Origin of the sequence: Cryobacterium gelidum, from assembly GCF_004403985.1 — a bacterium.
In the GTDB taxonomy this organism is placed as follows: Bacteria; Actinomycetota; Actinomycetes; order Actinomycetales; family Microbacteriaceae; genus Cryobacterium; species Cryobacterium gelidum.
The window spans coordinates 228293-342207 of record NZ_SOHL01000013.1 but is presented as its reverse complement, the minus strand read 5'-3'; the positions used below and the strand labels follow the sequence as shown (position 1 = coordinate 342207).

The 113915-nt window shown below is 65.3% G+C and carries 111 protein-coding genes, 1 tRNA gene, 1 other RNA gene and 1 pseudogene (2 of these 114 running past the window's edge); 73 read left to right on the top strand and 41 right to left on the bottom strand.

Translation table 11 applies throughout. The features are described from left to right. From E3T50_RS07930 to E3T50_RS07915, 4 genes are all read right to left on the bottom strand, one after another. A protein-coding gene (locus tag E3T50_RS07930; protein ID WP_134551332.1) for an extracellular solute-binding protein crosses the window boundary here: on the bottom strand, positions 1 to 549 show its beginning. 798 nt of this gene lie to the left of the window's left edge; only the first 549 of its 1347 coding nucleotides appear in the window; its start codon is at positions 547 to 549; its stop codon lies beyond the left edge, outside the window. Positions 550 to 637: 88 nt separating this feature from the next. Then, positions 638 to 1654, bottom strand: a complete 1017-nt coding sequence (locus E3T50_RS07925) for a LacI family DNA-binding transcriptional regulator (RefSeq protein WP_134551331.1) — start codon at positions 1652 to 1654, stop codon at positions 638 to 640. A gap of 66 nt (positions 1655 to 1720) precedes the next feature. Further along, entirely contained in the window at positions 1721 to 2686 is a 966-nt protein-coding gene (locus E3T50_RS07920) for an aldose 1-epimerase family protein (RefSeq protein ID WP_134551330.1), read from the bottom strand. Further along, positions 2683 to 3600, bottom strand: coding sequence for a DeoR/GlpR family DNA-binding transcription regulator (locus E3T50_RS07915; protein ID WP_134551329.1), 918 nt, complete (start codon positions 3598 to 3600; stop codon positions 2683 to 2685). The genes E3T50_RS07920 and E3T50_RS07915 overlap by 4 nt, the downstream gene beginning before the upstream one ends. Before the next feature lie 85 nt (positions 3601 to 3685). On the opposite strand from E3T50_RS07915, the gene galT reads away from it, so the two are divergent. The 9 genes from galT to mmsB (E3T50_RS07870) all read left to right on the top strand — a co-directional run bounded on the left by galT (position 3686) and on the right by mmsB (E3T50_RS07870) (position 15550). Beyond that, positions 3686 to 4903, top strand: a complete 1218-nt coding sequence (gene galT, locus E3T50_RS07910) for a galactose-1-phosphate uridylyltransferase (RefSeq protein ID WP_134551328.1) — start codon at positions 3686 to 3688, stop codon at positions 4901 to 4903. Beyond that, positions 4896 to 6056, top strand: a complete 1161-nt coding sequence (galK, locus tag E3T50_RS07905; RefSeq protein ID WP_134551327.1) for a galactokinase — start codon at positions 4896 to 4898, stop codon at positions 6054 to 6056. Before galT ends, galK begins: the two co-directional genes overlap by 8 nt. A gap of 150 nt (positions 6057 to 6206) precedes the next feature. Then, positions 6207 to 7226 carry a LacI family DNA-binding transcriptional regulator gene (locus E3T50_RS07900; RefSeq protein ID WP_134551326.1) on the top strand — a complete coding sequence of 340 codons (1020 nt, stop codon included), beginning with the start codon at positions 6207 to 6209 and terminating at the stop codon, positions 7224 to 7226. Positions 7227 to 7474: 248 nt separating this feature from the next. After that, a complete protein-coding gene (araB, locus tag E3T50_RS07895; protein ID WP_420898723.1) occupies positions 7475 to 9196 on the top strand; it encodes a ribulokinase in 1722 nt (573 codons plus the stop codon). After that, on the top strand, positions 9193 to 9903 hold the full coding sequence (locus tag E3T50_RS07890; RefSeq protein ID WP_134551325.1) for an L-ribulose-5-phosphate 4-epimerase: 711 nt from the start codon (positions 9193 to 9195) through the stop codon (positions 9901 to 9903). Before araB ends, E3T50_RS07890 begins: the two co-directional genes overlap by 4 nt. Next, positions 9903 to 11420 (top strand): L-arabinose isomerase, encoded by a 1518-nt coding sequence (gene araA, locus E3T50_RS07885; RefSeq protein WP_134551324.1) that lies wholly within the window; start codon positions 9903 to 9905, stop codon positions 11418 to 11420. The genes E3T50_RS07890 and araA overlap by 1 nt, the downstream gene beginning before the upstream one ends. A gap of 55 nt (positions 11421 to 11475) precedes the next feature. Further along, positions 11476 to 12600 carry a multiple monosaccharide ABC transporter substrate-binding protein gene (chvE, locus tag E3T50_RS07880; protein WP_277612660.1) on the top strand — a complete coding sequence of 375 codons (1125 nt, stop codon included), beginning with the start codon at positions 11476 to 11478 and terminating at the stop codon, positions 12598 to 12600. Between the two features lie 160 nt (positions 12601 to 12760). Then, positions 12761 to 14290, top strand: coding sequence for a multiple monosaccharide ABC transporter ATP-binding protein (gene mmsA / locus E3T50_RS07875; RefSeq protein ID WP_104196802.1), 1530 nt, complete (start codon positions 12761 to 12763; stop codon positions 14288 to 14290). Positions 14291 to 14320: 30 nt separating this feature from the next. Next, positions 14321 to 15550 carry a multiple monosaccharide ABC transporter permease gene (gene mmsB, locus E3T50_RS07870; protein ID WP_104196801.1) on the top strand — a complete coding sequence of 410 codons (1230 nt, stop codon included), beginning with the start codon at positions 14321 to 14323 and terminating at the stop codon, positions 15548 to 15550. A gap of 76 nt (positions 15551 to 15626) precedes the next feature. Here the strand turns inward: mmsB (E3T50_RS07870) and E3T50_RS07865 are convergent, their stop codons facing one another. Next, complete coding sequence (locus E3T50_RS07865) at positions 15627 to 16436, bottom strand: shikimate 5-dehydrogenase (protein ID WP_134551323.1); 810 nt, start codon at positions 16434 to 16436, stop codon at positions 15627 to 15629. 165 nt (positions 16437 to 16601) lie between these two features. Here E3T50_RS07865 and mmsA (E3T50_RS07860) point away from each other — a divergent pair, with 165 nt between their 5' ends. The 9 genes from mmsA (E3T50_RS07860) to E3T50_RS07820 all read left to right on the top strand — a co-directional run bounded on the left by mmsA (E3T50_RS07860) (position 16602) and on the right by E3T50_RS07820 (position 27798). Next, positions 16602 to 18152, top strand: a complete 1551-nt coding sequence (gene mmsA, locus E3T50_RS07860; RefSeq protein ID WP_134551322.1) for a multiple monosaccharide ABC transporter ATP-binding protein — start codon at positions 16602 to 16604, stop codon at positions 18150 to 18152. Further along, a complete protein-coding gene (gene mmsB, locus E3T50_RS07855; protein WP_134551321.1) occupies positions 18149 to 19462 on the top strand; it encodes a multiple monosaccharide ABC transporter permease in 1314 nt (437 codons plus the stop codon). Before mmsA (E3T50_RS07860) ends, mmsB (E3T50_RS07855) begins: the two co-directional genes overlap by 4 nt. A 90-nt stretch (positions 19463 to 19552) precedes the next feature. Beyond that, positions 19553 to 20644 (top strand): substrate-binding domain-containing protein, encoded by a 1092-nt coding sequence (locus E3T50_RS07850; protein ID WP_134551320.1) that lies wholly within the window; start codon positions 19553 to 19555, stop codon positions 20642 to 20644. Between the two features lie 460 nt (positions 20645 to 21104). After that, complete coding sequence (gene nrdH / locus E3T50_RS07845) at positions 21105 to 21338, top strand: glutaredoxin-like protein NrdH (protein ID WP_035880942.1); 234 nt, start codon at positions 21105 to 21107, stop codon at positions 21336 to 21338. A gap of 72 nt (positions 21339 to 21410) precedes the next feature. Next, positions 21411 to 21815, top strand: coding sequence for a class Ib ribonucleoside-diphosphate reductase assembly flavoprotein NrdI (nrdI, locus tag E3T50_RS07840; protein ID WP_134461838.1), 405 nt, complete (start codon positions 21411 to 21413; stop codon positions 21813 to 21815). A 29-nt stretch (positions 21816 to 21844) separates the two neighbouring features. Next, the gene (nrdE, locus tag E3T50_RS07835) at positions 21845 to 23950 is read left to right on the top strand and encodes a class 1b ribonucleoside-diphosphate reductase subunit alpha (protein WP_134551421.1); all 2106 of its coding nucleotides are present in this window, start codon (positions 21845 to 21847) and stop codon (positions 23948 to 23950) included. 73 nt (positions 23951 to 24023) lie between these two features. After that, on the top strand, positions 24024 to 24998 hold the full coding sequence (gene nrdF / locus E3T50_RS07830; RefSeq protein ID WP_134461835.1) for a class 1b ribonucleoside-diphosphate reductase subunit beta: 975 nt from the start codon (positions 24024 to 24026) through the stop codon (positions 24996 to 24998). Positions 24999 to 25099: 101 nt separating this feature from the next. After that, positions 25100 to 26479, top strand: coding sequence for an FAD-binding oxidoreductase (locus E3T50_RS07825; RefSeq protein WP_134551319.1), 1380 nt, complete (start codon positions 25100 to 25102; stop codon positions 26477 to 26479). After that, the gene (locus tag E3T50_RS07820) at positions 26476 to 27798 is read left to right on the top strand and encodes a class I SAM-dependent methyltransferase (RefSeq protein WP_134551318.1); all 1323 of its coding nucleotides are present in this window, start codon (positions 26476 to 26478) and stop codon (positions 27796 to 27798) included. The genes E3T50_RS07825 and E3T50_RS07820 overlap by 4 nt, the downstream gene beginning before the upstream one ends. Positions 27799 to 27885: 87 nt before the next feature. Here E3T50_RS07820 and E3T50_RS07815 read toward each other — a convergent pair whose 3' ends face one another. Both E3T50_RS07815 and E3T50_RS07810 read right to left on the bottom strand, forming a co-directional pair. After that, the gene (locus tag E3T50_RS07815; RefSeq protein ID WP_134551317.1) at positions 27886 to 28383 is read right to left on the bottom strand and encodes a universal stress protein; all 498 of its coding nucleotides are present in this window, start codon (positions 28381 to 28383) and stop codon (positions 27886 to 27888) included. Positions 28384 to 28527: 144 nt separating this feature from the next. Further along, the gene (locus tag E3T50_RS07810) at positions 28528 to 30003 is read right to left on the bottom strand and encodes an MFS transporter (protein WP_134551316.1); all 1476 of its coding nucleotides are present in this window, start codon (positions 30001 to 30003) and stop codon (positions 28528 to 28530) included. 217 nt (positions 30004 to 30220) lie between these two features. Between E3T50_RS07810 and E3T50_RS16190 the strand changes: the two genes are divergently transcribed. After that, positions 30221 to 30373, top strand: coding sequence for a hypothetical protein (locus E3T50_RS16190; protein ID WP_166784234.1), 153 nt, complete (start codon positions 30221 to 30223; stop codon positions 30371 to 30373). 14 nt (positions 30374 to 30387) lie between these two features. On the opposite strand, the gene E3T50_RS07805 is transcribed toward E3T50_RS16190, so the two are convergent. Beyond that, complete coding sequence (locus E3T50_RS07805) at positions 30388 to 31164, bottom strand: MBL fold metallo-hydrolase (protein ID WP_134551315.1); 777 nt, start codon at positions 31162 to 31164, stop codon at positions 30388 to 30390. Positions 31165 to 31229: 65 nt separating this feature from the next. Continuing rightward, positions 31230 to 32285 carry a 2,3-butanediol dehydrogenase gene (locus E3T50_RS07800; RefSeq protein ID WP_134551314.1) on the bottom strand — a complete coding sequence of 352 codons (1056 nt, stop codon included), beginning with the start codon at positions 32283 to 32285 and terminating at the stop codon, positions 31230 to 31232. A 161-nt stretch (positions 32286 to 32446) separates the two neighbouring features. Between E3T50_RS07800 and E3T50_RS07795 the strand changes: the two genes are divergently transcribed. Then, entirely contained in the window at positions 32447 to 33220 is a 774-nt protein-coding gene (locus E3T50_RS07795; RefSeq protein ID WP_134551313.1) for an NUDIX hydrolase, read from the top strand. Here the strand turns inward: E3T50_RS07795 and E3T50_RS07790 are convergent. From E3T50_RS07790 to E3T50_RS07775, 4 genes are all read right to left on the bottom strand, one after another. After that, entirely contained in the window at positions 33217 to 34134 is a 918-nt protein-coding gene (locus tag E3T50_RS07790) for a hypothetical protein (protein ID WP_134551312.1), read from the bottom strand. The genes E3T50_RS07795 and E3T50_RS07790 overlap by 4 nt on opposite strands. 121 nt (positions 34135 to 34255) lie before the next feature. Continuing rightward, complete coding sequence (locus E3T50_RS07785) at positions 34256 to 35119, bottom strand: universal stress protein (RefSeq protein WP_166784233.1); 864 nt, start codon at positions 35117 to 35119, stop codon at positions 34256 to 34258. Positions 35120 to 35228: 109 nt separating this feature from the next. Further along, entirely contained in the window at positions 35229 to 35798 is a 570-nt protein-coding gene (locus E3T50_RS07780; RefSeq protein ID WP_134551310.1) for a flavodoxin family protein, read from the bottom strand. 25 nt (positions 35799 to 35823) lie between these two features. Continuing rightward, positions 35824 to 36879 carry a zinc-dependent alcohol dehydrogenase family protein gene (locus E3T50_RS07775; protein WP_134551309.1) on the bottom strand — a complete coding sequence of 352 codons (1056 nt, stop codon included), beginning with the start codon at positions 36877 to 36879 and terminating at the stop codon, positions 35824 to 35826. A gap of 255 nt (positions 36880 to 37134) precedes the next feature. On the opposite strand from E3T50_RS07775, the gene E3T50_RS07770 reads away from it, so the two are divergent. Continuing rightward, positions 37135 to 37989 carry a universal stress protein gene (locus tag E3T50_RS07770; RefSeq protein ID WP_134551308.1) on the top strand — a complete coding sequence of 285 codons (855 nt, stop codon included), beginning with the start codon at positions 37135 to 37137 and terminating at the stop codon, positions 37987 to 37989. A gap of 66 nt (positions 37990 to 38055) precedes the next feature. After that, the gene (locus E3T50_RS07765; protein WP_134551307.1) at positions 38056 to 39837 is read left to right on the top strand and encodes a GAF domain-containing sensor histidine kinase; all 1782 of its coding nucleotides are present in this window, start codon (positions 38056 to 38058) and stop codon (positions 39835 to 39837) included. On the opposite strand, the gene E3T50_RS07760 is transcribed toward E3T50_RS07765, so the two are convergent. Both E3T50_RS07760 and E3T50_RS07755 read right to left on the bottom strand, forming a co-directional pair. After that, a complete protein-coding gene (locus E3T50_RS07760) occupies positions 39737 to 40423 on the bottom strand; it encodes a response regulator (protein WP_134551306.1) in 687 nt (228 codons plus the stop codon). The two genes, E3T50_RS07765 and E3T50_RS07760, sit on opposite strands and share 101 nt — an antisense overlap. A 90-nt stretch (positions 40424 to 40513) precedes the next feature. Continuing rightward, the gene (locus tag E3T50_RS07755) at positions 40514 to 40831 is read right to left on the bottom strand and encodes a metal-sensitive transcriptional regulator (RefSeq protein ID WP_134462231.1); all 318 of its coding nucleotides are present in this window, start codon (positions 40829 to 40831) and stop codon (positions 40514 to 40516) included. 136 nt (positions 40832 to 40967) lie between these two features. On the opposite strand from E3T50_RS07755, the gene E3T50_RS07750 reads away from it, so the two are divergent. The 5 genes from E3T50_RS07750 to E3T50_RS07730 all read left to right on the top strand — a co-directional run bounded on the left by E3T50_RS07750 (position 40968) and on the right by E3T50_RS07730 (position 45884). Next, positions 40968 to 41192 carry a heavy-metal-associated domain-containing protein gene (locus E3T50_RS07750; RefSeq protein WP_134461792.1) on the top strand — a complete coding sequence of 75 codons (225 nt, stop codon included), beginning with the start codon at positions 40968 to 40970 and terminating at the stop codon, positions 41190 to 41192. After that, the gene (locus E3T50_RS07745; protein ID WP_134551305.1) at positions 41192 to 43438 is read left to right on the top strand and encodes a heavy metal translocating P-type ATPase; all 2247 of its coding nucleotides are present in this window, start codon (positions 41192 to 41194) and stop codon (positions 43436 to 43438) included. The genes E3T50_RS07750 and E3T50_RS07745 overlap by 1 nt, the downstream gene beginning before the upstream one ends. Before the next feature lie 196 nt (positions 43439 to 43634). Continuing rightward, complete coding sequence (locus E3T50_RS07740) at positions 43635 to 45302, top strand: FAD-dependent oxidoreductase (RefSeq protein ID WP_134551304.1); 1668 nt, start codon at positions 43635 to 43637, stop codon at positions 45300 to 45302. Continuing rightward, a complete protein-coding gene (locus E3T50_RS07735; protein ID WP_134551303.1) occupies positions 45299 to 45601 on the top strand; it encodes a rhodanese-like domain-containing protein in 303 nt (100 codons plus the stop codon). The genes E3T50_RS07740 and E3T50_RS07735 overlap by 4 nt, the downstream gene beginning before the upstream one ends. A 1-nt stretch (position 45602) precedes the next feature. Then, positions 45603 to 45884: a metal-sensitive transcriptional regulator gene (locus tag E3T50_RS07730; protein ID WP_134551302.1), complete on the top strand. Its 282-nt coding sequence runs from the start codon at positions 45603 to 45605 to the stop codon at positions 45882 to 45884. 41 nt (positions 45885 to 45925) lie between these two features. On the opposite strand, the gene E3T50_RS07725 is transcribed toward E3T50_RS07730, so the two are convergent. From E3T50_RS07725 to arsB, 4 genes are read right to left on the bottom strand one after another with little or no spacing between them, the layout of a single operon-like run. Then, on the bottom strand, positions 45926 to 47305 hold the full coding sequence (locus E3T50_RS07725; RefSeq protein ID WP_134551301.1) for an FAD-dependent oxidoreductase: 1380 nt from the start codon (positions 47303 to 47305) through the stop codon (positions 45926 to 45928). Beyond that, complete coding sequence (locus E3T50_RS07720; RefSeq protein ID WP_241990818.1) at positions 47306 to 47965, bottom strand: arsenate reductase ArsC; 660 nt, start codon at positions 47963 to 47965, stop codon at positions 47306 to 47308. 11 nt (positions 47966 to 47976) lie between these two features. Further along, the gene (locus tag E3T50_RS07715) at positions 47977 to 48390 is read right to left on the bottom strand and encodes an arsenate reductase ArsC (protein WP_134551299.1); all 414 of its coding nucleotides are present in this window, start codon (positions 48388 to 48390) and stop codon (positions 47977 to 47979) included. A gap of 16 nt (positions 48391 to 48406) precedes the next feature. Next, entirely contained in the window at positions 48407 to 49516 is a 1110-nt protein-coding gene (arsB, locus tag E3T50_RS07710) for an ACR3 family arsenite efflux transporter (protein WP_255454274.1), read from the bottom strand. Positions 49517 to 49632: 116 nt separating this feature from the next. Between arsB and E3T50_RS07705 the strand changes: the two genes are divergently transcribed. The 4 genes from E3T50_RS07705 (at position 49633) to crcB (ending at position 51638) form a co-directional block, all read left to right on the top strand. Further along, complete coding sequence (locus E3T50_RS07705; protein WP_134551297.1) at positions 49633 to 49998, top strand: ArsR/SmtB family transcription factor; 366 nt, start codon at positions 49633 to 49635, stop codon at positions 49996 to 49998. A 184-nt stretch (positions 49999 to 50182) separates the two neighbouring features. Beyond that, positions 50183 to 50683 (top strand): universal stress protein, encoded by a 501-nt coding sequence (locus tag E3T50_RS07700; protein ID WP_134461761.1) that lies wholly within the window; start codon positions 50183 to 50185, stop codon positions 50681 to 50683. Positions 50684 to 50808: 125 nt separating this feature from the next. Beyond that, the gene (locus tag E3T50_RS07695) at positions 50809 to 51261 is read left to right on the top strand and encodes a fluoride efflux transporter FluC (protein WP_241990817.1); all 453 of its coding nucleotides are present in this window, start codon (positions 50809 to 50811) and stop codon (positions 51259 to 51261) included. Beyond that, positions 51258 to 51638 carry a fluoride efflux transporter CrcB gene (crcB, locus tag E3T50_RS07690; protein ID WP_134551295.1) on the top strand — a complete coding sequence of 127 codons (381 nt, stop codon included), beginning with the start codon at positions 51258 to 51260 and terminating at the stop codon, positions 51636 to 51638. Before E3T50_RS07695 ends, crcB begins: the two co-directional genes overlap by 4 nt. Positions 51639 to 51695: 57 nt before the next feature. Here crcB and E3T50_RS07685 read toward each other — a convergent pair whose 3' ends face one another. The 3 genes from E3T50_RS07685 to xylA form a co-directional block, all read right to left on the bottom strand. Next, on the bottom strand, positions 51696 to 52070 hold the full coding sequence (locus tag E3T50_RS07685) for a CHY zinc finger protein (protein ID WP_134551294.1): 375 nt from the start codon (positions 52068 to 52070) through the stop codon (positions 51696 to 51698). Between the two features lie 20 nt (positions 52071 to 52090). Then, positions 52091 to 52978: a DsbA family protein gene (locus tag E3T50_RS07680; RefSeq protein WP_241990816.1), complete on the bottom strand. Its 888-nt coding sequence runs from the start codon at positions 52976 to 52978 to the stop codon at positions 52091 to 52093. Positions 52979 to 53252: 274 nt separating this feature from the next. After that, the gene (gene xylA, locus E3T50_RS07675) at positions 53253 to 54458 is read right to left on the bottom strand and encodes a xylose isomerase (protein ID WP_134461746.1); all 1206 of its coding nucleotides are present in this window, start codon (positions 54456 to 54458) and stop codon (positions 53253 to 53255) included. 197 nt (positions 54459 to 54655) lie between these two features. Between xylA and E3T50_RS07670 the strand changes: the two genes are divergently transcribed. Continuing rightward, a complete protein-coding gene (locus E3T50_RS07670) occupies positions 54656 to 55921 on the top strand; it encodes an FAD-binding protein (RefSeq protein WP_134551419.1) in 1266 nt (421 codons plus the stop codon). Positions 55922 to 56019: 98 nt separating this feature from the next. On the opposite strand, the gene E3T50_RS07665 is transcribed toward E3T50_RS07670, so the two are convergent. Then, on the bottom strand, positions 56020 to 56865 hold the full coding sequence (locus E3T50_RS07665) for an NAD-dependent epimerase/dehydratase family protein (RefSeq protein WP_134551293.1): 846 nt from the start codon (positions 56863 to 56865) through the stop codon (positions 56020 to 56022). A 58-nt stretch (positions 56866 to 56923) separates the two neighbouring features. Next, complete coding sequence (locus tag E3T50_RS07660; RefSeq protein ID WP_134551292.1) at positions 56924 to 57928, bottom strand: aldo/keto reductase family protein; 1005 nt, start codon at positions 57926 to 57928, stop codon at positions 56924 to 56926. A 143-nt stretch (positions 57929 to 58071) separates the two neighbouring features. On the opposite strand from E3T50_RS07660, the gene E3T50_RS07655 reads away from it, so the two are divergent. The 4 genes from E3T50_RS07655 (at position 58072) to E3T50_RS07640 (ending at position 62888) form a co-directional block, all read left to right on the top strand. Beyond that, the gene (locus E3T50_RS07655; RefSeq protein WP_134551291.1) at positions 58072 to 59226 is read left to right on the top strand and encodes an ROK family transcriptional regulator; all 1155 of its coding nucleotides are present in this window, start codon (positions 58072 to 58074) and stop codon (positions 59224 to 59226) included. Positions 59227 to 59360: 134 nt separating this feature from the next. Then, on the top strand, positions 59361 to 60638 hold the full coding sequence (locus tag E3T50_RS07650; protein WP_241990815.1) for a multidrug effflux MFS transporter: 1278 nt from the start codon (positions 59361 to 59363) through the stop codon (positions 60636 to 60638). A 136-nt stretch (positions 60639 to 60774) separates the two neighbouring features. Continuing rightward, on the top strand, positions 60775 to 61494 hold the full coding sequence (locus tag E3T50_RS07645) for a phosphatase PAP2 family protein (protein ID WP_241990814.1): 720 nt from the start codon (positions 60775 to 60777) through the stop codon (positions 61492 to 61494). Next, entirely contained in the window at positions 61491 to 62888 is a 1398-nt protein-coding gene (locus tag E3T50_RS07640; protein ID WP_134551290.1) for an NAD(P)/FAD-dependent oxidoreductase, read from the top strand. Before E3T50_RS07645 ends, E3T50_RS07640 begins: the two co-directional genes overlap by 4 nt. On the opposite strand, the gene E3T50_RS07635 is transcribed toward E3T50_RS07640, so the two are convergent. Then, complete coding sequence (locus E3T50_RS07635; protein ID WP_134551289.1) at positions 62885 to 63388, bottom strand: hypothetical protein; 504 nt, start codon at positions 63386 to 63388, stop codon at positions 62885 to 62887. The genes E3T50_RS07640 and E3T50_RS07635 overlap by 4 nt on opposite strands. Positions 63389 to 63594: 206 nt before the next feature. Here E3T50_RS07635 and E3T50_RS07630 point away from each other — a divergent pair, with 206 nt between their 5' ends. The 3 genes from E3T50_RS07630 to E3T50_RS07620 are packed head-to-tail and all read left to right on the top strand — an operon-like array spanning position 63595 to position 65904. Then, positions 63595 to 64989 (top strand): TrkH family potassium uptake protein, encoded by a 1395-nt coding sequence (locus tag E3T50_RS07630; protein WP_134551288.1) that lies wholly within the window; start codon positions 63595 to 63597, stop codon positions 64987 to 64989. Beyond that, entirely contained in the window at positions 64982 to 65680 is a 699-nt protein-coding gene (locus E3T50_RS07625; RefSeq protein ID WP_134461622.1) for a potassium channel family protein, read from the top strand. The genes E3T50_RS07630 and E3T50_RS07625 overlap by 8 nt, the downstream gene beginning before the upstream one ends. Then, on the top strand, positions 65677 to 65904 hold the full coding sequence (locus tag E3T50_RS07620; protein WP_134551287.1) for a putative acetyltransferase: 228 nt from the start codon (positions 65677 to 65679) through the stop codon (positions 65902 to 65904). Before E3T50_RS07625 ends, E3T50_RS07620 begins: the two co-directional genes overlap by 4 nt. On the opposite strand, the gene E3T50_RS07615 is transcribed toward E3T50_RS07620, so the two are convergent. The 4 genes from E3T50_RS07615 to pdhA form a co-directional block, all read right to left on the bottom strand. Beyond that, a complete protein-coding gene (locus tag E3T50_RS07615; RefSeq protein ID WP_134551286.1) occupies positions 65901 to 66578 on the bottom strand; it encodes a helix-turn-helix transcriptional regulator in 678 nt (225 codons plus the stop codon). The two genes, E3T50_RS07620 and E3T50_RS07615, sit on opposite strands and share 4 nt — an antisense overlap. A gap of 64 nt (positions 66579 to 66642) precedes the next feature. After that, positions 66643 to 67914 (bottom strand): dihydrolipoamide acetyltransferase family protein, encoded by a 1272-nt coding sequence (locus E3T50_RS07610; protein ID WP_174844741.1) that lies wholly within the window; start codon positions 67912 to 67914, stop codon positions 66643 to 66645. Between the two features lie 9 nt (positions 67915 to 67923). Next, complete coding sequence (locus tag E3T50_RS07605; protein ID WP_241990813.1) at positions 67924 to 68937, bottom strand: alpha-ketoacid dehydrogenase subunit beta; 1014 nt, start codon at positions 68935 to 68937, stop codon at positions 67924 to 67926. 26 nt (positions 68938 to 68963) lie between these two features. Next, a complete protein-coding gene (pdhA, locus tag E3T50_RS07600) occupies positions 68964 to 70037 on the bottom strand; it encodes a pyruvate dehydrogenase (acetyl-transferring) E1 component subunit alpha (RefSeq protein WP_134551285.1) in 1074 nt (357 codons plus the stop codon). Between the two features lie 142 nt (positions 70038 to 70179). Between pdhA and E3T50_RS07595 the strand changes: the two genes are divergently transcribed. From E3T50_RS07595 to E3T50_RS07565, 7 genes are all read left to right on the top strand, one after another. Beyond that, complete coding sequence (locus E3T50_RS07595; RefSeq protein ID WP_134551284.1) at positions 70180 to 70854, top strand: helix-turn-helix transcriptional regulator; 675 nt, start codon at positions 70180 to 70182, stop codon at positions 70852 to 70854. Positions 70855 to 70999: 145 nt separating this feature from the next. Next, positions 71000 to 74788: a nitrate reductase subunit alpha gene (locus E3T50_RS07590; RefSeq protein ID WP_241990812.1), complete on the top strand. Its 3789-nt coding sequence runs from the start codon at positions 71000 to 71002 to the stop codon at positions 74786 to 74788. Then, complete coding sequence (narH, locus tag E3T50_RS07585) at positions 74788 to 76455, top strand: nitrate reductase subunit beta (RefSeq protein WP_134551283.1); 1668 nt, start codon at positions 74788 to 74790, stop codon at positions 76453 to 76455. The genes E3T50_RS07590 and narH overlap by 1 nt, the downstream gene beginning before the upstream one ends. Continuing rightward, positions 76452 to 77177: a nitrate reductase molybdenum cofactor assembly chaperone gene (gene narJ, locus E3T50_RS07580; RefSeq protein WP_241990811.1), complete on the top strand. Its 726-nt coding sequence runs from the start codon at positions 76452 to 76454 to the stop codon at positions 77175 to 77177. Before narH ends, narJ begins: the two co-directional genes overlap by 4 nt. Further along, positions 77174 to 77932, top strand: coding sequence for a respiratory nitrate reductase subunit gamma (gene narI / locus E3T50_RS07575; protein WP_134551282.1), 759 nt, complete (start codon positions 77174 to 77176; stop codon positions 77930 to 77932). The genes narJ and narI overlap by 4 nt, the downstream gene beginning before the upstream one ends. A gap of 18 nt (positions 77933 to 77950) precedes the next feature. Beyond that, positions 77951 to 78307: a DUF488 domain-containing protein gene (locus E3T50_RS07570; protein ID WP_134551281.1), complete on the top strand. Its 357-nt coding sequence runs from the start codon at positions 77951 to 77953 to the stop codon at positions 78305 to 78307. A gap of 136 nt (positions 78308 to 78443) precedes the next feature. Continuing rightward, positions 78444 to 79865, top strand: coding sequence for a dicarboxylate/amino acid:cation symporter (locus E3T50_RS07565; protein ID WP_134551280.1), 1422 nt, complete (start codon positions 78444 to 78446; stop codon positions 79863 to 79865). Between the two features lie 77 nt (positions 79866 to 79942). Here E3T50_RS07565 and E3T50_RS07560 read toward each other — a convergent pair whose 3' ends face one another. From E3T50_RS07560 to E3T50_RS07555, 3 genes are all read right to left on the bottom strand, one after another. Beyond that, complete coding sequence (locus E3T50_RS07560) at positions 79943 to 81172, bottom strand: NAD(P)/FAD-dependent oxidoreductase (protein ID WP_134551279.1); 1230 nt, start codon at positions 81170 to 81172, stop codon at positions 79943 to 79945. Between the two features lie 126 nt (positions 81173 to 81298). Then, on the bottom strand, positions 81299 to 81445 hold the full coding sequence (locus E3T50_RS16185; protein WP_166784232.1) for a hypothetical protein: 147 nt from the start codon (positions 81443 to 81445) through the stop codon (positions 81299 to 81301). A 94-nt stretch (positions 81446 to 81539) separates the two neighbouring features. Next, on the bottom strand, positions 81540 to 82865 hold the full coding sequence (locus E3T50_RS07555; protein ID WP_134551278.1) for an MFS transporter: 1326 nt from the start codon (positions 82863 to 82865) through the stop codon (positions 81540 to 81542). A 150-nt stretch (positions 82866 to 83015) separates the two neighbouring features. On the opposite strand from E3T50_RS07555, the gene E3T50_RS07550 reads away from it, so the two are divergent. After that, positions 83016 to 83531, top strand: a complete 516-nt coding sequence (locus E3T50_RS07550) for a MogA/MoaB family molybdenum cofactor biosynthesis protein (protein WP_134551277.1) — start codon at positions 83016 to 83018, stop codon at positions 83529 to 83531. Further along, positions 83531 to 83953, top strand: coding sequence for a molybdenum cofactor biosynthesis protein MoaE (locus E3T50_RS07545; RefSeq protein WP_134461585.1), 423 nt, complete (start codon positions 83531 to 83533; stop codon positions 83951 to 83953). The genes E3T50_RS07550 and E3T50_RS07545 overlap by 1 nt, the downstream gene beginning before the upstream one ends. A gap of 14 nt (positions 83954 to 83967) precedes the next feature. On the opposite strand, the gene E3T50_RS07540 is transcribed toward E3T50_RS07545, so the two are convergent. From E3T50_RS07540 to E3T50_RS07515, 6 genes are read right to left on the bottom strand one after another with little or no spacing between them, the layout of a single operon-like run. Further along, complete coding sequence (locus E3T50_RS07540; RefSeq protein ID WP_134551276.1) at positions 83968 to 84207, bottom strand: MoaD/ThiS family protein; 240 nt, start codon at positions 84205 to 84207, stop codon at positions 83968 to 83970. Continuing rightward, a complete protein-coding gene (locus E3T50_RS07535) occupies positions 84207 to 84479 on the bottom strand; it encodes a DUF6457 domain-containing protein (RefSeq protein ID WP_134461579.1) in 273 nt (90 codons plus the stop codon). The genes E3T50_RS07540 and E3T50_RS07535 overlap by 1 nt, the downstream gene beginning before the upstream one ends. A gap of 6 nt (positions 84480 to 84485) precedes the next feature. Further along, complete coding sequence (mobA, locus tag E3T50_RS07530; protein WP_134551275.1) at positions 84486 to 85208, bottom strand: molybdenum cofactor guanylyltransferase; 723 nt, start codon at positions 85206 to 85208, stop codon at positions 84486 to 84488. 4 nt (positions 85209 to 85212) lie between these two features. Continuing rightward, positions 85213 to 85728 (bottom strand): cyclic pyranopterin monophosphate synthase MoaC, encoded by a 516-nt coding sequence (gene moaC / locus E3T50_RS07525; RefSeq protein ID WP_134551274.1) that lies wholly within the window; start codon positions 85726 to 85728, stop codon positions 85213 to 85215. Continuing rightward, the gene (locus E3T50_RS07520; RefSeq protein ID WP_134551273.1) at positions 85725 to 87077 is read right to left on the bottom strand and encodes a molybdopterin molybdotransferase MoeA; all 1353 of its coding nucleotides are present in this window, start codon (positions 87075 to 87077) and stop codon (positions 85725 to 85727) included. Before E3T50_RS07520 ends, moaC begins: the two co-directional genes overlap by 4 nt. A gap of 3 nt (positions 87078 to 87080) precedes the next feature. Beyond that, positions 87081 to 88382: a ThiF family adenylyltransferase gene (locus E3T50_RS07515; RefSeq protein WP_134551272.1), complete on the bottom strand. Its 1302-nt coding sequence runs from the start codon at positions 88380 to 88382 to the stop codon at positions 87081 to 87083. On the opposite strand from E3T50_RS07515, the gene E3T50_RS16820 reads away from it, so the two are divergent. The 5 genes from E3T50_RS16820 (at position 88278) to E3T50_RS16950 (ending at position 92331) form a co-directional block, all read left to right on the top strand. Then, complete coding sequence (locus tag E3T50_RS16820; RefSeq protein ID WP_338145349.1) at positions 88278 to 89057, top strand: TOBE domain-containing protein; 780 nt, start codon at positions 88278 to 88280, stop codon at positions 89055 to 89057. The two genes, E3T50_RS07515 and E3T50_RS16820, sit on opposite strands and share 105 nt — an antisense overlap. Beyond that, entirely contained in the window at positions 89054 to 89839 is a 786-nt protein-coding gene (gene modA / locus E3T50_RS07505; RefSeq protein ID WP_134551270.1) for a molybdate ABC transporter substrate-binding protein, read from the top strand. The genes E3T50_RS16820 and modA overlap by 4 nt, the downstream gene beginning before the upstream one ends. Before the next feature lie 137 nt (positions 89840 to 89976). After that, positions 89977 to 90759 carry an ABC transporter permease gene (locus E3T50_RS07500; protein WP_241978363.1) on the top strand — a complete coding sequence of 261 codons (783 nt, stop codon included), beginning with the start codon at positions 89977 to 89979 and terminating at the stop codon, positions 90757 to 90759. Continuing rightward, a complete protein-coding gene (locus tag E3T50_RS07495) occupies positions 90756 to 91883 on the top strand; it encodes an ABC transporter ATP-binding protein (RefSeq protein WP_134551269.1) in 1128 nt (375 codons plus the stop codon). Before E3T50_RS07500 ends, E3T50_RS07495 begins: the two co-directional genes overlap by 4 nt. A gap of 58 nt (positions 91884 to 91941) precedes the next feature. Continuing rightward, positions 91942 to 92331, top strand: coding sequence for a nucleotide-binding protein (locus E3T50_RS16950; RefSeq protein WP_134551268.1), 390 nt, complete (start codon positions 91942 to 91944; stop codon positions 92329 to 92331). Positions 92332 to 92392: 61 nt separating this feature from the next. Here the strand turns inward: E3T50_RS16950 and E3T50_RS07485 are convergent, their stop codons facing one another. Then, entirely contained in the window at positions 92393 to 93430 is a 1038-nt protein-coding gene (locus E3T50_RS07485; protein WP_134551267.1) for a LacI family DNA-binding transcriptional regulator, read from the bottom strand. A gap of 213 nt (positions 93431 to 93643) precedes the next feature. On the opposite strand from E3T50_RS07485, the gene E3T50_RS07480 reads away from it, so the two are divergent. The 7 genes from E3T50_RS07480 (at position 93644) to E3T50_RS07450 (ending at position 100090) form a co-directional block, all read left to right on the top strand. Then, the gene (locus E3T50_RS07480; protein ID WP_166784231.1) at positions 93644 to 94687 is read left to right on the top strand and encodes an asparaginase; all 1044 of its coding nucleotides are present in this window, start codon (positions 93644 to 93646) and stop codon (positions 94685 to 94687) included. Positions 94688 to 94706: 19 nt separating this feature from the next. Next, complete coding sequence (locus tag E3T50_RS07475) at positions 94707 to 95597, top strand: polysaccharide deacetylase family protein (RefSeq protein ID WP_134551266.1); 891 nt, start codon at positions 94707 to 94709, stop codon at positions 95595 to 95597. Further along, entirely contained in the window at positions 95594 to 97000 is a 1407-nt protein-coding gene (locus E3T50_RS07470; RefSeq protein ID WP_134551265.1) for an MFS transporter, read from the top strand. The genes E3T50_RS07475 and E3T50_RS07470 overlap by 4 nt, the downstream gene beginning before the upstream one ends. Then, the gene (locus tag E3T50_RS07465) at positions 96993 to 97757 is read left to right on the top strand and encodes an SDR family NAD(P)-dependent oxidoreductase (protein ID WP_134551264.1); all 765 of its coding nucleotides are present in this window, start codon (positions 96993 to 96995) and stop codon (positions 97755 to 97757) included. Before E3T50_RS07470 ends, E3T50_RS07465 begins: the two co-directional genes overlap by 8 nt. A 13-nt stretch (positions 97758 to 97770) precedes the next feature. Continuing rightward, positions 97771 to 98490, top strand: a complete 720-nt coding sequence (locus E3T50_RS07460) for an SDR family NAD(P)-dependent oxidoreductase (protein ID WP_134551263.1) — start codon at positions 97771 to 97773, stop codon at positions 98488 to 98490. A 31-nt stretch (positions 98491 to 98521) separates the two neighbouring features. Then, positions 98522 to 98881: a hypothetical protein gene (locus E3T50_RS07455; protein ID WP_134551262.1), complete on the top strand. Its 360-nt coding sequence runs from the start codon at positions 98522 to 98524 to the stop codon at positions 98879 to 98881. A gap of 198 nt (positions 98882 to 99079) precedes the next feature. Beyond that, entirely contained in the window at positions 99080 to 100090 is a 1011-nt protein-coding gene (locus E3T50_RS07450) for an acyltransferase family protein (RefSeq protein WP_166784230.1), read from the top strand. A gap of 371 nt (positions 100091 to 100461) precedes the next feature. Here the strand turns inward: E3T50_RS07450 and E3T50_RS07445 are convergent. Next, a pseudogene (locus tag E3T50_RS07445) lies at positions 100462 to 101672 on the bottom strand (IS110 family RNA-guided transposase). A 269-nt stretch (positions 101673 to 101941) separates the two neighbouring features. Between E3T50_RS07445 and E3T50_RS16180 the strand changes: the two are divergent. From E3T50_RS16180 to E3T50_RS07420, 6 genes are all read left to right on the top strand, one after another. After that, entirely contained in the window at positions 101942 to 102109 is a 168-nt protein-coding gene (locus E3T50_RS16180; RefSeq protein ID WP_166784229.1) for a hypothetical protein, read from the top strand. 14 nt (positions 102110 to 102123) lie between these two features. Then, positions 102124 to 102237, top strand: coding sequence for a TOBE domain-containing protein (locus tag E3T50_RS07440; RefSeq protein ID WP_134551260.1), 114 nt, complete (start codon positions 102124 to 102126; stop codon positions 102235 to 102237). Positions 102238 to 102308: 71 nt separating this feature from the next. After that, a complete protein-coding gene (locus E3T50_RS07435; protein WP_134551259.1) occupies positions 102309 to 102587 on the top strand; it encodes a hypothetical protein in 279 nt (92 codons plus the stop codon). A gap of 2 nt (positions 102588 to 102589) precedes the next feature. Further along, positions 102590 to 104341, top strand: a complete 1752-nt coding sequence (locus tag E3T50_RS07430; RefSeq protein WP_134551258.1) for a hypothetical protein — start codon at positions 102590 to 102592, stop codon at positions 104339 to 104341. Positions 104342 to 104433: 92 nt separating this feature from the next. Then, positions 104434 to 104838, top strand: coding sequence for a hypothetical protein (locus E3T50_RS07425; RefSeq protein ID WP_134551257.1), 405 nt, complete (start codon positions 104434 to 104436; stop codon positions 104836 to 104838). A 58-nt stretch (positions 104839 to 104896) separates the two neighbouring features. Beyond that, positions 104897 to 105409 carry a mycothiol transferase gene (locus E3T50_RS07420; RefSeq protein ID WP_134551256.1) on the top strand — a complete coding sequence of 171 codons (513 nt, stop codon included), beginning with the start codon at positions 104897 to 104899 and terminating at the stop codon, positions 105407 to 105409. Between the two features lie 171 nt (positions 105410 to 105580). Here the strand turns inward: E3T50_RS07420 and E3T50_RS07415 are convergent. Further along, positions 105581 to 105668 (bottom strand) — tRNA-Ser (locus E3T50_RS07415). Positions 105669 to 105787: 119 nt separating this feature from the next. Here E3T50_RS07415 and ffs point away from each other — a divergent pair. The 7 genes from ffs to E3T50_RS07380 all read left to right on the top strand — a co-directional run. Next, positions 105788 to 105884: signal recognition particle sRNA small type (gene ffs, locus E3T50_RS07410), an RNA gene on the top strand. An 88-nt stretch (positions 105885 to 105972) separates the two neighbouring features. Continuing rightward, on the top strand, positions 105973 to 106137 hold the full coding sequence (locus E3T50_RS07405; RefSeq protein WP_198417963.1) for a hypothetical protein: 165 nt from the start codon (positions 105973 to 105975) through the stop codon (positions 106135 to 106137). Then, on the top strand, positions 106131 to 107135 hold the full coding sequence (locus E3T50_RS07400; RefSeq protein WP_198417962.1) for an NAD-dependent epimerase/dehydratase family protein: 1005 nt from the start codon (positions 106131 to 106133) through the stop codon (positions 107133 to 107135). The genes E3T50_RS07405 and E3T50_RS07400 overlap by 7 nt, the downstream gene beginning before the upstream one ends. 165 nt (positions 107136 to 107300) lie before the next feature. Further along, a complete protein-coding gene (locus E3T50_RS07395; RefSeq protein ID WP_134551255.1) occupies positions 107301 to 109769 on the top strand; it encodes a phosphoketolase family protein in 2469 nt (822 codons plus the stop codon). Between the two features lie 37 nt (positions 109770 to 109806). Further along, positions 109807 to 112035, top strand: a complete 2229-nt coding sequence (gene pta / locus E3T50_RS07390) for a phosphate acetyltransferase (RefSeq protein WP_134551254.1) — start codon at positions 109807 to 109809, stop codon at positions 112033 to 112035. After that, complete coding sequence (locus E3T50_RS07385) at positions 112032 to 113264, top strand: acetate/propionate family kinase (RefSeq protein ID WP_134551253.1); 1233 nt, start codon at positions 112032 to 112034, stop codon at positions 113262 to 113264. Before pta ends, E3T50_RS07385 begins: the two co-directional genes overlap by 4 nt. Before the next feature lie 99 nt (positions 113265 to 113363). Continuing rightward, positions 113364 to 113915, top strand: partial view of a DNA polymerase III subunit gamma and tau gene (locus E3T50_RS07380; RefSeq protein WP_134551252.1) — the beginning only. The gene runs 2073 nt beyond the window's last position; the window shows 552 of its 2625 coding nt (coding positions 1-552); its start codon is at positions 113364 to 113366; the stop codon falls past the right edge of the window.

Sequence of the window (113915 nt, the reverse complement as noted above, 5' to 3'; positions counted from 1 at the left end):
GCCGAGCACGCCGGCTGCGGCAGCGATCTCGGTGTTGTACATCAAGATGAACGGATGCGCGTCGAGCGCGACGGAGAACAACTCGCCGCCGCTGAAGCATGCTTCCCAGATCGGTGCCGGGAAGCTGTCTTCGGTGATGCCGTAATGGGCCAGCACATCCAGGTCCCAGGGGTCGAGTAGCCCCCCGGGTGCGTAGCCGGGGAGGCGCGAGGCGTGCATGACCGCTACGTCGGGAGCGCGGCCTCCGGCCGAGGCCATCGCGAGCTTCGTATAGTACGGCGTGCCCCAGGTCAGCACGGTCTGCGTCACGTGAAAGCCCGGGTTGTCGGCGTTTGCCTCGTCGACGAGGCCCGCCATTTTGATGCCGTCGCCGCCGGTGAGCAGGTGCCAAAACGCCAACTGTTCCGCGCCGGATTGACCGGCGGTGGCGGCGCATCCACTGAGGCCAGTGGCCAGGAAGGCGCCCCCGAAAAGCGCCGCGCTGCCAGCGAGAACGCTGCGGCGGGTGAGCACTCCGGTGCTTCCGATCGGTACCCGTGCTGGTGTCATTGATCACTCCTTTGTGAGGTGGCCCCAGCATTACATCGTTGTAATGAAAGAGCAAGAAGTTTTTTTCGGATACCGGGGGAGTGAAACCTCAGGCTGGTGTTCGCACGCGGGTGCTTGCTCGAGCCACAATGGTGTGAGCGATCGTCACGCGGGTCGGGGGCGCGTCGGGGCTGCCCATGCGCTGCACCAGAAGTGCGAGCGCGCGCTCGGCGAATTCACGTTTGTCAAAGCTCACCGTCGTCAGCGGCGGTGTGGCGAACTGTCCGTCGGCGATGTCATCGAATCCGGCGACCGACACGTCGCCCGGCACCGGGATTCCCGCGGTCCACAGGGCGCTCATCGTGCCGATGGCCATGGAATCGGTGAAGCAGAAGAACGCATCGGGCGCCGGGTTCACCCTTAAGAATTCGGTCACCGCCTCGGAAGCTGCTCGCGGCGACCACTCGCGACAGGAGATCTCCAGAAGGGGATCCGGATCGATGGCCGCGGCGCGGAGTGCCTCCCGGTAGCCGCGCTGGCGCAGGTCGGCCGTGGCGGTCTGGAAGGCTGGGCCGGGGGATCCGACGATCGCGATGCGTCGATGCCCGAGCTCGATCAGGTGCCTCGTCATGTCCCGCGCGGCGGCGACGCTGTCTACCCAGACCTGATCGTTGCGCTGCTGCTCGACTTCTCCGATCATGACGAGTGGCGGCAGAGAGCCATCGTCAACCAATTGGCTTTCCTGAATGGTGATCGGGTTCAGGATGACGCCGTCGACGAGGTGCGCCCTGGCCCGCGATACGAGGCTGAGTGCGCGGCCCGGGCGTTCGGCCGTCTCCTCGAACTGCACGCCCCAGCCCTGTTCGTGCGCCACTTCCACGAAAAAATGCGACATCTCTGCCGAGTACGGGGTGCCCAGGTCTGGCATGGCAAGAGCGATGACCCCCGTGCGGCCATTCCGGAGCCCGCGGGCGCTCAGGTTGGGAACGTAAGCGAGCTCGGTGATCGCCGATTCGACTCGGCTCCGGGTTTCCGGCGCGACGAACACCACGCCGTTCATGACGTTTGACACGGTCTTGGGCGATACACCCGCGAGGGCCGCGACGTCTTTGACCGTTGGGCGCATAGCTGAAGGCTAACTTAAACGCGATGCGACCCCTCGTTTGGTCAGGCGGTTCAGGCTGAATCGTGGCTAGAGCGCACTGATGCTCCACGACGCCTTGGACGTCTCGCCGGGCCGGATAGAGATCAGGTCGATCGTGGAGTTGAAGGCGTCCGGTGGGCAGGTCATGGGTTCTACGGCAAGCCCACGCCGTGATTGCGCCGGGTCGGGAAGGTCTGCGGTGTGAATCTGCACCCACGGGCAGTCGGTGCCCCAGGTCATCGCGACCCCGGAGCCGGAGGGATCAAGCAGTCGGACCGTCGCGGTATCCGAACCATCCCGCACGAGAGCGGTGAAGGCGTGATCGATCGCCGTCCCGGCGATGGGCCGCGGCGTCCGAAAGTCGTAGGCCCCATTCGATTCAGTTTCAACGCGTCGGATGCCGGCGGGCGTGAGGCGATCTTCGGTGACGGTCATCACTTCGCCGGCGGGGAGCTGCAGGGTCCAGTCGTCGACGCGACCAGGACCAGCGACCAGGTAGGGGTGCGGTCCGGTTCCAAACGGCGCTCGTTCTGCCCCCAGGTTGGTCGCCGAAACCGTCGTTGTGAGTCCACGCTCGCTGATCGTGAACGTCACTTCAAGCGCCAGACGAAAGGGGTAGCCGTCCTGCGGCTCGATCATGGCACCGAGTGTGACGGCACGGTCGGTCTGACGCACGGCCGGGAAGTCGAGCCAGCAAACCAGTCCGTGCAGGGCGTGCCCCCTGTCCGGTTCGTTGAGCGGAAGGCGGTATGCGACGCCGTCGTGGGTGTAGCGGCCGTCCACTATCCGGTTGGGCCAGGGGGCCAGGGTCGCGCCTCGATAGTGCGGTCGCAGGGAATCCGCTTCGAATGGAACGATGAGGTCTCGCCCGTCATATTGAAGCGTTCTGACACTGGCCCCAATGCTCGCGATCACCGCCGAGTAGCCGGAATGGGCGATGGTGAACTGGGTACCAGACCGGGGGCGATCGCGAACGGTCGCCTGGGTCTGGTCAAGGGTGGTGTCGGTGTTCATGACGTTGTGACTCCTGTGTTCGTTTCGGGCTGTGGGGCCGGCGGTTCCGGCTGTAGAACGGCCAGACCGGCCTCACGAAGGGGGGCAAGCGCGGCGGCGGCGGCGGCGGCATCCGTTATCAGTGTGTGGAACGAACGGAGAGACCCGACCTGGCCGAGATGGACCTGGCCGAGCTTGGAGGCGTCGGCCACAACGATGGAGCGGGTCGCCGCGGCGAGCATGAGCTTCTTGACGCCCGCCTCTGGCAGGTTGATGTTGGTGACGCCGGCTTCGGCGTGCACGCCATTGCAGCCGATGAAGGCGAGGTCGGCATGTACCTGGCTGAGCACGGTAGCGGCGAGCGGCTCGACGAGGGAGTGCTGACGCGGGCGCAGAGATCCCCCGGTAACGATCACGGTGAACCGCGGGATGGCCGGTTCAAGCTCGAGCGCGATGCTCAGCCCATTGGTGATGATGACGACGTCGGTGAGGTCCAATCGAGTCACCAGGGCGCGGGCGATCGCGAGAGTGGTCGTGCCAACGTCAAGGATTACGCTCTGCCCGTTCGAGACGAGGCCGGCCGCGAGGGCGCCGATCTGTTGTTTCGGCACCACGGATGCTGCCAGTGCCTGTTCGAAGGACGATTCACGCGGGGGGCGCTCCGCGTGGTCGCGCCGCTGCACGACTACCGCCCCGCCGTGTACCCGTTGCACCGTGCCGTCAGCTTCCAGCGCGTCGAGATCGGACCGGGCGGTGACAGCGGAGACCCCGAAGGCCTCGCGGAGTTCGCTGACCCGCACGAAACCGCGCTCGTCGATGAGTCGGTGGATCTGCTCTCGCCTGACCGGCCCGGGCAGCGCGTCGCGGTCACTCGGCGCGGCAGGAGGGTGGGCGCGAGCCGTCGACGGCGATGCGGTTGGCTCAACAGAAGTCATCCATTCATCTTCGCTTAGTTATATATTTCTTTCAATACGAAAGTAGTAGTTTCTATTGAGACAATCCGTTATCGTGGGGATCGCCATGACACACGCAGACTTCGTCGCCGATACCGGCATCGCCCGCCAGCGCCACACCCTTGCCGATGGGCGTGACCTCATCTACTTCGACGACCCAGACACCAAGCTTCCCAAGCACAGGGCCCCCGACCTGCGGGAGCTCGATCCGCGCCCCGTTACCGCCCGTATGCGGCAGGATCCACTGAGCGCGGAGTGGGTGTCAATCGCGGCAGCCCGGCAGAATCGGGTGTTCCTGCCGCCCGCCAACCTCGATCCACTCGCTCCGTCCACTCCGGAGAATCTGTCCGAGGTGCCCAGCAATTACGACGTGGCCGTCTTCGAGAACAAGACACCGTCTTTCGGCCCGTTACTAACGGATCCCGACGCTCCCGTCGACCTCACGGACCTGTCGACGATTGGGCTGGGACGCACCCGCACGTCCGTCGGACGCTGTGAAGTCGTCTGCTTCAGTCCCGAGAGCGAAGGCTCGTTTGCCAGCCTGTCGGTCACCCGCGCCCGTACCGTGATCGAGGCCTGGGCCGAACGCACGCACGCATTGTCGAACCTGCCCGGCATTGAGCAGGTCTTCCCCTTCGAGAACCGCGGTGAGGCCATCGGCGTGACCCTGCGGCATCCACACGGGCAGATCTACGCCTACCCCTACGTCACGCCCCGCACCCAGCGGGTAATTTCCTCGCTCGAGTCCTACGGACCCACGTTGTTCGCGGACATTCTGGCGCACGAGCAGTCCGGTGAACGCATCATCGTGCAGGGCGCGCACTGGACCGCTTTTGTGCCCTTCGCAGCGCGCTGGCCCATTGAGGTGCACATGCTCCCGCATCGCCACGTTCCGGATTTTGCGGCCACGACCCTCGCCGAGCGCGACGAGCTTGCGGTTCTGTACCGACGTCTGCTTCGTGGGATCGATGCCATTTACACGACGCCGACGCCGTACATCGCGGCGTGGCATCAGGCCCCCGTTCACGCTCGGCGGTCTGAGATCAGGCTGATGCTGCAGGTGACGAGCCCGCGTCGTGCGGAGGACAGACTGAAGTACCTCGCCGGGTCGGAAGCAGCGATGGGGGCCTGGATCGGTGATGTCACCCCCGAACAGGCGGCGACCACGATTCGCGCGGCGATCGATCGAGCCGATGCAGCGGATGCATCCGCGTCCGGCTCCGCCACGCCTAAGCGTCCCGACTCGACATTCCCGACCACCTGTGAGGTATTTGAGCATGCATGACCTGACCCGCACCGCGCTCGCCGGATTCAAAGCCCGATACGACTATTCGGCCGCCGGGCTCTGGTCGGCTCCCGGGCGGGTGAACCTGATCGGTGAGCACACCGACTACAACGAAGGTTTCGTCCTTCCCTTCGCGATTGACCGGCGAACGATCGTCGCGCTTGCGCCCCGCGAAGACCGACTGATTCGAGTCGCAAGTTCCTTCGCCGAGGAGACCGTCGAACTCGGCCTGGACGAGCTCGTGCCCGAGAATTTGCAGGACTGGTCGGCCTATCCGCTCGGCGTTGCCTGGGCGCTCGGCCAGGTCGGCACTCCGCTCGACGCCGTGACCGGATTCGACGCCTACATCGTTTCCGATGTACCGATCGGAGCTGGCCTGTCGTCGTCCGCCGCGATCGAAAGCGCCGTCGCCGTCGCGCTCAACGACCTGTGGCGCCTCGGCCTCGATCAGCGCGCCCTCGCCCGAGCTGGCCAGCTGGCCGAAAATAGGGTTGTTGGCGCGCCGACGGGCATCATGGACCAGTCCGCGTCGCTGTTCGGTAGCCCCGACGCCGCCGTGTTCCTCGACTGCAGAACCCTGGTATCCGAGGTTATTCCGCTCGGCTTCGACTCGGTCAACCTCGATCTGCTGATCATCGACACCCGGGTGAGCCATGCCCACTCGACCGGCGGCTACGCCTCACGTCGGGCATCCTGCGAACTGGGTGCGCGCCTCATGGGTGTGTCATCCCTGCGAGACTTGACCCTGAACGATCTCGATCGGGCCGCCGACGTGCTTGATGACGAGACATTTCGCCGGGTGCGGCACATCGTGACCGAGAACCAGCGCGTGCTCGACACCGTGCAGACACTCCGCGAGCAGGGACCAGCCCAGATCGGCGCGTTACTGGATGCCTCCCACCTGTCGATGCGGGACGACTTTGAAATCTCGGTCCCCGAACTCGATCTCGCCGTCGAAACCGCCCGCGCGGCCGGCGCGATCGGCGCGCGGATGACCGGGGGCGGCTTCGGCGGCGCCGCGATAGCCCTCACCCCCCGCGACGTTCTTCCGACCGTGATGGCCGCCGTCAGCGCCGCCTTCGCCGGCCACGGCTACGCGGCGCCGGTCATGTTCGTGGTGCGGGCGGCGGGCGGGGCGCACCGCGAGCAATAGCCACCGGGATGCTCCTCAACCGGCGGATCCGCGCGGCGAATGGCGAATGGCGCACGATTGCACGATTGTGACTGTCACATCCGGCGGCGGTCGGGGCATAATGAGAGCGGATCACAATTGTGACCGCTCACATCTCAGCAGGGTCTTGTCGTGTCGATTGAAGTACCCAAGGCGCGCGCGCCGAGCATCCGTGACGTCGCGCGCGTCGCCGAGGTCTCCTACCAGACCGTGTCGCGGGTGCTCAACGACCACCCGAGCATTCGGGATTCCACCAGGGCTCGCGTCGTGCAGGCTATGAAGGACTTGAACTACCGCCCGAACAGGGCTGCCCGAGACCTCTCGCGGGGGCGTTCGCGCACCATCGGGGTGCTGTCAGCCTCGAGTGCCGAATACGGCCCGGCGAGCAGTATCGCGGCGATTCAAGACGCCGGCCGTGACGCCGGATACCTCGTGAATATTGCGAATATCGCCGGGGAAAAACCCGAATCTATCCAGGGCGCCCTCGATCACCTGCTGAACCAGGGCGTTGAGGGCATTGTCGTGATCGCCCCGCAGGAACGCGTCTTCGCCGTTCTGCAGCGGTTGTCGATCGACGTGCCATTTGTAACGCTGCAATCCGACGGCAACCGCGGGAACCGCACGCTTTTCGTCGACCAGATAGCCGGAGCACGGTTGGCCACCCGCCACCTCATCCAACTGGGTCACCGCCGCATCTTTCACCTGGCGGGCCCACAGAATTGGATCGAGGCCGAAGCCCGGATGCACGGGTTCCTGGCAGAAATGGGAGCCAGGGACGTTCCCACCACGGCTCCCATTCTCGGCGACTGGACCGCCAACTTCGGCTACCAGGTCGGTCGGGAACTGCTGCGAGTGCGTGACTTCACCGCGATATTCTCCTCCAACGATCAGATGGCGCTCGGGCTTATGCACGCTCTGCACGACGAGGGATTGAGCATCCCGGGAGACGTGAGCATTGTGGGCTTCGACGACATCCCGGAAGCTGCACACTTCTGGCCGCCCCTGACGACGGTGCGGCAGGACTTCGCCGAGCTGGGACGCCGGTGCATCGCCGTCTTGCTGTCCGAGATCGCGGGAGAAGGCGCAGTGCATCCCGACACGCTTGTTCCCGAGCTGATCGTGCGTTCGTCCACGGCGGCTCCGTCGTTCTGAGGCCAAGCTCGTGCCCTGGGCAGGTTTCGCGTTCACTTCCGGACGAATATCTCCGTTACGGAAACGTAACGTCGCGTACTTGACACGCGAATCCTGTCTACCGGTACTATGAAAACCTAGATGTGAACGGTCACATTTTCTGGGACAGCCTCAACCGGCACCGGCGACGAGTCGCCATCGTCGGAACATCAGAGCACACCGGGAACGGGATCGAACACGGCACGGCCATCGACAAGGGAGTCACATTCGTGAGTAGTGAGCAGGTGTCCGGCGAGCACGAATCGTACGTGATCGGCGTCGACTACGGCACCCTCTCCGGCCGGGCCGTTGTCGTTCGTGTGTCGGATGGCGTCGAATTGGGCTCTGCTGTTCTTGATTACCCGCACGCCGTGATGGACACGACGCTCACCGCGACCGCGACCTCTTTGCCGCCCGAGTGGGCTCTGCAGGTACCCCAGGATTACGTCGCCGTGCTTCGGAGCGCCGTTCCCGCCGCTGTTCGTAACGCGGGAATTGACCCCGCCCGCGTTATCGGCATCGGCACCGATTTCACGGCCTGCACGATGGTGCCGGTGATCAGTGATGGCACCCCTCTGTGCGAGTTGCCCGAATATACGGCCCGCCCGCACGCCTACGTGAAGCTGTGGAAGCACCACGCGGCCCAGTCGCAGGCTGACCGCATCAACGACCTCGCCTTCGAGCGCGGCGAGAAGTGGCTGCCGCGTTACGGGGGCCTCATCTCGAGCGAGTGGGAATTCGCGAAGGGTCTGCAGCTGCTGGAGGAAGACCCCGAGCTGTACGCTCGAATGGACCACTGGGTCGAAGCGGCGGACTGGATCGTCTGGCAGCTCACCGGCGAGTACGTGCGCAATGCCTGCACGGCCGGTTATAAAGGGATCCTGCAGGATGGTGCGTATCCGAGCGAAGAGTTTCTAGGCGCATTGAATCCTGCTTTTGCCCGGTTTGCCGTGGACAAGGTGGCGCACCGGATTGGCCAGCTCGGCGCATCCGCTGGCACCCTCACGGCCGTTGCCGCCGCGTGGACCGGTCTGCCGGAAGGTATTGCGGTGGCCGTGGGCAATGTGGACGCGCACGTGACTGCCCCGGCAGCGCAGGCCGTGAATCCCGGCCAGATGGTCGCCATCATGGGCACCAGTACCTGCCACGTCATGAACTCCGACCGCCTCGCCGAGGTTCCCGGCATGTGCGGCGTCGTTGATGGCGGCATTGTCAGCGGGCTCTATGGCTACGAGGCCGGCCAGAGTGGCGTGGGGGACATTTTCGCCTGGTACGTGCGTACCCAGGTTCCCGCGCGATATTACGACGAGGCGGCAGCGGCCGGCCAGAGCGTGCACCAGTACCTCACCGACCTGGCCAAGGATCAGCCCGTCGGCGGGCACGGGCTCGTCGCACTCGACTGGCACAGCGGTAACCGCTCGGTACTGGTCGACCACGAACTGTCCGGCCTGGTCGTGGGGACGACGCTCACGACCCGCACGGAAGAGGTCTACCGAGCCCTCCTGGAGGCGACGGCCTTCGGCACCCGCACCATTGTCGAGACCTTCCAGGACTCCGGCGTGCCGGTCACCGAGTTCATCGTGGCGGGCGGACTGCTGAAGAACGCGTTCCTGATGCAGACCTACAGCGACATCCTGCGCTTGCCGATCTCGACCATCGCAAGCGACCAGGGCCCGGCTCTCGGCTCCGCAATCCACGCCGCCGTCGCGGCGGGGGCCTACCCCGACGTGCGCGCCGCTGGCGAGAAGATGGGCAAGCTCAATAAGAACGTGTACCTGCCGAACGAGGCGGCGGCATCCGCTTATGACCTGCTCTATGCGGAGTACACGCAGCTGCACGACTACTTCGGTCGCGGCGAGAACGATGTGATGCACCGGCTGAAGGCGTTGAAGCGTAACGCAGCTGCTGCAGCGGATGCCACCGCCCCCGCAAACCTGCCGGTGTTCTCATGAGCACCTTCGGGCCTCAGATCGAGGTCGCGATCGCCCGCGTGCGGGCCGACATCGCCCTGCTCCACGGCGAGCTCGTCAGGAACGCCCTCGTCGTCTGGACCGGCGGCAACGTCTCTGGTCGGGTGCCAGGAGCCGACCTGTTCGTGATCAAGCCCAGCGGTGTCGACTACGCCGACCTCGCGCCCGAGAACATGATCCTGTGCGACCTCGACGGACAGGTCATTCTCGGCACACCGGGAAGTGATCGTTCTCCCTCGAGCGACACCGCGGCCCACGCGTACGTGTACCGGCACATGCCGGACGTCGGCGGCGTCGTGCACACGCACTCCACCTACGCCACAGCGTGGGCCGCGCGAAGCGAAGCGATTCCGTGCGTGATCACGGCGATGGCCGACGAATTCGGTGGCCCGGTGCCGGTGGGCCCGTTCGCCATTATCGGTGACGACTCCATCGGGCGGGGCATCGTGGAGACCCTGACCGGGCATCGCTCCCGCGCGGTGCTGATGGCGAACCATGGCCCGTTCACGATTGGCAAGGACGCCCGCGACGCGGTGAAGGCCGCTGTCATGGTGGAAGATGTCGCTCGCACCGTGCACCTGGCCCGTACGGGTGGGCCGCTCGTCGCTATTCCGCAGTCGGCAGTTGATTCCCTGTTCGACCGGTACCAGAACGTCTACGGACAAGCGCCCCAAGGAGAACTTCAGTAATGGCTGCCCTCAACACCACCCTTGACCACGTCGAGGTCTGGTTCCTCACCGGAAGTCAGAACCTCTATGGTGAAGAAACCCTCCGCCAGGTAGCTGAGCAGAGCCAGGAAATCGCCCGGGCCCTCGGTGCGTCGAGTGATGTCCCGGTGAAGATCGTCTGGAAGCCCGTGCTGACGGGCTCCGAGTCCATCCGCCGCGCCGCCCTCGACGCGAACGCCGACGACTCCGTGATCGGCCTCATCGCCTGGATGCACACCTTCTCACCGGCGAAGATGTGGATTGCCGGCCTCGACGCGCTCACCAAGCCGCTGTTGCACCTGCACACACAGGCAAATGTGGAACTGCCCTGGGCTGAGATCGACTTCGACTTCATGAACCTCAACCAGGCAGCCCACGGTGACCGGGAGTTCGGCTATATCCAGACGCGCCTCGGTGTGACCCGCAAGACCGTTGTCGGCCACGTGTCGAACCCGGCCGTGTCGGGCAGTATCGGATCCTGGACCCGTGCCGCTGCGGGCTGGGCCGCGAGCCGCAGCATGAAGCTTGCCCGGTTCGGCGACAACATGCGTTACGTGGCCGTGACCGAGGGTGATAAAACCGAGGCCGAGTTGCGCTTCGGAGTGCAGGTCAATACCTGGCCCGTCAACGAACTGGCCGAGGTCGTCGACTCCGTCTCCGACGCCGAGATCGATGCGCTCGTGGCTGAATATGCAGAGCTGTATGACGTGGCACCCGAGCTGCGCGTTGACGGGGACCGCCATGCGTCGCTTCGCTACGGTGCCGCGCAGGAACTCGGCCTGCTGTCTTTTCTCGAAGAAGGCGGATTTGGCGCGTTCACGACGAGTTTCGAAGACCTGGGCGCGCTGCGACAACTGCCCGGGCTGGCCGTGCAGCGCCTGATGGCGCAGGGTTACGGTTTCGGAGCGGAGGGCGATTGGAAGACCGCCGTGCTGGTGCGTGTCGCCAACGTTATGGGTGCTGGCCTGCCCGGCGGTGCCAGCCTGATGGAGGACTACACCTACGACCTCACGCCGGGGGCGGAGCTCATCCTCGGGGCCCACATGCTCGAGGTGAACCCGGCACTCTCATCGGCCAGGGCGAGCCTGGAGATCCACCCGCTCGGCATCGGGGGCCGGGAAGACCCCGTGCGCCTGGTGTTCACGGCGGATGCCGGGCCTGCCGTGGTCGTAGCCATGAGCGACATGCGCGACCGCTTCCGCCTGGTCGCGAACGTCGTCCAGGTTGTCGAGCCGACTCAGGCCCTCCCGAAGCTGCCCGTGGGGCGCGCAGTCTGGCGCCCCGAACCCGACTTCGCCACCTCCGCGGCCGCCTGGCTGACCGCCGGCGCCGCCCACCACACCGTGATGTCGACATCCGTCGGTATCGAGGTGTTCCACGATTTCGCCGAGATCGCTCGCACCGAGCTTCTCGTGATCGATAAGACCACCACCCTGCGCGATTTTAGCCGCGAAGTGCGTTGGAATCAGTCCTACTACCGACTGGCGCAAGGCATGTAACCGTTTCACATTCTGCAATTCACATCAAAGACGATAAAGATCGAAAGGAAACACAGTGAAAAAGAACGTATTCTTCGCCGTCGTGGCCGCGGGTGCCCTCGTGGTATCGATGGCAGCCTGCTCCTCGGGTGGCGGCTCCGCCGGTACCGCCGGCAGCGGCGACAAGGGCCTGATCGGCGTGGCCATGCCGACAAAGAGTTCCGAACGTTGGATCGCGGACGGCAACGCCGTGAAGAGCCAGCTGGAAGAACAGGGATTCACCGTCGACCTGCAGTATGCCGAGGACGACATCCCCATGCAGGTTTCGCAAATTGAGAACATGATCACCAAGGGAGCGGAAGCCCTGATCGTGGCCTCGATCGACGGCACGACGCTCACCAGCGTGCTGCAGGATGCTGCTGATGCAGACATTCCGGTAATCGCCTACGACCGACTCATTCGCGACACCGAGAACGTCAACTACTACGCATCCTTCGACAACTTCAAGGTCGGACAGCAGCAGGCCTGGTCGGTTCTGAACGGCCTTGGCCTCGTCGAACTCGACGGCACTGCCATTGAGGGCGCGCCCGCTGGTCCGTTCAACCTGGAGCTGTTCGCCGGTTCGCTCGATGACAACAACGCTTTCTTCTTCTTCAACGGTGCCATGGATGTCTTTCAGCCGCTGATCGACGACGGCGTGCTCGTGGTCAAGAGCAACCAGACCGACATCGAGCAGGTTGCAACCCTGCGCTGGGCTGGAGAAGAAGCTCAGGCTCGGATGGAGGACCTTCTCACCGCTCAGTACTCGGACGGCACCGTGGTCAACGCCATCCTGTCCCCGTACGACGGTATCTCCCGTGGCATCATCTCGGCACTCGAGGGCTCGGGCTACACCGTGGGAGACGGCTGGCCCGTCATCTCCGGCCAGGACGCCGAGATCGACTCGGTGAAGGCGATCAACTCGGGTGAGCAGTACGGCACCATCTTCAAGGACACCCGCGAACTCGCAGCTGTGGCCGTGGACATGGCCGTCGCCCTGCTCAACGGCGAAGAACCAGAGATCAACAACACCAAGGACTACGACAACGGAGTGAAGGTCGTTCCGTCGTTCCTGCTCGACTCGGCGATCGTGGTCAAAGACAACATCCCGGCCCTGCTTATCGACTCTGGCTACTGGACCGAAGCCGAAATCAAGGGCTAATTTCCACCCTGTTTCAAACTCTGCACAACGGTCGGTGGGGTAGTTGTACCCCACCGACCGTTCTGCCATACAGATTTTCTGCCGGCTGCCGAGATCGCGCTTTCTCGCGAGATCGCTGCCAATATCGACCATTCACAAGAGGAATGAAGAAGGTGCTCACGTGACCACGAACATCCTTGAGATGCGCGGCATCACCAAGACGTTTCCCGGCGTAAAAGCACTCTCCGCGGTGACGCTCGACGTCGGTCGTGGCGAGGTGCACGCCATTTGCGGCGAAAACGGTGCCGGAAAATCAACCCTGATGAAGGTGCTCAGCGGCGTCTACCCACACGGTACCTACACGGGAGACATCGTCTTCGAGGACGAGATCGTTGAGTTCAAGAGCATCAGCGACTCCGAGGCCAAGGGGATCGTGATCATCCACCAGGAGCTCGCCCTCAGCCCCTACCTCTCCATTGCAGAGAATATCTTTCTGAACAACGAGCAACGAGGCGCGTTGGGTCTTATCGACTGGAACGAAACCAACTCAGAGGCTGCGAAGCTTCTTGCACGCGTGGGGTTGAAAGAAAACCCGACGACCCGCATCATGGACATCGGTGTCGGCAAGCAGCAGCTCGTCGAAATCGCCAAAGCCCTCTCCAAACGGGTGAAACTGCTGATTCTGGACGAGCCAACGGCGGCGCTCAACGATGACGACTCCGACCACCTGCTCGACCTCATTCTGCACCTCAAGGGCCAGGGCATCACCTCGATCATCATTAGCCACAAGCTCAACGAGATCAAGAAAGTCTCCGACTCCGTCACGGTCATTCGAGACGGCCGGGCCATCGAGACCATCGCCAAGGACGATGTCACCGAAGAGCGCATCATCAAGGACATGGTTGGTCGGGACCTCGAACACCGCTACCCGGATCACACCCCCGACATCGGGGCAGAGATTCTCCGGGTGGAGGACTGGACCGCCTTCCACCCGCAAGACACGACCCGCATGATGGTCGACCACGTCAACCTCAACGTGCGCGCTGGGGAGATCGTGGGGATTGCCGGACTCATGGGAGCTGGCCGCACCGAATTCGCGATGAGTTTGTTTGGGCGCTCGTATGGCAGCCGGATCAGCGGCAAGGTTTTCAAGCACGGCGTGGAGATCAGGACCCGCACCGTGACCGAGGCCATCGACAACGGCCTGGCCTACGCGACCGAGGATCGCAAGACCTTCGGTCTCAACTTGATCGAGGACATCAAGCGCAACATTTCGATGGCGGCGCTCCACCGACTCGTGCGAAACGGCCTCGTGAACGACAACGAGGAGTATCAGGTCGCCAACGAATACCGCGCCAGCATGAACATCAAGGCTCCAAACGTGCTCGTGAAGACCGGCAAGCTCTCCGGTGGTAACCAGCAGAAGGTGGTGTTGTCGAAGTGGATCTATTCCAACCCCGACGTGCTGATTCTCGACGAGCCGACCCGCGGTATTGACGTCGGGGCGAAATATGAGATCTATACGATCATCAACAAACTCGCCGCGGCCGGCAAGGGCGTGATCGTCATCTCCTCGGAACTGCCGGAACTGCTCGGAATCTGCGACCGAATTTACACCCTGGCCGAGGGCGCCATCACCGGGGAATTCCCGATTGAAAGCGCCACCCCGGAGACTCTCATCAAGCACATGACCATGGAAAAGGCCCGCTAGCGCCGGCGCTAGCGGAAAAGGAGAAACCCAATGAGTGACCAAGAGACCACGCCGGCCACGGGAGGCGTGGTCAACCCGAGGGAGAACAAGACTGCTTCCTGGCTAAGCCACGTACTGGCCGACCTCGGAAAGAACGGTATTTTCATTGCCCTCGTTCTGGTGGTGGTGTTGTTCACTTTCCTGACCGACGGCATCCTCTTGCGCCCGCAGAATATCTCCAACTTGATCGTGCAGAACGGCTATATCCTCGTTCTCGCGATTGGGATGGTGATGGTGATCGTCGCGGGCCACATCGACCTGTCGGTCGGATCGGTGGCGGCCTTCGTCGGTGCGTGTTCCGGTGTCTTTGCCGTGCAGTGGGGCTTGCCGTGGTGGCTTGCCATCATCATGTCCCTCGGCATCGGCGCGCTCGTGGGCGTCTGGCAAGGCTTCTGGATCGCCTACGTGGGTATCCCGGCCTTCATCGTGACCCTGGCCGGAATGCTGATCTTCCGTGGCCTCGCACTCGTTGTGCTGGGAAACTCGAATATCGGCTCCTTCCCGGCAGAGTACCGCGCGCTGGGCAACGGCTTCCTCACTGACGTGTTCGGCGAGTTCGACCTCGACCCGCTCACCCTCGGGGTCGGCGTGATCGCCGTGATCGCCTTGATTGTGCAGCAGGTGCGCACCCGCCTCGGTCGGGCCAAGTACGGCCAGGAGGTCGAGCCCCTCGTTTGGTTCGTGGCCAAGCTCGTACTCATCACCGCGGCGCTCGGCTTCTTCGCGTACGCCCTGGCCAGCTACAAGGGCATCCCGGTGACACTGATCGTGCTCGCCGTGCTCGTGCTGATCTACGGCGTGGTCATGAACCGCACGGTATTCGGTCGTCACATCTACGCGATCGGTGGCAACCGCCACGCGGCGGAACTCTCGGGTATCAAGAACCGCAAGGTGGACTTCTACCTGTTCGTGAACATGGGAATTCTCGCCGCCCTCGCGGGCCTCATCTTCACCGCCCGCCTCAACCTGGCCGGACCGAAAGCCGGTGACGGTTTCGAACTCGAGGCCATCTCCGCTGCCTTCATTGGCGGTGCTGCCGTGCAGGGCGGTATCGGTACTGTCGGCGGCGCCATCATCGGCGGCTTGATCATCGGTGTGCTCAACAACGGCATGTCGATTCTCGGCATTGGCATCGAGTGGCAGCAGGCAGTGAAGGGCCTCGTATTGCTTCTCGCTGTGGCCTTCGACGTCTACAACAAGCGGCGCTCCGGCGGTCGCTGACCGCACTGCACGAGCCGCGTCAGACGCAGAACAGGCCGGAACGCATGGGCGTTCCGGCCTGTTTTGGTCGCAGTGGCTAGTCGCGGGAAAATGCCGCGGCTCTCTGGATCTGGTCGGGGGTCGGCCGGATACCCGTGTAGAGAACGAACTGCTCCTCTGCCTGTAGCGCCACGACTTCGGCGCCGGTGATGACGGGCTTGCCCGCCGCTCGAGCAACGCGAATGAGCTGCGTTTCCGAAGGGGAGGCGACGACATCGAAGACCACCAGCGCAGCCGCAATGGTTTCGGTGCGAAAGGACAAGCGCGCTTCATCGGGCGCCATTCCCCGCGGGGTGACGTTGACCAGGAGGTCAGCTGTCAGAGCACCGACCCGTGGTGCCCAGGCGTAGCCGTAGAGAGCGGCGAGAGCTTGTCCGGTCACCTCGTTGCGCGCGACGATCGTGCCGTTTCGAAATCCCGCGTCGCGTAGTGCAGCCGTGACGGCCTTGGCCATGCCGCCGCTGCCGCGAACCAGAACTGAAAGCTCGGGGGAGATGTCGTGCTGGGCAAGTAACCGGCGAACAGCGGTGTAATCGGTGTTGTAGGCCCGCAGTCGACCGTTGTCGTTCACGATGGTGTTTACCGAGTCGATGGCCTGCGCCGAGGCATCCATCTCGTCGACGAGGGCAATCACGTCTTCCTTGTACGGCATCGACACCGCACAACCGCGGATACCCAGCCCGCGAACGCCCGCGATGGCATCGGCGAGATCGACAGGGGCGAACGCCTTGTAAATGTAGTTCAGACCGAGTTCCTCATAGAGATAATTGTGGAAGCGAGTGCCGATATTGCTGGGCCGTGCCGACAGCGAGATGCACAGGGTCATGTCTTTGTTGAGAATGGGCATTGCTCTAGTGTGGCGCGGTCCAATCCTTCATTTGACGTGACCGGCACTGACTTCCGGCTCCTGTTATCCAAGCGTTACTAAGAAATCTTGACAGCGGTAAGCAGCAAGGCCACCATTTAGTACGCTGTGAACGGTCACAATTTTGCGCTACCTGAGGAGCAACCAATGGCGGCTGAACACGTAATTCTTGAGATGCGCTCCATCACCAAGGAGTTTCCCGGTGTGAAAGCGTTGTCCGATGTGTCGCTCACCGTCCTAGCCGGAGAGATCCACGCGATCTGCGGCGAGAACGGTGCCGGCAAGTCCACGCTCATGAAGGTGCTCTCCGGGGTTTACCCATACGGCTCGTACTCGGGCGACATCATCTTCCAGGGCGCCGAGATGCGATTCAAAGACATCCGCTCGAGCGAAGCCGCGGGCATCGCCATCATTCACCAGGAACTTGCGCTCATTCCGGAGCTCTCGATCACCGAGAACATCTTCCTGGGCAATGAGCCCACCAAGTGGGGTGCCATCGACTGGATTGGCGCCAAGCGCACAGCCTACGAACTGCTCGCCAGGGTTGGCCTGCGTGACGATCCGGACACACAGGTCAAGAACATCGGTGTCGGCAAGCAGCAGCTGGTTGAGATCGCCAAGGCGCTCAACAAATCGGTCAAGGTGCTCATCCTCGACGAGCCAACCGCTGCGCTCAACGAGGCAGACTCCCAGCACCTGCTCGACCTCATCCGCGGGCTCAAGGGCAAGGGCATCAGTTCGATCATGATCTCGCACAAGCTCAATGAGATCGAGCAGATCGCCGACTCGATCACGATCATTCGTGACGGCCGCGCGATCGAGACCCTCGATATCGCCGCCGACGGCGTCAACGAAGACCGCATCATTCGCGGAATGGTCGGACGCAGCCTGGAGGGTCGGTTTCCCGACCGCACTCCACAGATTGGTGAGGTGTTCTTCGAGGTGCGCGATTGGACCGTGCAGCACCCGCAGGTATCCGAGCGGATGGTCGTGAAAGGGTCCACCCTCACCGTGCGCACCGGTGAGATCGTCGGCATTGCCGGGCTAATGGGTGCCGGGCGCACGGAGCTCGCCATGAGTATCTTCGGCCGCTCCTACGGCAACTTCATCTCGGGCCGCATCTTCAAAGACGGCAAGGAGATCGTGCTGCGCAACGTGGGCGAGGCGATCGAGCACGGCCTCGCCTATGTCAGCGAGGACCGCAAAGCACTCGGGCTCAACCTGCTCGACGATATCAAGCGCTCCGTCGTCTCGGCCAAGCTCTCGAAGATCTCGGCCGGACCGGTGGTGAACGACGCCAAGGAGTACTCGATCGCCGAGGAGTACCGCAAAAACCTTCGCATCAAGACCCCCAACGTTGAGATGGGGGTGAGCAAGCTGTCTGGTGGTAACCAGCAAAAAGTGGTGTTGGCCAAATGGATGTTTACCGACCCCGACATCCTGATTCTGGACGAACCCACCCGCGGCATCGATGTCGGGGCCAAATACGAGATCTACGGGATCATCCAGGCCCTGGCCGCCCAGGGCAAGGGCGTGATCCTGATCTCGTCTGAGTTGCCGGAATTGCTCGGCCTGGCCGACCGCATCTACACAATCTTCGAAGGCGCCATCACCGACTGCATTGACGGCGCAGACGCCGACCCGGAAACCCTGATGAAAAGCATGACCTCTGCCAAGAAGAAGGTGCGCAGCATATGAGCGGCAACACAACCACGACCGAGAAACGCAAGTCGATCTTCGGCAGTAATATTCGTCAGTTCGGCATTCTCTTCAGCCTGATCGCCATCATTGCGCTGTTTCAGATTTTGACCGGTGGGCTCACGCTCTCTCCGGGCAACCTGATCAACCTGGTGAGCCAGTACTCCTACATTTTGATCCTGGCCATCGGCATGGTCATGGTGATCATCGCCGGTCACATTGACCTATCGGTTGGATCGGTTGCAGCGTTCGCCGGCATCGTGGTGGCCACGTCTATGTCGCAGTGGAACTTCCCCTGGCCACTGGCGCTGCTTTTCGGCCTCCTGGTTGGCGCAGCGATCGGGGCCTGGCAAGGATTCTGGGTGGCCTACATCGGCGTGCCAGCCTTCATTGTCACCCTGGCTGGCATGCTCATTTTCCGTGGTGGCAACCAATTCTTCGGTAACGCCAACACGGTGCCCGTTCCAGAGGGCTTCACCGTCATCGGTGCCGGATACCTGCCGGAGGTGGGTCCGACCACTGGATACAACAACCTCACTCTGCTGCTCGGATTCGCCATCGCCATCGCCATTGCCGTGCGGGAGTGGCGGGCCAGGCAGGTGCAGAAGACGATGCACTCGGATTCCTCTCCGCTCTGGGCCAGCCTGGTCAAGATCGGACTCCTCGACGCTGTTGTCATCTACGCGACTTTCCTATTCGCTGGCGGCCGGGTGGGCACCAGCTTCCCGGTGTCGGGCATCATCCTCGGCGTGCTCGTGCTGTTCTACAGTTTCGTCACCCGCAACACCATCCTCGGCCGCCACATTTACGCGGTCGGCGGCAACAAACTCGCCGCGGAACTCTCCGGAGTCAACTCACGGCGAGTGGATTTTCTCGTCATGATGAACATGTCGATCCTGTCCGCCCTGGCCGGTATGATCTTCGTAGCCCGGGCCGGGGCATCCGGCCCGCAAGACGGCCTCAGCTGGGAACTCGACGCGATTGCCGCGGTCTTCATCGGTGGCGCCGCGGTGTCGGGCGGGATCGGCACCGTCATCGGTTCCATCGTTGGTGGTTTGGTGATGGCGGTGTTGAACAACGGGCTACAGCTGCTCGGCGTGGGCTCCGACCTGGTGCAGATCATCAAGGGCATGGTGCTGCTGGCGGCCGTTGGAGTGGACGTCTGGAACAAGAGCCAGGGTCGGCCGTCGATTATCGGTCTCCTCACCCGCAAGCGCAAGGTCACCGACCCGTCAACACCGCCGCCCGTGGTGCGACCGGATGCCGGCGCATCGGAGACCTCTCGGCCAGCCGACCTGCCCTCCAACTGAGTGCCCGCGTTCCGTAACGCCACCGGTCTGATGAGTTTCCCTATTCCCTTCCGCCAAGTCCTGTACATCAACGAACAGAAAGTGATTGACATGCGAAAAATTCTCACGGTCACAGCGATGGCCGCAGTAGCGCTCATGGCGCTCTCCGGCTGCTCGAGCCGAGCGCCCGAGACGGCCGGTGACGGCAGTGCCGCGGTCGGCTTCCCGGCTGACTCCGTCATCGGCGTAGCCCTTCCCTCGAAGACCAGCGAGAACTGGGTTCTCGCTGGGGGGCTGTTCGAGGACGGTCTCAAAGAGGCCGGGTTCAAGGGCGACGTGCAGTACGCTGGAGCGTCTACAACGGTGAAAGACCAGCAGGATCAGATGTCGGCCATGGTCACCAACGGAGCCAAGGTCATCATCGTCGGCGCCCAGGACGGCGGCCAGCTCGGCACGCAGGTCAAGGACGCCCATGATGCTGGTGCCATTGTCATCGCCTACGACCGTCTCATCCTGAATACCGATGACGTCGACTACTACGTGGCCTACGACAACTTCAAGGTGGGCGAGTTGCAGGGCCAGGCCCTGCTTGACGGTCTCGCGGCGAAAAAGCCCGAGGGCCCGTACAACATCGAATTGTTCTCCGGCAACTCCGCTGATGCCAACGCGCCGGTGTTCTTCAACGGGGCAATGAGCGTGCTGCAGCCGAAGATCGACGACGGAACGCTCGTTGTTGCCTCCGGTCAGACCGACATCAAGCAGACTGCGACCGCCGACTGGAAGCCGGAGAACGCGCAGAGCCGCATGGACTCGCTGCTGACCAGCACCTACGGCAGCCAGGACATCGACGGCGTGCTCTCGCCCAACGACACCCTGGCCCGTGCCATCATCACCTCGGTGAAGGCAGCAGGCAAGGCCATCCCCGTGGTCACCGGTCAGGACTCCGAAGTGGAGTCGGTCAAGTCGATCATGGCCGGTGAGCAGTACTCCACCATCAACAAGGACACCCGCGTTCTCGTGAAGCAGGCCATTGACATGGTCAAGATGCTGCAGACCGGCGGCACTCCCGAGACCAACGACGACACCTACGACAACGGCAACAAGATCGTGCCCGCGTACCTGCTGCCGCCGGTCATCGTGACAAAGGACAACGCGGCCGAGGCCTACGCCAATGACCCGAAGCTGTCACCGCTGACCAAGTAAGCACGCAGCATCCGCTGACCCAACGGGCCGGTCTCCACAGTCGTGGGGCCGGCCCGTTTTGTCTGTGCTGGCTCACCCGCACGCTCGCAGCCGGCCGGTGCCCGACACGCCGGATGCCATTCCAGAGGCAAAATTATCTCGTCAGTGATGCCTGTGGATAACTATGCCGGATTCCGCGGAATTCGGGCGGTTTGAAGCCGGGGAGCTGTGCGTAACATGTGGAATGTCGGTGGATAACTACATAATTGTAATTACTGCATGTAGTGGCTCTATCGAACTCTGATCACAAGATGTAGTATTAATACTCTGGCCAGGCCCTACAGCTTGTCGCCAAAATTGCTCACCGTGCTTCCCGGTTGACGGCGGAATATTCTCGCTAACCGCAAGGTTATATAGAACATACTTGCGAAGTAGGTCGAACAGATTTACCCTTGAACTGCTGATAAGAAAGGCCATAACCATGGCAATCACCGTTTACACGAAGCCCTCCTGCGTGCAGTGCACGGCCACCTACCGTGCCCTCGACAACAAGGGCATCGAGTATGAAGTGCTCGACCTCTCGGTCGATGAAAATGCCCTGGAGGCCGTCAAGGCTCTCGGCTACCTGCAGGCGCCCGTCGTGATCACCGACGAAGAGCACTGGTCGGGTTTTCGTCCCGACAAGATCAACGCACTCGCCGCTCGCCTGGCGTAGGCCACTCCACTCCACCGCCCAGCAGGCCCCCGCTCGCCGGATGCCTGGCCCGATCAGAATCGCCAACTTTAGATGACTGACATCGTTTACTTTTCGAGCACGTCGGGCAACACCCGTCGGTTCGTCGAAAAGCTCGGTCGGCCGGCGGCGCGCATACCCCTCTATGCGCGCGAGGAACCACTCGTCGCCGAGGAGCCGTACGTGCTCTGCGTGCCCACCTACGGTGGCGGCAGCGAGGGCGGGGCGGTGCCCAAGCAGGTCATCAAGTTTTTGAACAACAAGACCAATCGGTCGTTGATCCGCGGCGTCATCGGTGCAGGCAACATGAATTTTGGTACGGCCTATTGCCTGGCTGGCGACATCATCGCCGCCAAGTGCAAGGTGCCGCACCTCTATCGCTTTGAAGTATTTGGAACACCGGATGATGTGCGCATCGTTCACGACGGATTGGAAGAATTTTGGAAACAACAGCCGTGAAAATCACGCCCATTGACGCACCGTCGGGCATGGACTACCACTCGCTCAACGCGATGCTCAATCTGTACGGCCCGAACGGGGAGATCCAGTTCGACAAAGACCGCGAAGCAGCCCGTGAGTTCTTCCTGCAGCACGTCAATCAGAACACGGTGTTCTTCCACTCGCTGCGCGAGCGCCTCGACTACCTGGTCGAGAAGGAATACTACGAGCAGGCCGTGCTCGACCAGTACTCCTTCGAGTTCATCACAAGCCTGAACGACCTGGCCTACTCCAAGAAGTTCCGCTTCCAGAGCTTTCTCGGCGCGTTCAAGTACTACACCTCGTACACGCTGAAGACCTTCGACGGCAAGCGGTACCTTGAGCGTTTCGAAGACCGCGTGGTCATGACCGCGCTGGGTCTCGCATCCGGTGATGAGAAGCTCGCCGTTGCCCTGGTCGAAGAGATCATCGCCGGCCGTTTTCAGCCAGCAACCCCCACGTTTCTGAACTCCGGCAAGGCCCAGCGCGGTGAGCTCGTCTCGTGCTTCCTGCTGCGCATCGAAGACAACATGGAATCGATCTCGCGTGGCATCAACTCCTCGCTGCAGCTCTCCAAGCGCGGCGGCGGCGTGGCCCTGCTGCTCACCAACATTCGTGAAGCCGGCGCACCGATCAAGCAGATCGAGAACCAGTCCAGCGGCATCATTCCCGTCATGAAGCTGCTCGAAGACTCCTTCAGCTACGCCAACCAGCTCGGTGCTCGCCAGGGCGCCGGCGCTGTCTACCTGCACGCGCACCACCCCGACATCATGCGTTTTCTCGACACCAAGCGGGAGAATGCCGACGAGAAGATTCGCATCAAGACCCTCTCGCTCGGTGTCGTTATTCCCGACATCACCTTCGAGCTGGCCAAGAACGACGACTGGATGTACCTCTTCTCGCCCTACGACGTGGAACGCGTCTACGGCGTGCCCTTCGCCGACATCTCGGTGAGCGAGAAGTACCACGAGATGGTCGACAACCCCCGCATCAAGAAATCCAAGATGAAGGCGCGCGAGTTCTTCCAGACCCTCGCCGAGATCCAGTTCGAGTCGGGCTACCCGTACATCATGTTTGAAGACACGGTGAATGCGGCGAACCCGATCCAGGGCCGCATCAACATGTCGAACCTGTGCTCCGAGATCCTGCAGGTGAACACCCCGACGACCTACAACGAAGACCTCTCGTACAACGAGATCGGCAAGGACATCTCCTGCAACCTCGGGTCGATGAACATTGCCCTGGCCATGGATTCCGGCGACCTCGGACGCACCGTCAATGCCGCCATTCGCGGCCTCAACGCGGTATCGGAGCAGAGCCACATCAGCTCGGTTCGTTCGATCGAAGATGGCAACGATCGCTCGCACGCCATCGGCCTCGGCCAGATGAACCTGCACGGCTACCTCGCCCGCGAGCGCGTCTACTACGGCAGTGACGAGAGCATCGACTTCACCAATATCTACTTCTACACGGTTCTGTTCCACGCCCTGCGGGCCTCCAACGCCATCGCCATGGAGCGCGGCCGCACCTTCGAGGGCTTCGAAGACTCGACCTACGCATCCGGGGCGTTCTTCGACAAGTACACCGACCAGGTCTGGGAGCCGTCGACCGCTCGCGGCGCCGAGCTGTTCGCCCAGGCCGGGGTGTCGATTCCGACGCAGGCCGACTGGGCCGAGCTGAAGGCATCCGTTGTCAAGCACGGCATCTACAACCAGAACCTGCAGGCCGTGCCGCCGACCGGGTCGATCTCGTACATCAACAACTCGACCGCGTCGATCCACCCGATTGCGGCGAAGATCGAGATTCGCAAGGAAGGCAAGCTGGGCCGCGTGTACTACCCGGCGCCGTTCATGACGAACGACAACCTGGACTTCTACCAGGATGCCTACGAAATCGGCTCCGAGAAGATCATCGACGTGTACGCGGCGGCAACCCAGCACGTAGACCAGGGCCTCTCGCTGACCCTGTTCTTCAAGGACACCGCGACCACCCGTGACATCAACCGCGCCCAGATCTACGCTTGGAAAAAGGGCATCAAAACCATTTACTACATCCGTCTGCGCCAGATGGCGCTCGAGGGGACGGAAATTGAAGGTTGCGTGTCCTGCGCACTGTGAGCAAATTAAGCGCTCGAGTGAGTTCTTTGTAAATTTCTGACTGACTGTAGTGGTACGACTCCCGGAGGAACCCATGATTGACAAGCTCAAGCTGGTGTCGCACGTTGATGCGATCAACTGGAACAAGATCGAAGACGAGAAAGACGTCGAGGTCTGGAACCGGCTGACCAACAACTTCTGGCTGCCGGAGAAGATTCCGCTCAGCAACGACATCCAGTCGTGGAACCAGCTCACGCCGGTCGAGCAGCAGCTCACCATGCGCGTGTTCGCCGGGCTGACCCTGCTCGACACGATCCAGGGTACCGTCGGCGCCGTGTCGTTGATTCCGGATGCCATCACCCCGCATGAAGAAGCTGTCTACACGAACATCGCGTTCATGGAGTCGGTGCACGCCAAGAGCTACTCGTCGATCTTCTCGACGCTCGCTTCCACCAAGGAGATCGACGAAGCGTTCCGCTGGTCGACCGAGAACGAGTACCTGCAGCGCAAGGCCTCGATCGTGATGGATTATTATCAGGGCGACGACCCGCTCAAGCGCAAGGTCGCCTCGGTGCTGCTCGAGTCGTTCCTGTTCTACTCGGGCTTCTACTTGCCGATGTACTTCTCCAGCCGGGCCCGCCTGACCAACACGGCCGACCTCATCCGTTTGATCATTCGGGATGAAGCGGTGCACGGCTATTACATCGGTTACAAGTTTCAGAAGGGTCTCGAGAAGGAGACGCAGGAGCGCCGCGACGAGATCAAGGATTACACCTTCAACCTCGTGTTCGAGCTGTACGAGAACGAAGTGCAGTACACGCAGGACCTCTACGATGAGGTCGGTCTGACCGAGGACGTCAAGAAGTTTCTGCACTACAACGCCAACAAGGCGCTGATGAACCTCGGCTTCGAGGCGATCTTCCCGAAGGACGTCTGCGACGTGAACCCGGCGATTCTCTCCGCCCTCTCACCGAACGGCGACGAGAACCACGACTTCTTCTCGGGCTCGGGTTCCTCGTATGTGATCGGCAAGGCTGTCGTTACCGAAGACGACGACTGGGACTTCTAGGTCTGAATTTCGAGAAGGGCGGATGCCTCGGCATCCGCCCTTCGTGCATAATTGTGGAAATTCGGGTCGCGCCGGCTGGCGCCCGGGACTAGCGTGAAGGCGTGCCCGTTGCTGTGGTTGACGCCCAGAGCGCTCACGCCGCTGGCGTGCAGCGCCTTCTTGACAGTTACCGCGCCGTCCCGGCGACGGCCCCGATCCGACTGGCGAAGTCCACCTCGAATCTGTTCCGCACACGAGTTCAGGGTCAGGCTCAAGGCCTCGACCCGTCCGGTTTGACTGGCGTCATCGCTGTTGACGTGGCGGCGCGTAGGGCCGACGTGGGCGGCATGTGCACCTACGACGACCTTGTTGCAGCGACGCTGCGCCACGGGTTGGCACCGTTGGTCGTGCCGCAGTTGAAGACCATCACCCTCGGCGGCGCGGTGGCCGGCCTCGGCATCGAGTCGACGTCGTTTCGCAACGGTCTGCCGCACGAGTCGGTGCTGGAGATGGACATCCTCACCGGCGCCGGGGAGATAATCACCGCGTCGCCCGGCCAGAACGCCGACCTGTTCCGCGCCTTCCCCAACTCGTACGGGACGCTCGGTTATGCGGTGCGTCTGCGCATCGAACTCGACCCCGTCAAGCCGTTCGTCACGCTCACCCATGTGCGATTCCACTCGATGGTCGACCTGGTCGCGGCGATGGACGGCATCCTCGAAACCGGCCGCCTCGACGGCGTTCTCGTCGACTACCTCGACGGCGTGGTGTTCAGCGCCGACGAAAGCTACCTCTGCGTCGGCAGGCAGACCAGCGCGCCCGGCCCCGCCAGCGATTACACCGGCCAGCAGATCTACTACCGCTCCATCCAGCACGACCGCGGCGCGACGGACGATCGCCTCACCATTCACGACTACCTGTGGCGCTGGGACACCGACTGGTTCTGGTGCTCCGAGGCGTTCGGCGCGCAGCATGCCCTGATTCGAAGGGTCTGGCCCGGGCGCTACCGGCGCAGCAGCTTCTACGGAAAGCTGATGAAGCTCGAACAGCGGTTTAACATCGGCGACCGTATCGAAAAACTGAACGGCAGACCGCCCCGCGAGCGAGTCGTCCAAGACGTCGAGGTACCGATTGCGCGATGCGCGGAGTTTCTGGACTGGTTTCTGCGCACCGTACCGATCATGCCGATCTGGCTGTGCCCGTTGCGCTTGAGAGGCGATGACCACTGGCCGCTCTACCCGATCCGGCCCCAGCAGAACTACGTCAACGTCGGCTTCTGGTCGACGGTACCGGTTGGGTCCAGCGACGGGGCGACGAACCGGCTGATCGAACGCAAGGTCGGCGAACTCGACGGGCACAAGTCGCTGTACTCCGACTCGTATTACTCGCAGCCGGAGTTCGACGAACTCTACGGCGGGGACAGCTACCGAGCCGCGAAGAAGCGATACGACCCCGATTCCCGTCTCCTCGACCTCTACTCCAAGGCGGTGCTACGACGATGACCACGTTCAAGGATCGTGCGACGAATGCGACGAATGCGACGGCGGGAAAATTCACCCTCGCCCAGGTGCTGGAGATTCTGGCCGGCGGTCGCCTCCCGGTGCGATTCACCGCCTACGACGGGAGCGCAGCCGGACCGCAGGGCGCACCGTTCGGGCTGGATCTCCTGACCCCGCGCGGCACGACCTACCTCGCCACGGGCCGCGGCGACCTCGGTCTGGCCCGCGCCTATATCGCCGGCGACCTCGACCTGCACGGGGTGCACCCCGGCGATCCCTATGAACTGCTCACGGCGCTCGCCGACAGCCTGGACTTCACTCGGCCACCGGCGCGAATGATGGTGGACATCATCCGCTCTATCGGTGTGCGGCAGCTGCGCCCGATCGCGCCGCCGCCGGAGGAAGCAATGCCGCGCTGGCGCCGTGTTGCCGGAGGGCTCCGGCACAGCAAAACGCGCGACGCCGAGGCGATCCGCCACCACTACGACGTCTCAAACCGGTTCTACGAGTGGGTGCTCGGGCCGTCGATGACCTACACCTGCGCCTGCTACCCAGACAGTGACGCATCCCTCGATGAGGCACAGGAGAACAAGTACCGGCTCGTGTTCGAGAAGCTGCGGCTGTTGCCGGGCGACCGCCTGCTTGACGTCGGGTGCGGCTGGGGCGGCATGGTGCGCTACGCCGCACGCCGCGGCGTGCTTGCCACCGGAGTGACGCTGTCGCGTGAGCAGACCGCGTGGGCGCAGCGGGCCATTGCCGAGGAGGGCCTGAACGATTTCGCGGAGGTTCGCCACGGGGACTACCGCAATATCACCGAAATCGGCTTTGACGCGGTGTCGTCAATCGGGCTGCTGGAGCATATCGGAGTGCGCAACTACTCGTCGTACTTCGGCTTTCTGCAATCCAGGCTGCGCCCCGGCGGTCTTCTGCTCAATCACTGCATCACGCGGCCAGAGAACCGAACCGAACCGGCGCCCCGCGGGTTCATCGATCGCTATGTCTTTCCGGATGGGGAGCTCACCGGCTCGGGCCGGATCATCAGCGAAGCGCAGGATGCGGGGCTCGAGGTGCTGCACGAGGAGAACCTGCGCCAGCACTACGCGCTGACGCTGCGCGACTGGTGCGCCAACCTCGTCGAGCATTGGGACGAGGCGGTCGCCGAGGTCGGCCTCCCCACCGCGAAAGTGTGGGGGCTGTACATGGCGGGCTCACGGCTCGCGTTCGAGAGCAACGGCATCCAGCTGCATCAGGTGTTGATGGCCAAGCCCGACGAGGGTGACGGTGTCGGTGGGCTGCCGTTGCGGCCGTGGTGGACACCGTAGCTATATTCGGTGGGAGCGGATGCGGCGGGCCGGCCTGCGACGACGGGCCGCGGCTCGCGTGCACGCGAAGAATGGTCGCGCGGATGATCAGGCGGGGTCCCAGGGCAGGGCCTGGTCAGACGGAACCGGGGCAAGCGGAATCACGACCACCGGACGATGCTGACGGTGCGCCAGTTGCACCGCCACCGAACCGTTGATGAACTCCTGCAGGCTGGCCCGCAACGTCGCCTCCCTGGTTCCGACCACGATCATCGCCGCATTGAGCGTGTCGGCCAGGTCGCCGAGGGCTTGGGCCGGATCACCGACGAGGGCACGGGTGCTCCAGGTGAAGCCGCGTCCGTCGAGGAGCGCGGCCAGGCGCGCCGCGAGATCCGGGTCGAATCTCTCCTCCGCACGTTCGGGCGAGTCCGCAGTCAATGGCAGACTCGTCATCGTGCCGTAGCCCAGGTCGTAGACCTGGTACTGGCCGGCGTCCACCGATGCGCACACCAGTTCCGCGTTGAAACGCGCCGCGAACATGGCCGCCTGCTGCACGACGGTGTCCGGCTGGCCGGGCACCACCCCAACAATCACGCACGCGCTCATGCTGCACTCCCTTGTCTACGGCGCCCGGCAGGCGGACAGGACCGACTGCCGCACCTCGACTCACGGCCAGCATGGCAGATTCCGCCCCGATTCGCCGTTTACCAAGGCGGAGATTTTCGTTCATCGGCGAAGACATGTCTGCGTTCAGGCCCTCGGTAGGGCCGACGTTTCAGTTCGGTGCCCGAACAGGTCGACCAGGGCGAATACCAGGGCAACGGCGACGAGTACCAGCGCGACCAGGATTCCGTTGAGGAAGCCGTCACGAAACACCTGCACGCGGTCGGGCTGGCTCACCTCCGCGTACAACGTTGCGTAGAAGGTCGAGATTATCGCCGCGACTCCGATGGCCGTTCCCACCCGCTGACCCACCTGGGCCATCGACCCGGCGACGCCGCCCTGCGTGACTGGAACCTCGGTCAGGGTGAGCGTCTGGTTCGGCGAGATGACGAAGCCGCCGCCGACACCGGTCATCGTCATGGCTGCCGCGATCAGCCACGGTGCGAGGCCTACCGAGGCGAATAATCCCGCCAGTAGAACGAGCACGAAGCCGATCATGACGGTGACCAGGCCGAGAGCGACGAGCTGGCGGCCCCAACGGAAGACCAGGCGACCGCCGATCCACGACGTTACCGCTGAGGCGAGGGCAAAGGAGATGCTCACCATTCCGGCGAAGACGGGCTCAAGCCCAAGGCCCTGTTGCAGAAAAAGGGTGACCAGCAGAAAGTACGGCGGAATCGCCGCAAAATAGGCCGTGGTGATCAGTATCCCGTTGCGATAGGACGCCGTGCGAAAGAGTGCGAAATTCACAACGGGTGACTTACCGATGTGCTGGTACCGCCGTTCCCACCAGAAGAACGCGGCGCCGGAAAGACCGAACACAATCAGCCAGAACCAGCGGCGGGGGTCATCCGTTGGGGCGCCGGTCGTCAGTACGAACGGAAGCATGAGGCCGAGAGTGGCAATTCCCAGCAACAGGATGCCGACGAGGTCGAGCCCCGTGCGTTCTCGTGCATGACTCTGGCGTTTCGGAAGCACACGTATCGCGAAGAAGAGTGCCAGAAGACCCAGCGGCACGTTCATCCAAAACGACAGGCGCCAGCCGTTATCGGGGCCGCCAACGGCGATCAGGAGGCCACCCAGGGTCGGTCCGAAGGCCGTCGAAACTCCGATGACCGCTCCAAACAAGCCGAAGGCGCGCCCTCGTGCCGCGCCTTGGAACAGCTGTTGGATTAGTCCGAGTACTTGCGGCATCTGAATTCCCGCAGCAATTCCCTGCAGGATACGCGCCACTATCAGGAATTCGATCGTAGGCGCGAGCGCGCACAGAATGCTTGCAACCGTGAAGGAGCTGAGGCCGACAATGAACATGAGTCGCCGGGAATGAATGTCGCCCAGCCGACCGGACGGTACCAGCGCGAGCCCAAAAGCGAGTGCGTAACCAGCGACGATGAGCTGGAGTTCGGTGGTACCGCCGCCGAGCGACTGCTCGATGGCCGGTAACCCAACATTTATCTTGGACAGGTCGAGAATTGTCAGCGAAGCAACTCCGACGCACACCCAGAAGGCTTGCCGCTTCGACCTGTCGGCATGCTCGGAGGTGGGAGGAGTGGTCTTCGGCATGGTCCATTGATTCTAGATCCAGGGTCACAGGCCAGTACGGTGCGCGGCACGCGGACTACCTGGACTGGCTTCTAGGTGCCGTCGCGTAAGCGGATACCGCGCCGAAACCCGGCTCGCCGCTCACGGCGCGTGCGTGCCACACAGGCGCCGGAGGCTTCGGGCGGATAGGGTTCAACATGGAGTTATCTCCCGGTTTCACGTGATTGGAAAGTGCACCATGGCCCAAAACCCCAAACAAAGCAACAAGGTTGCACGAACCGCCAGCTCGGGGGTCAGAAATACCCGGTTCAGTGCTGCAGCAGACACTGCCGCTGCGCGAGCCCGCGCCCTGGCGGCCCGGGCCCTGGAGAACAAGAAGCCCGGCAAGTAGACTCGCGAGCTCGGTCAGCGCGGTTCGCGCAGGTAGGCCAGTTGCGCGCGAACGGATGCCTCGGCGGCGAACCGCACCGCGGCATCCGTTTGGGCGTAAACGAGATCGGTGACTTCGGCCACCGTCGCCTCAGAACCGAACGTGGCGAGGGCAGATCGCACCTGGTCGAGTCGTTCGTGGCGATGCGCGAGGTAGGCAGTGCAGATGGCCGCGAGGTCGGGCAGTATCGGGCCGTGCGCGGGCAGCACGGTGGCCGGCCCGAGCGCGCGCAGCGCCTCAAGCGAGGCCAGGTAGTCGGCGAGGGCGCCGTCGATGATCGACGTTCCACGGCCGAGAATGGTGTCGCCGGTGAGCACCGAGCCGGTGAGGCCGTCGCCGGGCAGATGTAGGCAGATTGAGTCGTCGGTGTGCCCGGGCGTGGCCACAACGCGGATGCTGGTACCAGCGGCTGAGAGCTGCTCCCCGTCGACGAGAGGGGCACCGTTCACGCAATAGGCGGGATCAAACGCACGTACCGGGGCGTTGGTGAGCGCCGCGAATCGTTCGCTTGCCGCCGTGTGGTCGGCGTGTCGGTGCGTGATCAGCACGAGCTCGACCTGGCCGGAAGCGGCGAGCGTGGACAGGTGGCCCTCGTCAAGCGGCCCGGGGTCGACGACGACAATCGAGCGCGAGTCGGGCGCACCGATCAGATAGGTGTTGGTGCCGTCGAGAGTCATCGGACCGGCGTTTGGCGCGAGCAGGCTGCGAGTGAGCGGGCTCGTGCGCTGCGGGCGGGCGCTGTCGTCGGGCATAGCTCGCAGCTTAGCGACTGCCACGACCGGTACCCCGATGCGCGAGGTGCCGCTGCCGGCACTAATCAGGGGTGCACGATGATCTTGACCGCGGTCTCGTTGTGGTTGATCAGGGTGTCGAAGCCCTCGGCGATCAGATCGTCGAGCGCGATGCGCCCGGTGATGAACGGCGCCAGCTTGACCCGGCCGTCCTGCACGAGCTTGATGGTGGCCGGGTGATCGCGCACGTAGGCAATCGTTCCGCGCAGGTCGATCTCCTTGAGTACGAGTTTCTGCATGTCGATGCTGGCCGGCTTGCCCCAGATCGACACGTTGACGATGACACCGGCAGGCCGCACCGCGTCGAACAGCTGGCTCAGCACGACATTGACGCTCGTGCACTCGAAGCAGACGTCGGCGCCGTTACCGCCCGTGAGTTCGCGAACCCGGGCGACGACGTCTTCCTGGCTGGGATCGAGCACGAAGTCCGCCACCCCGGTGACTCGCGCTTTCTCCTTGCGAGCCTCGCTGAGCTCGGACATGATCACGGTCAGGCCCTCGGCCTTGAGCACGGCGGCGACGAGCAGTCCGATCGGGCCGGCCCCGCCGATGAGGGCGACATCGCCGGCTTTCGCGCCACTGCGCACAAAGGCGTGGTGGGCAACGGAGAGCGGCTCGATCAGCGCCGCTTCATCCAAGGGGATATCGCCGATGGCGTGCACCCAGCGGCGGTCGACGACGACCTTCTCGCTGAGTCCGCCGCCTCCGCCAGCCAGGCCGATGAAGCCCATCTTCGTGCAGAGGTGGTAGTTTCCGGCCAGGCAGGGGGCGCACTCGTTGCAGACGAAATACGGTTCGACCACGACGTTGTCTCCGACCGCGAGGTCGGACACACCCTCGCCGAGTGCGGTGACCGTGCCCGAGAACTCATGGCCGAGCGTGACCGGTTCTTCCTCGTGCGAGAGAGGGTGTGGGTGTCCCTCGGCCGGAATGAAGATCGGCCCGTCGAGGTACTCGTGCAGGTCTGTGCCGCAGATGCCGCACCAGGCCACGTCGATCGCGACGGCTCCCGCTCGAAGGGTGGGTTCCGGAATCTCCTCGATGCGAATGTCCGCCGGGCCGTGAAAACGAGCTGCCTTCATGATGCGTCACTACTCCCTCACCGAAGCCCGACGATGCCCTCGTGGCACCTGCGGTGCACTCCGTCCTACTTTCAGCCTACTGTCCGGGTTGCCTCCGGTGCCGGTCGGGGCGTGGCATTAGGGTGGGAAAACGTGCACGACCCGACACCGAAGGACAGGCAATGTCGCGAGAAACCGAGGTCGCGCCAGCACCAATTGGAGACGCGGCGACCGTCGTTTTGCTGCGTGACAGCGTAGATGGCCCCGAAGTGCTGCTGCTCGAACGTCCCCGCCACCGCGGGTCGTTCGCCGGCGCCTGGGTGTTTCCGGGCGGAGGAGTCGACCCCGGCGACCGACTGCCAACGGATGCCGCAGTGCCAGCCGGCGACGCCGGCGCGCCCCTCGAGGTTGCCGTTACCGCTGCTGCAGCCGCTCGAGACGACGTCGTCGACCAGCTCGCCGCCCGCCGGGCCGCCGTGCGTGAAGTACGGGAGGAGACGGGGCTGGCGGTCGCGCCCGATGCGCTCGTGGCGACCGCCCTGTGGGTTCCGCCGCGCAGTGCCCCGAAGCGGCTGCGCACCTGGTTCTACCTCACGGCGGCGCCGCACGGGCCGATTGTGTTGGCCGAGGACGAGCTCATCGACTATGCCTGGCTAAGGCCGGAGGCGGCGCTGGAGCGGCACGCATCCGCTTCCTTGACCCTCGTGGCACCGACTTGGGTCACGCTGCACGGGATGCAGGGGCACGGATCGGTGGCCGAGATCATGGCAGTTGCGAGGCAGCGCGGGGTAACGCACTACAAAACCCGGCTCGGGGCCAGCGAGCGTGGGCCGGTGCTGTTCTGGGCCGGTGATGTCGCCTACGATGATGATGCGCTCGCCGAGCGGGCCGGGGGGCGGCACCGCCTGGAGATCGGCCAGGTGCCGTGGGTGTACAGCACGAGCGGGCTGAGCTAGCCGGCAGCGGGAACGGTCGGCAGTAGCGACACGGGCGGGCAGCCCTGACCGTCGACGAAGTTCAGGCAGTCGTCGAAGACGACCGAGAACGGTTCACGAGCCGAATCCCCGAACCAGTCGGTGAAGAACAGCCAGAAATTCAGGTTGCCGTAGGTCGAGCATCCGTCGCCCTCGTCACCGGCGTTCTCGACGGCAACCGGGTTGGGCTGGTACGGCGTGTAGTTGTACAGGTTGGCCGTGGCCTGGTTCGCGATGGAGACGGCGGCGGACCCGCACTCGGCGCTGGGATTGAAGCCAACGTCGACGGTTCCGACCTGGAAAGCCCGGTCGGGCTCCTGCGTGTACTGGCGAAATTGCCAGGCCGCGTTGTAGACCTGATTGAAAAACCCGAAGTACTGGGCGTCGCAGTCGGCGGTGTCCGGGCAGCCATAGCCCGAGGCGCGCAAATAACCGGATGCGCTCGGCCGGGTCAGCAGGGACTGCTCCTTCTGCAACAACACCAGCAAGACCTCGGGGCTGATCGTGCACGCCGCCGCGATCTTCGCGATGATGCGAGCGGCCGTCTCGTTCTCGGCGCCGGAGTAGGGCAGGCAGTGCCCGTCACCCTTCGCCGGTTGGCTGGTCGTCGTCTCGCGGTATTCCCAGAGACACGGCACACCGTCGCTCGGCCGGCACGAGCGCTCCTCAAGAAAATCCTGAATCTCACTCTCGGTGAGACTGTCGGGGTTGAAGAAGTTGTAATCGCTGATGATGAGGCCCGGGTCGAAGGGCGCGGGCTCGGTGCTGGCGGTGAGTAGCGGCGCTGCGGCGACCGGCGGCGACGGCAGCGCGATGAGCGTCGCCGCAACCCCGGCGAGGGCCACCCCGGTCGCCACAATGCGCAGAAGACGACGGGGCAGCGCGAATGTGCTCATACCAAAACCCTAACCGTGGCCAGCCGGCTCGCGGCACGCCTGCGAGAAGCGGGCACTCGTCCCTAGGGGTGCCCGCGTGCCAAACGAGTGCCGCGAGCCGCTGGTGGTCTGGGCAGACTCGTTAGTCGGACGGGGCCGGGATGACCACCATCGGCGACTGAAGGTTCAGCACGATCGAGTGGCTCACCGAACCGAGCAGCACTTTCGACACCGCGGTGAGCCCGTGGTCGCCGACGACGAGCAGCGCTGCCCCACGGGCGGCGTCGAGCAGCGCCGATTGCGGGGCGCCGCGCACGAGCGAGGCGCGAATGTCGAGCGCTGGATAGCGCCGGGAGATGGCGAGCAGCGACTGGTCGAGGACGTGCCGATGCGAGGTCTCGAGCGTCTGCAGAAAGCGTCCGTCGGGTTCGGTCGTATCGCGCCAGACCAGCGGTTCCTGCCAGGCGTGGATCGCGTGCAGTTCCTGACCGGTGCGATCCGCCTCGGCAGCGGCGAAGTCCACGGCAGCGTTCGACGCCGCCGAACCGTCGACGCCGACCACGATACCGGTGTGGTGTGTGTCATCACTCTCCGGAATGATCGCGATCGGTCCGTTGGCCGAACCGGCCAGCCTGGCCCCCATCGACCATTCGTAACGCAGGGTAGAGCCGCGGCGGCGGTGCGTTCCGACCACGACCAGGGTGTCAGGTGCGCTCAACGCCCGCAGTTCGGTGATCGGGTCGCCGGAGCGCAGATCGGCGTGCACGGTGAGAGTCGGATACTGAGCGCTCACCCGGTCGGCATCATCCTTCAAGACCTCGCGAGCACGCACGGTGGTGGATTCCTCCGTGAAGTAGTCGGCCGTCGATACCGTACGGTCAAGCACACGCACCAGGGTGAAGTCGCCGCCGGCGGCACGGGCGAGCGACCAAGCCAGGGCAGCCCTGGCCGGTTCCGACCCATCCCAGGCGACTACCGTCTGGCTCCGTGTGAGCGTGTGCATCATGAGCTCCATCCCTTCTGTGGTGCCGGGCAGCGAGTGGAAATGTCGCGACCGTCAGTAACGATTGTTCTTCACGCTAGCCGCGGCCGGCGCGCCGGAGTAGGGCCTTAAGTCACGTCGCGATTGTGATTAATCCCGTGTCGACCGGCGGATGCCGCGGCGGGGCTGTCACCTGCTTGAGGAGCATGGCGCCCCAGGCTTCGGCGCGGCGCACCTCACCCGGCACCAGAACCGTGCTCTTGGTCACCAGAAAACTCATTGCGTCGGCGACGAGATCGGCGCCCGCTTCGAGCAGGTCCTTGCCAATGCTCTTGGCCGCGTGCCCGGTCAGCAGGATCGGACCCTCCTGCCGGGTGTCAAACGCCGCAGCGCGGCAGACCAGCCCGCTCAGGGGCGCGAGCCATTCGCGCACGCCGGTACCGGCGGCATCCGCTTCGAGGTGAAGGGTGCGCTGGGGCGTGACCGCGGCGTCGATGGCGCCCTGGCGGGTACGCGGCCGACTCATGCCGTGCACGTGGGTGGGGCTGCCGACCACGAGCAGGTCGACCTGCGACAGGTCCACCCCCGCGGCCTGAGTGGTGGGTACGAGGATCACCTCGGCGGGGGCCAGGCCACGCCCGATCGCCTCGGCGATGAGACGGGTATTGCCGTACATCGATTCGTAGACGATCAGGGCGCGCATGGAACCTCCAGAAGAGCGACGAGAGCTAGCGGGAAATGATGACCTTGAGCGCCTTGGTTTCGCTCGCGCGACCAAAAGTGTCGTAGGCCTCGAGAAACTGGTCGAAGCTGAAGTGGTGCGTGGCCAGTTTTTCGGCCGGCAGCTTCTTGCTCGCTACGAGCTTCAGCAGCATCTTCGTGGTGTTGGCGTTGACCAGGCCCATGCTGATGGTGATGTTCTGAATCCACAGGTTTTCGAGGTGCAGGTCGACCGGCTTGCCGTGCACGCCGACGTTGGCGACGTTGCCGCCCGGGCGCACGATCTCGGTGGCCATGGTGAAGGTCTGCGGAATGCCGACGGCCTCGATGGCCACGTCGACGCCCGCGCCGTCGGTGAGTGCCAAAACCTGTTCCTTCCAGTCGGCGGCACCGGAAACGACCGTGTCGGTAGCGCCGAAGTCGCGGGCCCGCTCGAGGCGGTTGTGGTCGAGATCGATCGCGATGATGGTCGCGGCGCCGTACAGGCCCGCGGTGGCGATAGCGGCGAGCCCGACCGGACCGGCGCCGATCACAGCGACGACATCGCCGGGCTTGACCCGGCCGTACTGCACGCCGATCTCAAAACCGGTCGGCAGAATATCGCTGAGCATGACGCCCTGGTCGTCACTTACGCCCTCGGGCAGCTTGTGCAGGGAATTATCGGCGTAGGGCACGCGCACGAACTCAGCCTGGGTGCCGTCGATGAGGTGTCCGAAGACCCAGCCGATGCCGGAGGCACCCTCGTCGCCCAGACAGTGCGAGTAGAGTCCGTTTGCGCAATTGCTGCAGTGGCCACAGCTCTTGATGCAGGAGATGATGACCCGGTCGCCGACCTTCAGGTTGCTCACGGAGGAGCCGAGCTCGGTGATGGTACCGACACCTTCGTGGCCCAGGATGCGCCCGACCGTGACGGCGGGAACGTCGCCCTTGAGAATATGCAGGTCGGTGCCGCAGATCGTGGTGGTGTCCACCCGCACGATCGCATCGGTCGACTTCTGCAGGGTCGGATCGGGAACATCGGTCCAGCTCTTCAGACCGGGGCCGCCGTACACCAGTGCCTTCACGGGCATCTCCTTGATTCGCGAATGTGGGCGGGCAAGCGGCCCGTCACAAGTACGATACGACCGGCGGGCCGGTGCGACTAGGGCCAAAAGTCCCGTTGGGCCGAGACCGCGGATTGGGCACCTAATCGGGACTTCCGGCCCTAGGCGTTCGCGCTGTCGGCTGACAGGATGGCGTCAAGGCGATGGGGCAGCAGCTCCTCACCCGTAGCGGGGGACTCCACTGCTGCGACCACTGATTCAGATCGAGGTAGAGCAATGAACCGGATGATTGTGGTCGGCATCGACGAATCGGCTGCCGGCGAGACCGCCCTCGCCTGGGCCATGGCCCGGGCCGACAGCGTCAAAAGCGCGGTGACCCTCGTGCACACCGTGTACGAAACCTGGCTGGCCGACGGCTACGGCTACTACGACTCCATTCTCGACGCCGAGAAGAAACTGCTCACCGAGGCCGGAGCCCGCGCCGCAACTCTGGCCCCCGCCGTGGCCACCCGCACCGACCTTCGCACCGGCAGCGCCCCGCGCGTGCTCAGCGAGCTGTCCAAAGACGCCGACCTCATCGTTGTGGGCACAGACCGCAAGGGCCGGGTTGAGGGCGAATTGTTTGGCAGCGTGAGCCTGCAGATTGCCGCGCTGGCTGCCTGTCCCGTCGCCGTTATCCCCTCGTTGCCCGAAACCGTGCGCTCCGGCATCTACGTCGGCGTCGACGGGTCGGCCGATTCGATCGCCGCAGTGACGTTCGCCGCCGCCGAGGCCGACCGCACCGGCCAGGATTTGTACGCCCTTTACGCGGTACACCTGCCGAACCGTCGTGTGCTGCGCAGAATTCCGGCCGACGCCGTGACCGAGCGCATGGACGAAGAACGCGTCGTGCTCGCCCAATCCGTGGCCGGTCTCACCGCGCGTTACCCCGACCTCGTGGTGCATCAGGTTCTCGAGACCGACGAATCGCCAGCCCGCGCGCTCGTCGCCGCGGCCCAGCATGCCCAGATGCTGGTGGTCGGCAGCCGGGGCCGGGGCTCGCTGCAGCGCCTGCTGATGGGTTCGGTCAGCCACGAGGTGCTACTGCACATCACCTGCCCGACGATTGTCACCAGAACCAGCCGGAAGTAGGGTCATCACCACCCAGTCGTGCCAAGGTGAGAACACCAGATGGCACGCTGAGGGTGGGGGAGGACGATGACGGATCAGACCGCCACCGAACTTGCCCTCACCCAGGAACGCATGCGCGGCCTGCTCGACGCTGTCGTATCGGTGGCTGAAGACCTCAGCCTCGAAGCGGTGCTCGAACGCGTCGTCACGGCGGCCTGCCAGCTCGTGCAGGCCCGTTTCGGCGCCCTCGGCGTGATCGGCCCCGACCAGGCACTCAGCCACTTCGTCACCGTGGGCTTTGACCAGGAGACGATTCGTCAGATCGGCGCCCTGCCGGTCGGGCACGGCGTGCTCGGCCTGCTCATTCGCGAACCCCATCCCCTTCGCCTGCACGATCTGCACGATCACCCGGACTCCTTCGGCTTTCCCGCACATCACCTGCCGATGAAGTCGTTTCTCGGCGTTCCGGTGCGGGTGCGCGACACGGTCTTCGGCAACCTTTATCTCACCGAGAAAGAAGGTGGCGGCGACTTCACGGACGAAGACCAGGAACTGGCCGTCGCGCTCGCCGCGGCTGCCGGCGTCACGATCGAGAACGCTCGTCTCTACGATGAGTCCCGTGCCCGCTCAGGTTGGCTCGAAGCGGTCGCTGCGATGGGCCGCGACCTGCTGCGACCGGTCGACGGGGACGGCGACGGTCTCAATCTCGTCGTTCAGCGGGTACTCGCGGCGTCGGGCGCCGAACTGGCCGTGATCGGGTTTCCCACCGACGACAGCCTCTACTGTGCGGCCGCGGCCGGCACCAGCACTGCTGGCATTGCTGGCACTGCAGCTGCCACGACCGCCGCGGCGCTGGTCGGCGCGACCGTACTGCTGCAGCCCGGCGTTCTGCGCGAGCTGCAGGCTACCGGCCGGTCCGTCACACTCGCCCGCCCGCCCCTGCAGAGCGCGGATACCGCGCCCGGCTCGGCTGCCCAGTGGTCGCAGTTGGGTTCCACGCTCATTGCTGCCCTGGGCCCGGCCGGCGACGGGCAGGGAGTCATCTTGCTGTCGCGCGCACCCGCATCCACTGGATACAGCCTCACCGATGTGGAGATGAGCGCGGTATTCGGTACCCAGGTGTCGCTCGCCCTGGAACTGGCCTCGGTGCATCGCATGCGCGAAGAGCAGGCCGTGCTCGGTGACCGCGACCGCATCGCCCGCGACCTGCACGACCTGGTCATTCAGCGGCTATTCGCCGCCGGGCTGAGCATACAGAGTTTGCGACGGTTCACCAACGATTCCGTAGCGCTCGACCGCATCAACGCCGTCACCACCGAGCTCGATGACACCATCCGCGAGTTGCGCGACACGATCTATTCGCTGCGCGGCATGGCGCAGGACACCGGCACGCTCAGCAGCCGCATTCTGACCGTGATCAAGGAGGGCGCGGCGAGTCTGTCGTATGCGCCGCGCATCCGCTTGTCAGGGCCGATCGACGCGCCGCTCGCTGATGACCTGAGCAGCAGCCTGCTCGCGGTCATCTCGGAGGGGCTCAGCAATGCTGCGCGGCATTCCCAGGCGAGCGCGATCGACATCTCGGTCGACGCCGACACTGATCGCATCAAACTTGTCATCGCCGACAACGGCTGCGGGTTCATTAAACCCATCCGGCGCAGCGGCCTCGACAACCTCAAGGAGCGCGCGACGCTGCTCGGCGGAAAGTTCTCGGTGCGCAGCGTTTTGGGCGAGGGAACGCGGTTGCGCTGGTCGGTGCCGGTGCCGGAGGTTACCGTGGGTGTTCGTCTCCACGTTTCGCGACGTACACGGCAGCCTGGGTTCGGCGCTGAAAATCCAGCTTCGCCAGCATCGACGACACGTAGTTCTTGACCGTTTTCTCGGCCAGAAACATGGTCTTACCGATTTCACGGTTGGTCAGGCCGTCGCCGATCAGGTCGAGAACTTTGCGTTCCTGGGCGGTGAGTGAGGCGAGCCGGGCGTCTTGCGGATCGGCCAGCCCGGCGATGATGCTCGCCTTGAGCGTCGGATCGAACAGGGATTCCCCAGCGGCCGCGCGCTGGATCTTGCCGAGCAGGTCGGTACTGCGAATCTCCTTCAACACGTAGCCGGCCGCACCCGCCAGCACCGCACCGCGCAGCGCCTGCTCGTCGTCGTAGCTGGTGAGGATGAGGCACTGCTGGGTGGGGTTGACCGAACGTACGTCGCGGCAGACCTCGATGCCCGTGCCGTCGGGCAGGCGGGCGTCGAGAATGGCCACATCGGGGCGAAGCTGCAAAATCATGACGGTGGCTTCCGCTGCGAGGCCGCTGTCGGCGACGACGTTGAAACCTTCACCCTCGAGAAGTTCACGCAGGCCGCGGCGCACCAGTTCATGGTCGTCGAGAATGAAGACGCGAATGGCGTCGGCAGCGGTCGCCTCCATTGTCGTCGGGGGCGCGCTGTGCGGCGGGTTCATGGTGGTCCTTCCCGAATGAGCACGCAGGCTTTACGTATTCTCAGTGTCGCGTGCGTCCGTGACCGGCGACTAGGGCCAAAGGTCCGGTCTTCAGGACCGCACCAGCCGGGCGATGGCCGCCGATGCCTCCTGCAGCTTGGCCTCGGCTTCGGTGCCACCGGCCATGGCCGCGTGTAACACGCAGTGGTTGAGGTGGTCGTCGAGCAGGCCGAGAGCAACCGATTCGAGAGCGCTCGTCATGGCTGAGATCTGGGTCAAAATGTCGATGCAGTACTTGTCGTCGGTGACCATGCCCTGCAGCCCGCGGGCTTGGCCCTCGATGCGGCGCAGGCGTTTCAGGTAGGCGTCCTTGTTCGAGATGTAGCCGTGTGGGCCGTCGTGGGTCTCGGCCGGGTCTGACTCGTGCATGACAATGTCCTCTGCGTCGCTCATGAATCCCCCGTTTCCTACTGTACCCCCTCGGGGTATAGTAGGGGATCAGTACCCCCAAGGGGTATGCTCGAAGGAAGGCCCATTCGAGGGTAGAAGACAGTGAGGTACCACCATGAGCACCACGACCGCCTACGGCGTTGACGGAATGACCTGCGGCCACTGCGTCGCGAGCGTGACCGAAGAGATCGGCCTCATCGCGGGTGCCGAAAACGTCACCGTGGAACTGGTCAAGGGTGGCACCTCGCAGGTCACCGTCACGAGTGCCGACACGTTGGACCGCGCCCTGGTCGCCGCAGCCGTCGAGGAGGCGGGCTACCAGCTGGTCGCCGCGGCCTGATGACCTCAGACCTCGGCCAGCAGGTCGATCTCCTCGTCGGGGGGATGACCTGCACCTCCTGTGCGGCCCGCATCGAGAAGAAACTCAACCGGATGCCCGGGGTCGCCGCCACGGTCAACTACGCCACCGAAAAGGCGAGCGTCTTCGTGCCCGCCGGCACGAGTGTCGACGATGCCATCAAGACCATCGAAGCCACCGGTTACACGGCCGTACAGCCGCTGCCGACTCCGCCGAACTCCAGCGTGCCCGACGCCGCCGAGCTGGAGGTGTCGGCCCTGCGCCAACGTCTGCTGTTGTCAGCCGCGCTGACCCTGCCGGTCGCCGCCCTGTCGATGATTCCCGTGCTGCAGTTCGACAACTGGCAGTGGCTGGCCCTGACCCTCGCGGCCCCCGTCGCCACCTGGGGTGCCTGGCCATTCCACCGCGCAGCCTGGGTGAACGCCCGCCACGGAGCCGCGACCATGGACACCCTGGTCAGCGTCGGCGTGCTCGCCGCCCTCGGCTGGTCGCTCTACGCCCTGTTCTTCGGCATGGCCGGAATGGCCGGCATGACCATGAGCTTCACCTTCTCGGCCACCCCGGGAAGCGGCACCGACGAGATCTATCTCGAGGTGGCATCCGCTGTCACTGTGTTTATTCTGGCCGGTCGCTACGCGGAAGCGCGGGCCAAGCGCAACTCCGGCGCGGCACTGCAGGCACTGCTCGAACTCGGCGCGAAGGAGACCACGCTGTTGCGAGACGGCGTGGAGAGTCGCATCAGCACCGCGCTGCTCGTGGCCGGCGACCAGTTTGTCGTGCGACCGGGGGAAAAGGTCGCGACCGACGGGGTGATCGTTGATGGGTCATCCGCTATCGATGCGAGCCTGCTCACCGGCGAATCGGTGCCGATCGAGGTTGGGCCCGGCGACAGCGTTGTGGGCGCCACCCTGAATTCCGGCGGGCGCCTCGTGGTGCGGGCGACGCAGGTCGGCGCCGATACCGAGCTGGCCCACATCGGCCGGCTGGTGGAGCAGGCGCAGACCGGCAAGGCCGAGGTGCAGCGCCTGGCCGATCGGGTCTCCGGCGTGTTCGTGCCGATCGTGATCGGGCTGGCCCTGGCCACTCTGGTCGGCTGGCTGCTGGTCGGCGCGGGCGCTGCGATGGCGTTCACCGCAGCCGTGGCGACGCTTATCATTGCCTGCCCATGCGCGCTCGGGCTGGCCACGCCGACCGCGTTGCTGGTGGGGACCGGGCGTGGTGCCCAACTCGGCATTCTGATCAAGGGACCGCAGGTTCTGGAATCCACGCGCCGCGTCGACACGATCGTTCTCGACAAGACCGGCACGGTCACCACCGGGCGTATGACGCTCTCGAACGTCGACGTGCACGAGTGTGGCGATGAAAACGAGCTCCTGCTGCTGGCGGGGGCGGCAGAGAGCGGGTCGGAGCACCCGATCGCGCGCGCCATCACCGCGGGTGCCCGCGACCGGCTGGGAGCGTTGCCCGACGCGTCGGCGTTTCTATCGGAGCAGGGGCTCGGAGTGCAGGCGACGGTGGGTGGGCGACAGATTCTGGTCGGTCGACCGGCGTGGCTCATCGAGCGGTGGAGCCTGACCGTGCCGACCGAGTTGCAGGCCATGATGAGCACCGCCGAGACGCGCGGCAGGACGGCCGTGATGGTCGCCTGGGAGGGCAAGGTGCGCGGAATAATCACGGTTGGCGACACGATCAAGCCCACGAGTGCCGGTGCGATCGCTCAGTTTCGTGCGATGGGCCTGACGCCCATGCTCGTCACCGGCGACAATTTCGCCGTGGCGGAGAGTGTCGCGGCCGAGGTCGGCATCACCGACGTCACCGCGGGGGTGCTACCCGAAGGCAAGGCTCGGGTTATTCGCGAGCTGCAGTCGCAGGGGCGCGTGGTCGCCATGGTCGGGGACGGCGTGAACGATGCGGTCGCTCTCGCCACGGCCGACCTGGGCATTGCCATGGGTACGGGTACCGACGTGGCCATCGAAGCGAGCGACCTCACCCTCATGCGGAGCGATTTGCTCGCAGCAGCGGATGCCATCCGGCTGTCTCGCCGCACCCTGACGACGATCAAGGCCAACCTGTTCTGGGCCTTCGCCTACAACGTCGCGGCGATTCCGCTCGCGATGGCCGGACTGCTCAATCCACTCATCGCGGGCGCCGCGATGGCCCTGTCGTCTGTCTTCGTGGTGACCAACAGCCTGCGCCTGCGTGGGTTCCGAGCGCTGCCGACCCCCTGACGCGCACCTCAGTTCGCGGGCTTGCGGAGCCGGGCGCACGTTAGGTTGTCGGGCGCACGATAGAAAGTGCGCCCGGTTGCACAAGGTGGGCCCGGAGCAAGCTGCTGCTGCTGCTGCCGCCAACAATGCGGATGCCGCCGCGGCTCTGCGTTTGCGCGCGTATACCCTCTAGGGTATCCTGACGACGGAGGTAAACGTGAAAATCATCATCGTGGGCGGGGTTGCGGGCGGAATGTCAGCGGCGACCAGGTTGCGCCGACTCGACGAGGCGGCCGAGATCATCGTGTTCGAGCGCGGGCACTACGTGTCGTTTGCGAACTGCGGTCTGCCGTATTTCGTGGGGGGAGTCATCCGTGATCGCGACGACCTGCTGTTGCAGACCCCGGAATCCCTCGGTAGCCGCTTCGGGCTCGACGTGCGCATCGATACCGAGGTCGTGCGGATCGACCGCGTCGCCCAGACCGTCTCGGTGCGCAATCTGCTCACCGGCGCCGAAACGGTGGAGGGCTACGATCGCCTCGTGCTCGCCGCCGGCGCCACCGCCCGCTCCGGTGCGTCCGAGGACGGCACGATTCCCACCCACACACTGCGCACGGTCGACGACGTCGACCACATCACCGCGGTGCTGGCGAGTAAGGGCGCGGCATCCGCTGTGGTCATCGGCGGCGGATTCATCGGCCTCGAAGCCGTCGAGAACCTCGTGCTCCGCGGCGTGCACGTTACGCTCGTGCAGCGTGGACCCCAGATTTTCACCCCCCTCGATGCGGAAATGGCCGCGCCGGTGCTCGACCGGCTGCGCGAACGCGGCGTCGACGTGCGACTGAGCACGACCGTCAGCAGCGCCTCCGCCCCCGGCGTCGTGACACTCAGTGACGGCACGACCGTGCCCGCCGACCTGGTGATCGACGCGAGCGGCGTGCGCCCCGACCTGACCCTCGCTGAGCGGGCCGGCCTCAGAATCGGCGAGAACGGTGGCATCTGGGTTGACGGCACCCAGGCCACGAGCGACCCGCTCATCTTCGCGGTCGGCGACGGCGTGGAGAAAACGGATGCCGTCGACGGCTCCGGCGCGCTCGTCACCATGGCCGGCCTCGCCAACCGCCACGGGCGCTCCGTCGCCGACAGCATCGCCGGCACCCCCGAGCAGGCCACCCCGGCCCTCGGCACCGGAATCGTCGGAATCTTCGGCCTGACCGTGGCACTGGTCGGCTGGAACGAGAAGCGCCTCGTCGCCGCTGGGCGTGCCCATCGCATCGCGCACACCCACCCCGCCAACCACGCCGGCTACTATCCCGGCGCGCAGGGGATGTCCATCAAACTGCTCATCGACGCCGAGACCGACGCCATCCTCGGCGCGCAGATCGTGGGTGGTGCGGGGGTGGACAAGCGCATCGACGTGCTGGCGGTCGCGATGGCGGCCGGGCTGAGCGCCTCCGCTTTGACGCGTCTCGAACTCGCCTACGCACCGCAGTACGCCTCGGCGAAAGACCCGATCAACCAGCTCGGCTACGTCGCCGACAACCTCGCGCAGGGTGCGAGCCAGAGTCTGCAGTGGCACGAGCTGGATGCGGCCCGCACGAATGGCGCCGTGCTCGTCGACGTGCGCTCCGCGGGCGAATTCGCTGCGGGCAGCATTCCCGGAGCGCTCAACGTATCGCTCGACGACCTGCGCGCGCGGCAAGACGAACTGCCGCGGGTGCCGCTGATCGTGCACTGCCAGGTTGGCCAGCGCGGGCACACCGCCGCTCGTATTCTCACCCAGCACGGATTCGACGTGCGCAATCTCGACGGCGGCTATCGCACCTGGCTTGCTGGAACGTCTAGCATTATTGTTCCCCCCACTGCTGAAAGGGTCCTTGCATGAAGGAGATCACCGTTACCGAGCTGTCCGCGCTCGCCGAGCCCGTCGTGATCGATGTGCGCGAACTGTGGGAGTACGAAGCCGCCCACGTGCCCGGAGTGACGCACATTCCGATGAGCGAGGTCGTCGCACGAATAAGCGAGATTCCAGCGGATGTGCCGGTGCACGTCATCTGCGCCATCGGCGGACGCAGCGCGCAGGTGACCGAGTACCTGGCTGCGACGGGCCACGACGCCATCAACATTGCCGGCGGCACCACTGCCTGGCAGCGGGCCGGGCTTCCCACCGAGCAGGGAGCCTGAGATGGGGATCGAACCCGTCGCGGACACCCGGGCCGCCGAGCAGAAGAAACTTCTCAACCGGCTGCGCCGCGCGCAGGGGCAGCTGAACGCGGTGATCGCCGCGGTGGAGGGCGGCGGCAACTGCCGCGACGTCGTCACTCAGCTCGCGGCCGTGTCGAGCGCTCTCGACAAGGCCGGCTTCGTCATCGTGTCGACCGCGATGCGCGACTGCCTGGAGAATCCCGACAACGAGAACTCGCTCACGGTGGCTGAGCTTGAGAAATTGTTCCTGACACTCGCATAGCGCCCTGACGGGGCATTCGCGCGCCGGGCCTGGCCGCGGGTTTAGGCGCAGCAGGAACCGGCGTCGGTGCCGCCGGTGGAACAGACGCCGGTCTCGGGCAGCACGAGCGCAACCGTGCGAGCGGCCTGCCAATTTCCGGCAAGCTCGTCGGCGATTGAACGCACCTGCTCGTACCCGGTGGCGAGCAGGAATGTCGGTGCCCGCCCGAAGCTCTTCATTCCGGCAATGTAGAAATTGGGCTCGGGGTGGGTGAGCACGTCGACGCCATGGGCAGGTACGGTTCCGCAACTATGCAGGTTCGGATCGATCAGCGGAGCCAGCAATCGCGGCGCCTCGACGATCTCGTCGAGCGAGAGGCGAATCTCCCTCAGCGGCACAAGATCGGGCCGGAACCCGGTGGCCGTCACAACCAGGTCTACGACGATGGTGTCAACGCGCACGCGGCCGCCCGCTTCGACCGGCGCGGGGCCACCGTCGTCGGGCGAGCCAAGGCCAAGGCGACGCCCCACGACCGCGACGCGACCATCGGTCGAGCGCTGCACGTCGTCGATTTCAAACCGGTCGACCAGGGTGATCCGTCCGAGCTCGACCAGCGCCTGGACGCGGGCGCCGAGAGAACCGCGGGCGGCGAGCTCATCCTGTTCCGACCCAAATACCCGCTCCGGGCTCGCCGCGCGAATGGCCCAGGTGATGGTGGTGTCGGGTTCGTCGTCGGCGAGCCGCGCCAGGTCGATCAGGGTGTTCGCTGCCGAGTGTCCGGCGCCGACCACGAGCGTGTGACGGCCAGTGAACCGGGCCCGATCGGCGCCGAGCACGTCGGGCAGGGCTGGCAGGATACTGCCGCGCACCTCGTCAGCGTGCAGGGGATCCAGTCCAGAGGCGACGAGGCCGTTTGGCGTGCCGTGCGTGCCGGATGCGTCGATGACGGCGCGGGCCTCGTAATCGAGGGTGCCGACATCCGTGTGCACCCGCAGTACGAACGGTGTACCGGCACGGTTCGTCGAGCGACTGCGATCCATGCCCTGACGACTGACCGCGACGACGGTCGAGTTGAAGCGGATGCGACCGGCCAGCTCCGGCGTCGCGGCGAGCGGCACAAGGTACCGTTCGACCAGGTCGCGTCCGAGCGGCAGAGCCGTGAGGTCGGCAGGCGCCTGCCAGCCGGCACGGGTGAGCAGGCGAGCGCTCGCCGCATCAATGAGGTACTCCCAGGGTGTGAACAAACGGATGTGGCCCCAGCTGGAGACCGCCGCGCCCGCCGCGCCGCCCGCCTCGAAGATCACGACGTCAATGCCGCGTTCCTGCAGCTGGGCAGCAGCAGCCAGGCCGACCGGCCCGGCGCCGATGATGGCCACGGGCAGCCCCGCAAGCCTCGAGTCGTCGGTTCGCGGCGGCAGGGAGAGGGTCAGGAGCTCGGACACTCAGTGCTCCGCAACCGGGGCGACACCGAGCCCCACCAGCATTGCGCTGACGTTCGTCTTGATTTGGTCGCGAATGCGACGTACCTCATCGATCGACTGGCCAGCCGGGTCGAGGAGTTCCCAGTCCACGTAGCGTTTTCCGGGGTAGATCGGGCAGGCGTCGCCGCAGCCCATGGTGATCACGATGTCTGCCGCCTGCACCACATCGTCGGTGAGTGGTTTGGGAAAGGACTCGTTCAGTGACAGGCCAAGTTCGTTCATGACCTGCACCACGGTCGGATTGAGTTCCGAGGACGGCATCGAACCGGCCGACCGCACGTGCACGGCACCGCCGGACAGCGCGTTGGTGAACACGGCGGCCATCTGCGAGCGTCCGGCATTTTGCTCGCACACAAACAGAACCTCGGGCACCGGGTGTTCAATGGCACCCTTGGCCTGGGCGAGCGCGGTAAGGCGCTCTCGGGCAAAACTCGACGTGCGGGTCGTCAGGTGCGCCTTCACGCTCGACGTGCGTAGCAGCCCGGTATAGGACTCGAGCACGTATCGCTCGACCGTCTCGGCAGCGAAGATGCCGTGAAATCGCTCGGCGAGGTCACTGGACAGACGCTTGAGCGACTCTTCGGGATAGCTGAGGCCGGGCAGCGCGCGGCGGTCGCTCACGTTCGTCAAGGTCAGGCCTGGACCGGCAGGATCTCGGCGAGCAGCGCCTCGATACGCGTCTTGATCTCATCACGGATGGGTCGCACGCTCTCGATGCCCTGGCCGGCCGGGTCGTCGAGCTGCCAGTCTTCGTAACGCTTGCCCGGAAAGATCGGGCAGGCGTCGCCGCAGCCCATGGTGATGACCACATCGGACTGCCTGACGGCCTCGGTCGTGAGAATTTTCGGCACGTTGCCCGCGATATCGATGCCCTCTTCGGCCATCGCGGCGATCGCGACCGGGTTGATCTGGTCCTTGGGTTCGGACCCGGCCGAGAACACGTCGACGCGACCCTGCGCCAGGGCGGTCAGAAAACCGGCGGCCATCTGCGAGCGGCCAGCGTTGTGCACACAGACGAAGAGAACTGAAGGTTTTTCGATGGTCATGTTTGGCTTCTTTCGGTTAGACGAGGGTGCGAGCGGATGCCGCGGTCGGCGTCGGCGCGTCGGTCGCCGGCATCCGCTCGGGAAACAGACGGGGCTTTAGCCACAGCGCGACGTAGACCAGGGCGACGAGCGCCGGCACCTCGATCAGCGGACCGACGATGCCGGCCAGGGCCTGGCCGCTGAGCGCGCCGAAGGTGCCGATCGCGACGGCGATGGCGAGTTCGAAGTTGTTGCCGGCGGCCGTGAAGGCAAGCGTCGTGGTGCGCTCGTAGGTCATGCGCAGCAGGCGTCCGGTGAGAAAACCGACCAGGAACATGACCGCGAAGTAGACCAGCATCGGCAGCGCGATCCGCGCGACATCACCGGGGTGGTCGATGACCTGCTGGCCTTGCAGGGCGAACAGCATCACGATCGTGAACAACAGCCCCCAGAGGGCGAAGGGGCCGACCCGCGGCAGAAAACGCCCCTCGTACCACTCGCGGCCGCGCCGGGCCTCGCCAATGCTGCGGGACAGGTAGCCGGCCAGCAGCGGGATGCCGAGGAACACCAGCACACTCGCGGTGATCGCCCAGATCGAGAACTCGGCGCTCGTGGTCGGCAGGCCGAGCCAGGCCGGAAGTATCTGCAGGTAGAACCAGCCCAGCGCGCCGAACGCGACGACCTGGAACACCGAGTTCACGGCGACGAGAAAGGCGGCGGCTTCGCGGTCGCCGCAGGCCAGGTCGTTCCAGATCAGCACCATGGCGATGCAGCGGGCGAGACCAACGATGATGAGGCCGGTGCGGTATTCCGGCAGGTCGGGTAGAAAAATCCAGGCCAGGGCGAACATGAGCGCCGGCCCGACCAGCCAGTTCAACAGCAGGGAGGAGACCAGCAGGCGCTTGTCGCCGGCTACGGCGCGGGCATCCGTGTAGCGAACCTTGGCGAGCACCGGGTACATCATGACGAGCAGCCCGATGGCGATCGGCACACTGATCGACCCGATCGTGAAGGCGTGCAGCAGGTCGCCGACGACCGGCACGTAAATGGCCAGCAGCAGGCCGAGGCCCATGGCGGCGATGATCCACACCGGCAGCAGCCGATCGATCGCGCCGAGTCGGGTGGGGGCGGGTGCCGTAATGCTCACGAATCTCCAAAGTTGGGACAGACCCGTTACGGCGACTCGCGGTAACATTGATTGTTGTCGATGCCTACGCTAGAACAATATATCGACCATTGTCAATCTAAGGAGTGTGTGTTCACGTGACGATTGCCCATTTCCTGCCACTGACCGACATCTCTCAAGCGGATGCTGCCGCCTGTTCCTCCCCGCTGGCCCGCGAGGCCATCGCCGCTGAACGCGCCGACGCCCTCGCTCACTCACTCAAGGCCCTCGCCGATCCGGCGCGGCTGCGCATCCTCTCGATCGTCTCCGCCCACGCCGACCAGGAAGCCTGCGTCTGCGACCTGACCGACCAGCTCACGCTGAGCCAGCCGACGATCTCGCACCACCTCAAGGTGCTCGTCGAAGCGGGCTTTCTGATCCGTGCCAAACGCGGAACCTGGTCGTACTACAGCCTCGTTCCCGGCTCCCTCACCGCCGTCGGCGCAGTGCTCGCCGCCATCTGACGCCTGCCGGTGATGCCGCAGGGGCGATCCCGGCCAGCCGCTGTTCGGCTCGCCCGGTTCGGCTCGCCCGGTTCGGCTCGCCCGGTTCGGTCACGCTCGCACCGGGCGCCCCTAGCCGGTCGGCCGAAATGCTGCCAAGCTGGCGGCACACCGGGAGTCGGGTTGTCAGGCTAAGGAGTCAGTCGTGAGCACCTACGTGATCGTCGGGGTGACACCGGGCCAGCCCGACACTATCGTGCTGGAGGCCGCCGCCTTTGCGGCCCAGTTTCATGCCGAGCTCGTCTGCGCCACGGTCGAGCCGGGCCGGTATGCCATTGATGAATTCAGCGACAACAGCATCGTGTCGCTGCCGGTCGACCCCGACCTGCTCGACCTGGACGACGACGGGTTCAACGTGGCGCTCCGGGCTCATCTGACGACCCTGCTCGACCGCCGCAATCTGGCCTGGTCGACGCGCGCGCTGGCAGGCGACCCGGCCCGGGCCCTGGCCGACCTTGCCGACACGCTCGACGCTGCGATGATCGTGGTGGGCACCCGTGAGTCCGGCATTCGCGCTGGTATCCAGGAGTTCTTCGGCGGCTCTGTTGCGGTGCACCTCGCGCACCGGCAGCACCGGCCGGTCGTAGTCATCCCGTTGGCACCGGTCGCCTTCCGCGACGAGCTGCCGTGGGCATCCACCGACTAGGGCATGTATTCTGGTCACGGCGAAGCATCCCGCCAGGGCAGGCGCGCGCACCGCTGGCGATTCCGACGGACGACACCCGCGATCCAACAGGCAGGTAGACCATCGATAGCATCACGGCGAGCCCCGTGCACCTGCGCTGGCGCTACCTTGGCTTGGTTTTTCTCGGCGGAACCGTGGGCACAGCTCTTCGCGCCGCGCTCGAGCTCGCGCTGCCACCGGTCGATCTCGCCTCGGGCTCACGCCTCCCGCTGACCACACTCGGCATCAACCTGCTGGGCGCCCTGCTGCTCGGCCTGCTGCTCGAGGCCCTTGGGCGCGGAGGACTCGATGCCGATGGCCGGCGTACCGCCCGCGTGTTGCTCGGCACTGGTCTGCTCGGTGCTTTCACGACCTACAGCGCCCTCGCAACCGACAGTGTCGTGCTATTGCAGGGCGGCGCCGTTGGAGTCGCACTTGCCTATATGGTCGGCACGGTTCTGTTCGGCGGCCTCGCCACCTGGCTCGGCATCGTGATCGGCACAGCGCTTTACCGGGGTAGGAACGCTGGCGATGCATCCGCCGCAGGGGAGCAGAGATGAGCCCGCTGCTGTTTCTGGCAATCGCCACCGCCGGAGGCGCGGGCGCGGCCGCCCGCCTCTATCTCGACGGCGTTGTGTGCTCTCGGCTCGGCGGGGCGTTTCCGTTCGGCACCACGATCATCAACGTGAGTGGCTCGCTGCTGCTCGGCCTCGTCACCGGCCTCGCCATGCACCACCTCCTCGCGCCGGAGTGGAGCCTCGTGCTCGGCGTCGGTCTGCTCGGCGGCTACACGACGTTCAGCACGGCCAGCTTCGAGACCGTTCGGCTCGCCCAGGCGCACCGGTATCTGGCCGCGGTCGTCAACGGAATGGGCATGCTCGTGGCATCCGTTGTCGCTGCAGCACTCGGCCTCTGGGCCGGGCTCGGGCTGGGTTAAGGCTGCCCGGCCCCGGCCGGACCGCGGGCCCACAATCTAGCCGTCTAGGGATGAAACTCAGTCAGACTCGTCGAAGTAGAGGTGACCGTGCAGTCGGCAACCGGGATTGAACTCAGCGGCGCAGTGGGGGCAGCGGTCAACCTGGCGATACTCGGTGATGCTGAGCTGGCGATGGCAGGCACCGCACAGTATCGCGAGTTCCGACCACTCCGCCTGCGGCCACTGCCGGGCCGTGTGGGGGGAAAGTTCCCGCCGCACGGCTTCGTCGTGGCACTGAAAGCACGGATAATACCGCCGGCAGCAGGCGAACTTGATCGCCACAATGTCGCGCTCCGAGTGAAAGTGGATACACCGGGTCGACGCATCGAGAACCGCCCCGTACACGGTCGGCGCGGAACCCGTCGTCGGTGCTGCGCCGTCGCTGTTCGACATTTGGTTTCCTGCCTACGCGGTTATTCGCCCGATCCGGCAGCTTTGCTCACCTGTGCGGTGACGAACGCTTCGAAGGCGGCGGCGTCGGTAAACGAGCCGGTGTAGCTCACGCCGTTCACTAGCACGGTAGGCGTTCCCTTGACTTTTTCTATGTCGGAGTGGGGAATCGGCCCCGCGAGCGCGCGTTGGGTCGAAGCATTCACCCAGCCGGCGTAGGTCTGATCCGTGATGCAGCCGGCGACCTCGGTGGAGGTCACCCCGGCCCCCTGGGCGAGGCTGGTCAATTCAGCGTCCGTCAGGCCGCTCGAGTTCTCTGCGGGCTGACCGGCGTACATCGCCGTGTTGAAGGGGAGAAAGTTGTCGGGGTCGTAGTTGGCCACGCAGGCCGCCGCGTTCGCGGCGCGAGTGGCGTACCTGGTGCCCGACGACGCGCGGTCGAGAATCGAGATCGGGTGGATCTCGACCGTGGCATTGCCAGCGGTCACCCAGCGGGTGATCTGCTCGCCGTTGGTGGTCTCAAAATTGCCACAGATCGGGCAGAGGTAGTCGACGTACAGCACGATGTTGGCCGTATCGGTCAGGGTGGTCTGGTCGGTCGCGATGGGATTGGCGTCGGCGCCACGGGCGACCGTCGTGGCGGCGGAGACCGTGCTGCCGTCGCTGCCAAGCAGAATGCCGTCGCTGGCCATGTTGGCCGGCCCCGGTGCCGCCGATGCGTTGACATTGTTCACGATGACGAGGGCCACGATGGCGACCACGGCGAGCAGACCGATGCCGATTCCGCCGCGCAGAAAGAGACGATGGCGCTTGTCCCGCTTAGCCTGTTCTACGAGCATGAGGCGGGCCTGTTCTCTGGCGTCCTCGCGTCGGCTTCTTTTCGGGGGACGGGACTGGCCGGAAGTGCTCATGCGGAAGTTCACCATTCGTTCGTCGGGTCGATGCCGGGTGCTGCTGGGCACCGCACTGCCTCTGACGTTACTGGCCGTTGCTCCTCGTGCGGTTCCGACCGGCTGTGAGCTGGCTGAGAGCTCAGAACCCTGCACCCGTCCGGGGGTCAGAAAAGGCCCGGTTGTGGAGATGGGGTGGCTGAAGTATCTGATGGCCGATTGAACCTGCATCCGACTCGTCGGTAATGTCCTCCTGGATCGGCATCGCTCAGACCCAGTTGGACATGCCGTGGGGCTAGCGCGCGCCGAGCAGGTGCTCGAGGGCGAGCTGCTGCAGGTGCACGAAGCCGAAGCCCTTGCCACCGAAGTACGCGTCGGTGTCGAAGTCTTCGTAGGCACCGCGGTCGGCGAGCAGGTCATCGTAGCTTTCGCCGGATGCAAGGGTATTGCTCGACAGATCAGGCACCTTCGACGCGGCGAGGGCCGCCTGCACCTCAGGATCCGCGCGGAACGCCGCTGCCCGCTGCTTGAGCAGCAAGTAGGTGCGCATGTTGGCCGCGGCCGACGTCCACACTCCGGCGACGTCTTCGGTGCGGCTCGGCTTGTAGTCGAAGTGGCGCGGCCCGGTGTAAGCCTGGCCGCCGCTCGGGCCGCCGTTTTCGAGCAGGTCGACGAGCGCGAAGGCGTTCTGCAGGTCGCCGTGGCCGAAGACGAGGTCCTGGTCGTACTTGATGCCGCGCTGACCATTGAGGTCGATGTGGAACAGCTTGCCCTGGTACAGCGCCTGTGCGATGCCAGCGGCGAAGTTGAGCCCGGCCATCTGCTCGTGCCCGACCTCAGGGTTCACGCCGACCATTTCGGGACGCTCGAGGGTTTCAATGAAGGCCATCGCGTGGCCGACTGTCGGCAGCAGAATATCGCCGCGCGGTTCGTTGGGCTTGGGCTCAATGGCAAAGCGGATGTCGTAGCCCCTGTCTGTGACGTAGTCACCGAGCAGGTTCACGGCCTCGCGGTAGCGCTCAAGCGCCGAACGGATGTCCTTGGCCGCGTCATACTCGGCGCCCTCGCGGCCGCCCCACATGACGAATGTCTTGGCGCCGAGCTCGGCAGCGAGGTCGATGTTGCGCAGCACCTTGCGGAGGGCGAACCGGCGTACCGCGCGGTCGTTCGAGGTGAAGCCGCCGTCCTTGAAGACCGGGGCGCTGAACAGGTTGGTGGTGACCATCGGCACGATCAGGCCGGTGTCGGCGAGCGCCTGCTTCAGGCGGTCGATCTGGGACTGGCGGGCGGCATCCGTTGAACCGAAGTCGAACAGGTCATCGTCGTGAAAGGTCAGGCCGTAGGCGCCGAGTTCGGCCAGATTGGTCACGGCATCGACGACGTCGAGCTTGGGGCGCGTCGGGCCGCCGAACGGGTCACTGCCGTTGTAGCCGACGGTCCAGAGACCGAAGGAGAACTTGTCGTCGCGGGTGGGGGTCAGGCTCACGTCACTCAGGGTCATATCAGTACTTCCGATTCAGCTTCGTCGATGATTTGTTGGTTACTCAAACATATACCGGGGATGGGTGCAGTCGTCAATAGCCGGACCATTGAATCCGTCGGAGCCACGCAGCTCCAGAATCCGAGTGCGATCGTGCCAAGGTGACCTGAGTGGGCTGGTATGTTGTCCAAAACATCAAATCTCGTGAGGCGGCCGGCATGAATCAGGCGAGTGAACGCAATTGGGCTCGGAACTACCGCTACGCGGCTCTGATCGTGCATCCGACATCGATCGATGAAGTACAGGAGCTCGTGGCCGCGGCCTCACAGGTGCGCGCGCTCGGCTCCCGCCACTCCTTCAACGCGATCGCCGATTCCCCCGGCATTCTCCTGGCGCTCGGCCGGGTCGACAACGCGATCGTCATCGACCCGGCCGCGATGAGCGTGACCGTCTCTGGCGGCACGACCTACGGCACGCTTGCCGTGGAGCTGGAGCGCCAGGGGTACGCCCTGCACAACCTGGCTTCGTTGCCGCACATCAGCGTGGCGGGTGCGATCGCCACGGGAACCCACGGCTCCGGCGACCAGAACGGTAGTCTGGCTACCGCAGTGACGGCCCTGGAGATCGTAACGGGTTCCGGGGAACTGTTGCGGGTCAGCCGGGCTTCGACGCCTGACTTTGCGGGCATGGTCGTGGCGCTGGGCGCCCTCGGCATCGTCACCCGGGTCACGCTGGATATTCAGCCGGCGTTCGACGTGCGACAGTTCGTCTACGAGAACCTGCCATGGACCAGCGTCCTGGAGAATTTTGATGCCGTGATGAGTAGCGCCTACAGCGTGAGCCTGTTCACGGATTGGCAAGGCGAGTCGGCTGATCAGGCCTGGGTGAAAAGCCGCAACGATGATTTTGCGGGGGAATCCGAGTTCTTCGGGGGAGCTCCGGCGACAAAGGGGCGGCATCCGCTGCCCAATATCTCAGCGGTCAACTGCACCGAGCAGCTCGGTGTGGCCGGGCCGTGGTCTGAGCGTCTGGCGCACTTTCGAATGGCCTTCACTCCGAGCAATGGCGAGGAGTTGCAGAGCGAATACCACGTGCCGCGCGAGCATGCCGTCGCGGCGATCGAGGCGATGCGCACTCTGTCCGACCGGATCGCGCCGCTGCTGCTGGTCAGCGAGGTTCGCAGCATCGCGGCCGACGACCTCTGGCTCAGCCCGAACTTCGAACGGGCCGGCGTGGCACTGCACTTCACCTGGAAGCCCGAGCAGGCCGCCGTTGAGGCGTTGCTGCCGGCGCTCGAAGCGGGACTGGCCCCCTTCGCGGTTCGGCCGCATTGGGGCAAGCTGTTTCACGCGGATGCCGAGCTGCTCGCCACCCGCTACCGACGCTTCAACGACTTCCGTGCTCTCGCTGACCGACTCGACCCGGCACAGAAATTTCGCAACGCGTTTTTGGAGCGCACGGTCTTCGGGCGCGTACGGGTCTGACGCAGTTCACGCGGGCCGCGACATCCGTCGTCACAGCAGCGAGCGGATGCCGGCGGTCCGGAGCGAAACTGCCCAAGTTGACTACCAGTCGTGAAGAACTACACGTGGTCGCGCCAGCTGTGCTCGGGGGCGAAGCCGAGCATCCGTTTCGCCTTGTCGATCGACAGCAGGGTCTCGTGCTCACCGACCGTCTTGGTGAGCGTGACGTTCGGGAAGACCTCGGCGGCGAGGCTCGCGCTGGAGCGGCTCATCACGGTGTCGGCGGCCGCGATGATGAACGTCTCGAACCCTGGCTGGGCCTGTTCGAGCGCCCGCAGCACGGCCTGGGCGCCGTCGCGACCGTCGATGTAGCCCCACAGGTTCCACTTGCGCAGGGTGGCGTCAGCGTCAAAGCCGGGGAAGGCCGCGTAGTCCTCCTCGTCCATCACGTTGGAGAAGCGCAGCGCCGTGATGCTCAGCAGCGGATCCCAGCGCACGAGCTGGATGGCCATCTGCTCCTCGAGGTGCTTCACCAGCGAATAGGTGCTCTCCGGGCGGGCCGGGTATTCTTCGTCGACGGGAATGTAGGGCGGGTCGATGTCGAATGGCAGGCCGAGTGTCGTCTCACTCGAGGCATAGACGACCGTCTTGATTCCGGCCCGGCGGGCGGCCTGGAAGACGTTGAAGGTTGCGAGCATGTTGTTGTGGAACGTGGCCACATCGGGCAGCAGGCCAGGGGCCGGGATAGCCCCGAGGTGCACGAGCGCGTCGAATCCGTCTGTGCGGTCGTCGATGCCGAACATCACGTCGATGACCTGGCCGTAATCGGTCAGGTCGATCGTGGTGAATCCCGAACCGCGAGGTCCCGCGCGGTCGAGGTTGGTGACGGCGTGGCCCTCCTTCGCCAGGCGTGCGACAACGCTGCGTCCGAGCTTGCCGCTGCCACCGGTGACGGCGATTCTCATGAGTACTCCTTGATCGGTCGAGCGAAAGATTGCACCAGCGGATGCTGACGCGGCCGCATCACGCCTCGCGTTGCTCGGGCGAGGTGGTCTTGCGCGGGTCGAATTCGGCCAGGTCGCGCACGGCGGCATCGATTCGTGTCAGCACGTCGGCGTCGAGATGCACACCGGCGGCCTTCACGTTGTCGGCGACCTGCTCGGGCCGGGACGCGCCCATGATGGCGGATGCGACGTTCTTATTGGCCAGCACCCAGGCGAGCGCGAGCTGCGCCATGGTCAAGCCAAGCTCGTCGGCGATCGGACGCAATTTCTGCACCCCGGTGAGTACCGGCTCGCTCATCCAACGTTTGATCATGTTGGCGCCACCCTGGGTATCCGTTGCCCGGCTGCCCGCGAGGGGCGCCTGACCCGGCAGATACTTACCGGTGAGCACGCCCTGCGCAATCGGGGACCAGACGATCTGCGAGACGCCCAGCTCCTCGGCGGCCGGAACCACCTCGGACTCGATCACGCGCCACAGCATCGAGTACTGCGGCTGGTTGGAGATGAGCTGGAAGCCCAGTTCGCGGGCCAGGGTGTGGCCGGCGCGCAGCTGCTCGGCGTTCCACTCGCTCACCCCGATATAGAGGGCCTTGCCCTGACGCACGATATCGGCGAAGGCCTGCATCGTCTCCTCGAGCGGGGTCTCCACGTCGTAACGATGCGCCTGGTAGAGGTCGACGTAATCCGTTTGCAGTCGGTGGAGCGAGCCGTCGATCGACTCGAGGATGTGCTTGCGGGAGAGGCCGGTGTCGTTGTGTCCCTTGGGGCCGGTCGGGCCGAATACCTTGGTGAAGATTTCGATGGACTGTCGGCGTTCACCGCGCAGGGCATCCCCCAGTACCTGTTCGGCGACGGTATTGGCGTAGACGTCCGCGGTGTCGAACGAGCTGATTCCGGCGTCGAGGGCCGCGCGCACACAGGCCGTCGCGGTGTCGTTCTCGATCTGGGACCCGTGGGTGAGCCAGTTACCGTAGGTTATCTCCGAGACTTTCAATCCACTGTTGCCGAGATATCGAAACTCCATGACGTCCCTGTCTGGCGCCTCTTATCTGTCAGCGCCCTCGATGATTTGTTGACATTGGCAACGTATCATCCATCAAGCGCATCCGGCGCGGTAACCTGACTTTTGACCGAAAAAAGCGAGCTGGAAGCCGAGGGCTGGACGCCATGCAGGGCAACAACCATGACGATGTACGCCGGCACAACCTGTCGACCATCCTGCGCCTCGTGCACCGCCAAGGCGCGGCGTCGCGCGCCCAGCTGACCCGCCTGACCGGCTTGAACCGGTCGACCATCGGCGCGCTGGTCGGAGAACTGGTCGAACGCGGACTGGTCGAGGAACGAACTCCCACCCCCACCAAACTCGCCGGGCGCCCGAGCCCGATCGTGGCGGCGAGCGACCGAGTTGTGGCCATCGCTGTGAATCCTGAAATCGACGCGATCACCGTGGGAGTCATCGCCCTCAGCGGCGTCGTGCATCGGAGCATCCGCTTCGCGACGCCGACCACGCCGACGGCCGCCGAGGCGGTCACCATCACGGCGGGCATTGTCACCGACCTGCGGCGCGAATACGAAGAATATTCCATAATCGGAATGGGTGTGGCCGTGCCGGGCCTGGTGCGTGCACACGATGGTCTGGTTCGCAACGCCCCACATCTCGGCTGGGTCGATGAACCCCTCTGCGAGATGCTCGCCGCGGTCACCGGTCTGCCCGTCGTGGCCGCCAACGACGCGAGCCTCGGCGTCACGGCGGAACGCCACTTCGGTGCGGGACGGGGAATGACCGATCTCATCTATCTCAACGGCGGCTCGAGCGGCATCGGTGGCGGCCTCGTCGTCGGGGGAGTCGCGGCCGGCGGGCGCACGGGCTACGCGGGGGAATTCGGGCATACCAGGGTGAGCGCGGGCCGCCGCACCGACTCAGCCGGTATCGCCGGCACCCTCGAAGCCGAGGTAACCCGCGGCGCGCTCCTCGCGGTGCTCGGTCTGCGGGCCGGTGACACGGATGCCGACGCCCTCGAACGCGCACTGCTCGCCTCCGACGCACCCGCGGTACGCGCCGAAGTGGATCGGCAGCTCGATTTTCTGGCCGTCGCCCTGGCCGGCGCCGTCAATATCCTCAACCCAGAGCTCATCGTGCTCGGCGGCTTTCTCGCCGCGCTCTACGGGGTCGACCCGGGGCGGCTGACCCGCGCGGTGGCGGCACTGACGCTGGGGGCTGCGTTCGACGAGGTGCGGATTGCCCCCGCTCTCCTCGGCTCGAATCTGCTCCTGATCGGTGCCGCCGAGCTGGCCTTCGAAGCGCTGCTTCTCGACCCATAGTTCGATCCCGGGAATACTGCGGATCCCTCCCCGCTTGGCGTAAGGGCGGCCGGAAGTGTCACCGCGGCCGTGTCGCCCGAAATCGCACCGCCCGCCACCCAGCCTCTCTAGACCAGCCAAGGACATCCGTTTTCGTGATTACTGCCAGTATCCCCGTGGTCAGCGCCGCGCAACTCGCCTCCACCGCCGTGCACCCCGGGGACAAACTGACTCGGCGACAGCGCATCGCCTACATTCTCATCCTCGGTGCGCTCACGGCGCTCGGACCGTTCACCATCGACCTGTATCTGCCGGCGTTTCCGACTCTGGAAAGCGAATTCGGCGTGTTGCCGTCGGTCATCCAGCTCACCCTGACCGGCACCATGATCGGTTTCGGTTTCGGGCAGCTGGTCGTAGGCCCCTGGAGCGACAAAGTCGGGCGCCGGCTGCCGCTCATGCTCGCGACCGGTGTGCACATTCTCGCCTGTGTCGGCGCCGCCCTGTCGAACGACATCATCGTGCTCGCCATCTTCCGTGTGTTGCAGGGCTTCGGCGCCGCGGCCGGCGCTGTCGTCGCGATGGCCATGGTGCGCGACCTGTTCGGTGGCAAGCCGCTCGTCAAGATGCTCTCCCGCCTCGCGCTCGTCAGCGGCCTCGCGCCGGTGTTGGCGCCGGTGATCGGCTCGCAGCTGCTGCTCGTCATGAACTGGCGGGGCATCTTCTGGGTACTCGCCGCCTACGGCGTCATCGTGATTCTGGCCGTCGCCTTCTGGATCGTCGAGACGCTGCCAGAGAGTGAACGACACGCGAACGGGCACAGCACACTCGGGCAGCGGTACAAAGCGGTACTGAGCGACCGCACCTTCGTGGGCGTCGCGATCATCGGGGCGATGACGTTCACCGGGCTGTTCTCCTACCTGTCGGCCTCGCCATTTCTGTTTCAGGACGTCTACCAGTTCAGTCCGCAGGAGTACGGCCTGCTGTTTGCTGTCAACTCCCTCGGTGTCGTCTCCGGGGTACAGCTGAGCTCGCGCCTGATGCACCGGTACAACATTGGGCCGCAGTGGATTCTTTCCGTCTCCACCGTTGTGCTGGTGATCACCGCTGCCGCGATCGTGCTGCTCGACCTGGCCGGGATCGGGCTGTGGGGCACGCTGGTGCCACTCTGGTTCTTCATCGCGGCCTGCGGCTTCACGTTGCCGAGTGTGCAGGTCATCGCGCTCAACACCCACGGACACGAGGCCGGAACCGCGGCGTCATTGCTCGGCGCCGCCAACTTCGGTGTGGCCGGACTGATCTCGCCGATCGTGGGACTGCTCGGAGTGGGCACGGCGATACCGATGGCATCTGTCATGGGTGTCACCGCCGTGATCTCGATTCTCGTGCTCTGGCTCGTCGTACGCCCGCGCAGCGTGCTGGCACTCGACCACTGACGGGGGCGCGCGCCGCTGGCGGTCTGCGCCGAGTCGGGTACGTAGAACCCGTTGATTTCATGTCACGCCGCATTCGGGGGTTGCGGCGGGCTAGTCCTTTCCGATTTTACGTACCGGGCTGTCCTACGATGGCGGGATGACTAACCCGTCGCCTCCGGAACGCGCCGCTGATCCCGCTGCTCGCCGCGTGTCGCGCCGCTGGCCGGTGATCAGCGGGCTCTCCGCCATGGTGCTGGCTGCTCTGGTCGGCCTCGTCGTTGTCGTGCGGGCCAACAGCCTCGCCCTCGAGGTCGACACCGAGTGGATGGGCGAGATCATCGAGCACCGCTCGCCGATCTGGGAGATTCCGTCGCTGTTCATGAACGCCCTCGGCGGCGGCCTGTTCGGCGTTCTTGTCGTGCCGCTCGTCATCACTCTTGTGATCGTGCTGATCAAACGGCCGTGGGCAGCCGGGTATTACCTCGTGGCGACCGTGCTCAGTGCGGGCTGCGTGCAACTGCTCAAACAGGCTTTTGGGCGGGCTCGGCCTGAAGACATATTGGTCACGTCTGATTTCGGATCGTTTCCTTCTGGCCACGTCGCCAACGCGGCGACCATGGCGGTGTGCCTCGCCATCATCTTTCCGCGACTCTGGGTGGCGCTCGCCGGCGCCGCGTACACGATGCTGATGCTGCTCAGCCGTACCTACCTGGGTGCGCACTGGCTCACCGACACCATCGGCGGGTTGTTGCTCGGCGCCGGTGTCGCCATCGTGCTGTGGGCTCCGGTTGCCGCCAAGCTCGATGGTGAACGTGAAATCAGCGCCCGGCGGCGGCTCGAACGACAGCGGAAGCGGCAGAGAACGGTCACGTCATGACAAGCTCGCCGCACGAGCCGCGGCAGAACGGGAAGGTCTCGTTCTGGTGGAACCAGCTCGGTCAGCCGGCCCCGCGCGCAGCCCTGCCCGGATCGACCCGAGCCGATGTCGTCATCGTCGGCGCCGGCTACACCGGGCTCTGGACGGCCTACTACCTCAAGAAGGCGGCGCCGCACCTGCGGATCGTCGTGTTGGAGGCGCGCTTCGCCGGATTCGGTGCTTCCGGCCGGAATGGCGGCTGGCTGACCAACTCGGTCACCGGCGGCCGTGAGCAGTACGTGAAAAGCCACGGTCGCCCCGCCGCCGAACGGTTTCAGGCCGCCATGAACGACACGGTCGATGAGGTCATTCGGGTCGCCGCTGACGAGGGCATCGACGCGGGGATAGTCAAGGGCGGCGAGTTCACGGTGGCCTACGACAACGCGCAACAGCACCGTCTGGAGCAGGTCGCCCGGGCCGAGCAGTCCTGGGCGCACACCGACGTTGAGTTGCTGTCCAGCACCGCGGCGCAGAACCGCATCAACGTGGCGGGCACCACCGGCGGCATGTGGCATCCGCACTGCGCCCGCATCAACCCGGCCGCCCTCGTGGCCGGACTGGCCCGCACGGTCGAAGCGCTCGGCGTGGAGATCTACGAAAACACCCCGGTAAGTGAGATCGCGCCGCATCGGGCCCTGACCGCGGCCGGTACCGTCGAGGCTTCGTTTGTCGTCCGCGCGACCGAGGGATTCACGGCCGGCCTCAAGGGGCTGCGCAGAACCTGGCTCCCCATGAATTCGTCGCTGATCGTGACCGAGCCGCTCCAGGCATCCGTCTGGGAAAGCATGGGCTGGGCGGGCCGGGAGACCCTGGGCGATATGGCGCACGCCTACATGTACGCGCAGCGCACGAGCGATGACCGCATCGCGATCGGCGGGCGCGGCGTACCCTACCGATTTGGTTCGAGAACGGATGCCGACGGCCAGACCCCGCAGACCACGATCAACGCTCTGCGCAACATTCTCGTGCGCTTTTTTCCAGCGACGGCCGCAGCCCGGATCGATCATGCATGGTCTGGTGTGCTCGGCGTGCCTCGGGACTGGGCGGCGACCGTGGGTCTCGACCCACAGACCGGACTGGCGTGGGCCGGCGGCTATGTAGGCACCGGGGTCGCAACCACGAACCTGGCCGGGCGCACACTCACCGACCTGATTCTCGGCCGGGACAGCAGCCTCGCAGAGCTGCCCTGGGTGAACCATCGGGTGCGAAAATGGGAGCCCGAACCGTTGCGCTGGCTCGCCGTCACCGCGCTGTACCGGGCCTATTCCCTGGCTGATCGAGCTGAGCTGAGCGGTCGTCGCACCACATCACCGCTCGCGCGGGTGGCCGACGTCGTGTCGGGTCGGGGCCACTAGACGCCGGTTCGGGCGGCCTGGCGCGTGCGATGGTGCACCAGCTGCGGGTGTATTCGCCCGAGTTCAGCCACGGTGAGCGGGTCGGCCAGGCGCTCAACAGCGACCCCGAGCGTGTCGATCAGCTTTTCCAAGCCCGAACGCGGCCAGATCTGACCCCGGAAACGCAGCAGAACTTCGCCGTCGGCGTCGAGCAGATAGAGATGCGGGAGAGTCTCGACGGATCCGCTTTGATACAGGTTGACGAGCACACCACTGGCGATATCGGTCGTGCCCAAGGTCGTCACCCGGCCCAGCAGGTTTCGGCTCTCCAGGCTGTGCGGGGTGACGGTTACACGGATTCTGCGGACTGCGAACACGGCCACGGCAGCCAGAACGGTCAGCCCACCCTGCACCCCCGCCACAATAATCCACGTGCCGCGGGGGATAGTGAGCCAGTACAGCACGACCAGCAGCGGCACCGATAGCGACAGGGCCGCGATGATCGACCGTGCGACCAGCATTCGCCGGGGCCGAAAAATTTCCGGTCCTACCGGTTTGATCCCCTCACTCACCATGTGTCCTGTTCCCCCCTGGTGACAGTATCCCGCACTTCGGTCGGAAAATCCGCACGGCCTACCAGGGTAGACAGAGCTGTCTCAATCGAGTACGACCGGATGGCGAGCCATCGTGTGGACCCGGTCAGCGTGCCCAGCGTAGAGTTGGCTGCGTGCACTCACGGGCCGTCCGCGAACGCGGCAACACAACGAAGCGGAACAGGCTGCATCCGGCGCAGGTCGTCGTTTCTGGTTTTGCCCTGACCATTCTTGTTGGCACGGCGTTGCTGATGCTGCCGAACGCCCGGGTCGGGCCCGGCGCGGCGTCGTTTCTGGAGGCGCTGTTCACGGCGACGAGCGCCGTGTGCGTCACCGGGCTGACCGTCGTGGATACAGCTGTGTACTGGACCCCCTTCGGCCAGATCGTGATCCTGTTTCTCATTCAGATCGGCGGGTTCGGGATCATGTCGTTCGCCTCAGTGGTGGGCCTCGCGATCGCTCGCAAGCTCTCGCTGCGCTCGCGCATGACAGCGGCTGCGGAGACCAAGAGCGTCGGTCTCGAAGACGTGAAGGGGCTTGTTGTCGGCGTTGTGCGTATTTCTCTGGCTATCGAAGCCACCGTCGCGCTGATGCTGGCATTACGTTTTATGATCGGTTACGGCGAGCCCGTTGGCCGGGCCGTCTGGCTGGGGGTGTTCCACTCGGTGTCGAGCTTCAACAACGCCGGCTTCGCCCTGTTCAGCGACAACCTCATGGGTTACGCAACGGATGCCTGGATCTGCTTGCCGATTTGCGCCGCCGTCATTCTCGGTGGACTCGGCTTTCCCGTCATCGTGCAACTGCGGCGACAGCTGCGGGCGCAGGTGCGGCAACCGTTCCGCTGGTCGATTCGCACCTGGACTATGAACACCCGCATCGTGATCGCCGGCACGATCGTGCTCCTGGTTCTGGGAACGGCGTACATCACCGCTGTTGAATGGTCCAATCCGAATACCCTTGGCCCGCTGGGCTGGCCCGGCAAGCTCCTCGTTGGTTTCTTCCAGGCGGTTCAGACCCGCACCGCCGGTTTCAACAGCGTCGACATCGCCCAGCTCGACTCCGCCACCCTTCTCGGCATGGACGTTTTGATGCTCATCGGTGGCGGCCCGGCCGGAACCGCCGGCGGTATCAAGATCACGACCTTCGCCGTCTTGTTCTTCATCCTCTGGACCGAGGTGCGCGGCCAAGTTGCCGTCAACGTGTTCGGCAAGCGTCTGTCCCGGGCGGTACACCGCGAGGCGATCACGATCGCCCTGCTGGCCGTTGGCGTCATCATTACCGCGACGGCGGTGCTCATGCTCATGACGGACATTTCGCTGGACGCCCTGCTGTTCGAGACGATCTCTGCTTTTGCGACGGTGGGACTATCGACCGGCATCACCGCGGGGCTGCCCTGGGGAGGGCAGGTCATCCTGATTCTGCTTATGTTCATCGGCCGCCTCGGACCAATCACCTTCGCGTCGGCCATCGCCCTGCGAGAGCGCCACGCCACCTACGAACTTCCCAAGGAAAGGCCGATCATTGGCTAAATATTCGTTGTTCGGGCGTAGCGACCCCGCGCGCCTCGCCGAAGCTGAATCGGTCGTCGTCATCGGTCTGGGCCGGTTTGGCAGCGCCCTCGCCCTCGAACTCATGAAGAGTGGCACCGAGGTGCTCGGTATCGACGGCGACGAAGAGGTGGTGCAGATGCACAATGGGCTGCTCACCCATGTGGTGCGTGCCGACTCCACCAAGGAAGCGACCTTGCGGGAGCTCTCGGTGCCCGATTTCTCGAGCGTGGTCGTGGCGATCGGCGGCGATATCCAGGCGAACATTCTCACCGCTTCGCTGCTGCTCAAGCTGGGCATTGCGAACATCTGGGCTAAGGCGGTCAGCGACCCGCACGGTGAGATTCTCACCCAGCTCGGCGTCAACCATGTCATCTACCCGGAGAAAGATATGGGGCAGCGAGTTGCCCACCTGGTGCGCGGTGCCATGCAGGACTACATCGAGATCGGCGAGAACTTCGCGCTGGTCAAGACGGCCCCGCCGCGCGCGCTCATCGGCGTACCGCTCGGCCAGGCCAAGGTGCGCGCCCGCTACGGCATTACCGTCACGGCCTTCCACCGCCCCGGCGCCGGCTGGAGCTACACGTCGCTCGACACGGTGATCGAAGACGGCGACATCATTCTGATCGCCGGTGAGTCGACGCGGGTCGAAGAGTACAGCCTGATGCGATGAGCGGTCCCTTCGCTTTTCTTGCGGATGCCCCGCTCGGCACCCGTGTCGTCGTACGCACGCGAATTGCAGGTGGGTATACCGATGCGCTGGGCTTTCTGCGGGGCCGCAGCGCGGCATCCGTTTCGGTGGAGACCAAGCGGGGATTGGTCACGCTCGCGATGAGTGACGTCGTTGCCGCGAAGGCAGTGCCGCCCGCGCCGCAGCGACGACCGCGACAGATCTAGCTCGGGTCGTGCGGATCGGCATTCCAGTCGGTGCCGAGGTCGACGACGCAGAGGTGCGGCCCAACGAAGGGGCGCAGCTCGACCGCGCTGTCGTCGTGGCCGAGCGTCAGGGCGACCCGTTGAATAAGCCCCAGGTGCACGGCACAAACCACTCCCGGGTTTGCGCGGGCCGCCTCGCGGAACGGGCAGGCCGTGAGCGCGATGGACCGACCCTCCTCATCGAGTTGCGGGGCGAATTCGAGCTGGTCGAGGAGTTCGACGAGCGGGGTGGCGCCCGCGCTGGTTGACGCCGTGAGGCCGCCGGCGAAGGCTTCCGACCATTTTTCGCCGGCCCGAATGGCCCGGGCCCGGCCGCCGTCGTCGTCTTCGGCGAGCACGCTGGCGAGGGCGTGGCCGAGCTGATCGCGGGCGTCGCCGCGCGCTGCCCTCACGGCGGTGAAGCGGATGCGTGGTCGGCCGCGCTGGCCTGACCGGTCGGGTTCGCGTCGAATGAGCTTGGCGCCCAGCAGCTGTTCCAGGTGAAACCGCGCCGTTGTGACGTGCAGATTCATCTGGGCGGCGACGGCAGGCGCGTCGAGCGGCTCGCCCGATTCGACTAAAAACTCGAGCACACTGCGCCGAATTGGCGACGCGAGTGCTGCGTGCCAGCCGGGACTGCGTTCTTCGAATTCCACGGTTAAAGAATAACCCTGATTTGGGAGCAATGGTGTGCTTTTAATGCTGCGACGGGCTGCCGGGCTAGAGAACGATGCGCAGCGGCTCTTCGAGCAGGGTGGTGAGGTCGCGCAGGAACGCGGCCGCGACGGCGCCGTCGAGCACTCGATGGTCGACGGTCAGGGTGATCTTCACCGTTGGTACCGTCACGAGAACACCGTCACGCACTGCCGGCACGTCGCTCGCCGCTCCGATCGCCAGGATGCCAGCCTCGGGAGGGTTCAACACGGCGGTGAAGGAGTCGATGCCGAACATGCCGAGATTGCTGATGGTAAAGGTTCCGCCCGACATCTGGGCGAGGGACAGGCCGCCCGTGCGGGCGAGGCCGGCCAGGGCGCGGGTCTCGGTGGCGATGGCGCCAAGGGACTTCTGGTCGGCGTCGGTAACGACGGGAACGAGCAGTCCGTCATCGGTCGCGACGGCCACGCCAACGTTGACGTGGCTGTGGCGCAGGATGACGCCGTCGCCCCAGGATGCATTGACTTCGGGGTGGGCGCGCAGGGCGACGGCGCTAGCGCGCACGAACAGGTCGTTCAGGCTGACCTTGATGCCGAGCGCGGCGAGCGAGGCATTCGCGTCGGCGCGGAACGCGATCAGGCGCTCGACGTCGACGACGCTCGTGAGGAAGAAGTGCGGCACGGCCTGGCTCTCCGTGAGTCGGCGAGCCGTGACGGCGCGAATGCGGCTGACGGGCACGGCGACGGAGTCCGTCGACCCGGTCGAGGTGGTGGCTGGCTGAGGAATGACGGCTAACGGAGCGGATACGGGCGCGCTGGCCGCTGTGGTGACGGCCGTCTCCTGCTTGGCGATCGCCGCGTCCACGTCGGTGCGGGTGATGCGGCCTTGAGGGCCGGTGCCGACGATGGTGTGCAGGTCGAGGCCGTGCTCACGGCCGATCTTGCGGGCGAGCGGTGACGTGCGCAGTTCGCCGGTGGGCCTTGCCGGGGAAGTGGGGGCTGCGGTGGCGGGAGCGGGGGCGACCGCCGTGGGAGCGTCCGTTGGTGCTGTCGTTGGTGCTGTCGTTGGTGCTGCGGGCGCCGCGCCGTCGGCAACGATATTGCTGCCGTCTCCGATGCGAGCGACCGGCGCGCCGATCGGCACGAGGGCGCCGGCAGCGACGAGCAGCTGCTCGAGGATGCCGTTGTCGAAGGCTTCGAGATCCATCGTCGCCTTGTCAGTCTCGATCTCGGCGAGCACGTCGCCCTTGTGAATCTCGTCGCCGACCTGCTTCATCCAGCGGCTGAGTTCGCCCTCCTCCATGGTGTCGGAGAGGCGGGGCATGATGACGTCGGGCATGGCCGGCTCCTACTTGTCGTTCGAGGTAGCTGTAGCGGGGGCGAGATTGAGTACCTCGCGCACGACGCGGGCGAGGTCGGCTGCGCTGGGCAGCGCGGCGCGCTCGAGTGATTTGGCGTAGGGCAACGGCACCTCGGCGGCGGCGACGCGGCGCACCGGGGCGTCGAGAAAATCGAAGACGCCCTCGCCGATGGTCGCCGATATCTCGGCGCCGATGCCGTAGCTGAGCCAGTCGTCCTCGAAGACGACGGCGTGGCCGGTCTTCTTCACCGAGGCGCAAATGGTGTCGCGGTCGAGCGGCCGCAGGCTGCGCAGATCGACGACCTCGATCGACAGGCCCTCGGCTTCGAGCTGGTTGGCCACCTCGAGGGCGGTCGTGGTGCCGCGCGAGTAGCTCACGATGGTGAGGTCGATGCCGGTCTTGACCACAGCGGCCTTGCCGATCTCGGCGATCTGTTCGCCGTCCGGCACCTCGCCCTTGGCGCTGTAGAGCGACAGGTTCTCTAAGAAGATCACCGGGTCATCGTCGCGAATGGCCGCGGTGAGCAGAGCCTTGGCGTCGGCCGGAGTCGATGGGGCGACGACCTTGAGCCCGGGAATGTGTGCGTACCAGACCTCGAGGTTCTGTGAGTGGGTCGCGGCGAGCTGCTGACCGCCGCCGCCGGGCATGCGAATGACCAGGGGAATGGAGACCTGGCCGGCGAACATCGACCGCATCTTGGCCGCATGGTTCACGATCTGGTCGATGGCGATGAGGCTGAAGTTGATGGTCATGATCTCGACCACAGGCCGCATGCCGAGCATCGCGGCGCCGAGCGCAGCGCCCACGAAACCCTCTTCGGCGATCGGAGCATCAAGCACCCGGTCGGGCCCGAAGTCCTCGAGCAGTCCGGCGGTGATCTTGTACGACCCCTCGAACACGCCGATCTCTTCGCCGATGAGGAAGACCTTCTCGTCGTGCTCCAGCTCCGCGCGCAGGGTTTCATTGAGCGCCTGGCGGTAGGTGATCGTGCGGGTGGTCACGGCTTCAGTGTTATCGGTATCGGTATTCACAGCGCATCCATAACGGGTTCTCCGGGCAGAGCGGATGGCGCATTCGCCACCGCTGTCGCGTACACATACGCGAACAGGTCGTCGGGGTCGGGCTCCGGGCTTTCCTCGGCGAAGGTGACCGCCTCGGTGACCCGCGCATCGGCGGCCTCGTCGATGGCGGTGGCATCCGCTTCGCTGAGCACGCCGGAGGCGATCAGCTCGGCGCGAAAGCTCGGCACCGGGTCGGACTGCTGGGCGATCGTGGTGTCTTCGGGGGAGCGGTAGCGGGCCGGATCGACCACAGAATGGCCGCGCAGGCGGTAGCACATGACCTCGAGTAGTACCGGCTGGCGCGACTCACGGGCCTGCTGGAGCGCATCGCGGGCGGCGTCGCGTACGGCGAGCACATCGTCGCCGTCGACCCGCAGGCCGGGCATGCGGTACGAGGCGGCGCGCTTGTACAGCTCCGGTTCAGCGGATGCCTTCTCCACCGTCGTACCCATACCGAGCCCATTATTGACGATCACGTACACGATCGGCAGCTTCCAGAGGCCGGCGAGGTTGAGCGATTCGTGGAACGCGCCGATGTTGGTCGTGCCGTCGCCGAGCAGGCACATCACGGCGGCTGCATCGGGGCCGGCCGATTCCTGATATTTCAGGGCGAGCGCGGCACCGGTCGCCGGGGGAATCTGGCCGCCGACGATGCCGTAGCCGCCGAACAGTCGCGTTTCGGCGTCGAAAAGGTGCATGGAGCCGCCGCGTCCGCCCGACACGCCGGTGGTCTTGCCGAACAGCTCGGCCATCACGCGCTCGGGTGAGAGGCCGCGCAGCAGGGCGTAGCCGTGGTCGCGATAGCCGGTGAACAGGTAATCTCGGGCTTCGATGGCGGCCATCAGACCGACCACCGTGGCTTCCTCGCCAAGGTTCAGGTGGCAGTAGCCGCCGATCTTGGCCCGGGCATACATCTCACCGGAGCGCAGCTCGAAGGCCCGCACCAGTGACATCTGTTCGTAATAGTCACGCAGTGTACCGGCGGGGTCACCGCCCTGAGCGTCGACTTGCTTCGCTCGCGTGCGGGCTTTGGTCGCCATGTGGTCCCACTTTCCTGCTGACTACGTCCATTAAGCCTAACGCTTTGTTTGCAAAGATTTCCTTTCAAACTGGGAGTGGATAGAGGGGTAGCAAACTCGTCGTCTCTCGGTGTCACCCATTGTGAAAAGACATAATGGTGTCATGGCCGCCCAACCTCCGAGTTACAAGACGCTCGCCAGCCTGAGTCGCATGAACCTGCTGTATCAGCTGCAGAGTCGTGGAACGATGACGGTGAATGACCTGGCCGAGGCCGCCGGCCTGCACCACAACACGGCCAGGGAACACCTCGATCGGCTGATCAACGACGGTTTCGTCACGTGCTCGCCGGAAACGCGTGAGAGCAAGGGCCGCCCGAAGATGCTGTACAGCGCCGCGGGCGGGGTCAGTATTGAACTCGGGTCGATTCGAGCTCGCAAAATCGAGGCCGCGCAGGAACGTGCCCAACAGCTGCGAAAGATGCTTCCGCTGCTGCAGAGTAACCAGCCAGCGCCAGCCGGCTGCTTTGGTCCCGACGTACAGCGGCAGCTCGACGCGCTCGACGACCACCTCGACCAGGCCGGCTTCGACGCCAGCCGATCCGCGGACGGCGAGCAGTTGAACCTGCACGACTGCCCATATTCGGAGATGGTCAAGGAGCACCCGGAGGTCTGCGGTGTGCACTACCGGCTGATTCAGGGCGTACTCGAGCAGGCCGACGGTCCGTTGCGCGCGGTCGGCCTCAACCTGATCGATGCCCCCCACCTCTGCGTGATCGACGTGATGGCCGCGTCAATCGAGCGCGAGAACGTCAAAAGTGTCCCCGGAACGGGTGCCTAGCGGCGCTTCCGTCGCTCTCGTGGGCTCTACTGGGCGGGGAAGCATTATTCACGGTCGTTTGCGGTTGTAGGCGTTTGGGTGGGCGGCGAAGCTTGATCTGAGGGTGGGTGCCGCTGCGGCACTCCCCGCCAGGCAAGGGGCAGTCGTGAAAACGCGCACAGGCACAAACACACGCATCTCAAAGAGCATTTCGACCAAGCCAGGCACCGATGGTCCGGTCGCCGACTCGCTGCTCAAGCTCGGCCGTTTTCTGCGCCGCGGCGAAACCAGCGAAGACCTGCGCAGCGTCTTCAAGGACGGCGGTCGCGGCGCCGACACGTTCTACCGTGACCGCTGGACGCACGACAAGGAGGTGCGCAGCACCCACGGAGTGAACTGCACCGGCAGCTGCTCCTGGAAGGTGTACGTCAAAGACGGCATCATCACCTGGGAAACCCAGCAGACCGACTATCCCAGTGTCGGCCCGGACAGCCCCGAATACGAACCCCGCGGCTGCCCCCGCGGTGCCGCGTTCAGTTGGTACACCTACTCGCCCACCCGGGTGCGCTACCCCTACGTGCGCGGCGTGCTGCTGAACCTCTACCGGGAGGCGAAGGCCCGCCTGGGCGACCCGGTGCTCGCCTGGGCGGAGATCACCGGCAACCCCGAGACCGCACGACAGTACAAGAGCGCCCGCGGCCAGGGCGGACTGGTGCGTGCCAGCTGGGACGAAGCCGCCGAAATTGTCGCCGCCGCCCACGTGCACACCATCAAGACCTTCGGCCCGGACCGGGTCGTCGGCTTCAGTCCGATTCCGGCCATGTCGATCGTGTCGCAGGGCGTCGGCAACCGATTCATCTCGCTGCTCGGCGGCACCATGCTCTCGTTCTACGACTGGTACGCCGACCTGCCGGTGGCCAGCCCGCAGGTGTTCGGCGACCAGACCGACGTGCCGGAGTCCGCCGACTGGTGGAACTCCAGCTACCTCATGATGTGGGGCTCCAACGTCCCCGTCACCCGCACCCCCGACGCCCACTTCATGGTCGAGGCCCGCTATCGCGGCCAGAAGGTCGTCACCGTTTCGCCCGACTACGCCGACAACTCCAAGTTCGCCGACGAGTGGCTCGCCGTGCATCCCGGTACCGACGGCGCCCTCGCCCTCGCCATGGGTCACGTCGTGCTCAAGGAATTCCTGGTCGACCGGCGCACGCCGCGCTTCGTCGAGTACATGAAGAAATTCAGCGACTCGTCCTACCTGATCGCACTCACCCCGCGCCAGGACGCCTGGGTTCCCGGCAAATTCCTCACGGCCGACGCACTGCCCGGCACCGACGCATCCGTGTCGAGTGCCGCCTTCAAGACCGTCATGCTCGATGAGAACGGCGAGCCCTTCGTGCCGAACGGCTCGATCGGCCACCGGTTCAGCGAGGCCGACAACGGCAAGTGGAACCTCGACCTCGAGGGGCGCGACCCGCTGCTCTCGATAGCGGATGCCCCCGACTACGACGGCCACTCCGTTGCGATCGACCTGCCCCGCTTCGACGTCACGCCCGACGCCGAGCACGATACTGCGGGCCAACAGCACGCTGGAGCGGCCGGAATCGTACGCCGCGGCGTGCCCGTTCGCGTCGTCGCTGGTGTGCTGGTGACGACGGTATTCGACCTGCTGCTCGCGCAGTACGGCGTCGGCCGCCCCGGCCTGCCAGGCGTGTGGCCCACCGGCTACGACGACGCGTCGACGCCGGGCACCCCGGCCTGGCAGGAAGAGATCACCTCGGTGCCGTGGCAGGCCGCCGCACGTATCGGTCGTGAATTCGCGCAGAATGCCGAGGACTCGCAGGGGCGCTCGATGATTCTGATGGGTGCCGGCACCAACCACTGGTTCCACTCCGACACCATCTACCGCGCATTTCTCGCGCTCACCACCATGACCGGCTGCCAGGGCGTCAACGGCGGCGGCTGGGCCCACTATGTTGGCCAGGAGAAGGTGCGCCCCCTCACTGGGTACGGCCAGTACGCCTTCGGCCTGGACTGGGTACGCCCGCCGCGCCAGATGATCGGCACCGGGTTCTTCTACCTCGCCACCGACCAGTGGCGCTACGACGGACTCTCCGCCGACACCCTCGCGAGCCCGCTCGGTAGCGGCACGTTTGCGGACCGCACCACCGCTGACTGCCTGGTCGAATCGGCCAAGCGCGGCTGGATGCCCAGCTACCCCACCTTCAACCGCAGCTCGCTCGACCTCGTCGACGACGCCGCAGCCGCGGGCCGGGAGCCAGCGGAATACGTGGTCGATTCGCTGAGGGACGGCTCGCTGGAGTTCTCGTGTGAAGACCCGGATGCGCCCGAGAACTTTCCGCGCGTGCTCGTGGTGTGGCGGGCCAACGTGCTCGGCTCCTCCGGCAAGGGCAACGAATACTTCCTCAAGCACCTGCTCGGGGCGCCCTCCGCCGTGCGCGCCGTCGAGTCGATGCCGGCTCGCCGCCCGAAAACCATGAAATGGCACGAAAGCGCGCCGGAGGGCAAGCTCGACCTGATGGTCACGAGCGACTTCCGCATGACTTCGACGACCATCTACAGCGACGTCGTCTTGCCGCCGGCCACCTGGTACGAGAAGAATGACCTCTCGACGACGGACATGCATCCGTTCATCCACTCCTTCAACCCGGCGATCGCGCCGCCGTGGCAGGCCAAGACCGACTTCGACATCTTCCACGTGCTCGCAGCGAAGATCTCCGAAATGTCACAGACCCACCTCGGCGTGCGTAAAGACCTCGTCGCGGCGCCGCTGCAACATGACACGCCCGACGCCATGGCCACCCCGCACGGAACGGTCTTGAACGATCAGCCGCTCATTCCCGGCGTCACCATGCCGAGGCTCGTCGTGGTGGAACGGGACTACCCGGCGTTCGCCGCGCAGCTCGGCGCGCTCGGCCCGCTCACCGCCGCGGAAGGCATGGTCACCAAGGGGGTGAAATTCAACCCCGACGTGGAGGTCGACTACCTCGGCAAGAAGAACGGCCTGGTGGCCAGCGGGCCGGCCGCTGGCCGCCCACGCCTGTCGACCGCGATCCATGCCTGCGAAATGGTACTAGCCCTCTCCGGCACCACCAACGGCCGTCTCGGCACGCAGGGTTTTCGGCAGCTCGAGGAACGTACGGGCGTCAAGCTTGCCCACCTCGCCAGCGACAACGAGGGCCGCCGATTCAGCTACCCGGATGTGCAGGGGGCGCCGGTTCCGGTGCTCACCTCCCCGGAATGGTCCGGTTCCGAGCACGGTGGCCGCCGCTACAGCGCCTTCACCATCAACGTCGAGCACCTGAAGCCCTGGCACACCCTCACCGGCCGTCAGCATTTCTACCTGGACCACGACTGGATGATCGAATTGGGCGAACAGCTACCCATTTTTCGGCCGCCGCTGGATATGCACCGGTTGTTCGACGACTCGATCGTCGGCGCCACGACCGCGTCCGGGGCGACGGGTTCCGCGGGTCATGCCGAAGTCGCCGTGCGCTACCTGACCCCGCACTCGAAGTGGTCGATCCACTCCGAATACCAGGACAACCTGCTTATGTTGTCGCTCTCCCGCGGCGGGCCGACCATCTGGATGAGCCCGCAGGACGCCGACAAGATCGGGGTGCGCGACAACGAGTGGATCGAGTCGTACAACCGCAACGGCGTCGTCGTGGCGCGAGCGATCGTCTCGCACCGCATGCCGGAGGGCACCGTGTACATGTACCACGCGAAGGACCGCACCATCAACGTGCCGGTCGCCGAAACCAGCGGCATGCGCGGCGGCACCAACAACTCGCTGACCCGCATCCTCTTGAAACCCAGCCACCTGATCGGCGGCTACGCCCAGCTGTCCTTCGCCTTCAACTACCTCGGCCCGACCGGAAACCAACGCGACGAGGTCACCGTGATTCGTCGTCGCAGCCAGAAAGTGGACTACTAGTGCGTGTCATGGCCCAGATGTCGATGATCATGAACCTCGACAAGTGCATCGGGTGTCACACCTGCTCCGTCACCTGTAAGCAGGTGTGGACCAACCGTACCGGTGTGGAGTACGCCTGGTTCAACAACGTGGAGACGCGGCCCGGCATCGGCTACCCGCGCGAGTACGAGAACCAGGAGAAGTGGAAGGGCGGCTGGGTGCGTAACAAGCGCGGCCGGCTGCAGCTGAAGGCCGGCGGACGCCTGAAGAAGCTCTCGCAGATCTTCAACAACCCGAATCTGCCGCAAATCGACGACTATTACGAGCCGTGGACCTACGACTACGACATGCTCACCACCGCCCCGGCCGGCACACAAAGCCCGGTCGCACGCCCGAAGTCGCTCCTGACCGGCCAGGACATGGACATCAAATGGTCGGGCAACTGGGACGACAATCTCGGCGGCTCGCAGGAAACTGCCGCGCAGGACCCGATTCTCGCCACGATGAGCGAGCACGTGAAGATGGAGTTCGAAGAGACCTTCATGTTCTACCTGCCGCGCATCTGCGAGCACTGCCTCAACCCCGCCTGCGTGGCGGCCTGCCCCTCCGGTGCCATGTACAAGCGTGAAGAAGACGGCATCGTGCTCGTGGACGAAGACGGGTGCCGCGGCTGGCGCATGTGCGTCTCCGCCTGCCCCTATAAGAAGGTGTACTTCAACCACAAAACGGGCAAGGCCGAGAAGTGCACGCTGTGCTACCCATTGATCGAGCAGGGTAAACCCACCATCTGCTCCGAAACCTGTGTCGGACGCCTGCGTTACCTGGGCCTCATGCTCTACGACGCCGACGCGGTGCTCGCCGCGGCCTCGATCGAAAATGATCAGGATCTGCTTGACGCCCAACGCGCCTGCTTTCTCGACCCGTTCGACCCCGAGGTCATCGCCGCCGCCAAGGCGGAGGGCATGGCCGACGACTGGATCGAAGCCGCCCAGAACAGTCCGATCTACAAGCTCATCTCCGAGTACGAGATCGCCCTGCCGCTGCACCCGGAATACCGCACCATGCCCATGGTCTGGTACATCCCCCCGCTCTCGCCGGTCGTCGACGTTGTGAGCAACTCGGGCAGCGACGGGGAAGACGCCCGCACGCTGTTCGCCGCGATCGACAAGCTGCGCATTCCCGTGGAATACCTCGCCGGACTGTTCTCGGCCGGCGACGTCGTTCCGGTCGAGCTGTCACTGCGCAAGCTCGCCGCGATGCGCGCCTACATGCGTGACATCAATCTCGGCAACGAGCCCGACGAGCGCATTCCGAACGCGGTCGGCATGACCAGTGAGACCATCACCGCCATGTACCGGCTGCTGGCAATCGCCAAGTACGAAGATCGCTACGTCATTCCCAAGGCCCACGTCGAGACCGCGCGGGAGCTCGAAGAGCTCGGCTGCTCGCTCGACACCGACGGCGGCCCCGGCATGGGCGGGCCTGGCTCCGCCGGGCACAGTGGCCCCTACGGCAACACCGTCGGCATGCCGCTCGGCGCCACGGTCGACAACTACAACACGATGACCGGGCGCCCGAGTGCGACCGCGCCGACCACCCCGGGCCGGGTCAACCTGCTCAACTGGAACGGTAAGGGAGCGCCCCAGGGCATGTTCCCGCCGATAGCGGATGCCGGGAGCCCCGCATGAACGTGGGCACCCTCGGCGCACGGATGAACTTCGGCTTTCGGGCGCCCAAGACGGCTCCGCGAGCGATCGCGGCCGTTCCGCTGACGCCCGAGCAAGGAGTGATCGCGCACATGGCGGCGTCGATTCTGCTCGACTACCCCACGCCCCAGCGGCGGGCGCAGTTTTCGCTGGTGGAGGAATCCGTTGCGGATCTGCCCGGCGAGCTGCGCCGCAGCTTCCAAGCCTTTTTCACCGCGGTGAACGCGCTCAGCCAGCAGCAGCTCGAAACGCACTTCACCGCGACGTTCGACCTGAAACGCAAGTGCTGCCCGTACCTCACCTACTATGCGGCCGGGGATACCCGCCGCCGCGGCATGGCGCTCGTGCGGTTCGTCGCGGCCTACCGGGCCGCGGGCTGGCAGGTTGACGCCGACGAACTGCCCGACTACCTGCCGATGGTGCTGGAATTCTCAGCGCTCTCCGACTCTTTGATCGCGCAGGAACTGCTCGCCGCGCACCGCGACGGTATCGAGGTGTTGCGTTCGGCGCTCGAGAAGTTCGACAGTCCCTACGCCCACCTTGTGGAGGCGGTGTGCCTGTCGCTGCCCGTGATCGACGACGAGACCCGCGAACGCTACCTCAACCTCGTCAACGAGGGGCCGCCGACCGAGACGGTCGGAATGACCTACCTCGGCAATCTGAAACCGTTTTCCGCGCACGCAAATGAAGATGTGAGAGTATGACCGCCTGGGATTACCTGCTCTGGGTCGCTTTTCCCTATGCCGCCTCTGGCGTATTCGTGGTGGGGCATCTGCTGCGCTTCCGCTACGACCAGTTCGGCTGGACGAGCCGGTCCAGCCAGACCTACGAGAACCGGCTGCTGCGGTGGGGCTCGCCCATGTTCCACTACGGCATCCTCATGGTGATCGGCGGGCACGTCGTCGGCCTGTTCATTCCTAAGCCGTGGCTTGAATTCTTCGGCGTGACCGAGCACATGTATCACCTCGGTGCTACCTGGCTGGGCAGTTTCGCGGCCGTGCTCACCGTTGCCGGGCTCGCCATTTTGATCTACCGCCGCCGCCTGACCAAACGGGTGTTACTCGTGACAACGGTGATGGACAAGGTCATGTACGTGTTCCTGGCCAGCACGATCACCTTTGGCACGACGGCCACCGTGCTGTACCAGATCTTCGGCGGCGGGTATGACTATCGAGGGTCGATCTCACCCTGGATCCGCTCGCTGTACAGTCTTCAGCCCGACCCGTCGCTCATGAGCGATGTGCCGTTCTTCTTCCAACTGCACGTGCTCACGGCGACCGCTCTGTTTCTGCTGTGGCCCTTCACCCGGCTGGTGCACGTGTTCTCGGCGCCGCTCGGCTACCTCGTGCGCCCCTACGTGGTCTACCGTTCGCGGGACGCCCCTCGGGGTGCCGGATCGCGCCCGCCGCGGCGCGGCTGGGAAAAGAGCGAGCGTCCGCTCGAGCGCTCGCGCAAATAATGGCACGATACTGGCTGCATGACACTACGAATTAAAAGAGCGTATGAGGCGGCATCCGCTTCCGATGGATGCCGGGTGCTGGTTGACCGACTCTGGCCACGCGGTGTCTCCAAGGAGCACGCCGCGCTCGACGAGTGGCTGAAAGACGTTGCACCGTCGCCCGCGCTGCGCACATGGTGGAAGCACGACCCGAAGCGAATGGACGAGTTCGCGCTGCGCTACCGCGCCGAACTCGACGGCAACGCGCCAACCCAGGCGGCCGTCCAGGAGCTGCGTGCGCTCGCCGCGGGGTCGCAGGTCACAACTCTGATCTACGGGGCCAAGGACCCGCAGGTGAACCACGCGCGGGTGCTCGCCGAATACCTGCAGGAATAGTCGACGCACAGGTCCACAATTCGCGCGGAGGAATACTGAGCCCGCTTTCGGCCTTGGGTCTAGAGCGCCCGCACGTGGAGGGGAATCTCGAGGGGCTCCCCGCATGCGGGTCAGGGGGCGTCAGCGTGTCTCACAAATGACAACAGAAAGTGTCGAACCAGTGCCTTCAGTAATTCCCGTCAGCACCAGCCACAGCAGACTTCACAAGTGGGTGCGCTCCTTCGGGGTGCAGATCATCGCAGCACTCATCATCGGTCTGGGCCTTGGGCTCGTGGCCAAATACACCGGCAGTACAGAAGCAAACCCCAACGGCCTCGGTGCCACCCTGAAAATTATCGGCTCGAGCTACGTCTCGCTGCTGCAGGCGGCCGTCGTGCCGCTCATCTTCACGGCCGTAGTCAGTTCCATCGCGAACCTGCGTCAGGTGTCCAACGCAGCAAAGCTCGCCTGGAACACATTGCTCTGGTTCGCCATCACCGCGTTGATCGCCGTTCTGATCGGAATCGGGCTGGGTGTGCTGGTGCGGCCGGGGGCCGGCACCGATATTGCCGATAACGCCGAGTACTCCGGCAAGACCGGTGACTGGTGGGCCTTTTTGACCGGGCTCTTCCCGAAGAACTTCCTCGGTCTGGGCGCCAGTACCAACGTCGTCGACGGCATCGCGACCACCAACATCAGCTTCAACGTGTTGCAGATTCTGGTCATCGCCATCGCGGTGGGCATCGCTGCGTTGAAGGTGGGCAAGGCAGCCGAACCGTTCCTGAACCTCAACGCGTCAGCCCTCGCGGTCATTCAGAAGGTGCTCTGGTGGATCATCCGCATCGCACCGCTGGGCACGATCGGCCTGATCGGAAACGCGGTAGCGGTTTACGGCTGGGACACCATGGGGTCATTGGGCAAGTTCGCAGTCACCATCTACATTGGCCTGATTCTGGTTCTGTTCGTGGTCTACCCCGTTCTGATCAAGTCCCACGGGCTCTCCGTCAAGCAGTACTACTCTGGCGTGTGGCCGGCCGTTCAGTTGGGCTTCGTGTCGCGCTCGTCCATCGGAACCCTTCCGCTGACCCAGCGCGTGACCGAACGCAGCCTCGGGGTACCCCGCGGCTACGCATCCTTCGCCGTGCCGCTGGGCGCAACGACCAAGATGGACGGTTGCGCGGCCATCTACCCGGCCGTCGCCGCGATTTTCGTCGCCCAGTTCTTTGGTATCCAGCTGGACCTCAGCCAGTACCTGCTGATCGTACTCGTCTCAGTCCTGGGTTCTGCGGCCACGGCCGGCACGACGGGCGCCGTCGTCATGCTGACACTCACCCTGTCGACGCTTGGACTGCCACTGGCCGGCGTCGGCCTGCTCTTGGCCATCGACCCAATCATGGACATGGGTCGTACGGCCGTCAACGTGGCGGGCCAGGCGCTCGTGCCCACGATTGTGGCTAAGCGCCAGGGAATCCTGAATGAGACTCTCTACAACGCCCCGCGCACGGCCCAGCCGTTCACGGACGATTCTGAGGAATCCACCGCATCAGCGCCGAGCACGTTGGCCGACACTCGGGTCTAATCTCGCACCGGCATCGGAGGCGAGTGCGGCTCGTGCCGCCTCCGCTCGCCGGTGAGTGTTGAAACGCACTCGGGGTTCTAGACGTTGCCCAGCGGGATGGTCTCGTCGCTCAGCCGGGACGGATCAACCGGTCGGCCGTGTCGGATCAGGTCCTGCACGGCGTCGTTGACATCCCAGACATTCACGTTCATGCCCGCGACGACCCGGCCGGCGTTCAGCCAGAACGCGATGAACTCCCGGGTTCCCGGGTTGCCGCGATAGACCAGTTCGGCGTCGCGGGTGAGCGGGCCGAAGCCGGAGTACTCCATGCCGAGGTCGAACTGGTCGGTGTAGAAGTATGGGATGGCGTCGAAGGACACGTTCTGGCCGAGCATCGCCCGCGCCGCCACCGGGCCGCCGTTCAAGGCGTTCGCCCAGTGCTCGCTGCGCAGGCGCTGCTGAATCAGCGGATGCTCCGCGCTGGCGACATCCCCCGCTGCAAAGACGTCTGGGTCACTCGTTGTGAGGCTCGCGTTGACCAGGATTCCGTTGTCGACGTCGAGACCGGCTTTCTGGGCGAGTTCCACGTTCGGAACCGCGCCGATGCCCACCAGCACGAGGTCGGCGAGCACTGTTTCACCGCCGGCGAGGAGCACCCCGGTCACCTGGCCGTCGGTTCCGACGAGGCTCTCGACCACCACGGATCGGCGCACGACCACCCCGTGCTCCTCATGCAGGCCCGCGAACAGGCTGCCCAGCTCGTCGCCGAGCACCGCCGCAAGCGGCACCGCACCGCGCTCGAGGATGGTCACCTCGTTACCGAGGGTTCGGGCGGTCGCGGCCACTTCCATGCCAATCCATCCAGACCCGACGACCACGAGCCGTTTGTCGCCGCCGACCAACAGGGAGCGCAACGCCTCTGCGTGGTCGAGGGTGCGCAGGTAATGCACCCCGCCGAGGTCGGTGCCCGGCACGGTCAGGGGGCGGGGGCGGGAGCCGGTGGCCAGCAGGAGCCGATCATAGCGGCGCGACTCGCCGTCGTCGGTGCTCACCAGGTGTGCCGCAAGATCGAGGTCGACCGCGCGGGTGCCGGGGTGAAACTGCACGTCGCGGTCGGTGTACCAGCTTCGGCTTTCGACAAAGACGGAGTCTCGCTCGGCTGTGCCGGCGAGATAGTCCTTCGACAGCGGCGGGCGGATATACGGATGGTGCTCTTCCGCGCCGATCAGATGAATCTCTCCATTGAAACCCTCATCACGCAGGATGCGGGCTGCGCTCGCACCCGCGAGGGAGGCCCCCACGATCACAAAACTTTGCTGGTCGGCCATGGCATTGTCCTTCCGTGGGCGTGCTCCGACTGTACGAGGGTTTGCCCGGTTGGGCGAGGGGTGACTTGTGCGCAGTTCGTGGATCGGGCGGTATGTTTTGAGGGGCATCGCGTGGGCGGAGGCGGGTCAGGACGGCGAGACCAGGGTGTCGCAGCGCCAACACCGGGCTGGCAGCTCGCCGGAGACGTAGGCGCCGCACTCCGGGCAGACCTGTTCGAGCCAGCAGACCGGGTCGCCGCCGAGGGGTTCGTCGATTGCGTCGTATTCGGTCATCGGTGACCTCCTCGTTTCAGTATGACCCCGTCGGCAGGAAGAAACCCGAAGCCCCCGCTGGAGGAGTAGGGGCTTCGGGTCGTGGGAGGGAGCGTCAGCTCGGGTTGGGCGCGCCAGGACGGGCGTAATAGAACCAGGCGAGCGCGGTGCACAGCGCGCAGAACACGGCGCAGCCGATGAAGAAGGTGGACGGGCTCATGCCGGTGAGGGCCATACCAACGATGAACGGTCCGAAAGCGGCAATCGCGGCCGTCCAGCCAATGGCCCCGCCAGCCTGGCGCTTGGGGAAAATCATCGGCATCTGCTTGAACGTGCCGGCGTTGGCCAAGCCCGAGAAGAAGAAAATGATGATCATTCCGGTCAGAAACCCGTTGAACTCCGAGACGTCCGTGGGGGTGAGGAAGAACACGGTGGCGGTGGTGCCCACCGCCATACCGGCGCCGCCGATGAACGTGAAGATAGCGCCGCCGAACCGATCGCAGAGCGGGCCGGAGGCTGCGCGCACCAGGGCGCCGACGACCGGACCGATGAAGGCGTAGGCGAGCGGGTTGGGCGCGTCGGGAAAGTCGCCGTAGACGTTGAGAATGATGAGGCCCATCTGGGCGGCGAGGCCGCTGAACGCGCCGAAGCTCATGAGGTAGATCGCGGTCATGATCCAGGTGTGCTTGACCTTGAAGATGTCCAGCTGCTGCCTGAAGTTGGCCTTGATCGGCACGTGGCGCAGAAACAGGAGGGCGAGGATGACCGCGAGGATCACCCAGGGAATGAGCACGAGCCCGCCGTTGTGCAGCCAGACCAACTCGCCGTTTGAATCGCTCTCCGGGGTGAGCACTGCGGTGCCGAGCAGGCCGAAACCCACGACCCACGGGGTGAGCAGCTGAATGAGGCCGATGCCGAAGTTGCCGAGTCCTGCCTGCAATCCAAGCGCTGTGCCGGCCAGGCGCTTGGGAAAGAAATAGCTGGTCGAGGCCATGAAGCCAGAAAAGCTGCCGCCGCCGATGCCCGCCGCGAACGACAGGGCGAGTAGTACCCAGTAGGGCGTAGACGTGTCACGGGCCACCAGAGTCCAGCCGATCATCGGCAGCAAGAGCAGCGCGCTCGAGAGGGCGACGAGCACTCGGGTGCCCAGAATCGGCGGTAGGAACATGAACACAAGCCGCAGCAGTCCCGCAGCGAGGCCGGGCAGGGCGACGAGCCAGTACAGCTGGCTGGTGCTCAGGTCGAAGCCGATGTCATTGAGACGCGGGGCGATCGCGCTGACCAGATACCAGGCTGCGAACCCGAGCGTCATGCTGAAGGTGGTGATCCACAGGGTGCGCCAGGCGAGGTGCGAATCCCACGTTTCGTCGTGTTCCGGATCCCAGTTGGAAAGGTCCGACTTCAGCGTGGAGACGACGCGTGGTGGTGAGACGGTTGACATGGCTTCCTCGTCTTTTGGTCGGGCGTTCGACCCGCTTGGTAGCCAGCTTGTTCGCTTGTCGGGCAAGGTGCACCGGTCAAACACCGTGAAAAATGATTCCGGTGAAAGCCGATGCGGGGAGGCCTGTGACGGTCACGGTAATGTGGAAAGGTGAAAACTCAGCTCAAGCTTGGGGCCGAACTCGGGGCCGTCGTGATCACCGTGTCTGATCGTTGTTCGCGCGGAGAACGCGAGGACCGATCGGGGCCGGCCGCCGTTGATGCCCTCGCCGAAGTGGGGATCCCGTGTGCGCAGCCGCGGGTTGTGCCCGACGGCATCGAGAGCGTGGCCGGCGCGATCGCCGCCGCACTCGGGGATGGCGCCCGCCTCGTGGTGACGACTGGTGGCACCGGAGTGTCATCGCGGGACCTGACCCCCGAGGGAACGGCGCCGTTGTTGCGCACGAACCTGCCGGGCATCTCCGAGCGGATACGTGCGGTGAGCGTTGCCACGATCCCCACCGCGATGCTGTCCCGCGGGATCGCCGGAATCGCCGATTCGGTCGGTAACAACGGCGCCCTCGTGGTGAATCTGCCCGGTTCGGCCGGCGCGGTACGTGACGGCGTTGCTATTCTCGCGCCGCTCGTGCGGCACATCATCGACCAGCTCGACGGCGGCGACCACTGATGGGAGCCGGGTTTGCCCAGGTCACCCAGTCGCTGCTCGACGTCGGTGAGCACGTGACCGCCGTGTCCGACGCCACGCACGGCGCCGTCGTCACGTTCATCGGGCAGGTACGCGATCACGATCCGGATGCTGCCGGACGTGTCACGGGCCTCGATTACAGCGCGCACCCCGACGCGGGGCGCATCATTGGCGAGATCGCCGACCGGGTGCGGGCGCAGCATCCGCTTGTCGTCTTGGCCGTCAGCCACCGCATCGGTCACCTCGACGTGGGCGACCTCGCCCTCGTCGCGGCGGTCGCGAGCGCGCACCGCGGCGACGCTTTTGCGGCCTGCGAGAGCCTGGTGGAGACCGTGAAAGCGGAGGTGCCGATCTGGAAGAAGCAGTACGAGGTCGACGGCAGCCATTCCTGGGTCGGTTTGTAGGCCTGTCGGGAGTGCTACCCGCCCGCGAAAGGCGGGAGCACGTCGATCGCATCGGTCGGCGAGAGCGCGACCGCGTCATCCGTAGCGCGGGCGCCGTTCACGAGCAGGGAACACAGGCCGAGCACGCGCACGAACTCGTTGCCGTAACGCTCGCCGAGTTCGGTGCGCAGTTCGCCGATTGTGCCCGCATTGAGGGTGGCCGTTTCGGTCTGAGCGGCTTCGGCAGCACCGGCGAAAAAGCGGAGGGTCGCCATCAGCGTGTGCCGGGGGTCCAGGCGAGGGCGAGTTCGGTCGCGGTGGCGCAGGCCGCTTCGATATCGGCGGTGGTTCCACCATTCTTCGCGGCGGCGAGTCCGATCAGAAAGGTGCTGAGCGGCGCGGCCGGGCGCGCCACGTTGTGGGCCACGTCGCGGGCCACGTCGAGCAGGCCGCCCACGGGCACGTCTTCGGAGTTGAGCTGCAGTCGGTCGGCGAGGGCGGTGAGCCAGTCGTCGAGCGCTTCGGGAGGCAGCGGTGCAGAGCTCATTCGGGTTCACTCCTCTGGTCGGGCTGAATGGTCGGGTCCGGATGCGTCGGTCAACCGCACGGTACTACTCTTAACATCCTGCCACGTGTCCACGTCGATACCGGCTCCGGCTTCGTCTTGCAGCCCGTCGAGCTGTAAACCGGCGAGCAGTTGTCGCATGCTGGCGCCGTCGACGCGGTCGCCGAGACGGGCCACGGCCGCGCGCAAAGCGGGTGCCCGATAGATCGCGGCGAGCCACTGCGCGTGGCCGCTGCTGTCGACGAGGTGCACGCCGTCCTGCCGGTCATCCGTTTTCTCGAGAGCGGATGCTGCAGCGACCAGCAGGCGTGCGGCATCCGCTCCCCAGGGCAGATCGCAGGCGAGCACCAGCAGCCAGCCGACGGGTGGTTCAGGGCCGTCTTCGTTCGTGTCGAGCGGTGCGTTCGTTGCACGGGCTGCGTGGGCGTCGAGCGCGGCGAGGCCGGCGGCGAGGCCGGCCACCGGCCCGCCGAACGGTGGGTCTTCGAGCGCCCAGATCAGCGGGGTGTGCGCGACGGGCGCGGTGACCGGTGGGACTGCCGCGGGCTGGGCGGCTGGCGGGCCGACCACGACGGCGTGCCGAGCGACCGGGCGGGCATCGAGAACGCGCGAGAGTAGGGTACGCCCGGCCACCTCGACCGCGGGTTTGAGCACGCCGCCGAGACGGCTGCCGCGGCCGCCCGCGAGCACGATGAGGTCAACCGGCAGCATCCGCTTAGATTTCGGCGCGCAGCCAGTCGCCGCTCTTGCCGCCACTCTTGGCGAGCAGGCGCACGTTCTCGATCGTGACGGATTTGTCGAGGCCCTTGACCATATCGACGACGGCGAGGGCGGCGACCGAGACGGCGGTGAACGCCTCCATTTCGACCCCGGTGCGGTCGGCGGTGCGCACCGTGGCGGTGATGCGCACGCCGTCATCCTCGACCGTGAGGTCGACGACGGCGCCGTGCACGCCGATCACGTGGGCCAGCGGAAGCAGGTCGGCGGTCTTCTTGGCACCCTGGATCCCCGCGATGCGGGCCACGGCGAGCACGTCGCCCTTGGGCGCGGTGCCGTCGCGGAGGGCCGCGATCACCGTCGTCCCGCAGCGCACGAAACCGGCGGCGGTGGCGCTGCGCACGGTCGGGACCTTGTTGGTCACGTCGACCATACGGGCTTGCCCTGCCGAGTCGAGGTGGGTGAAAAGCTGGGCGGGTACGGCCGCCCCGGCCGTGTCGGTGGTGTGCGTCATGATGTCAGCATGACAGTGATGACGTCGCCGCCGCGAATGTGAGTGGCATCCTCGGGCACGATGGCGAGTCCAGATGCCTGCGCCAGGCCGGCGACGAGGTGCGAGCCCGAACCGCCCCGGGAAGCTGGGCGCGCCTCGGTCCGGGTGCCGTTTTCGGTGCCGTCGGTGCGGTTCGTGACAATGACGGGCATGTACTGGGCGCGTCCGGGTGGGGAGCGCCAGCCGTCGACGACGGTCGCCGTGACGGTGCGCCGGTGCAGGATCGGCCGGCCGAGCAGGCGCTGGAGTGCGGGCCGTACGAACACCTCGAAGGACACGTAGGCGCTGACCGGGTTGCCGGGCAGGGCGAAGATGAGCGGTCCGGCTGCTTGTTCGGTGGCGGGCCAGCGCCCGAAACCCTGCGGCTTGCCGGGCTGCATCTTGACCGGCCCGAAGTCCACGGTGCCGAGCGGTTTCAACACGGCCTTGACCACGTCGTACGCGCCGACGCTCACGCCGCCGGAGAGCACGATCACGTCGACCGAGCCGGCCAGTTCGGCCAACAGCGCGCGCAGCACGTCGTCGTCGTCCGGTACGGCGCCGATCCGCACGGCTATGCCGCCGGCCTCGGCGACGGCCGCCGAAAGCAGAAAGGAATTGGAGTCGGGAATCTGGCCGCGACGGGTCGGGCTGCCGGGCGTGACCAGTTCGCTTCCGGTCGAGATGACGGCCACGCGCGGAGCGGGGTGTACCAGCACCGAGCTGGTTCCGGCGCTCGCCGCTGCGGCGACCCGGGTGGGCCAGAGCACACTTCCCGCGCGCAGCACCCGGTCGCCGGCGTGGGCGTCTTCGCCGGCCCGGCGCACGTGCGCCGCGGCGCCGGGCGCCCGCACGATGGCGACTCGTTCGATGCCCTGGTCGGTGTCCTCGATCGGCACGACGGCGTCCGCTCCGTCGGGAATGGGCGCGCCCGTCATGATGCGCGCGACCTGCCCGGGCAGGAGGCGCGGGTTCTCCGCGGTGCCGGCGGCGAGGTCGGCGATGACGGGCAGGGTGATCGGGTTCTGGGGCGAGGCGCTGAGCAGATCAGAGCGGATGACGGCGTAGCCGTCCATCGCGGAATTGTCGAAGGGAGGCGTATCGGTCACGGTGAGCACATCTTCGGCCAGCACCAGACCGCGGGCCGCATCGAGCTCCACGCGCACGGGCGACAGGGGAGCGACGCTGGCGAGCACGATCGCGAGTTGCTCGGCAACGGTGCGCGCGGATGCGGCGGGCGCGCAGGCATCCGTCCGCGTGTGCGAGTGGTTCGCGTGATCGCCTGGCGCAGTGTCACGCGCGCCGGCATCGGGTCGTTCGGTGTCGGTCACCGGCTAGACCAGGCTGTCGGACGGGCTGGCACTGCCGGCGTCATCGCGGGTCGACGCGTCTGGCGCGGTCAGGGCGGGCTCGGGCGACGGCCATCTGCTGCCGAGTCCGGGAGCACGCCCGGCCGTGACGAGGTCATCCCAAGCGAGGATTCCGCCGGTCAGCACCGAAACATCGGTGAATCCCGCCTCGCGCAGCGCGTTCGCGGCCCGGGCGGCCCGGCCGCCGGCGTGGCAATGCACGATCAGCGGGGTGTTTTGGGGCAGCGCGGCGCGGCCACTGTCCGAGAGCACGCCGTCGCTGAGGAGCTCACCGATGGGCAGCAGTTGAGCCGTCGGAATCGAGCTTTCGGCGTATTCGTTCGGCTCGCGCACGTCCAGGACCAGAAAGCTGTCGGTGCCGGCGCTCTGGGCGGCGAGGCGCCCGGCGAGTTCGACGCTCGAGACCTCCGGGGTGCTCTCCCTGGCCGCCTGGGCGAGTTCGGCAGAACGCTCGGCGGCGAGCTCGGCGGCGGTCGGTTCGGCGGCAATGCCGGTTCCGAGCAGCGGAATCTCATTGAACCGGCCCGACAGCGCGTCGATCACGAGCACCCGTCCGATCAGCGGCGAGCCGATTCCGGTGATGAGCTTGATGGTTTCGGTCGCCATGAGCGACCCGACCTGGCCACACAGCGCGCCGAGCACACCGGCATCGGCGCAGTTGGGTACCTCGCCCTCGGCCGGCGGCGTCGGAAACAGGTCGCGCAGGTGCACGCCGGTGATCCCGCTACCGGCCGGCGGAGTGGCCCAGAACACCGAGAGCTGGGCGTCGAAGCGCAGAACGGATGCCCACACCAGCGGCAGCCCCAGTCGCGCGCAGGTGTCGTTCACGAGGAACCGGGTCGGAAAATTGTCGGTGCCGTCGATGACAATGTCGTAGCCGCCGATGATCTCGGCCGCGTTGCTCGCCACCAGTCGTTCAGCGTGCCGGATGACCGTGGTTTCCGGGGCGATCTCGGCGATGCGCTCGGCGGCGCTGTCGACCTTGGGATGGCCGACATCCGCTTGCCCATGGGCGATCTGGCGCTGCAGGTTGCTCGGTTCCACGTCGTCATCGTCGACGATGCCGATGGTGCCCACGCCGGCCGCTGCGAGGTAGAGCAGGGCGGGGGAACCGAGCCCGCCGGCGCCGAGTACGAGCACCCGGGCGTTGGCGAGGCGGCGCTGGCCGAGTTCATTGAGCTGGGGGAGGCGACGCTGGCGGGCGGTACGCACGGATTCGGAGGCGGTGAGCTGATCAATGGGCTCGACGAGGGGAGGAATAGCCATGGCTTAACGCTAAGCGTTGCCGGGCCTCGCGGCCACCAGCTCGGCGGGAGACTGCCGCCGAACCGACCTGCCCGGCGGCATAACTCCTGCAATCTGTCGCCGCCGCCGTCGCTATGCCCCCAGCTGAGCGGAACACAGCAGCGGGGAGGGGCAATTTGCAGGAGTTATGCGCAGGGCGGGCCAGCCCCGCGAGGTTTCCGGGCCAGCCCCGCGAGGTTTCCGAAACAGCCGAGCGATCACCCCCGCAGATGCGGTGCTATTCTGCTGTTTATGACGCAATATCGGATCAGTGAGGCCGCCGAGCTGCTCGGTGTCAGCGACGACACCGTGCGACGCTGGGTCGACGGTGGTCGCCTTGCCGCGACTACCGACGCCTCCGGTCGCCTCGCGGTTGACGGAGCCGCGCTCGCCGCCTTCGCGGTCGAGCAGGCGAACGCCCCGACCGACCCGTCGAGTGTTGGCCGCAGCGCCCGCAATCGATTCGTTGGCATCGTCACCGCCATCACCATGGACACCGTCATGGCCCAGGTCGAACTGCAGTGCGGCCCGCACCGCGTGGTCTCGCTCATGTCGAGCGAGGCCGTGCGCGAACTCGGCCTCGCTATCGGCTCGCTCAGCGTCGCCGTGATCAAGGCCACCAATGTGATCGTCGAAACTCCGGGACGGATGCCGTGAGCCGCCTCCCGCAGGCCCTGGTCGTTCTGGCTGTGCTCGCCCTGGCCCTCACCGGCTGTGCGCCGTCGAACGCCGCGGACACCGTTGAGCCGACCGCTACGGGGCTCGAGCCCCAGACCCTCAGCGTCTATGCTGCCGCCTCTCTCACCGGAGCCTTCGACGAGATGGCCGCCCTGCTCGAACGCGAGAATCCGGCCGTGGACGTGCAGGTCAGCTACGACGGATCCTCCACCCTGGCCACCCAGATCGCGGCCGGCGCCCCCGCCGACGTGTTCGCCAGTGCCGACCAGAAGAACATGCAGCCGCTCGCCGACGACGCACTGGTCGGTCCGGCCACCCTGTTCGCCGGCAACACGCTTCGTATCGCGGTCGCCCCCGGCAACCCGCTGCGCATCGAAAACCTCGCAGATCTCGCCCGGGCCGGCGTGATCACCGTGCTGTGCGCGGCGCAGGTGCCGTGCGGTGCGGCATCCGCTGCCCTGCTGTCCAACGCCGGCGTCACTCTCAGCCCCGCGAGCGAGGAACAGAATGTGACGGCCGTGGTCACCAAGATCGCCAGCGGCGAAGCGGATGCCGGCCTCGTCTACGCCACGGACGTCGCCGCCAACCCCGACCGCATCGACGGCGTGACCCCGGCCGGAGCCAGCGAAGTCGTCGGGCACTACCCGATCGCGGTCGTGGCCGGCAGCGCGCACGCCGAGGCCGCGCAGGCCTTCGTCGACCTGGTGCTCTCGCCGGCCGGCCAGGCCGTGCTCGCCGCCCACGGTTTTCTTGCCCCGTGACCGCCCCGTGACCGCCCCGTGAACACCCCGCAGAGCTCGGGAACCCGCCCGGGCGCAGCGTTGCCCGCTGGGCGCACGATAGAGCCTGCGCCCGGCCATCGAACCTGCGCCCGGCGCGGCCCGCGCGGCCTGCGCCCGTGATTCCGCGCCTCCTCTATCTGCCCGCGAGCATCGGCCTGGCCCTGCTCGTGCTGCCGCTCGCCGGTCTCCTGCTCAAGGTCGACTGGGCCGCCCTGCCCGCCCTGCTGCTTTCACCCGAGGCCCTGCAGCCGCTGGGTTTGTCGCTGGTGACGGCATCCGTTTCGACGCTGCTCTGCCTGCTGCTCGGCGTGCCGCTCGCCGTCGTCATCGCGCGGTCGAAGCCGCGTGCAGCCGGTCTGCTGCGGGCGCTCGTCACCGTGCCGCTCGTGCTGCCGCCGCTCGTCGGCGGTATCGCACTGCTCTCCCTGCTCGGACGCGGCGGCGTACTCGGCAACACCCTCGAACTTGCCGGACTGCGCATTCCATTCACGACCGCGGCGGTCGTCATTGCGCAAACCTTCGTGGCCCTGCCGTTTCTCGTGATCGCGGTCGAGGGGGCGCTGCGCACCGCCGGCATCCGCTACGAGCGTGTCGCCGCGACCCTCGGCGCCGGCCGCGGCACGGTCTTCGCGCGCATCACGCTGCCGCTCGTCGGCCCCGGACTTCTCGCCGGCACCGTTCTCAGCTTCGCCCGCGCGCTCGGCGAATTCGGTGCGACCGCCCTCTTCGCCGGCAACCAGGTCGGAGTCACCCGCACCATGCCCCTTGCCATCTACACCGCCTTCAACGGCTCGGGCGTGACGACCGACCAGGCTGTCGCCTTGTCGCTGCTGTTGATCGCGGTCGCCGTGATCATCCTCGTGCTGGTCGGAACCCGCCGGGCGAGCGTACTCTCATGACCGCCACCCTCGGCCGAGACGTCGTCACCGCACTTCTCGCCGCGAACCTACAGCTCACCCGAGGCGGGTTCACCCTCGACGTGCAACTCACGCTCGCGCCCGGCGAAGTGCTGGCCCTCCTTGGCCCGAACGGCTCGGGCAAGTCGACCGTGCTCGACCTGCTCGCGGGACTGGCCACCCCCGATACCGGAACCGTCACCCTCGATGGTGCGACCCTCACCGCGCCCGGCCGGCTCGTGGCACCCGAGAATCGTGCTATCGGTCTGCTCGGACAAGAGCCCCTGCTCTTTCCGCACCTGAGCGCCCGCGCCAACGTGGCCTTCGCGCTCCGGTTCGGCGAAGCGCGACTGAACGCCGCCCCGGCCCGGGTGCAGGCCGACCGCTGGCTCGACCGGGTCGGCCTGGCCGGCCTCGGCAGCAGCCTGCCGGGCGCCCTCTCCGGCGGGCAGCAGCAGCGCGTCGCCCTCGCCCGCGCCCTCGCGGCCGGCCCGCGCGTGCTCCTGCTCGACGAGCCGATGGCCGCTCTCGACGCGGAAACAGCGCCGTTCATCCGTCAACTCATCCGCGAGCAGCTTGCCGAAACCGGCACCAGCGCCATCATCGTCACCCATGACATCGTCGACGCCGTCGTTCTCGCCCACCGCGTCGCCGTGCTGCACCACGGCACGCTCATCGACGAAGGCACGACCGCAGCGGTGCTCGCGGCCCCGCAGAACCCCTTCGTCGCGGCCCTCGCCGGCGTGAATCTCGTGGTGGGCACCGCGCAGAACGGCGCGGTCGTCGCCCCAGACGGCCGCACGTTCCGGGTGCGCCCAGCGGATGCTGCAGCCCTGTCGCCCGCAACCCCCGGCGCAGAAGCCCCCGCGCCCGCCGCGGCCGTCTTTCGCCCGGCCTCCGTTGTCGTGCACACGGAACAGCCCCGGCACGCCAGCCCCCGCAACGTCTGGTCGGCCCGGGTGAGAGGCATTGAGCCGGGCAGCGGCGGAGTGCGCCTGCGTACGAGCGGTGACCCGGAGGTCATCGCGGAACTGACCCCGGCCGCGGTTGCCGACCTCGGCCTGCAGGTGGGCTCGACGGTCTGGCTTTCGGTCAAGGCCACCGATGTGAGTGCCTACCGTCGCTAACGTCTGTATTCCGGGCACCAGGCACGGCGCTCAACGTCGAGAAAAAGGGTATTTCAAGATGATGTGCCGGAGAGTGTCAACTTTGATGTGGCAACCATCCGAGTACCCGCGGGGACCCTCACTGTGTTCAAGAAAAGCTGATCTCGGCCGCGCCGATCGCTCTTTTGTCGTCGCGCCTTCCACCGGCGGTGAAGGCAAGAGCACGACGAGCTCCAACCTGGCCATCGCCCGGTCTGACGCGGGTGCTCGCTTTCTGCTCGTCGACGCCGACCTGCGTAGCCCCAAGATCGCCGAATCCACCCACTCTCGACGACATCGACGACCCTTACCGGCAGTCGGCGGCCGTGTACACCTGCGCGGCTGCCCTGGCCCCCGCCCTGCGGGGGCACTAATGTGCGCCGTTTTCGCCGACGGATGCGACGGCATCTGGCCCCCCACAGTTCCCTGACCCAGCCCCGCCCGGATACACCTGTCTGGTCACCCTCACCGTTTCGGGCAGTAACCGCCTCTTACCGCGCCGCCCACGTGAAATCACTGCTGTCTCGCACGCACAAAACAGGAAGGAGTTTAACCGACTCCACGGCGTCTTCGTTCAGTACGTCGAGGAGCAACTTCACGGCGACCCGGCCGATGTCGAGCATCGGCGATCGCACCGACGACAGCGCGATGGGCAGTTGCGCGGCCAGCGACGTGTCATTGAATCCGACAATTGCCAGATCGCTGCCCACGTGCAATCCGTGAGAATTTGCCGCGCCCATGGCGCCGATGGCCGCGAAGTCGTTGACCGCGAAGATCGCACTGGGGCGACGATGTGTGTCTCGCAGAATGCTATCCGCTGCGGTGTGCCCGCCCGTTGTGTCGAAGCGCGACCACACGATGGCGCTTTCGGGGATCGTTCCGCCAAGCGTGCGAAACCGGGAGACGAAGCCCTGGGTACGATCGACTGCGGTACTGGCATAGGGTTCACCGGCGATGATGGAAACATCGCGGTGGCCCTGGTCCCATAGGTGCTGCGCCACCAGAGCTCCGCCAAGGGTGTCATCGCAGGTGGCTGATGCAAAACCGGCAATGGCGCGGTTCATGAGCACGAACGGCACCTTGCGTTCGGTGAGCTCGTCAAGAATATTGCCGTCAAGGTGCGCGTCACCGATGATGAGGCCGTCTACCCGCCGAGACAGCATGATTTCCATCTTGCGCCGCTGTATCGATGTATCGTCACGAGAGGTCATGACGAATGTGGAGTAGTTGGCGTCGTCGGCTGCCTCGTCGATCCCTTCGTACATAACCGCAAGCACGAGGTCGGAAAGACGCGGAACGATAACTCCGAGAAGATGCGTGCGCCGGGTGCGCAGGCTCGTGGCCTGGGGGTCGGGGGAGTAGCCCACCTTCTTGGCGAGGTCACGCACACGTTGGGCCGTGACCGGCGCGGCGGCGCCGCGTGCTGTTTCAGCTTTCCCGTGCAGGATCCGTGACACGGTCGACGGGTGCAGGCCGAGTTCGGCGGCCAGATCTTTGAGGGTGACGGACCCCGGTCTGATGCCTGTCATGTCGCTGTCTCCAGTTTCCGTGATCCGAGAAAGCCGGACACGAAGCTTGACTTGCCTGTCGATCTCATTCTATAGTTTGACGACCTCACTACCCAAACGATTGGGTAGTGAACGTTACGTACCCGCAATGACGCGTGCAGTCGGCCGAAACATTGGGTACCACTCTTGCATCAAGAAACCCAATCGTTTGGGTACCGACCCCCGGAGAAAATAATGACAGATCGTGCCGGCACCCACGTGGTGTTGCTGGCGACCGGTGGAACAATCTCGTCGCGCGCCCGCCCTGCGGAAGGCGGTGCCGCGGTTGCCGCCGACGCCGGTGCACAGGTTCTCGGCGGTCTGGCCACAGCCCCGGCCTACCCTGTGCGGGTCGTCGACGTCGCCTGTGAGGGGTCCTACCTGCTCACTCTCGTCGACATGATCGCGATCTGCGCGCAGATCAAGATTGCCCTCGCCGACCCCTCAGTGCGGGGGGTCGTCGTCACGCACGGCACTGACACCATGGAAGAGACCGCCTACCTGGCCGACCTCACCCACGACCACGTGAGTCCGGTGGTCTTCACCGGGGCGCAGAAATCCGCCGATGCCGCCGACCCCGACGGTCCCGGCAACCTCGCCGATGCCATCGCGGTCGCTGGATCACCTGCGGCAGCAGGCCTCGGCGTGTTGATCGTTTTCGCCGGCGAGATATTCCCCGCCCGCGGCGTGCGCAAAGCACAGACCTTCGCGCTCCATGCCTTCACCAACCCCGACTTTGGCTCGGCCGGTTTCCTGACCGCCACCGGTGACGTCGTCATCACCCGCCATAACCAGCGGATGCCCCCGCTCCCGCTCCCGCTTCCGCCCCTCCCGCCCCGCCAGGCCAGGCGTGTCGACGTGGTGTCTGCCTATCCGGGGGCGGACGGAATCTTGCTGCAGGCATCCGTGGCTGCCGGGGCCAGCGGAATCGTGTTGCAAGCGACGGGAAGCGGCAACGGCAACCCCGCCCTGTGCGCCGCCGTCACCGCGGCCGCCGCGGCCGGCACCGTCGTGGTGACGAGCACCCGGGTGAGTGCCGGCCCGGTCATCCCGGTCTACGGCGCCGGCGGAGGACGAGACCTCGTCGCGGCCGGCGCCATCCCCACTGGTCTGCTGCGGCCCTCGCAATCGCTGATTCTGCTCAGCCTTCTGCTGCAGCTCGATCGCAACCATGACGAGATCGCCGACGCCTTCGCCCTGTACGGGGCAGCCATCACCGAGCCGGCCCAAATTTGTTAGTGCAACGAAAGGCACAGATATGAAAAAAGATATCCAGATTGCATTTGGAGTAGACGTCGACGCTGTCGCCGGCATGCTCGGTTCCTACGGCGGCGAAGATTCCCCGTGCGACATCTCCCGCGGCATGTTCAGCGGCGAGGTCGGTGGGCCGCGTCTTATCCGCCTGTTCGACAAGTACGACTTGCCCGCCACCTGGTTCGTTCCAGGGCACTCCATCGAGACCTTTCCCGAGCTCACCCGCATGATCGTTGCCGCGGGCCACGAGATGGGCGTGCACGGCTACTCCCACGAGAACCCGATCGCGATGACCCGCGAACAGGAGACCACGATCCTGGACCGATCCATCGAACTGATCGAAAACGTCTCCGGACGCCGTCCCACCGGGTATGTCGCCCCGTGGTGGGAATTCTCGTCGGTGACGAACGAAATTCTGCTCGAACGCGGCATCAAGTACGACCACTCGCTCATGCACAATGACTTCGAGCCGTACTACGTGCGTGTCGGTGACAGCTGGAAAAAGATCGACTACGCCCAGAACGCCCAGACCTGGATGGAGCCGCTCGTGCGCGGCATCGAGACCGACCTGGTCGAGATTCCCGCCAACTGGTACCTCGATGACCTGCCGCCGATGATGTTCATCAAGGCCGCCCCGAACTCGCACGGTTTCGTGAATCCGCGCGATATCGAGCAGATGTGGAAAGACCAGTTCGACTGGGTCTACCGCGAAATGGATCAGGCCGTCTTCACGATGACGATCCACCCCGACGTCTCCGGACGCCCGCAAGTGCTCCTCATGCTCGAGCGCCTCATCGAGCATTTCAACTCCCACGAAGGCGTCAGCTGGAACACCTTCGACCAGATTGCAGATTCGTTCCTCGCCCGTTCCCCCCGAAAGGTTCTCTCCGCATGAAACTGAAATCTTCCACCCTCGATCTCACGGCGGCGACCGTCAACGAGAAACGTCGCTTTCCCGCCTTCACCGTGAAGCAGACCCGCACCGCCACGATTCTGGCACTGCTGGCCTGGACCGTTGCCGTCTTTGACTACGGACTGTTCGGCACGCTCCTTCCCGCCATGCAGGAATCCTTTGGCTGGACCGCGCCGGAAGCCTACGCGATCAACACCTGGATCGCCGTGGGCACCGCGATCGTCTGCTTCGGCGTCGGCCCGGTCATCGACCGCCTCGGACGACGCAAGGGCATGATGGTCACCGTCGGTGGCACAGCCATCGTCTCCGGCCTCACGGCCATCATCCCCACCGGAATGGCCTTCCTCAGCAGTGGCCTGCTCGTGATCGTGCGTTCCTTTGGCGGTCTCGGGTTCTCCGAGCAGGCCGTCAACGCGACCTACATGAACGAGGTCTACCAGGTCACCGAAGACGAGAAGAAGCGCAAGCGCCCGGGCCTGAGCTACTCCTTCATTCAGGGCGGCTGGCCGCTCGGCTTTCTGCTCGCCAGTGCGCTCGCCTTGGCCTTTCTCCCGACCTTCGGCTGGCGTGCCCTCTATCTGATGGCCACCATCCCCGCCGCCCTCATCGTCTGGGCCATCGCACGCAAGCTCAAAGAAACTCCCCAGTTCGAGCTGCACAGTGAACTCACCCGCCTCGACAAGGCTGGGCGCACCGAAGAAGCCCACCTGCTCGCCGGGTCGTACGGCGTCGAGCACTCCTCGACCGCACCACTCAAACTCATCTGGGAGCCGAAGCTGCGCCGCAACACGATCGTGTTCTCGCTCGCCTGGATCTTCAACTTCTTTGGCATCATGATCTTCAGCATTCTGGGAAGCTCCGTTCTTAAGAACGCCAAGGGCGTCGAACTCTCCGATGCCTTCTGGATGCTCATCATCATCAACGCCCTGGCTTACTTCGGCTACGTGTTCCACGGGTGGCTCGGCGACAAGATCGGCCGCAAGCGCACCATCATCAGCGGCTGGATCCTCGCGTCGGTCGCCTTCACCATCATGTTGAGTCCCCTCGCGAACAGTCCCGTGACCATCGTGGCGAGCTTCGGCGCTGGCCTGTTCTTTCTGGTGGGCCCGTACGCAGCTATCCAGTACTTCATGGCCGAGTGCTACCCGGTGAGCTGCCGCGCCACCGGCACCGCGTTCATCGGCGCGATGAGCCAGCCCGGCATCGTCCTTGGCGGCGCGCTGTTCACCGCCGTCGCCGCCGGATCCAACACGGGGACCGCCGCGCTCTGGGTTGGCGCCCTCGGCACCCTCATCTCGGGTGTGCTCATGTTCGCCGCTAAGCCCATGGCCGAAGCTCCCCTCGCTGTCGCACCGGAAAACGAGCTGAAAGCCCAGCGTGCCTAAATCCCACGTCGCCATCATCACCGGAGCCGCTAGCGGCATCGGTCGGGCCCTCGCCGTGCACTATGCCGGCGAGGGGGTGCGCAGCATCATCGGCACTTTTCCGGGTGACCCGCACGACCCGCAGGAAACACTGCGGCTGGTGCGCGCCGCCGGTGGCGAAGCCGTCGTGCACGAAGTTGACGTGCGCAGCACGGCATCCGTTGACGCTTTCGCCCAACGAGCGGTCGACGAGTACGGCCGCCTCGACTACGCCGTCGCCAACGCGGGCATTTTGCGTCATTCATCCCTCGCCGACATGACGGATGCCCGGTGGACCGACATGCTCGATGTTGACCTGACTGGTGTCCTGCGCACACTGCGTGCCGGAGCGGAACGCATGACCGAGGGCGGCGCCATGGTGGCGGTGTCCTCGATCGCCGGCGCGGTCTACGGGTGGGAGGGTCATGCCCACTACGCGGCGGCGAAAGCCGGCGTGCTCGGTCTGATTCGCAGTGTGGCTGTTGAACTGGGGCCGCAGGGCATTCGGGCCAATGCGGTCATTCCCGGTCTCATCGAAACTCCGCAGTCACTCGACCCGGTCAATTCGCTGGGACCGGACGGCCTCGCCCGAGCCGGCAAGGACATCCCCTGGGGTCGGGTGGGTACGCCGGCAGAAGTGGCCAGTGTTATCGCGTTTCTCACTTCTTCGCAGGCCGGGTACGTCACCGGGCAGTCCCTCATCGTTGACGGCGGACTCACCGTGAAAATGCGCGCATAGATATGGAACAGAAATGACCCCGCTTCATCGCGCGTCCACCGGCCGCGGAGTCGTCGTCACCGGCGGTAGCAGTGGAATCGGGCGGGCGATCGCCGAAGCTTTTGTCGCAAACGGTGACCGCGTGGTCGTACTCGATCGCGCGGGCACCGACGTTGACGCGATCAACGTCGACGTGTCGCAGGAAGACAGCGTGCGCGCGGCCTTCGCGACCGCTCGCCAACGGCTTGGCACCATTGACGTTCTGGTGAACAGTGCTGGCCTGCTCACCGAGTCACCACTGCAAGACATGACACTCGCCATGTGGAACGAGACTCTCTCGGTCGACCTCACCGGGGTGTTCCTGTGCTGCCGGGAGGTGGTGGGGGAGATGCGCCAACAGAAATGGGGCCGCATCATCAATATCGCTTCCCAGCTCGCCATCAAGGGCGGCACCGGCCTGAGCCACTATTCGGCGGCCAAGGCCGGGGTCGTGGCGCTGACTAAATCGCTGGCGCTTGAAGTTGCCAGCGACAACGTGCTCGTCAACAGCATTGCTCCCGGCCCGATCGAGACCCCGCTCGTGCAGGGCATCTCCGAAGATTGGAAGAGTGCCAAGCGCGCCGAATTGCCGCTTCGGCGGTTCGGCGTTGCGGCCGAAGTCGCCCCGACGGCGCTGTTGCTTGCGAGTGAGCCGGGAGGAAACCTCTATGTGGGGCAGACCCTCGGGCCCAACTCCGGCGACGTGATGCAGTAACTCGGGCCGTCAGGTCAGTCAGGAACCAAAAATGTGCGGAGCATGCGGCACGACGGTCTACCCCGACCCGGTGATGGGCAACGAACACACCCTCAGAAATCGCATTCTGGTGGCGCAAACGGTGTCTTCCGTGTGTGCCGGCGTGCCTGGCGCACCCCGCATCGCGCCGCTTGCCGCGGGATGGTCGGTGACCAGCGCCACCGGCTCGATCTCGTTGTGCCACACCGTTGCTGACATCTGGCGCGCGCTCCCCGTCCGAAGTGCGTCGGTGCTGCAGCACGCGCTCGAGGTGAGGGCGCTCGCCGAAGGGCCCGTGGGCCTTTCGGCGCGCGTCGTTGCCCTCGGGCTCGACCTCACGCGGCAGCGCCTGCTCAGTGGCTCGCCTCGCTGATCGACGTTGCGATTAGCCTGAGCAACGCACCAGCCGCCGCGAGGGCGACCCGCCCATCGGTGACGAGTGCGAGCTGCCCCTCGAGGGGCCACGCAAACCCGCGCCCCCCTCCTGCTCTCCGGGCAGACGGCCCGAAAAATAGGGCGGGGGCGTTGTTTCTCAGGTGAGCCGGAGGCACGGAGTCGTAGGCTTCGCCACGTGGACAACACAAGACTGCGCTCGGCCGGGATCGATGGCCTGCGCGTTTTCGGGATTGTGGCCATCGTGGCTGGACACGTCTGGTCGGACCGTAGCAATGACATCGCTCGCATGGGCCTTTATACCTGGCACGTCCCCGTGTTCTTTTTTCTAAGTGGTTACTTCTGGGCGGATGAACGGTCGCTCGGCGCAGAATTCGCCAAGCGGGTACGCGCCCTGCTCGTGCCGTACGCCGCGTGGCTCTTATCCATTGGTGCCGTCTACGGTGCATACCTGTGGGCGAATGGGCAGACTCTACAATTCGTCAACGTGTTGCTCGGCGGTTCCTACATGGGCGCACCGTTTTTCGCCTTCTGGTTCGTCACCGCGCTCTTCGCCGCATGCCTGTTCCTTCGTGCGCTTCAACGCTTTCCAGACTGGATACCCTGGGCCGTGGCTGTCGCCGGGTTGTCTGTCGCCTACCTCGCGCCCGATCTGTTGACCGCTGTACCCTTTTCGCTGGGCGTTGCCGTCCCAGGAATGATTTTTATACTCGCTGGCATTTTTTTCTGCCGTATCGCCCCGCGACTCAGGTCGAGGGTCGGGCTGTCCGTTGTACTCCTGGCCGGCTCGGCAGCCCTCATCGTGACCGGCGTATCGCAGCCACTAGACATGAAGCAGAGTGACTTCGGCACACCCGTGGTCAGCGTCGTGATTGCGAGCGCCATTTCTGCGGGTCTCGTCCTCCTGGTGCAATGGGTGTTTGCATCCATCACGCCAGGTGTTGCCGGAGTCGTTACGAGCGCGGCCACTGTCGGGCTCGCGGTCGTGCTGACCCACAGCGCATTCATCTTGTTGCTGAGCAAACTTCCAGTCGACATACCAGCGGTCCTGGTATTCCCCGTCGTTCTGGTGGTGTCGTGGGCACTCGCATATTTCGTCAGTCGAACACCGCTCGGCACCGTCTTTACCGGTGCTGGCACGGCTCCAGCCCAGCCGCCGAACAAGCGGAATGTGACCGGGCGGGACTGATTGCATCTACGCCGCCGGACGCAACAGTTGCTCATTTGAAAAGAGACTGCGCACCTGGTGCGGTCGCCCGCCAGTGCGACAGTGATGCTTCCCGATACTCGCCATCTCGCTTCGCCAACCGACTAATTTTGGTTGGTTGGTTGGTTGGTTGGTTGGTTGGTTGGTTGAGCCTGCCGGGACTCCTCTGGCCTAGCAAAACTTACGCCTACGAACCTGAGTGGTCGCGCACGGGCTCGATACACTGAACCGAGTCCGACGCCGCGCCGCGCCGGTACGAGAGAATAGGTCTCATGAGTCGAACGTCGCTGGTCGATGATCCAGTGGAGAGCCTCTTCGACCGAATTCTTCGGGGGGGGGGGGCTATGTTTTTGTCAAGCGGCGAGTTGGTGTTCAGTTTCGTAGAGGGTGCCGTCTCGCAGCATGGCGAAACGAACATCACACCGGCGTCGGGCAAGTGCGATGAGGGCTTGGTTGTGGCGTTTGCCTTGGGCGATTTTTTTGGTCGTAGTAGGTCCGTGAGACGGGGTTTCGGAGTGCTGCGAAAGCGGACAGAAACAGGGCACGTTTGAGGATCTTGTTTCCTCGACGGGAGGGATGTTCGCCGCGGATTGAGCTGCCGGAGCGTCGGGTCACGGGTGCAAGGCCGACGTAGGAGGCGAGGTGGCCGGCGGTGTCGAAGTGCTTGCCGGTGACCTCGGTGAGGAGCCGGGCTGCGGTCCTGACGCCGACTCCGGGCATGCTCGTCAGGACGGGGGAAAGAGGGTGGTCGTTCACCAGCTTCTCGACCTCGACGGCGATGCTGGACCGCTGTTGGCGCAAGGCGGCGAGTTGTTCAGCCAAGCGCGGGAGGACCGTCGCTGCGGCATGGGTGCCGACGACCACGACAGTTTGTTCGCCTGGTGCCTGGGTGATTTCTTCTGCCAGTCGGCGGCCCATCCGTGGGGCCAGCTTCAGCAGCCGGGTGGCCATCCGCGTGGTGCCGGCTGTTTTCATCGCCGCGGGTGACGGGTAATGCTGGAGCAGATCTAGCATCGCCGGGTGGTCCAGATGCGGGCCCACGACCCGCTCCAACGCTGGGTGAATCTGGGTGAGCAGCCCGCGAATTCGGTGCTGGTCGCCGTCATCTGACCCACGATGTCATCGTCAAAACCACACAGCATGGACAGCTCCGCGACGGACTCATCAGCCAGCTGGATCGACCGCAACGCATGCGGCAGCGTTCGGGCGGCTTGGGCGATGATCGCTGCGTCGCGGGCATCGGTCTTCGCCTCACCCGTGTGGAGGTCGGCGATGCGCCGCATCGCCAGGCCGGGCAGGTAGCCGACGAGGACTCCTTCGCTTGGGCGACGGCGATCGGCAAGGCGCCGATCGTGGCCGGCTGATCCACGATAACGAGCACCGTGCCGGACTGTTTCAGCTTCTGCAGCACCGCCCGCATCTTGCCTTCGTCATTCGGTAATGCTTTGTCGAAGAGGACCTTGCCGGCCCGGTTCAGGGCGACGGCGTGGTGCTCGCCTTTGCCAACGTCGACACCGACGAACACGTCGACGCTGTCATAGTTTTCGATCATGACTGCTCCCATCCACTTGTATCCGTGGCCTGGTCTACGGCGTCAAGTCTCGGCATCCACGTTACGAACGACCTCGGCTTTACGCCTAGTCGAGCCCCTATCAGCGATCACCCGACGCCAATCGAGTCCGGTGACAACACCCCCCGGATCATCAACGACTGGGGGCAACAATCATGCCGGACCCGACAGGCCAACTCCCTCAGATACTCACACCATCCGAGGTTACAAACAAGGTAACGGGGCCGATTCCTTACCACCCGGCGTCGGATACGGGCTATCCCGTGAGTCAGGTGGCGGTGGAGTTGGCGCCGGGGGAATCCTCGACGACGCGGTTCTTTCTGTTGGGCGCTGACGCCGAGCACGGAAAGCTCGACGCCGTGCATACTCCCGTGTTGAATCTGCTCGAGGCCCAGCAGATCGAGGTGGGGTGCGACTCGGTGCTGCGGTGACGAAGCAACCGGCAATGCGGGCCTCCGCGGAGCTGACTCCCGCCGCGGCTGCCGACCTCGGCCTGCAGGTGGGCGGGGCGGTCTGGCTTTCGGTCAAGGCCACCGATGTGAGTGCCTACCGTCGCTAACGTCTGTAGTCTCGACTCAGTGCGGTTCCCTGGGGGCCACTGACGGCACGGATCGTGGCAGGGGGATGTCGATGTCGACTCTACGGGTGACGGATTCGGTGCTCGATGATCTGTCGACGGCGCTGTCGGGCACTGCGGCGCAGCTGAGCTTTTCCCAGTGGGCCTTTCGGTGGCCGGAGGGAGCGTTGCAAAGCGATACGGTCGCGGCGGCCCTGCGGGACACGACATCACAACAGGTCGAACGAGCCGATTTGGCCGCGCTCGCCCTGACCGCGCTGAGCGACTTTCCGGCGACCGTGGCCGAACAGTTTCGAGCGACCGATTCCCTCCTGAGCCGTGAGGTGACCTGATCGTGTGGACCATCGCGAATCCGGGTTCGGGTGAGACGCACGGCATCCTGGCCGAGGCCAGAATTCGCTCCGGCAAAGCGGATGCTCTCCGCACGTTGCTGACGACGCTGACCCGCGCGCAAGCCCACGCCGAAACGACCGGGTGGACCGCCGTGTCGCGCGAGGCCTTCGTCGAGCGCCTGGTGGCCCTGACTCCCGAGATCGACCTGCTGATTCGAGGGTTGGACGCGCAGGCGAAAGCCCTCGAGACGTACGCCCTGCTCCTCGACGAGATTCAGGGTGACCAGCGCATCCTGGAGGCGCGGCGCAACGCGGCCGACACTGATCTCTACGACCTGCAGTATGGAAAAACCGACTCCACCTTGCCGAACGACACGTTCGTTTTCATTCCCTCCGTCGATCGAAATGCCCGTCGGGAGGAAGCCTTCGAAGTCGTCACGGCGCGGATTGCCGCTATTGATGTGCTGTGGGAGGAATTATCGCAACGTCGCCGCGCCGCCGATGCCGCCTGTGTGCGCGACCTGGCGTCGGATCAGGTGCTCGGCGCGACTGCCTGGTTCGGCACGACCTGGGCTGCGGGGGCATCTGTCGACGATCTGATCGCACGATTGAATACGCTGTCATCCACCGATCTAGCCGTATTGATCGCCACAGATCCCGAACTGGTCAAGCGGTTGCTCACGGCAAACCCGGAAACCGTGCACGAGCGGTGGGAGCAGTTGGCGCAACCGGCGCAACTCGCTCTGATTGCGGGAACTCCGGCCCTGCTCGGTTCGTTGAACGGGCTGCCGGCCCGCGCGCGCGTCGCCGCCAACCGGCTCAATGTCAGCACCCGGATCGACGAGATCGACGCCGAATCCGCCAGGCTCAACGCCGAAATCGCCGGTTTGGACCGGACGAGAGCGCGATGGGAGCAGAGTTATGCCAGGGCTGACGAAATCGCCAGAGAGCACGAAGTGCTGGAGGCCGAGCGCACCTATCTGCAGCGAACGGTCGACGGCAAGAATCAGCTCTATCTCTATGACCGTGAGAACGCCCGCATCGTCGAGATGTTCGGAACGCCGTCGAGTGAGACGCGGCAGCGCATCACGTACGTGCCGGGCACGATGAGCAATATGGACATGTTCTATGACGGCTCACTGCAAGGATTACCAACCTTGTTCGTCGGATGGCATCCTGACACGGTGGCGTTTGTCTACAAGGATGGCCTTTTTCCCGGAGACTCGGGCGGCACCCGGAGTGGGTTGGCGGCCGGGATAGTGGATGCGAATTCGGCAGAATTCGCCCAACTGTCCGGTCCGGTACTGGCTGACTTCGAGGCGGGCCTGGCGTTGGATCCGCTGCTCACCGACGCCACGTCGACGGCCATCGGCCATAGTTGGGGGCTCGCCAACATCACCTCGGCGGAAGTGTCCGGGGCCCAGTACCACTCGGTAGTCTCACTCTCGGGCGCGTGGATGCCCAAAGAGTGGACACCCAACCCGGAGACCAACTACACAGACTTCTCCTATGAAGATATCTTGCAGATCGCCCAGGGCTCCGGTGTCGTCGGAGGAGGCAACAATCCGCGGTTCAGCGACGCCTTCGATTATGGTGCGTTCTACCAGGGCCCTGAGCCCACCTACACGAAGGATTGGCAGGGAGCACCAATATTGGACTTCAAGGTGCTCATGGACAATCACAACCGCGTCGCCACCGATGATGTGAACAATGACGACGTGCTCGTCGACCTCGAGGAGCTGATCTACGGATGAATCCCCAGGCAAAACTGGCGGCTCTTTTCGGAATGATCGCTCTCGTAGCAGTGCTGGCCTCGTGCGCGTCGACGAATCAGGGAAGTGAGACCATGGATCTTCAAACAGCGAAGCGCATCGCGATGGCGATGGAGGATGAGGCTGCCGCTCTCGTTCCACCCGAGAACGTCGGCGACCAGACGCAGCTGAAGACTGCGCATCTGTTGGGGTGCGCGGATGACCAGTTGAAGTGGTCCGGTCGAACGACGGTCACCCTGCTGGGGGATGTCGATGCGGAGGCGATGATCGACGTCATTGCTGCTGCGTGGGAGCAGAAAGACGGAGTGGTCGTGGAGAGACGCAGCACCCGGCAGGGGGCACCGCGGGTGGATATGACGGGTACGCAGGGAGACTTCTACAGCGCATCGATCTGGGCTCCCGGCACCGAACTGAAAATCACCTCCTTCTCCCCGTGTTTCCAGCTGGAGGAGGGGCAACATCCCTCGGATGCGTTTTAGTCCCAGCAGGGTCGCGGCGTAGCGCGGGGGTACGGTGGCAGAACGACCAAGGAGACCCATGACCCCGACCGAACTGCTCCTCGAAGAGTTTTCCCGCATCCACAGCGTCGTCGCCAGGGTTCTCAAGAACGCGACCCTCGCCACCCTCACCTTTCGAGCGGATGCCGACGCCAACAGTATTGCCTGGCTCATCTGGCACCTGTCCCGCCTGCAGGACGACCATATCGCCGACCTCGCGGGCAGACCGCAGGTGTACACCAGCCAGGGGTGGGCGGAACGATTCGACCTGCCCTTCGGGCCGGCGACCACCGGCTACGGGCATAAATCCGCCGACGTCGCGGCCGTGCGCGCCGACGCCGACCTGCTCCGCGGATACTACGAGGCCGTGCACACCGGGACCGTCGCCTACCTGAACACCCTGGACGACGCCGATCTCAACCGGGTCGTCGACGACTCCTGGACCCCGGCCGTCACGGTGGGTGTGCGCCTGGCGAGCGTACTCTCCGACGACCTGCAGCACGCCGGTCAGGCCGCCTTCGTGCGCGGTCTCGCCGATCGCGCGGGCGTCTGACCTGTGCGTCACCCAACACACGTTTTACCTTTGGCGGAGAATGGGGGATTCGAACCCCGCAAGTGGGGCTGTGCGTCACCCAACGCGCTGTATTGCTGGTTTGGCGGAGAATGGGGGATTCGAACCCCGCAAGTGGGGCTGTGCGTCACCCAACGCGCTGTATTGCTGGTTTGGCGGAGAATGGGGGATTCGAACCCCCGAGGGCTTTCACCCAACACGCTTTCCAAGCGTGCGCCATAGGCCACTAGGCGAATTCTCCTGGCCGCCGTTCAGTAAAACAACGACAGCCCAAATCTTACCTGTTTCCAGGGGATGCTGCCGCCACCCACGCAGACCGCGCTCGGTTGGTGCCACCCGGCGTCGTGCCCTAAACTGGTCTTCGGCTCCTCGCGTGGCGCCACCTTGGCCAATTCCCCCAGGACGGAAACGTAGCAAGGGTAACCGGGCTCTGGCGGGTGCGCGAGGAGTCTTTTCTGTACCGCGACCGCTGCAAAAGCGCAGGTAAACAGCGGTATGCGCCCATGCTGTTTGACAGTTGACCGCTGCGGGACCAGCCTAAGGCTATGGAATACACCCAACTTGGCCGTTCCGGCCTCACGGTTTTTCGGCTGTGCCTCGGCACCATGAACTTCAGCCCGGAAACAGACCCGACTGAATCGTTCGCCATCATGGACACCGCCCAAGCCGCGAGAATCAACGACGTCGACACCGCCAACGTCGCATGGTGATGCGCGGGCTCGACGTGTTGTTCATCGGCGGTACCGGCGTGATCAGCGCCGCCGCCGCCGCACGTGCGGTCGCGACCGGGCACCGCCTCACGGTGCTGAACCGGGCGACGACAACCCAGCGCCCGGTTCCGGTCGGTGTGGAGGTGCTCACCGCGGACGGACGCAACCCGGCCTCGATCCGGGCTGCTGTGGGCAGGCGAACCTTCGATGTGGTCGTAGACTTCGTTGCCTTCACGGCCGAGCATGTGGCGGCCGATATCGAGCTGTTCACGGGGCGCACGGGCCAGTTCGTGTTCATCAGTTCGGCGTCGGCCTACCAGAAGCCGCCGGCTCGACTGCCGATCGTGGAATCCACGCCGCTTCGCAACCCGTACTCGCAGTATTCGAGAGACAAGATTGCCTGCGAAGACCTGTTAGTCGCGGTCTACCGCGAGCGGGGATTCCCGGTCACGATCGTGCGCCCCTCGCATACCTACGACCAGACTGCGATTCCGCTCACCGGCGGGTGGAGTGACATCGTCAGCATGCGGGCCGGCCGCCCCGTGCTGGTGCACGGTGACGGTACCTCGCTCTGGACCCTCACGCACAGCACGGACTTCGCCAAAGCCTTCGTTGGGCTGTTCGGCCTGCCGCAGGCCATCGGAGACACTTTCACCATCACCTCCGACGAATTTCTGCCGTGGAATATGATCTACGAGCTCTACGCCAAGGCGGCGGGCGCGCCACTGCCCGAGCTGGTGCACGTGGCATCGGAGACCATCGCGGCCGCGGTGCCGCATCTGGGCCCGGCACTGCTCGGCGACAAGGCACATTCCGTCATCTTCGACAACAGCAAGGTGAAGGCCCTCGTGCCCGATTTTGTCTGCACCACCCCGCTCGCGCTCGGCGCGCGCGACACCATCCGCTGGTTCGACGCACACCCCGACGCGCAGGTCAGAGATGAGCACCTCGAGCTCAGCTTCGACGCGCTCATAAACGCGGCGAGGACGAGGGTATAGAGGCCAGGATGAGCGTTCCGGCTCAGGCGGTGGCGGCGACCACGACATAGATCTGCGCAACTGCAGCCTCACGACCGACGGGACTTTTGGCACTGGAGACATTTTCGGAGCTGAATAGGATGGAAGCAATGCGGCTGCGTGGCCGCGAGACGATGCGGAGGACCGATGAACCACGATTCCGGCACCATTACCTGGGCTACGCGTGCACCCGCACCGCTGGGCCCTGCGGCCCTCGCCAGCATCGACGCCTGGTGGCGTGCCGCGAATTATCTGGCCGTCGGCCAGATCTACCTGCTCGGCAACGCACTCTTGACGGAGCCGCTCACCCGCGATCACGTCAAACCGCGCCTGCTCGGCCACTGGGGCACCACGCCCGGCCTCAACTTTCTGTATGCGCACCTGAACCGCGCGATCCAGGAGCGCAGCCAGAGCACCATCTACATCACCGGGCCCGGCCACGGCGGTCCGGGCATGGTCGCCAACGCCTACCTCGACGGCACCTACACCGAGGTCTACGCCGACATCGAGCAGAATGCGCACGGCGTGCAGAAGCTGTTTCGCCAGTTCTCCTTTCCCGGTGGCATCCCGAGTCACGCCTCGCCCGAGCTGCCCGGCTCCATCCATGAGGGCGGCGAGCTCGGCTACGCCCTCAGCCACGCCTACGGTGCCGCGTTCGACAACCCCAACCTGCTCGTGGCCGCTGTGGTCGGTGACGGCGAGGCCGAAACCGGCCCGCTCGCCACCAGCTGGCACTCGAACAAGTTCATCGACCCGATTCACGACGGCGTCGTGCTGCCCATTTTGCACCTCAACGGGTACAAGATCGCCAACCCCACCGTGCTCGCGCGCATCCCCGAAGACGAGCTGCTCGACCTCATGCGCGGCTACGGTCACACCCCGTATATCGTCTCCGGCGGCTTCGATGGCGAAGATCCGCTGCTCGTGCACGCACGCATGGCCGAAACGCTCGACCTGGTGCTCAACCAGGTCGCCGCGATCAAGGCTGCAGCCGCCGCAGCCGCAGCCAAGAAAGAGGATTTCGCCCGCCCGCGTTGGCCCATGATCATCCTGCGCACTCCCAAGGGCTGGACCTGCCCCGCCATCATCGACGGGGTGCAGGTCGAGAACACCTGGCGCGCCCACCAGGTTCCGCTCGCCAACGCCCGCGATACCCCGGAGCACACGGCCCTGCTCGAACAGTGGATGCTCTCCTACCGCCCCGCCGAGCTGTTCGACGAACAGGGTGCTCCGGTCAAAGAAATATCCAGCCTCGCCCCGGTCGGCCCCCTGCGCATGAGCGCCAACCCGATCGCCAACGGCGGACTCCTCCGCCGCGACCTGCACCTGCCCGACTTTCGTGATTTCGCCGTCGATGTGCCCACCCCGGGGGCAACGCAAGCCGAGGCGACGCGCGTGCTCGGCGTGTACCTGGCCGAGGTCATCCGCTTGAATCCCGACAACTTTCGCATCTTCGGGCCGGATGAAACCGCGTCCAACCGGCTGGCCCCGCCGGTCTACGAGGTGACCAGCAAACAGTGGGACGCCGAGATCCGGCCCGGTGACACAAACCTGGCGCGCGCCGGCCGCGTCATGGAAGTGCTGAGCGAGCACCAGTGCCAGGGCTGGCTCGAGGGCTACCTGCTCACCGGGCGACACGGGCTATTCAACTGCTACGAAGCGTTCATTCACATCGTCGATTCCATGTTCAACCAGCACGCCAAGTGGCTCAAGGTGACCGCCGACATCCCGTGGCGGGCGCCGATCGCGAGCCTGAACTACCTGCTGAGTTCGCACGTCTGGCGGCAGGACCACAATGGGTTCAGCCACCAGGACCCCGGTTTCATCGACCACGTGGTCAATAAAAGTGCCGACGTCGTGCGGGTCTACCTGCCTTTCGACGCGAATACGCTGCTGAGTACCTACGACCACTGCCTGCGCAGTGTCGACTATGTCAACGTGGTCGTGGCCGGCAAGCAGCCCGCGCCGAACCTGCTCACCATGGCCGAGGCCGTCGCGCACTGTACCCGCGGACTCGGCATCTTCGACTGGGCCGGCACCGAAATTGCGGGTCGCTCTCCCGACGTCGTGCTCGCCGCCGCCGGTGAGGTACCGACGCTCGAGGTGCTCGCCGCCGCCAAGATTCTGCGGGAGAACCTGCCAGATCTCCAGGTACGCGTCGTCAACGTCGTCGACCTGATGCGCCTGCAGTCCGAGGACGACCACCCGCACGGCCTGAGCGACAGTGCCTTCGACGCCGTCTTCACGCCCGACAAACCCATCATCTTCGCCTATCACGGCTACCCGTGGCTGATTCATCGGCTCACCTACAAGCGCCACGGCCACGAGAACCTGCACGCCCGCGGCTACAAGGAGATCGGTACCACCACGACCCCGTTCGACATGGTCATGCTCAACGACCTCGACCGGTATCACCTCGTCATGGACGTCATCGATCGCACCCCCGGGCTCGCCGCCCGCGCCGGCCTGCTCCGGCAGCGGATGCAGGACGCCCGCCTGGCCGCGCGCCAATACACCCGAGACCACGGCGAGGACCTGCCAGCGGTCACCGACTGGTCCTGGTCGCAAACGGATGCCGCGCCGCGCGTCGACCAGACCGGAAGCGACAACGTCTAGCAAAAACTCACACCTCACATACGCTTGAATGGACACTGTGGCTCGAAGCATCTATATCACCAGCGCAGAAGGCAATACCGGCAAGTCGACCATCGCTCTCGGCGTGCTCGACACACTCACCCACCTGGTGGAGCGGGTCGGCGTGTTCCGCCCGGTCGCCCGCACCGCGACCGAACCGGACTACGTCGTCGAGTTGCTCCTTCGACACCTGCGGGCCAATGCCGGCCCCGGCGCCGCGGCCGGGCAAACCTACGAGCAGAGCATCGGTGTCAGTTACGACGACGTCAACACCGACCCCGATGCGGCCCTGGCCCGCATCGTGGCGCGGTACAAAGCGGTCGAAGCCAACTGCGACACTGTCGTCGTCATCGGCAGCGACTACACCGACGTCGGCAGCCCCACCGAACTCGCCTTCAACGCCCGCATCGCCGCGAACCTCGGCGCCCCCGTGCTGCTCGTGCTCGGCGGTCGCGTCGGAGCCGGAGAAGGCGAACGCCTCGGCCAGAGCGACGCCCGCTCAGCCGCGGACATCGGCCAGCAGACCGACGTGGCGCTGGCGGAATTGCGCGACGAACACGCATCCATCTTGGCGATCATCGTCAACCGTGCCGACGAAACGGCCCTGACCGAGATCATCGATTCGGTGCGCGCCACGACCAACGCCCAGCCGGCGCGCTCGGGCGGAGCGTTCGGCGTGCCGATCTGGGCCATCCCCGAAGACCCCTATCTCGTCGCCCCGAGCATGCAGAGCATCATGGAAGCCACCGATGGCACCCTGATCAAGGGTGACCCGGCGCTGCTGGCCCGCGAGGCGCTCGGTGTCGTCGTGGCCGCCATGTCGATGGTCAATGTGCTGCCGCGTCTGATCGAGGGCGCCGTCGTCGTCGTACCGGGTGACCGTGAAGACGTGCTGCTGGCCGTGCTGCTCGCCAACGCTTCCGCAACATTCCCGTCGATCGCCGGCATCGTGCTCAACGGCGGTTTTGAGCTGCCCGACTCGATCCAGCGCCTGATGGAGGGTCTTGCGCCCTCGCTGCCGATCATCATGACACCGCTCGGCTCCTACGACACGGCCCTGCGCATCACCCGCACCCGCGGGCGCCTCGCCGCCGATTCGCAGCGCAAGCACGACACCGCGCTGGCCCTGTTCGAGACGCACGTCGACGCGGCGGCGCTGCTCGACCGGCTCGATGTGAGTCGGGCCGAGGTCGTCACTCCGCTCATGTTCGAGTACGCGCTGCTCGAACGGGCGCGGCAGAACCGCCAGCACATCGTGCTGCCGGAGGGTGAGGACGACCGCGTACTGCGGGCCGCCGCCACCCTCCTCGCCCGCGACGTGGTGGAGCTGACCATTCTCGGTGAGGAATTCGAGGTGCGCTCGCGCGCCATCGGCCTCGGCCTCGACATCTCCAAGGCCCGCGTCCTGAGCCCGTTCGATGACCTGTTGCGCCTGAAGTTCGCGCGGGAGTACAAACAGCTGCGTGCCCACAAGGGCATCACCCTCGAGCAGGCCAACGAAACCGTCACCGACGTGAGCTACTTCGGCACCATGATGGTGCAGCTTGGTTTGGCCGACGGCATGGTCTCCGGCGCCACCCACACCACCGCGCACACCATTCGGCCCAGCTTCGAGATCATCAAGACCCAGGCCGGCGTCGGCGTCGTGTCGAGCGTGTTCCTCATGGCGCTCGCCGATCGCGTGCTCGTCTACGGCGACTGCGCCGTCATCCCGGTGCCCACGGCTGAGCAGCTCGCCGACATCGCCATCTCGGCGGCGGCGACGGCGGTGCAGTTCGGCATCGAGCCGCGCATCGCCATGCTGTCCTACTCCACCGGAACTTCAGGCGAGGGCGTCGACGTCGAGAAGGTGCGCGCCGCGACCGCCCTCGTGCGGGAGCGACGTCCCGACCTGCTGGTCGAAGGTCCCATTCAGTACGATGCAGCAGCGGATGCCGCGGTCGCCGCCACCAAGATGCCCGGTTCCAGCGTGGCTGGCCGCGCCACCGTGTTCATCTTTCCCGACCTGAACACCGGCAACAACACCTATAAGGCCGTTCAGCGCAGCGCTGGCGCGGTCGCGATCGGCCCCGTGTTGCAGGGCCTGCGCAAGGCGATCAACGATCTGTCGCGCGGTGCCCTCGTGCAGGACATCGTCAACACCGTGGCGATCACGGCCATCCAGGCGGCCGGGCTTACCTCCGCTGCGGACAGCGGCGCGCAGAGCATTCCTGTCGTGGACGCCACACCCGCCGGGGCAACTCGGTGACTGCGGTTCTCGTCGTCAACTCCGGCTCGAGCTCGTTCAAATACCAGCTGATCGAAATGGACACCGAGACCACGCTGGCGAGCGGTCTGGTCGAGCGCATCGGCGAGCTCATGGGCGCGGCCTCACACTCTGTCACCGCGGCGGCGGACGCCGCGTCGAAAACGCCGGTTTCGACATCCGCTGATCAGAAATGGCAGCGTGAGCTGCCTATAGCCGACCACACGGCCGGATTCGCGGTCATGCTCGCGGCCTTCGCGAGCCACGGGCCGTCGCTCACCACACACGCGCCAATTGCCGTCGGGCACCGCGTCGTGCACGGCGGAGCGCGCTTTCACCAACCGACCCTGGTGACGCCGCAGGTCGAGCGCGACATCGATGAGTTGTCCGGGCTCGCACCACTGCACAACCCGGGCGCGCTGCAGGGCATCGTCGCGGCCGGTGAAGCCTTCTCCGACGTGCCGCACGTGGCCATCTTCGACACTGCGTTTCACCAGACGTTGCCGCCGGAGGCGTTCACCTACGCGATCAATGCCGACCTCGCGGAGCGTTTTCGCATTCGTCGCTATGGCTTTCACGGCACGAGCCACGGATTCGTGGCCCGCGAGGCGGCCAACTTTCTCGCGCGCCCGGTGACGGAGCTCAACCAGATCGTGCTGCACCTCGGCAACGGAGGCTCGGTCTGCGCGGTCGCCGGCGGCCGTTCGGTCGAGACCAGCATGGGCATGACGCCGCTGGAGGGGCTCGTCATGGGCACCCGCTCCGGCGACATCGACCCCGGCGTGCTTTTTCACCTGCACCGCAGGGCCGGACTCGACTTCGATGACCTCGACACCCTGCTCAACCGCGGTAGCGGGCTGCTCGGCCTCACCGGACGCGGCGACCTGCGTGACGTCATGGAGGCCGCCACTGCCGGCGACGGGCCCTCGCAGCTGGCCATCGACGTGTATGTGCATCGAATCAAGGGCTATATCGGGGCGTACTATGCGCAGCTCGGCCGGGTCGACGTGATCGCGTTCACGGCCGGTGTCGGCGAGAACGCACCACTCGTGCGCGAGCGGTCCCTCGCCGGCCTGGAGGCACTGGGCATCCGCATCGATCCCGGACGCAACGCTGCCGCCGAACGCGGCGCGCGCGTGATCAGCGCCGACGACTCGGCCGTTACCGTGCTCGTGATTCCCACCAACGAGGAACTGGAGATCGCCCGCCAGACCCTGGCGACCGTGCGCTAGCTCGTTCGAACGGCCGGTCTTTGATCGAGCGGATTTACGCGCAGGCACAGAACAGTAAAGCGGCGCGAGCGCGGGCGAGTGTCGGTGCGGGCAAGTACCATGGAGAACGTGGTTACCGCCCTGTATCGCCGCTACCGGCCAGAGACCTTTGCCGAGATGATCGGCCAGTCCCAAGTGACCGATCCGCTGATGACGGCGCTCCGCACGAACCGGGTGAATCACGCTTACCTGTTCAGCGGCCCGCGCGGCTGCGGCAAGACCACGTCGGCGCGCATCCTGGCCCGCTGCCTGAACTGCGCCGAGGGCCCCACCGACACCCCGTGCGGTGTCTGCCCGAGCTGTGTCGAACTTGCCCGCGACGGCGGGGGTTCCCTCGACGTCGTTGAGATCGACGCGGCCAGCCACAACGGTGTCGACGATGCCCGCGACATTCGTGAGCGCGCCATTTTCGCGCCGGCCCGCGACCGCTACAAAATCTTCATCCTCGACGAGGCGCACATGGTCACGCCGCAGGGCTTCAACGCGCTGCTTAAGATCGTCGAAGAACCGCCGGAACACGTGAAGTTCATCTTTGCGACCACCGAACCCGAAAAGGTGATCGGCACCATCCGCTCGCGCACCCATCACTATCCGTTCCGGCTGGTGCCGCCG

Bases quoted from the DNA above. Each gene is read 5' to 3' on its own strand.
- E3T50_RS07655 (WP_134551291.1), top strand. From the start codon at position 58,072: ATGCAGGGCAACAACCATGACGATGTACGCCGGCACAACCTGTCGACC.
- E3T50_RS07485 (WP_134551267.1), bottom strand. From the start codon at position 93,430: ATGACAGGCATCAGACCGGGGTCCGTCACCCTCAAAGATCTGGCCGCC.
- nrdH (WP_035880942.1), top strand. From the start codon at position 21,105: ATGGCAATCACCGTTTACACGAAGCCCTCCTGCGTGCAGTGCACGGCC.
- E3T50_RS07715 (WP_134551299.1), bottom strand. From the start codon at position 48,390: ATGACCATCGAAAAACCTTCAGTTCTCTTCGTCTGTGTGCACAACGCT.
- E3T50_RS07780 (WP_134551310.1), bottom strand. From the start codon at position 35,798: ATGCGCGCCCTGATCGTCTACGAATCGATGTACGGCAATACCCGTCTC.
- E3T50_RS07920 (WP_134551330.1), bottom strand. From the start codon at position 2,686: ATGAACACCGACACCACCCTTGACCAGACCCAGGCGACCGTTCGCGAT.
- E3T50_RS07750 (WP_134461792.1), top strand. From the start codon at position 40,968: ATGAGCACCACGACCGCCTACGGCGTTGACGGAATGACCTGCGGCCAC.
- E3T50_RS07660 (WP_134551292.1), bottom strand. From the start codon at position 57,928: ATGGAGTTTCGATATCTCGGCAACAGTGGATTGAAAGTCTCGGAGATA.
- E3T50_RS07785 (WP_166784233.1), bottom strand. From the start codon at position 35,119: ATGATGCACACGCTCACACGGAGCCAGACGGTAGTCGCCTGGGATGGG.
- E3T50_RS07495 (WP_134551269.1), top strand. From the start codon at position 90,756: ATGACCGCCACCCTCGGCCGAGACGTCGTCACCGCACTTCTCGCCGCG.
- E3T50_RS07610 (WP_174844741.1), bottom strand. From the start codon at position 67,914: ATGCCCGACGTCATCATGCCCCGCCTCTCCGACACCATGGAGGAGGGC.
- E3T50_RS07865 (WP_134551323.1), bottom strand. From the start codon at position 16,436: ATGCCCATTCTCAACAAAGACATGACCCTGTGCATCTCGCTGTCGGCA.
- E3T50_RS07560 (WP_134551279.1), bottom strand. From the start codon at position 81,172: ATGGCCGACCAGCAAAGTTTTGTGATCGTGGGGGCCTCCCTCGCGGGT.
- E3T50_RS16950 (WP_134551268.1), top strand. From the start codon at position 91,942: ATGATGTGCCGGAGAGTGTCAACTTTGATGTGGCAACCATCCGAGTAC.
- E3T50_RS07440 (WP_134551260.1), top strand. From the start codon at position 102,124: ATGCGGGCCTCCGCGGAGCTGACTCCCGCCGCGGCTGCCGACCTCGGC.
- E3T50_RS07425 (WP_134551257.1), top strand. From the start codon at position 104,434: ATGGATCTTCAAACAGCGAAGCGCATCGCGATGGCGATGGAGGATGAG.
- E3T50_RS07400 (WP_198417962.1), top strand. From the start codon at position 106,131: ATGGTGATGCGCGGGCTCGACGTGTTGTTCATCGGCGGTACCGGCGTG.
- E3T50_RS07420 (WP_134551256.1), top strand. From the start codon at position 104,897: ATGACCCCGACCGAACTGCTCCTCGAAGAGTTTTCCCGCATCCACAGC.
- E3T50_RS07475 (WP_134551266.1), top strand. From the start codon at position 94,707: ATGAAAAAAGATATCCAGATTGCATTTGGAGTAGACGTCGACGCTGTC.
- E3T50_RS07915 (WP_134551329.1), bottom strand. From the start codon at position 3,600: ATGACTTCTGTTGAGCCAACCGCATCGCCGTCGACGGCTCGCGCCCAC.
- E3T50_RS07545 (WP_134461585.1), top strand. From the start codon at position 83,531: ATGGGAGCCGGGTTTGCCCAGGTCACCCAGTCGCTGCTCGACGTCGGT.
- E3T50_RS16190 (WP_166784234.1), top strand. From the start codon at position 30,221: ATGGCCCAAAACCCCAAACAAAGCAACAAGGTTGCACGAACCGCCAGC.
- mmsA (WP_134551322.1), top strand. From the start codon at position 16,602: ATGGCGGCTGAACACGTAATTCTTGAGATGCGCTCCATCACCAAGGAG.
- E3T50_RS07635 (WP_134551289.1), bottom strand. From the start codon at position 63,388: ATGCTGGTCGCACGGTCGATCATCGCGGCCCTGTCGCTATCGGTGCCG.
- nrdF (WP_134461835.1), top strand. From the start codon at position 24,024: ATGATTGACAAGCTCAAGCTGGTGTCGCACGTTGATGCGATCAACTGG.
- araA (WP_134551324.1), top strand. From the start codon at position 9,903: ATGGCTGCCCTCAACACCACCCTTGACCACGTCGAGGTCTGGTTCCTC.
- mmsB (WP_104196801.1), top strand. From the start codon at position 14,321: ATGAGTGACCAAGAGACCACGCCGGCCACGGGAGGCGTGGTCAACCCG.
- E3T50_RS07765 (WP_134551307.1), top strand. From the start codon at position 38,056: ATGACGGATCAGACCGCCACCGAACTTGCCCTCACCCAGGAACGCATG.
- narJ (WP_241990811.1), top strand. From the start codon at position 76,452: ATGAACGTGGGCACCCTCGGCGCACGGATGAACTTCGGCTTTCGGGCG.
- E3T50_RS07395 (WP_134551255.1), top strand. From the start codon at position 107,301: ATGAACCACGATTCCGGCACCATTACCTGGGCTACGCGTGCACCCGCA.
- nrdI (WP_134461838.1), top strand. From the start codon at position 21,411: ATGACTGACATCGTTTACTTTTCGAGCACGTCGGGCAACACCCGTCGG.
- galK (WP_134551327.1), top strand. From the start codon at position 4,896: ATGCATGACCTGACCCGCACCGCGCTCGCCGGATTCAAAGCCCGATAC.
- E3T50_RS07925 (WP_134551331.1), bottom strand. From the start codon at position 1,654: ATGCGCCCAACGGTCAAAGACGTCGCGGCCCTCGCGGGTGTATCGCCC.
- xylA (WP_134461746.1), bottom strand. From the start codon at position 54,458: ATGACCCTGAGTGACGTGAGCCTGACCCCCACCCGCGACGACAAGTTC.
- E3T50_RS07405 (WP_198417963.1), top strand. From the start codon at position 105,973: ATGGAATACACCCAACTTGGCCGTTCCGGCCTCACGGTTTTTCGGCTG.
- E3T50_RS07890 (WP_134551325.1), top strand. From the start codon at position 9,193: ATGAGCACCTTCGGGCCTCAGATCGAGGTCGCGATCGCCCGCGTGCGG.
- E3T50_RS07640 (WP_134551290.1), top strand. From the start codon at position 61,491: ATGACAAGCTCGCCGCACGAGCCGCGGCAGAACGGGAAGGTCTCGTTC.
- E3T50_RS07670 (WP_134551419.1), top strand. From the start codon at position 54,656: ATGAATCAGGCGAGTGAACGCAATTGGGCTCGGAACTACCGCTACGCG.
- E3T50_RS07480 (WP_166784231.1), top strand. From the start codon at position 93,644: ATGACAGATCGTGCCGGCACCCACGTGGTGTTGCTGGCGACCGGTGGA.
- nrdE (WP_134551421.1), top strand. From the start codon at position 21,845: ATGGACTACCACTCGCTCAACGCGATGCTCAATCTGTACGGCCCGAAC.
- E3T50_RS07805 (WP_134551315.1), bottom strand. From the start codon at position 31,164: ATGCCCGACGACAGCGCCCGCCCGCAGCGCACGAGCCCGCTCACTCGC.
- galT (WP_134551328.1), top strand. From the start codon at position 3,686: ATGACACACGCAGACTTCGTCGCCGATACCGGCATCGCCCGCCAGCGC.
- E3T50_RS07455 (WP_134551262.1), top strand. From the start codon at position 98,522: ATGTGCGGAGCATGCGGCACGACGGTCTACCCCGACCCGGTGATGGGC.
- E3T50_RS07800 (WP_134551314.1), bottom strand. From the start codon at position 32,285: ATGAAGGCAGCTCGTTTTCACGGCCCGGCGGACATTCGCATCGAGGAG.
- E3T50_RS07745 (WP_134551305.1), top strand. From the start codon at position 41,192: ATGACCTCAGACCTCGGCCAGCAGGTCGATCTCCTCGTCGGGGGGATG.
- mobA (WP_134551275.1), bottom strand. From the start codon at position 85,208: ATGCTGCCGGTTGACCTCATCGTGCTCGCGGGCGGCCGCGGCAGCCGT.
- E3T50_RS07820 (WP_134551318.1), top strand. From the start codon at position 26,476: ATGACCACGTTCAAGGATCGTGCGACGAATGCGACGAATGCGACGGCG.
- E3T50_RS07755 (WP_134462231.1), bottom strand. From the start codon at position 40,831: ATGCACGAGTCAGACCCGGCCGAGACCCACGACGGCCCACACGGCTAC.
- E3T50_RS07850 (WP_134551320.1), top strand. From the start codon at position 19,553: ATGCGAAAAATTCTCACGGTCACAGCGATGGCCGCAGTAGCGCTCATG.
- E3T50_RS07760 (WP_134551306.1), bottom strand. From the start codon at position 40,423: ATGAACCCGCCGCACAGCGCGCCCCCGACGACAATGGAGGCGACCGCT.
- E3T50_RS07620 (WP_134551287.1), top strand. From the start codon at position 65,677: ATGAGCGGTCCCTTCGCTTTTCTTGCGGATGCCCCGCTCGGCACCCGT.
- E3T50_RS07535 (WP_134461579.1), bottom strand. From the start codon at position 84,479: ATGAGCTCTGCACCGCTGCCTCCCGAAGCGCTCGACGACTGGCTCACC.
- E3T50_RS07565 (WP_134551280.1), top strand. From the start codon at position 78,444: ATGACAACAGAAAGTGTCGAACCAGTGCCTTCAGTAATTCCCGTCAGC.
- E3T50_RS07795 (WP_134551313.1), top strand. From the start codon at position 32,447: ATGTCGCGAGAAACCGAGGTCGCGCCAGCACCAATTGGAGACGCGGCG.
- E3T50_RS07515 (WP_134551272.1), bottom strand. From the start codon at position 88,382: ATGGCTATTCCTCCCCTCGTCGAGCCCATTGATCAGCTCACCGCCTCC.
- E3T50_RS07735 (WP_134551303.1), top strand. From the start codon at position 45,299: ATGAAGGAGATCACCGTTACCGAGCTGTCCGCGCTCGCCGAGCCCGTC.
- pdhA (WP_134551285.1), bottom strand. From the start codon at position 70,037: ATGGCGACCAAAGCCCGCACGCGAGCGAAGCAAGTCGACGCTCAGGGC.
- E3T50_RS07770 (WP_134551308.1), top strand. From the start codon at position 37,135: ATGAACCGGATGATTGTGGTCGGCATCGACGAATCGGCTGCCGGCGAG.
- moaC (WP_134551274.1), bottom strand. From the start codon at position 85,728: ATGACGCACACCACCGACACGGCCGGGGCGGCCGTACCCGCCCAGCTT.
- E3T50_RS07555 (WP_134551278.1), bottom strand. From the start codon at position 82,865: ATGTCAACCGTCTCACCACCACGCGTCGTCTCCACGCTGAAGTCGGAC.
- crcB (WP_134551295.1), top strand. From the start codon at position 51,258: ATGAGCCCGCTGCTGTTTCTGGCAATCGCCACCGCCGGAGGCGCGGGC.
- E3T50_RS07570 (WP_134551281.1), top strand. From the start codon at position 77,951: ATGACACTACGAATTAAAAGAGCGTATGAGGCGGCATCCGCTTCCGAT.
- E3T50_RS07435 (WP_134551259.1), top strand. From the start codon at position 102,309: ATGTCGACTCTACGGGTGACGGATTCGGTGCTCGATGATCTGTCGACG.
- E3T50_RS07665 (WP_134551293.1), bottom strand. From the start codon at position 56,865: ATGAGAATCGCCGTCACCGGTGGCAGCGGCAAGCTCGGACGCAGCGTT.
- E3T50_RS07595 (WP_134551284.1), top strand. From the start codon at position 70,180: ATGGCCGCCCAACCTCCGAGTTACAAGACGCTCGCCAGCCTGAGTCGC.
- E3T50_RS07815 (WP_134551317.1), bottom strand. From the start codon at position 28,383: ATGAGCGCGTGCGTGATTGTTGGGGTGGTGCCCGGCCAGCCGGACACC.
- E3T50_RS07810 (WP_134551316.1), bottom strand. From the start codon at position 30,003: ATGCCGAAGACCACTCCTCCCACCTCCGAGCATGCCGACAGGTCGAAG.
- E3T50_RS07680 (WP_241990816.1), bottom strand. From the start codon at position 52,978: ATGAGCACTTCCGGCCAGTCCCGTCCCCCGAAAAGAAGCCGACGCGAG.
- E3T50_RS07730 (WP_134551302.1), top strand. From the start codon at position 45,603: ATGGGGATCGAACCCGTCGCGGACACCCGGGCCGCCGAGCAGAAGAAA.
- E3T50_RS07685 (WP_134551294.1), bottom strand. From the start codon at position 52,070: ATGTCGAACAGCGACGGCGCAGCACCGACGACGGGTTCCGCGCCGACC.
- E3T50_RS07540 (WP_134551276.1), bottom strand. From the start codon at position 84,207: ATGGCGACCCTCCGCTTTTTCGCCGGTGCTGCCGAAGCCGCTCAGACC.
- E3T50_RS07790 (WP_134551312.1), bottom strand. From the start codon at position 34,134: ATGAGCACATTCGCGCTGCCCCGTCGTCTTCTGCGCATTGTGGCGACC.
- E3T50_RS07470 (WP_134551265.1), top strand. From the start codon at position 95,594: ATGAAACTGAAATCTTCCACCCTCGATCTCACGGCGGCGACCGTCAAC.
- E3T50_RS07460 (WP_134551263.1), top strand. From the start codon at position 97,771: ATGACCCCGCTTCATCGCGCGTCCACCGGCCGCGGAGTCGTCGTCACC.
- mmsB (WP_134551321.1), top strand. From the start codon at position 18,149: ATGAGCGGCAACACAACCACGACCGAGAAACGCAAGTCGATCTTCGGC.
- E3T50_RS07645 (WP_241990814.1), top strand. From the start codon at position 60,775: ATGACTAACCCGTCGCCTCCGGAACGCGCCGCTGATCCCGCTGCTCGC.
- narI (WP_134551282.1), top strand. From the start codon at position 77,174: ATGACCGCCTGGGATTACCTGCTCTGGGTCGCTTTTCCCTATGCCGCC.
- E3T50_RS16185 (WP_166784232.1), bottom strand. From the start codon at position 81,445: ATGACCGAATACGACGCAATCGACGAACCCCTCGGCGGCGACCCGGTC.